This window comes from Mycobacterium sp. 852002-50816_SCH5313054-b (genome assembly GCF_001667185.1).
Classification (GTDB): Bacteria; Actinomycetota; Actinomycetes; order Mycobacteriales; family Mycobacteriaceae; genus Mycobacterium.
The window spans coordinates 1-102998 of sequence record NZ_LZIC01000137.1; the positions used below are offsets into that span (position 1 = coordinate 1).

A 102998-nucleotide genomic window follows, 5' to 3' on the forward strand; every position below is an offset into this window, starting at 1 on the left:
GTACCGGCACCTTCGGGGGGCCCGGCGGGGTTGGTGGGGCCGGCGGGGCCCCCGGCACCATCACCACCATCTCCAGCTCAGACTTCAACTTTCCGACCGCGGTGGCGGTCAACCCGGGCGGCGACGTCTACGTCACCAACCAGGTCGGTGGCACGGTGTCGGTGATCGACCCCGTCACCAATACCGTCACCGGATCACCCATCACCGTCGGCAGCCAACCGACCGGGGTGGCGGTTAAGCCGGGCGGCGACGTTTACGTCGCCAACCAGGTCGGTGGCACGGTGTCGGTAATCGACCCCGTCACCAATACCGTCACCGGATCACCCATCACCGTCGGCAGCCATCCGTCCGGGGTCGCGGTTAACCCGGGGGGCGACGTCTACGTCACCAACTTTAACGGCGGCACGGTGTCGGTGATCGACCCCGCCACCAATACCGTCACCGGATCACCCATCGCCGTCGGCAGCTTTCCGCGCGGGGTGGCGGTCAACCCGGGCGGCGACATCTACGTCGCCAATCAGGGCGGCGGCACGGTGTCGGTGATCGACCCCGCCACCAACACCGTGATCGGATCACCCATCACCGTCGGCGGCAGTCCGTTAGCGGTGGCGGTTAACCCGGGCGGCGACGTCTACGTCACCAACCTCAACGGCGGCACGGTGTCGGTGATCGACCCCGCCACCAACACCGTGATCGGATCACCCATCACCGTCGGCACCAATCCGCTAGGGATAGCGGTCAACCCCGGCGGCGACATCTACGTGACCAATGCAGTCAGCGGCACGGTGTCGGTGATCGACCCCACCACCAACACCGTCATCGGCACCATCGGTGTCGGCACCAATCCGGTCGGGGTGGCGGTCAACCCCATCACCGGCGACATTTACGTCGTCAACACCGGCGGCAACACGGTGTCGGTGATCAGTGGGTAGTTGGTGATGACCCGAAGTGAGCTTCCGCGGAAAACGTGACCGGGCTGCCAGCAACGCGGCCCGATGACGGCCGATGCCGGTGAGCCCGCGGGCCCGCGGCGTGGTCGAAAGTGGCGCCGGGATCGAACGACCCAAGGATCCGTGACTCCGGTCAGTGGCGTGCCGACGGACGATTCCCAGGCGTTCCGGATTCGGCGAGGCCGGCCAGGGCCCGCGGGAGCGGGTCCCGGTGCAGGACGCCGAGGCGCTGGGTCGCGCGGGTAAGGGCCACGTAGAGCTCGGCCGCCCCGCGTGGGCCGTTGCCGAGAATCCGTTGCGGCTCGACCACGAGGACGGCGTCGAACTCCAGGCCCTTAGTCTCCGACGCGAGCACCGCGCCCGGCACACCCGGCGGCCCGATCACCACGCTGGTGCCTTCGCGGCCGGCCTCAGCTCGAACGAATTCCTCGATAGCAGAGGGCAATTCGTCGTCCGAAACCCGCCTGGACCATGGCTGGACCCCGCACGCGCGGACCGACTCCGGCGGCTGGACCTCGGGCGCGAATTCGGCGAGCAGCGTCGCGGCGACGGTCATGATCTCCGCCGGGGTGCGATAGTTCAGCGACAGCGACCGGTAGACCCAACGGCCGGGCACGTACGGCTCCAGCATCGCGGCCCACGACGTCGCTCCGGCCACCGACCGGCGTTGGGCGAGATCGCCGACGACCGTGAAGGATCGTCCGGGGCAGCGCCGCATCAACACCCGCCAGTCCATTTCGGACAGTTCTTGGGCCTCGTCGACCACGACGTGGCGGTAGGTCCAGTCGCGGTCCGCGGCGGCGCGTTCGGCGAGTTCTCGGGCGTCGCGCTCGAGGAACCGATCCGCCAAGTCCTCGGCGTACAGCATGTCCTGGGCGAGCAGGTGGTCCTCGTCGTCCATCAGGTCCTCGCGGGCGATCATCATGTCCAGCACGCCGGCGGCGTACTCGGCCTCGGCCGCGCGTTTCCGCTCGGCGGTCCGCTCGGCGGGTTTGTCGCGGCCCAGCAGGTCGACCATTTCGTCCAGCAGCGGCACGTCCGACACCGTCCAGGCCTCGCCGTCGGCGCGCCACAGCGCCGGGTCGGCTCCCGCCGCGCGCAGCCGTTCCCGGGACGAGTACAGCTGTGCCAGCAGCGTTTCCGGCGTCAGCACCGGCCACAGTTCGTCGAACGCGGCCTTGAACTGGTCGTTGTCCGCAAGCTCCGCGATCAGGTCCGCCCGCACCCGCTCCCAAGCGTCGCGGTCCTCGCGGGTCAGCCAGCCGCGGCCAATGCGGGCTATCGCCCGCTCCGTGAGCACCCATGTGACGATCTCGCGGAACACCGCCCGCGCCTCGTTGTGTGGCAACCCACTGCCTCGCGCCTCCTCCCTGGCCCATTGCGCGGTCTCGGCATCGATCCGCAGCGCGACGTCCGCCAGTTCGATCGGCAGGGGACTCTCGGGCAGCCGCTGCCGGTCGGCGACCGCCGCCGCCAGCACGTCCAGGATCTCCAGCGAGCCCTTGAGGCGCGCGCGTTCCGGGGTGTCCTCGGCGGTGACGTGGAGTCCGGGCACGAGGTCGCCGGGCGTCATGAACACGACGCTGGACTCTCCCAGCGACGGCAGCACACGGTCGACGTGATTCAGGAACGCCCTGTTGGGCCCCACCACGAGCACGCCATGGCGTTCGATCCGCTCGCGGTGGGTGTAGAGCAGGTACGCGACGCGATGCAGTGCCACGACCGTCTTCCCGGTGCCAGGGCCGCCCTCGATCACCAGCACACCGGGGTGATCGAGCCGGATGATCTCGTCCTGTTCGGCCTGGATGGTCGCCACGATGTCGCGCATTCGCTCACCGCGCGGCGCGTTGACCGCCGCCAGCAGGGCCCAATCTTCTGAGTCGCCCGGCTCTACGGCTCCGGGACGGCCGAACAGTTCGTCGGTGAAATCGACCACCTGCCGCCCCCGGGTGTGGAACTGGCGGCGACGGCGCATGTTCTCGGGACTTGCCGAAGTGGCCACGTAGAACGCGCGCGCTGCCGGTGCCCGCCAGTCGAGCAACATTGGCTCGTACTCGTTCCCCGGGTCGAACAGGCCGATGCGGCCGACGTAGAAACGCTCGCCCGAAATCGCGTCCAGGCGCCCGAAACACAGCCCGTGGTCCGCCACGTCCAGCCGCTTGACCTCTTTGGCCATCGCGCGAACCTCGGCATCCCGATCGGCGAGCGGCCGGCCGTCTCCCCGCAGCGCCGCGCGGTATCTGTCCTTCGCCCGCATGCGTTCGGCGTCGAGACGGGCGTACAGCCCGGTCACATAGTTCCGCTCGGACCGCACTTCGTCTTCGTACCCTCGCGTCAACCCACGCCTTCCGCCAGTTCCGGTCTAGGGCAGCAATTTTGCGTCATTACCCGGGCCTTGCCGCAAGCCCGGGGGTGCGCTATAGATTGGAAACGGAAGGAGCGCCAAGCGCTCCTTTTCTTTGGTCCGTGACGCGTAGGCTTGACTTTCGTGTCGAACGATTGTTCGAATATACCCTATGCGCTGGGCGAACCAGGCCGTCGCCGTCAACGGGCACCCCGTCGACGACGGGGCGTTGCCGGGGCTGCAGCGGATCGGCCTCGTGCGAAGCGTGCGCGCACCGCAGTTCGAGGGCATCACGTTTCACGAGGTGCTGTGCAAGTCGGCGCTGAACAAGGTGCCCAACGCGGCGGCCCTGCCGTTCCGGTACACCGTCAACGGCTACCGCGGCTGCTCGCACGCGTGCCGCTACTGTTTCGCCCGTCCCACCCACGAATACCTCGACTTCGACAGCGGCACCGACTTCGACACCCAGGTGGTGGTCAAGACCAACGTCGCCGAGGTGCTGCGCCGCGAGCTGCGCCGGCCGTCCTGGCGGCGCGAGACCGTCGCGCTGGGCACCAACACCGATCCCTACCAGCGCGCCGAGGGCCGCTACGCGCTGATGCCGGGCATCATCGGCGCGCTCGCCGGATCCGGCACGCCGCTGTCGATCCTCACCAAGGGGACGTTGCTGCGCCGCGACCTCCCACTGATCACCGATGCGGCCCAGCAGGTTCCGGTGTCGGTCGCGGTGTCGCTGGCGGTCGGCGACCCGGAATTGCACCGCGACGTCGAACCGGGCACGCCCACACCGCAGGCGCGGCTGGGCCTCATCACCGCGATCCGCGATGCCGGTCTGGACTGCCACGTGATGGTCGCCCCGGTGCTGCCGCACCTCACCGATTCCGCCGAGCACCTCGATCGGCTGCTGGGTCAGATCGCCGCGGCCGGCGCCACGGGTGTGACGGTTTTCGGCCTGCACCTGCGCAGTTCGACCCGGGGCTGGTTCATGGCGTGGCTGGCCCGCTCGCACCCCGAGCTGGTCGCGCGGTATCGCGAGCTGTACCGCCGCGGCGCCTACCTGCCGCCGGCCTACCGCGACGCGCTGCGCGAACGGGCCGCGCCGCTGATCGCCAAGCATCGCCTGGCCGGCGATCACCGCCCTTTCCCGCGCGCGGCTGAGCCCGCCCCGCAACCGCTGCAGGCGACGCTGTTTTGAGCTAGGCGGGCCGGTCGCCGCGCGGCTTGGTCAGCGTGAACTGGTCCACCGCGGTGACCTGGCCGGACGGACCGCTCACCGCGTAATGCGTGGCCTTGATCGTGGTGTTTCCGCCGGGTTGGCCCGGGTCGACGTCGAAAGATGCGAAGCCGTAAGGGTTGTCGCGGTCGCGGAACGCCGACCAGGGCGCGTCCTCCAGCACGTAGATCGGCGCCTTGCGGCCGAGCCCGGGGTCGAACGCGCCGACGCCGGTCAGCACGCGGCACCGCGGCTCGGGAAACAAGAACCCGTTGGTCGGCGCCGACGTGCCGCCGCCGCCGATGACCAGATGCACGGTGCCCCGGGTCGAATCGATGAGGTCGTTGCGGGTGTCGACGGGTATCGGCGTGCGGGTGTCGGTGCCCAGCGTTCCGCGCAGCGGATGTGACCGCTCGTAGTGGTGCTCGTGGCCGCACACCACCAGGTCGACCTGGTACTGGTCGAACAACGGCAGCCATTCCTCGCGGATGCCCAGGTCTGCGCCGTTGGCCTGGTCGGCGGTGGAGATCGCCGTCTGGTGCATGCAGACGACGATCCAGTCGACGTCCGGGTCGCGTCGTGCGGCGGCGAGTTCGCCGGCAAGCCAACGCCTTTGCTCTCCGCCCGAATAGCCGTGCACGTAGAAATTGCCGCCGTCCTGGAAGGCTATGTCGTCGTTGTTGAGGCTGATCACCCGCACCGAACCGGCGGTGAACGAGTACCACATCCCGCGGGTCTCCGCGCTCGACGCGGAGTCCGGCAACGCGAAGTAGGCCTGATAGGCCCCGTAACCGATTGGCCCGTTGCCCAATTCGTTCTCGTGGTTGCCGGCGGCCGGCATCCACGGCCGGTACCGCGCCGAGCGCGTGTTGTTCTCGAACCAGTTCGACCAGGTGCGGATGCGGTCCTTCGCGAGGTTGGCGTAGCACAGGTCGCCGTTGACCAGGTTGAACAGCGGACCGAGGCGCTCGATCGCCATCGTGGTGTCCGCCGCCGCTGGCGATCCGATGTTGTCGGTGGCGTACCTGCCGTCGGGCAGCCTGGCCAGCGTGGGGGTCGACTGGTCACCGAAGCTGGTGAAGCGCAGCGGCTTTCGCCCGGACGGCGCGGTCCGCACCGTCCCGCTTTCCGGCTCGGCGCCGTCGTGCACCGCGGCGTACACGTAGTCGGAACCGGGCATGAGGCCCGTCAGGCGGGCGTGGTTGACGCGAACCTCGACGCCTGACTTGGCGTCCCGGTAGGTGCGGGTTTCGGCCTCGACGGTGCGCCCGAACCCGGAGTCCGGGGTGCCCAGCACGACGCGCGGATTGCGGACGGCCTCGGTGGTGTGCCAGGAGACCACCACCTCGGTGGCGGCGTCCTTGCCGAACTGCAGATGCAGACCGGCCACCGGCGGTGCGCCGTTGCGGTCCGGCCGGTACCACAACGCGGGCGCCCGGGGATGCGACCACAGCAGCGTCGCCCCGCCGCCGATGCCCGCCCCGAGGGCGGCCGAGGCCGCGGTCGTGGTCAGCAGCCGGCGGCGGCTGATCCAGCCGGTGGGCCCGTCGCTCATAGCTGCTTCATACCTGAGGCAGGTAACGAATCCGGTAGCGTTTTCGATATGACGAACGTGCGAACAGTGATCAGCGCGGTCGCGTCTGCAACGTTTGCAGTGGCTGCCGCAGTGGCCGTCAACCCCGCGACTGCACACGCGGATGGCCACCAGGTGACCTACACCGTGACGAGCCCCAACAATCTGACCGCCACGGTCAACTACGTGAGTTCCGATCCGCCAAGCCAGGCCGCCTACAACGCGGACCCGTCGAAATTCATGACCAGTGTGCAGGCGCCGCTGAGCGGGGGAGCGCCGGTCACCTACACAGCCACGTTGGCGAACCCGGCCCAGTGGGCGAGCATCACCGCCAGCGGCATGCTGCACTGGCCGGATTCGGGCAATGGTCCGGCGTCGTTCCACTGCGAGATCGCCGTGGACGGCCAAGTGGTCTCGCACCAGGACGCGACCACCACCGTCACCTGCGCGGCCAAGGGCTAACCCAGGTTGGTCGCGGCGAAGGTGTCGCATTTGTTCGGGTCACCGGTCTGGTACCCGATGGTGAACCACCTCTGCCGTTCCGCCGACGAGCCGTGTGTCCACGACTCGGGGTTGACGCGTCCCGTCGACTCCTTCTGAATCCGGTCGTCGCCTACCGACGCCGCGGCCGAGAGGGCGTCGGCGATGTCCTGGTCGCTCAGCGGTTGCAGGTAGGGCACGCCGGTGCTCTCCTGCTTCACCGTCGATGCGTAGTGCGCCCAGATGCCGGCGTAGCAGTCGGCCTGTAGCTCCGTTCGCACGCCGTTGCCGCCGGCGCCCTGCGCCCCCTGCTGGGAGCGGCCCAGGATGCCCTGCAGGTCCTGCACGTGGTGACCGTACTCGTGCGCGACCACGTACTCTTGCGCGAAAGGCCCACCGCTGGAACCGAATCGGTCGACCAGCTCCTTGAAGAAGTCGGTGTCGAAGTACGCGGTCTGGTCCACCGGGCAGTAGAACGGGCCCACCGCGGTGGTGGCGGGCCCACACCCGGTGTCGACCGAACCGGTGAACAGGCGCACGTGCGGGCGGGTGTAGTTCGGCATCAGCTGATGCCACACCGCATCCACGGAATTGCCGGTGGCGATCACGCGGCACTGCACGTACTTGTTGGCGTCGGCCCCGGTCTTGCACTGGCTCAGGTCGAAACCGGGCGCCGAATAGCCGCCGGTGTTCATCTGCTGATTCGTCACGCGGCCCGGATCGATGCCGAAGAACAACGCACCGATGAGGATCAGCAGTCCGATTCCGCCGCCGCCGAAGGCCATCCCCATGCCGCCGCCACCGGACGACGACGCGGTGCTGGTGTCGATCTGCATGCCCTCGTTGAAGGTCATCGCACGCTCCTAGGGTTGCCGGGTCGCAAGGGCGTCCGTGTAGCTGCGCAGGTTGCGCAAAAACCGGCGCAGGCCCAGGTTCAGCAGCGGCCGGGCCACGAACATCGCCAACCACGCCGGGCCGGCCGGCTTCTGCGCCATGATCCAGGTCAGTCGGCAGCCTCCCGGGATCACCTCGACACGGTAATCCTCGGCGAACGCGGCGACGGCCCGCGTGGAGCACTCGTTGAACCGGAATGCCATGCGGCTGAACGGCTCCCACGCGAGGAACTCTTCGTTGCCTACCATGCCGCCGCGCATGTCGACGGTGCGGGTGGTGCCGACGCCGCGCGGCTCGGGACTGGTCCAGGTGACCTTGGTGATCACCGACGCCCAGCGCGGCCAGGACTCGGCGTCGGCCAGCACCTCGAAGAGCTGCTCGGGCGTGATGGCCAGGTCGACGCTGTTGGAGAAGCGAAACGGCGCGGTGTCGACGAAGCTCAGGTCGACGCGCTCGCAACAGAACATGGCTTGAATCTAGCCCGGGCCGTCACCGGCCGCCGCCAGAAGCGGCACCAGCACGTCGCTGATCGGCGTCGCCAGGCCGTGGGCGCGGGCCTTGCGGATGATCACGCCGTTGCGGATGTCCCACTCCATCCGCCGGCGGTTCTCCGCGTCGGCCAAAATCGAGGTGCCCATGTCCTCGGGAGCCTGCCGGAAAAGGCCGCCCAACTCGTCGACAATGTCGTCCGGCAGCCGGGCGCCCTCGGCCCGCGCGACGGCCAGGCATTCCGCCACATAGCGCCGCGACAGCGCGGCGACGTCGTCGCGGCGGAACATGCCGGACCGTCGCCGCGACAGCGCCATGAACCCGGCCAGCGCATTGGTCAGCAGCTTGCGCCAGGCGGCGGTGAGGAAGTCGGGGTCGCAGTCCACCTGGCAGCCGGCGCCGCGCAGCAGCTCGGCGACGCTGTGGGCCGGGGGTCCCGACGGCAGCACCAGCCGGGCCTCGGTGCGCAACCGCACCCAGCCCTCGGGCTGCGTCTCGGCGCCGTACCAGACAATCCCGGGGACCACCGGCGACGACGGGCAGTGCGGCTGCACCTGCTCGACCTGCTCGACCCCGTTCTGCAGCACCACGACGATGGTGTGCTCGGCGCACAGGCGGGCCAGCCAGCCGGCCGCGTCGTCGTTCTGGGTGGCCTTGACCGCCAGCACCAGGATGTCGACGGGGCCACTCACCTCAGCGGGATCGGTGTGCACCGGGCCGGGGACGACGATCGGATCGGCACCGTCGGGCCGCAATTCGATGCTGTCGCGGGGCGTGTGACCGCACACCAGCACCGGATGCCCGGCCTTGTGCAGCAGCGCGGCGACCGTCGTGCCGACGGCGCCGGGACCGACGAGTGCGATGTTGGTGACGATAAGACCGAAATTACCTCCCTCTAGACTGGGCACTCGTTCCAACCACGGCAAAGGGAGTGTTTGTGCTGCGCAGCCACGCCGCCGGTTCGCTGAGAAGCAGCGACGCCGGCCAGCAGGTGACGTTGGCCGGTTGGGTGGCCCGCCGCCGCGACCACGGCGGGGTCACCTTCATCGACCTGCGCGACGCCTCCGGGGTCGCTCAGGTGGTGTTCCGCGCGGCCGACGTGCTCGCCCAGGCCCACCGGTTGCGCGCCGAGTTCTGCGTGGCGGTCACCGGCGTCGTCGAGGTCCGCCCGGAGGGCAACGCAAACCCGGACATCGCGACCGGCGACATCGAGGTCAACGTCACCTCGCTGAGGGTGCTGGGGGAGAGCGCGCCGCTGCCGTTCCAGCTGGACGAGCCCGCCGGCGAGGAGCTGCGGCTGAAGTACCGCTACCTCGACCTGCGCCGCGACGGCCCGGCCGCGGCAATCCGATTGCGCTCCAAGGTGAATGCCGCCGCCCGCGCGGTGCTGGCGCGGCACGACTTCGTCGAGATCGAGACGCCGACGATCACCCGCTCCACCCCGGAGGGGGCCCGCGACTTCCTAGTGCCGTCCCGCCTGCACCCGGGCTCGTTCTACGCCCTGCCGCAGAGTCCGCAGCTGTTCAAGCAGTTGCTGATGGTGGCCGGGATGGAGCGCTACTACCAGATCGCCCGCTGCTACCGCGACGAGGATTTCCGCGCCGACCGGCAGCCCGAGTTCACCCAGCTCGACATGGAGATGAGCTTCGTCGACGCCGAGGACATCATCGCGGTCTCCGAGGAGATCCTGACCGCGCTGTGGGAGCTGATCGGTTACCGGATTCCGACGCCGATCCCGCGGATCAGCTACGCCGACGCCATGCGCCGGTTCGGCTCCGACAAGCCCGACATGCGGTTCGCGCTCGAGCTCGTCGAGTGCACGGAGTTCTTCTCCGACACCACCTTTCGCGTCTTCCAGGCGCCGTACGTCGGCGCGGTCGTCATGCCCGGCGGGGCCTCGCAGCCGCGGCGCACCCTGGATGGCTGGCAGGAGTGGGCCAAGCAGCGCGGGCACCGGGGGCTGGCCTACGTGCTGGTCGGCGAAGACGGCGAGCTGGCCGGGCCGGTGGCCAAGAACCTGTCCGACGCCGAGCGCGCGGGGCTGGCCGGCCACGTCGGCGCCAGGCCGGGCGACTGCATCTTCTTTTCGGCGGGCCCGGCCAAGTCGTCGCGGGCGCTGCTGGGCGCGGCGCGCGGCGAGATCGCCAAGCGGCTCGACCTGATCGACCCGGACGCATGGGCGTTCGTGTGGGTGGTCGACCCGCCGCTGTTCGAGCCGGCCGAGGACGCGACCGCGGCCGGCGACGTGGCGGTGGGCACCGGGGCGTGGACGGCCGTGCACCACGCGTTCACCTCGCCGAAGCCCGAATTCGAGGACGCCGTCGACAAGGATCCCGGCAGCGTGCTGGCCGACGCCTACGACATCGTCTGCAACGGCAACGAGATCGGGGGCGGTTCGGTCCGTATCCACCGCCGCGACATCCAGGAGCGGGTGTTCGCGGTGATGGGCCTGGACAAGGCCGAGGCGGAGGAGAAGTTCGGATTCCTGTTGGAGGCCTTCATGTTTGGCGCGCCGCCGCACGGCGGCATCGCGTTCGGCTGGGACCGGATCAATGCGCTGCTGTCCGGCGTCGACTCCATCCGCGAGGTGATCGCCTTCCCGAAGACCGGCGGCGGTGTCGACCCGCTCACCGACGCCCCGGCTCCCATCACCGCGCAGCAGCGCAAGGAGTCCGGAATAGATGCCAAGCCCGAGCAGGTTGAGCGGGCATGACCGAAGAAATGCCTGACACCGGCACCATCAACGCGTTCAACACGAGCATCATCGACGAATTCCGGGCCAACCAGGGCAAGGTCGGTGGCCAGTTCGAGGGCGCCAACCTGCTGCTGCTCACCACCACGGGCGCCAAGTCCGGCGAGCCGCGGATCAATCCGCTGGCCTACTTCCGCATCGACGGCAAGCTGATCATCATCGGCTCGTTCGCCGGCGCCCCCGTCAACCCGGCCTGGGTGCACAACCTGCGGGCCAACCCCGCGGCCCACGTGGAGGTCGGTACGGACGCGTTCGACGTGACCGCCCACGAGCTGCCGCGCGCCGAGCGCGACGCGCTGTTCGAGAAGGTCGCCGCCGCGGCGCCCGGGTTCGCCGAGTACCAGTCCAAGACCAGCCGGGTCATTCCGCTGTTCGAGTTGCAGCCGGCCTGACGTTCGTGAACGCCGCGCGCGCGGGCATCAAACGGCTGCGCGCCGTGTGGTTCACGCTCGTGCAGACGTCGGTGGCCGCGGGCCTGTCCTGGTACCTCGCGCACGACCTGCTCGGCCACCCGCAGCCGTTCTTCGCGCCCATCGCCGCCGCGGTGTCGCTGTCGGTCAGCAACGTGCTGCGCGCGCAACGCGCCATCCAGATGATGGTCGGCGTGACCCTGGGCATCGGGGTGGGCACCCTGGTACAGGCGCTGCTCGGGCCCGGCGCCCTGGCCATCGCCGCCGCCGCGCTGATCGCGCTGTTCCTCGCGGTGTTCATCGGTCACGGCTACATCGGCCAGGGCATGATGTTCGCCAATCAGACCGCCATTTCGGCGATCCTGGTGCTGGCCCTGTACCGCAGCAACGTCGGTCTCGAACGCATCTACGACGCGCTGCTCGGCGGCGCCGTGGCCATCGTCTTCGCCGTCCTGCTGTTTCCCGCCGACCCGCTCCGGGTGCTGCGCAGCGCGCGCGTCGGCGTGCTGGGCGTGCTGCAGGGCGTCCTGACGCGTGCCGCGGACTTCGCCGCCGGTCGCCGGGAGGTTCCGCCCGACTGGCCGCTGTCGGCCGTCGACCGGGTGCACCAGCAGCTCGGCGGGCTCATCGAGGCGCGCACGACGGCCCGCCACGTGGTGCGGATCGCGCCGCGCCGCTGGGGCCTGCGCGATGCGGTGCGGGCCGCCGACCGCCAGGGCGTGCACGTGGCGCTGCTGGCCGGCTCGGTGCTGGAGCTGGCCCGGGCCGTCGCTCCCGGCGTGGACGGCTGCCGCGCCCGGCCGGTGCACGGCGTGTTGGTGGTGCTCGCGGCCGCGACGGCGCTCGCCGATTCCGACCCCGCCGGGGCGTGCGCGTACACCGCGTCCGCGCGCCATCACGCTTCGGAGTTGCATGCGGGCGCCCGCGAGAGAAACCAGGTGGTGCTCGCCGACGTCGTCCAGGCCTGCGTCGACGACCTGCAGCGGGTCATCGACCTGCGTTCACAGTGAATCGGCCAGGTACTCCTGGACGAGTTTCCTCGGCGCCTGCGTCAGCCAGGCCTCGGTGATCACCTCGACGAGGTCGCGGACCCCGATCTCGCCCAGCCTGATCAGCACCGCCGGATAGCCGTCGAAATGCGGGGTGGTGAAGTAGACCCCGGGCTCGTCGGCGATCAGCGCGAACTTGACGCCCTCGTCGGAGACCCGGACGCCGAGGATGTCGCCCTCGGGCGGCTCGACGCCGCTATCGGCCAGCGTGTCGCGGTCCGAGGGGCGCAGCGGCCGCTCCCACGCCAGCAACTTCTTGCCGACCCGCCACTCGTGCGGTGACGGCTCGGAGGTAAGTGCCAGCTCACCAACGATGCGGGCGACGTCGTTCCACGTGGCCACGCTTTCGATTGTGCTCCCGGATGGCGCGCTTGGCTCGCGATCGGCAAACGGGGTGTGGTGGGATCAGCCTTGTGTCAGAAGCCGAGGCCCGCCGGCATCGGGTCACCCATCGCACCGAGTACCGCTATTCCGCCGTCGTGACCAGCTCTTATGGTCGCGGCTTCCTCACGCCGCGGGACTCGCAGCGCCAGCGCTGCGTCGCGCATGTGCTGACCATCGACCCGGCCCCCGCCGACAGCTCGACCAGCGTCGACAGCTACGGAAACGTCAGCTCGTACTTCCACGTCACCGAGCCGCACCGGTCTTTGACGATCACCAGTGACTCGATCGTCGACGTGTATCCGCCGCCCCCGGAGCGGTACAGCAGCGGGCCGGCGGTGCAACCGTGGGAGGCCGCCCGGCCGGCCGGACGCAGGGGAGCGCTGGCGACCGAGTTCGCTCTCGACCTGAACCCGCCGGAGATCACCGACGGGGTGCGCGAGTACGCGGCGCCCAGTTTCGTGCCCGAGCGCCCCCTGGTCGAGGTGCTGCGCGACCTCACGTCGCGGATTTTCGCCGACTTCACCTACCGCTCGGGGTCGACAACGATTTCCACCGGGGTCAACGAGGTTCTGACGGCCCGGGAAGGGGTATGTCAGGACTTTGCGAGGCTGGCGATCGCCTGCCTGCGAGCCAACGGTCTGGCGGCCAGCTACGTGTCCGGTTATCTGGCCACCGACCCGCCCCCTGGAAAGGATCGGATGATCGGTATCGACGCCACCCACGCATGGGCGGCGGTGTGGACCCCCCAGGAGCCGGGCCAGTTCGAATGGCTGGGCCTCGATCCGACGAACGACCAGCTGGTCGACGAGCGGTACATCGTGGTGGGCCGCGGGCGCGACTACGCCGACGTCCCGCCGCTGCGCGGCATCATCTACACCAACTCCGAGCGCAGCGTGATCGACGTCGCCGTGGACGTGGTGCCGTTCGAAGGCGACGTGCTGCATGCGTGACTTCCACTGCCCCAACTGCGGCCAGCGCCTGACGTTCGAGAACTCCGCGTGCCTGTCGTGCGGCAGCGCGCTGGGGTTCTCGCTCGAGCAGATGGCCCTGCTGGTGATCACCGCCGGCGACGAGGCGGACCGCACCGGTTTCGTCAGCGCCGACGAATTCGAGCTGTGCGCCAATCGCCATCTGGCCGAATGCAATTGGCTGGTGCCCAGCAACCTTCCCGGCGGGCTGTGCACGTCGTGCGCGCTCACCCTGGAGCGACCCAACGACGCCGACACCGACGGCCTGGCCGCGTTCGCCCGCGCCGAGGCGGCCAAGCGGCGGCTGATCGCCGAGCTGCACGAAATGAAGTTGCCGATCATCGACCGCGACCACGACCCGGACTACGGGCTGGGCTTTCGGCTGCTGTCCAGCGCGCACGAAAAGGTGCTCACCGGCCACGAGAACGGCGTCATCACAATCGATCTGGCCGAGGGCGACGACGTGCACCGCGAACAGCTGCGGGTCGAGATGGAGGAGCCCTACCGGACGCTGCTCGGGCACTTTCGCCACGAGGTCGGGCATTACTACTTCTACCGGCTGATCACCCCGTCGAGCGAATACGTGGCGCGGTTCACCGAGCTGTTCGGCGATCCCGACGCCGACTATCAAGAGGCGCTGGACCGGCACTACAACGAGGGCGCACCCGACGGTTGGCAGGAAAGCTTCGTCTCGTCGTACGCGACCATGCACGCCGCGGAGGACTGGGCCGAGACGTTCGCCCACTACCTGCACATCCGCGACGCCCTGGACACCTCGGCGTGGTGCGCATTCGCGCCGGCGTCGGCGACCTTCGACCGTACCCCGTTGGGCCCCAGCGCCTTTCCCACCATCATCGAGATGTGGTTGCCGGTGTCCTGGTCGCTGAACATGGTGAACCGCTCGATGGGACGCGACGACCTGTACCCGTTCGTGCTGCCGGTGGCCGTGCTGGACAAGATGCAGTTCATCCACGACGTGATCGACGAGGTGACGTCGGAGTCGAATGGGCCCGCCGCCGTCAGTGCGTGATGCGACTCTCCTACGCGTCGCGTTGGGATGCCACCGCAGATATTCTTGCCGGCATGAAACCGCCTGATTTGTTTTCGCACCGCTACGCGATCGAGCCCGACCATCGGGCGGCAGGAGGGACAGATGAGACGAGAGGTCGCCGCTGAACTCGAGGTCGAGATCACGGCGCCGACGACCTTGGAGTTCCAGATCGCCGTCGCACCGCATCCCAATACCGAGGTATCCGAGGCGTTGTCCTTCGTCCTGGACGGAAAGTCTCTGCAGCCACTGGAGATCAGCGGTGTGCACGGCAACCGCATCCACCAGCTTGCCGTTCCGGTGGGTCGCCTCAAGGTCGACTACGCCGCAACGATCATGGGGCAGACCGCCCCCGCGCCGGTGACCGACTACGACCTGTCGGCGTACCTTCGTCCGAGCCGCTACGCCGAGTCCGACAAGTTCTTCGGGCTCGCCGCAACCGAATTCGGGAGCTACGCCGATTCGACAACTCTGTTGGAGAAGGTTTCCCTCTGGGTGAGCAGCCGTCTGAGCTATGTGCCGGGGTCGAGCAAACCGATCGATGGAGCGGTGGATACATTGCTCTCCGGCGCCGGGGTATGTCGAGACTTCACGCATCTGGTGGTGGCGCTGTTACGGGCCGTCAAGGTACCCGCCCGTGTCGTGTCGGTGTACGCGCCCGGCTTGTACCCGATGGACTTTCATGCGGTGGTCGAGGCCTTCGTCGAGGGGCACTGGCGAGTGGTCGACGGGACGCTCTTGGCCCCGAGGCAAAGTCTCGTCCGGATCGCCACCGGACGCGATGCCGCCGACATCGCCTTCCTCGACAACCACAAGGGAGCGGTCACACTGGACAAGCTGGTGGTGACGGCCGTCGTGGACGGTGATCTGCCCAGGGACTCGATCGACCAGCTGGTATCGATTGGGTGAGCCCGTCAGCTGACGAGGCTCAGCGCGTGGGCGCGTCGCAGCTTGCCCGACGGCGTTTTCGGGATCATCCCGGGCTGAAGCACCACCACGTTGCGGGGCCGGACGTCGACCTCGGCGAACACCTCGTGCGCCACCTGACGCTCGATGCGGCGCACCTGCGCCGGGTCTTCGTAGTCCTTGGATTCCACCGCCACCGCGAACGTCTCCCGGGAGTGCCCCGCGTCCAGTCGCACCGCGACCGAACAGCCCGGCCGCACCCCCGCCACACGGCAGGCGGCGCGCTCGATGTCGGTCGGGTAGATGTTGCGGCCCGCCATGATGATCACGTCCTTGAGCCGCCCGCACACCACGACATTGCCTGCCTCGGTGAGATAGCCCAGGTCGCCGGTGTCATACCAGCCGCGCTCGTCCTGCGCCGCGATGAACCCGGCCGCGGTGGTGTAGCCGTTGGTCACCGGTTCACCGCGCACCTCGATCACGCCGACGCCGCGCGGCGGCAGCAGGCACCCTTCCTCGTCGATGACGCGCAGCTCCAGGCCGGCCAGCGGCCGGCCCAGCGAGACCAGGCGCCGGGTGGGCCCCCTGCTCGCCGGCACGGCGCGGCGTAAGACGGCCAGCAGCTCGGCGTCCACCTCGTCGACGACCATGCCGCCGCCTGCCGCGGAGAACGACACCGCCACCGTCGCCTCGGCCATCCCGTAGGCCGGGATCATCGCCTCGGGTTTCAGCCCGAACGGCGCCCCGGCGTCGCAGAGGTCCTCGACGTCGAGCGGGTCCACCTGTTCGGCGCCCGAGAGCGCCCACCGCAGCGAGGACAGGTCGAAATCCCCGGGCGTGGCCTGTCGGCGCAACCGCTTGGCGAACAGGTTGTAGGCGAAGTTCGGCGCCGCCGTCATCGTTCCCTTGTATTTGTCAATCAGCCTGGCCCACAACAACGTATCGTGTAGGAAGTCCATCGGCGTGACCTTCACCAGCTCGGCGCCGACGTACATCGGCACCGTCAGGTAGCCCGTCATCCCCATGTCATGGAAGCACGGCAGCCAGCTCACGATCACGTCGGTATCGAGGTCGAAGTTGCAGCCGGCCATCATGGCTTCGGCGTTGGCGACGATGTTGGCGTGGGTGATCTGAACGGCCTTGGGCGACCCGGTCGACCCCGACGTCAGCTGCATCAGCGCCACGTCGTCGTCGCGGGTGGCCACGGGCCCGACCGGGGCGTTCGCCAGCAGCGTCTCGACGGTCAGCAGCGTCACACCAAGCCCCGACAGCACCGGCGCGGCGGCCAGGAACGGCTCGGAGATGACGACGGCCTTCGCCCCCAACATGGTGATGACGCCGGTGGTCTCCTCCGCCCAACGCACCAGGTCGGTGCGCGGGGTGGGCTGATGCAGCATGGTCAGGCTGGCCCCGCGCATCCAGATGCCCTGCGCTGTCGGCGCGATCTCGACCGGTGCGCCGGCCAGCACCGCGACGGCGTCACCGTGCCCGATGCCCGCCGCGGCCAGCCCACCCGCCACCCGGCGAGCCCGCTCGTGTACCTCGGCCCAGGTATGCCGGGCGGGCGCGTGCGGCTCCCCGGTGACCATCCCCTTGGGGCTCCACCGGGCGTTGTCATACATCGTCTCGGTAAATCGGCTCACGGCAATCCCCTTGGTAAACCCGTGCACGTCAGGCGGCCCGACAGTACCGACCCGATGCGCTGCGAGCAGCGGAGCACGCCGAATGTGGTTCAGATCGTGACAATCCGCGACGTGAAGCGTCGGGGGGCTAGGCCGGCATGACGCGGCGCTCGTCGGGCCCCCACAGCGGCTGGATGCCGCCCGGCAACCGCAGTTGCGTTTCGCCGATGACCTCGGCCAGGTCGCGCAGCTCGGAGTGGATGGCGTCGAGCAGTTCGGCCAGCTTCGCGCGGCGCCCGCCGGTGACCGTCTCCAGCTCCTCGGGGTGCGACCGGCGCAACAGGGTCCCGATCTCCTCCACCACCCGCTCGGGGCGCGACGACCCCGACGAGCTGGGCAGGTCCTTGAGGTCGGCCCGCAGCCGCTCCACCTGATACAGCAGCGACCGCGGGTTGGTGGCGTCGTACAGCATCAGCTCGGCCACCGCGGCCACGCTGACCTTGCCCACGGTGCGGCGCCGGTAGCTGACCGACGACTCGCACGCCACCAGCGTCGCCTCGATGATCGTCTGCTCGGCGGGCGCGCTGCGGACGTCGGTCAGCGTGGCGCGCAACAGCCCGGTCAGCCACAGGCCGCGCTCGATGCGTTTGCCGATGTCGGTCATCGTCCAGCCCACGTCGCGCACCATCGACTCGCCGGCCACCCCCGACAGCGTCAGCATCCCGGCCAGCGTCTGCGCCTGGGCCGACGCGAGCAGGGCGTCGGCCTCGGCCAGCGAGTCCGGCGGGTCCGGCCGCAGCGCCATCGCGCGCTCCACCCCCGCCAACACCATCCACGTGTCGTTGGACAGCTGGTCGCGCACCGCCCGGGCGGCCAGCGCCAGGCCCTCCACCGATCCCGCCAGCGACCCGGACCGGTGGGGATCCACGGTCAGCGACCACAGCGTCGAGGGGGCGACGGCGATCATCTCGGCCCCGTCGCCGCCAAACCCGGTGTCGTTGCCCGTGATCCGGCCCAGCGCGGCCATCAGCACCGGCACGCACTCGCTCTCCTCGATGTCCTGGTGGTGCCGGTAGACGTGGAAGCGGTCGCGGGCGACGATCAGCAACCGGGCCATCTGCTCGGCGCGCTCGCCGTAGCGCCCCATCCAGAACAGGTCGGACAGCACACGCGGCGAGCTGACCCCCCAGGTGCCCGCGGCCGTCTTCGCCGGTTGCGGCGCCGACGGGAGGGTGACCGTCTCGGCCCGCGCGCGCTCCGTCGGGCGCACCCAGACATCCTTCGCCGCAACGGTGTTCAGTGTGTAGGCGGCCGGCCCGGGGGCCAGCACGTAGCCGGCGCCGCCGATCATCGGCGCGTAGCCGCCGCGCTGGGCGACGGTGAACAACCGCATGCCGACGCCGGCCGACGACAGCACGCCGGCATGGTCGCTGGGCGCCGACGAGAACTGCGGCAGCTCCTGGCCGACCCACTGCCACGGCATGTCCTCGACGCGCGCGGCCAGCCCGGCCAGTTGCGCCGACGAAAGCGTCGGCCCGACAAAGGTATTCCCGCCGACGGTGGACTTGATCAACAGCGACGACAGGTTGGCCAGCAGGTGCGAGCGCTCGCTGGCCACTCCGCCCCAGTAGACCGGCGCGGAGTGCAGCAGCGGCTCCTCGCCGAGCAGCCGCTCGGCCAGCTCGGGCAGAAACCGCAGCAGCCCAGGGCTTTCCAGGATGCCGCTGCCCAGCGTGTTGACGACGGTCACCGTCCCGCGGTGCTGCGCCTCCACCAGGCCGACCACCCCGAGCCGCGAATCGGCGCGCAGATCGAGCGGGTCGGTGTACTCGGTGTCGACCCGGCGCAGGACCACGTCGACGCGCTTGAGCGTGCCCAGCGAGCGCATCCACAGCTTGCCGTCGCGCACCACCAGGTCCGCGCTTTCCACCAGCGGGAAGCCCAGCAGCGTGGCCAGGTACGCCTGGTCGAAGGCGGTCTCCGAATAGATGCCGGGGCTGAGCACCACGACGACGGGGTCCTGCGCGACGTCGGGCGCGGCATCGATGAGCGCCAGCCGCAACGCCTGCGCGAACGGCGTCGTGGGTCGGGGCGCGATCCTTTCGTAGAGGTCCGGAATCGAGTGCGCCACCACGCGCCGGTCGGCCAGCGCGTACCCGGCGCCCGACGGCGCCTGCGTCCAGTCGGCGTTGACCTGGAAGCTGCCGTCCGGCTGCCGGCTGACGTCGCAGGCGTGCATGAATAGCTGGTGGTGCCCGGGAACCTCGATGCCGTTGGCGGGCCGCACGTAACCGGGATGGGCGAACACCAGCTGCGGCGGCAGCACGCCCTCGGTGAGCAGCGTGCGTGGCCCGTACAGGTCGGCCAGGATCGCGTCGAGCAGGCGCGAGCGCTGCACCAGCCCGGCCTCCAGGACCTCCCAGTCGGCGGCGGAGACCACGATCGGCAGGGCGTCCAGCCGCCAGGGCCGGGGCTCCAGGCCGTGGCCGCCGTCGCGGCCCGCGTCGATCTCGGTGTAGGTGATGCCGTCGTTGTCGATCAGGCCGTCCACCACCGAGCGCAGCCGGTTGAGCCCGGCCCGGCCGCGGTCGGCGACGGCGTCGGCGACCTCCGACCACGCCGGGCGCACGTTGCCCTCGCCGTCGACGAACTCGTCGTAGCCGATCCCGGGGCCGTGCCGCAGGTCGAACAGCGCCTCCTGGGCCCGCGCGGTCCGGTACCCGGCCAGCAGCCGGTCGGCGTCGTAGTGGCCGCCGGTGTCCAGTGCCGAGTTGGGAAGCGCCATCACTGCTGCACGGTACGGACGCGCCGCAGGTCGAGAATGCCCGGCGCGCCGATATCGGTGAAGATCCTGGCCTGGCGCTCCCTGATGGCGGCCAGGTCGAGCTTGCCCGGGGTGAAGCCGGTCGCCTCGAAGCGGCGGGCGCGGCGCGACTCGGCCTCGACGGCGTTGACCGGCGGCTCGTCGTAGGCGCGGCCGCCGGGGTGGGCGACGTGGTAGGTGCAGCCGCCGCGCGACGTCCCGGTGGTCAGGTCGACCAGCTCGAACTGCAGCGGGACGTCGGTGCTGATAGTCGGGTGCAGCGCGCTGGGCGGCTGCCAGGCCTTGAACCGCACGCCACCGACGTGGATGTCGGGGTTGTCGGTGGCCAGCAGCGGCACCGGGTAGCCGTTGGCCGTCACGACGTAGCGGTGGCGGTCGGCGCCGATGATGCGGATCTGAATGCGTTCGACCGACGAGTCGACGTAGCGCGCGGTGCCGGTGGCGGTGGACTCCTCCCCGAGGGTGTTCCACGGTTCGATCGCCCCGCGCAGCTCGATCTCCACGCCGTCGAAGACCGCGGTCCCGATGCGCGGGAAGCGGAATTCGGTGAACGGGTCCAGCCAGCTGGTCTCGAACGGAATGCCGTGCGCGCGCAGGTCGGCAGCGACGTCGGCGATGTCGTGAATCAAGAAGTGCGGCAACAGGTATCGCCCGTGCAGGTTGGCGCCGTGCCGGATCAGCGGGGCGCGCAGCGGAACGTCGGCGAACCACGCCACCAGCGAGCGCACCAGCAGCGACTGCACCATCGCCATGCGCAGGTGCGGCGGCATCTCGAAGCCGCGCAGCTCCAGCAGGCCGAGCCTGCCGCGGGGGCCGTCGGGGCTGTACAGCTTGTCGATGCAGAACTCGGCGCGATGGGTGTTGCCGGTGATGTCGGTGAGCAGGTGCCGCAGGGCGCGGTCGGTCACCCACGGCTTGGCGGCCCCGCCGGCGCACAGCCGCGCGATCTCGGCGAACGCGATCTCGAGCTCGTAGAGCGCGTCCGCGCGCCCCTCGTCGACCCGCGGGGCCTGGGACGTGGTGCCCACGAATCGCCCGGCGAACAGGTAGGACAGCGACGGGTGCCGCTGCCAGTAGGTCAGCAGCGAGACCAGCAGGTCGGGGCGGCGCAGCAGCGGCGAGTCCGCGGGCGTCACGCCCCCGAGCGTGATGTGGTTGCCTCCGCCGGTGCCGCCGTGGGTGCCGTCGACGTCGAACGACTCGGTGGACAGCCGGGCCAGGCGGGCTTGTTCGTACAGGCTCTCCAGCAGCTGCGTCTGCTCGGCGAAGCTGGCGGTGGGCGGCACGTTGACCTCGATGACGCCCGGGTCGGGGGTGATCGTCACCGACCTCAGCCGCGGGTCCGGCGGGGGGCCGTAGCCCTCGATCACCACCGGGCAGTCCGCCTTGGCCGCGGCGGCCTCGACCCGGGCGACGAGGTCCACGAAGTGTTCCAGGGCCTCGGTGGGCGGCAGGAAGATGTACAGCAGCCCGCGGCGGACCTCGGCGACCATCGCGGTCGGCGGCGCCGAGCCGGGCTCGGTGACCTCCGCGCCGGCCGGCTCCGGCGGCGGCGCGTCGGGGGGAGACAGGGTATCGGCGTCGAATCTCGGCCGGGGCGGCCGCCAGCTGATCGAGTCCAGCGGCAGCCGCAGGCCCGCCGGGGAATCGCCTTCCAGCAATACGATCCGGCCGCGGCGCAGCCGCCAGTTCGCGCTGGCCCAGCCCAGGTCGTCGTCGCGGCGGTGCAGCGGCAACACGAAAGCGGCCGGGGCCGTGGTGGATTCGTCGAGGCGCGCCAGCAGCTCGGCGCGCCCCTCGGCAGTGTCCGTGCCGAGGTCGTCGCCCGATTTCACCGGGTCGCCGTGGGGCTGGCGCACCTTGGCGGCCAGCCGGGCAAGCGGATCCTCGTAGGCCGGCCGGACCTGGGAAGCCGGCAGCGCGAAGCCGTCGGCCACCCCGGCGAGCACGTCGTAGGCGGTGTCACCCTGGTGCAGGCCCGGCGACCCATCCCAGGGATCGGCCAGCAGCGCGGCGTCGGTCCACAGCGGCCGCCCGTCGGTGCGCCAGTAGAGCGCAATCTCCCAGCGCGGCAACGGTTCTCCGGGATACCACCGGCCCTGGCCGCGTTGGATCAGCCCCTGCGGGGCCCACGCTTGCCTGAGCCGGGCGGCCAGATCGGAGGCCCGCTGGCGCTTGTGCGGGCCGTCGGCGGCGGTCGTCCATTCCTCGTCGACCTGGTTGTCCACCGACACGAACGTCGGCTCGCCGCCGACGGTCAGCCGGACGTCGGCCGCGGCCAGCCGCTCGTCGACGCGCCGCCCGACGTCGCAGATCACCCGCCAGGCCTCGTCGCGGTAGGGCAAGGTGACGCGCGGGTCCTCGTGCACGCGGGTGACCGTGTTGGAAAACTCCAGCGTCGATTCGCAGGGTTCGGTGCCGCCGCTGATGGGCGCCGCGCTGGCCGGGTGCGGCGTGGCCGCCAGCGGGATGTGACCCTCGCCGGCGAACAGCCCCGACGTCGGGTCCAGCCCGATCCAGCCCGCGCCGGGGATGTACACCTCGGTCCACGCGTGCAGGTCGGTGAAGTCGGCGGCGGGTCCGGACGGCCCGTCGAGCGCCTCGACGTCGGACGCCAACTGCACCAGGTAGCCGGAGACGAACCGGGCGGCCAGCCCCAGCTGGCGCAGGATCGACACCAGCAGCCACGCCGAGTCCCGGCAGGAGCCGACCCCGTTGCGCAACGTGAAATCCGGTGTCTGCACGCCGGGTTCCATCCGTAGGCTGTAGGCGACGTCGGCGTTGACGGCGCGGTTGAGCGCGACCAGGAAGTCGATGGTGCGGGTGCCGTCGCGCACGGTGAAGTTCTGCAGCCACGCCCGCACCAGCTCGCCGGGACCGCAGCCCTCGCCCTCCTCGTCGACGGGCCGCAGGTAGGGCTTGAGGTCGTCGGCCAGCGCCTTGGGATAGGTCCACCCGCCGCCGGGCCAGGTCTCGGCCCAGTCCTCGATGAAGAAGTCGAAGGGGTTGATCACCTTGAGGTCGGCGATGAGCCCGACCGTGATGGTCAGCCTGCTCATCGGATTCGGAAACACCAGCCGCGCAAGGAAGTTGCCCACCGCGTCCTGCTGCCAGTTGACGAAGTGGTCGCTCGGCTCGACCCGCAGCGAGTAGGCCTCGATGGCCGTGCGGGAGTGGGGCGCCGGGCGCAGCCGCACCACGTGCGGGTACACCCGGACCAGGCGGTCAAAGGTGTAGCTGGTGCGGTGCTCCAGCGCGACTTTGATGGTCACCCGCTGATCTCATCACAAGCGCCACAAGGCTGCAGCGCAGCGAGATTCGGCGGGCCGCGCCTACCCGAACTGCGGGCCCGGCGGCGGGCCGGGTGGCGGGCCGGCCTGGTAGCCGCCGCCCGGCTGCTCCAGCGGGACGACCTGGCCGCCGGAAAGCTTGCGGTAGCTGTAGGTCAGGACCAGCGCGGCGACGGGCCCGCCGACGAGCAGCCCCACGCCGCACAGCACCGCACCGACGACGACCGCGGCGACCTGCACCAACCACGCCAGCAGGGCGTTGGCGAAGTTCGACGAGACGGTCGAGAAGCTCGACTTCAACGCGTCGATGGCGCCCTGCGACCGATCGATGACGAACGGGATGGTGAACTGCGCGAAGAGGCCCACGATGAGGCCGGGCAGGACGAAGCAGGCCGAGGCGATCGAGGTCAGGATCCCGACGATGATCCCGGCGAGGATCACCATGCCGAGGTTGCGCGGCTTGAAGAACGAGCCGATGCTGACCGGCCGTCCGTCGGCGAGGTCGAGACATCCGCTCAGGTAAGCGGCCTGGGCGAAGATGCCGATCGCGTAGACGAGGATGTAGCCGACGATCATGACGGCCAGCCCGGCGGCGCTGATGTTCGCCGTGGTGGTGGCGTAGCCGTCGGAGTTGGTCGTGGTGGTGGTCGAGCCCATGCTGCCGCCGATGGGGATCAGGGCGTAGGCGGCGCCGAACACCAGCCCGTAGATCAGCGCGGACACCACCAGCGCCATGGCGTTCTGCGTGAACTTGCCCCACGCCCAGCTGAACGCGTCGCCGACGCTGAACTGCGGGCCCTGCGGTCCGGGCGGGGCGCCGTAGCCGGGCGGTGGCGGGTAGCCGGGCGGGCCCTGACTTGGGACGTTCTGGCCTGGGTATTCGGGAGGCTGGCTCATGACCGTCCTAGCTGTTGGATTCAACTTGTGGGCACGCGCGTCCAAACTCGGCAAACCGGAACTTAGCAAATAAGTGCCCGGGACGCGCTGTCGGCACTACGTGGTATGCCTAAAACCGTGTCCGACGGTCTGTTTGACCTCCCCGGCGCACCCCAGACAACCGACCGCGGCCTGGGCGTGTCGGCCGGTGCGCCGCTGGCCGTGCGGATGCGGCCGGCATCGCTGGACGAGGTGGTGGGGCAGGACCACCTGCTGACACCCGGATCGCCGCTGCGCCGCCTGGTGGAGGGGTCGGGCATGGCGTCGGTCATCCTGTACGGCCCGCCGGGCAGCGGAAAGACGACGCTGGCCGCGCTGATCTCGCAGGCCACCGGGCGCCGGTTCGAGGCGCTGTCGGCGCTGTCGGCCGGGGTCAAGGACGTCCGGGCCGTCATCGATGTCGCGCGCCGGGCCCTGCTGAACGGAGAGCAGACCGTCCTGTTCATCGACGAGGTGCACCGGTTCTCCAAGACCCAGCAGGACGCGCTGCTGTCCGCCGTGGAGAACCGGGTGGTGCTGCTGGTGGCTGCGACCACCGAAAACCCGTCCTTCTCGGTGGTGGCGCCGCTGCTGTCGCGCTCGCTGATCCTGCAGTTGCGACCGCTCACGTCCGACGCCGTCCGCACCGTGGTCCAGCGGGCCGTCGACGACCCGCGCGGCCTGGGCGGCAAGGTCGCCGTCGCGCCCGAGGCCGTCGATCTGCTGGTGCAGCTGGCCGCGGGCGACGCCCGCCGCGCCCTGACCGCGCTGGAGGTCGCGGCCGAGGCCAGTGAGGCCGTCAGCGTCGAGACCATCGAGCAATCCCTGGACAAGGCGGCGGTGCGCTACGACCGCGACGGCGACCAGCACTACGACGTCATCAGCGCCTTCATCAAGTCGGTGCGCGGCTCCGACGTCGACGCCGCGCTGCACTATCTGGCCCGCATGCTGGTCGCGGGGGAGGACCCGCGGTTTGTGGCGCGCCGGCTGATGATCCTGGCCAGTGAGGACATCGGCCTGGCCGACCCCACCGCACTGCCGACCGCGGTCGCCGCCGCACAGACCGTGCAGCTGATCGGCCTGCCCGAGGCGCAGCTGACGCTGGCGCACGCCACCATCCACCTGGCCACCGCGCCGAAGTCGAACGCGGTCACCACCGCCCTGGCGGCGGCGATGGACGACATCAGGGCGGGCAAGGCCGGGCTGGTGCCGCCCCATCTGCGCGACGGGCACTACTCCGGCGCCGCGGGGCTGGGCAACGCCCAGGGCTACCGGTACTCCCACGACGATCCCGATGGCGTTGTGGCGCAACAATATCCGCCGGACGAGCTGGTGGGCGTGGACTACTATCGGCCCACCGGCCGCGGCGGCGAACGCGAGCTGGCGGGCCGGTTGGACCGGCTGCGCGCGATCATCCGCAAGAGGGGACGGGCATGAAAACCTTCACCGACGAGGAGATGGGCCGGCTGCTGCCCACCGCCAAGGAATACAGCGTCGTCATCCTCAAGCGCGGCCCCCGGTTCGGTGACGAGTCGTCGCCGGGGATCGTCTGGGAGCACGGCCGGCGCAACTTCGGCCTGCGCGACGACGGGGTGCTGGCGGTGGTGCTGCCGGTCACCGACTCCTCCGACGTCTGCGGGGTCGGGGTGTTCGCCGCGACGGTCGAGGAGACCGCCGCCATCATGGGCGAGGACCCCGGGGTGGCGGGCGGGGTGTTCACCTACCAGGTGCACCCCTGCCGCGGCTTCCCCGGGGACGCGCTGCCCTAGCCGGGCCCTAGACCAGCTCGGGCACCCGTAGGTGGGCGATCGCCAGCTCGAACTCGGCCACGTCCACCACCTCGGCGCCCAGGTCGCGGACGCGCCTGCTGCGCAACTCGGTGGCGCGGTCGCGGTTGCGGGCCATCGCGTCCATGCTGTCGAACGTCGAGCAGGACACCGCCCGGCGGCACGCGGGGTGATCGACCATCAGGCTGGCGCTGCAGAACCCGTCGAGCTTCTCCATCTCCGGAAGCACCGAGGACCGGTAGAAGTCCAGCGAACGGCTCAGCTGGTCCGGCACCACCTTGAGCCAGGTCGCCCGCACGCACGCCCCGTCGGCCGAGTGGTGGTCGCGGTGCAGCAAAGTGATGTCCCACTCTTCGACCTTGGCGCTGCCGTCGAACATCAACGCGGCGCGATCGCGTACCGGCGCCACCCGCTCGGCGCTGGCGCGCATCGACTCCATCGTCTGCCAGGCGCTGGTGGCGATGCATCTGCCGGACTGGCGGTCCACCAACAGCGACAACCCGACATACCCATTCATCTGCTGCAACGCGGGCATGACGACATCGCGAACGTGCGCAATGCCGATGTCGACCGAAAGGGGTTGCGCCTGGATGGTGGTAGAGCGTGCGTACACGATCGACCCCTCCCTCTGTCGGGGCAGCGCCCCGGTGGCGCCACCGGTCCCACCAGATACCTTCCTCCTACCGGTAATCCGCCGCAATGGGCGTGGTGGGGGTGGGCGCCGTAGGCTGGACCGGGTGCATACCGATGTGCTGGAGGTGGACACCGCGCGCCACCGCATCGTCGACCTGACCGATGCGGTGCGCCGGTTCTGCTTCAGCTATGGCGACGGCCTGTGCAACGTGTTCGTCCCGCACGCGACGGCCGGGGTCGCCATCATCGAGACCGGCGCCGGCTCCGACGACGACCTGGTCGACACGCTGGAACGGCTTCTCCCGCGCGACGACCGCTACCGGCACTCGCACGGCTCCGCGGGCCACGGGGCCGACCATGTGCTGCCGGCCATCGTCGCGCCGTCGGTGACGGTGCCCGTCGCCAGCGGGGACCCCCAGCTGGGCACCTGGCAAAGCATCGTGCTGGTCGACCTCAACCGGGACAATCCCCGGCGGTCGGTGCGGTTGAGCTTCCTGGAGGGCTAGCTGTCTAGGCTGGGAATCCCCGATCCAGGCAAGTCGAAGCGACAGGAAGAAGCGGACCAGAAGTGCAGACACACGAGATCAGGAAGCGATTCCTCGATCATTTCGTGAAGGCGGGCCACACCGAGGTGCCGAGCGCATCGGTGATCCTCGACGACCCCAACCTGCTGTTCGTCAACGCCGGCATGGTGCAGTTCGTGCCGTTCTTCCTGGGCGCGCGCACCCCGCCGTACGCGACGGCCACCAGCATCCAGAAGTGCATCCGCACCCCGGACATCGACGAGGTGGGCATCACCACCCGGCACAACACCTTCTTCCAGATGGCCGGCAACTTCTCGTTCGGCGACTACTTCAAGCGCGGCGCGATCGCGCTGGCCTGGTCGCTGCTGACCGATCCCGTCTCCGACGGCGGCTACGGCCTGGAGCCGAATCGACTGTGGGCCACGGTCTTTCACGACGACGACGAGGCCGTGGAGCTCTGGCAGGAGATCGCCGGTTTGCCCGCCGAGCGGATCCAGCGCCGTGGCATGGCGGACAACTACTGGTCGATGGGCATTCCCGGGCCGTGCGGGCCGTCGTCGGAGATCTACTACGACCGCGGGCCCGAGTTCGGCCCCGAGGGCGGCCCCATCGCCAACGAGGACCGCTACCTCGAGGTCTGGAACCTGGTGTTCATGCAGAACGAGCGCGGCGAGGGCAGCACCAAGGAGGACTACCCCATCCTCGGGCCGTTGCCGCGCAAGAACATCGACACCGGCATGGGTGTCGAGCGGATCGCGCTGGTCCTGCAGGGCGTGCACAACGTCTACGAAACCGACCTGCTGCGGCCGATCATCGACCTGGTCGCCACGCGCGGCCCGCGCCCCTACGACGCAGGCAACCACGACGACGACGTGCGCTACCGCGTCATCGCCGACCACAGCCGCACCGCGGCCATCCTGATCGGCGACGGCGTCAGCCCCGGCAACGACGGGCGCGGCTACGTGCTGCGCCGGCTGCTGCGCCGGGTGATCCGGTCGGCCAAGCTGCTGGGCATCGAGGACCCGATAGTCGGCGACCTGATGGCCACCGTGCGCGACTCGATGGGCCCGTCGTACCCCGAACTCGTCACCGACTTCGACCGGATCAGGCGGATTGCCGTGGCCGAAGAGACGGCGTTCAACCGGACGCTGTCGTCGGGTTCGCGGTTGTTCGACGAGGTGGTCAGCGCGACGAAATCCTCGGGCGCCAAGGTGGTCTCGGGCTCCGATGCCTTCACCCTGCACGACACCTACGGATTCCCGATCGAGCTCACCCTGGAGATGGCGTCCGAAGCCGGCCTGAAGGTCGACCAGAGCGGCTTTCACGAGCTGATGCTGCAGCAGCGCCAGCGCGCCAAGGCCGACGCCGCGGCGCGCAAGCACGCGCATGCCGACCTGAGCGCCTACCGCGAGCTGGTCGACGCCGGGCCCACCGAGTTCACCGGGTTCGACGAGTTGGCCTCCGAGGCAAGGATTTTGGGGATCTTCGCCGACGGCAAGCGGGTGCCGGTGGTCGCCCACGGTACCGACGGCGCGGACCGGGTCGAACTGGTGCTGGACCGCACCCCGCTCTACGCGGAGTCGGGCGGCCAGATCGCCGACGAGGGCAGCATCAGCGGAACCAGCGCGAACGAGAGCGCGCGCGCGGCCGTCACCGACGTGCAGAAGATCGCCAAAACGCTGTGGGTGCACCGGGTCAACGTGGAGTCCGGGGAATTCGTGGAGGGTGACACCGTCGTCGCCGCGGTGGACCCGGACTGGCGCCGGGGCGCCACCCAGGGCCATTCGGGCACCCACATGGTGCACGCCGCGCTGCGACAGGTGCTGGGGCCCAACGCCGTTCAGGCCGGATCGCTGAACCGGCCGGGCTACCTGCGGTTCGACTTCAACTGGCAGGGGCCGCTCAGCGAAGACCAGCGCACCCAGATCGAAGAGGTCACCAACGAGGCCGTGCAGGCCGACTTCGAGGTGCACACGTTCAACGAGAAGCTGGACAAGGCCAAGGCGATGGGGGCGATGGCACTCTTCGGCGAGGCCTACCCCGACGAGGTGCGGGTGGTGGAGATCGGCGGGCCGTTCTCCCTGGAGCTGTGCGGCGGCACCCACGTGCACAACTCGGCGCAGATCGGGCCGGTGACCATTCTGGGCGAGTCGTCGATCGGCTCCGGGGTGCGCCGCGTGGAGGCCTACGTGGGGCTGGAGTCGTTCCGGCACCTGGCCAAGGAGCGCGCGCTGATGGCCGGGCTGGCGTCGTCGCTGAAAGTGCCCTCCGACGAGGTGCCGGCCCGGGTGGCCAACCTGGTCGACCGGCTCAAGGCCGCCGAGAAGGAACTCGAACGCGCCCGCCTGGCGGGCGCCCGCGCCGCCGCGACCAACGCCGCGGCCGGCGCGGAGCGAATCGGTAACGTGCGTGTGGTGGCACAGCGGATGTCGAGCGGGATGACGGCGGCCGACCTGCGTTCCCTGGTGGGCGACGTCCGCGGCAAGCTCGGCAACGACCCCGCGGTGGTGGTGCTGATCTCCGAGGACGCCGGGACGGTGCCGTACGTGGTTGCCGCCAATCGAGCCGCCCAGGACCTCGGTATCAGCGCCAACGACCTGGTCAAAGAGCTAGCCGTGGAAGTCGACGGCCGCGGTGGCGGCAAGGCCGACCTGGCGCAGGGTTCAGGGAAAAATCCGACCGGAATCGACGCCGCGCTTGCTGCAGTGCGCAGGGCGATAGCGCGGGTCGGTTGAGTGGTTTTGACACAGCACCGCCGCCCCGACCGGCCCGGCGATCCTGATCAGGACCCCGGGCGGGGACGGCGGTTGGGCGTCGACGTCGGCAGCGTGCGCATCGGCGTGGCCGCCAGCGACCCCGACGGCATCCTGGCCACCCCGGTGGAAACCGTGCGCCGCGACCGCTCCGGCAGGCACCTGCGCCGGCTGGCCGAGCTGGCCGCCGAGCTGGAAGCCGTCGAGGTGATCGTCGGGTTACCGAGGACGCTGGCCGATCGGACCGGGCCGTCGGCGCAGGACGCGATCGAGGTGGCCGAGGCGCTGGCCAAGCGGATCGCCCCCACGCCGGTGCGGCTGGCCGACGAGCGGTTGACCACCGTGAGCGCCCAGCGATCGCTGCGCGATGCGGGTGTGCGGGCCAGACAGCAGCGGTCGGTGATCGACCAGGCTGCCGCGGTGGCGATCCTGCAGAGCTGGCTCGACCAGCGCAGGGGAGCCGGCCATGGTTGACAGCGCGCGCCGCGAACGCGCCGAGCCCAGCGCGGTCGGGCCGCCCCGGCGCAGGATGAGCCGCGTCGACCGGAACCGCGCCGAACGCGGGAAGAACCGCCGCCGCGTCGCCGGCCGGGTCACCTTCGTGGTGCTGGTCGTGATCGCGGTGGTCGCCGTCTTCGTCGGCACCAGGCTGTGGAACACCGTGTTCGGGTCCGGTGACGACTACAGCGGAAACGGCAAGCGCGACATCGTGATTCAGATCCAATCGGGCGACTCGACGACGATGGTCGGGGAGACGCTGCACAACCAGGGCGTGGTTGCCACGGTGCGGGCGTTCGTCAACGCCGCGCACGGCAACGCCGCGATCAACTCGATCCAGCCGGGCTTCTACCGGATGCGCACGGAGATCCCGGCGGCCAACGCCGTCACCCGGCTGGCCGACCCGAACAGCCGGGTGGGGCGGCTCGTCATCCCCGAGGGCCGTCAGCTCGACGACACCACCGACATGAAGACCAACGTGTCCAACCCCGGCATCTTCTCGCTGATCTCCCGCGCCACCTGTGTGGATCTCGACGGCAACAAGCGCTGCGTCTCGGTGGATGACCTGCGCGCGGCGGCCTCCAACGGCGCGCCGACGACCCTCGCGGTGCCGCCGTGGGCGGTCGAGCCGGTCACCGAGCTGGGCAAGGACCATCGCCGGATCGAGGGCCTGATCGCCCCGGGCACCTTCAACGTCGATCCCTCTTCGTCGGCCGAGAGCATCCTGACGAGCCTGATCAGCGCGGGGGCCGTGGAGTACGCGAAGTCGGGTTTGGTGGATTCCGCGCAGGCCATGGGCTTGTCGCCCTACGACATCCTGGTGGTCGCGTCGCTGGTGCAGCAGGAATCCAACACGCAGGACTTCCCGAAGGTGGCGCAGGTCATCTACAACCGGCTGCACGCGCACCACACGCTGGAGTTCGACTCGACCGTGAACTATCCGCTGGATCGCCGCGAGGTCGCCACCACCGACGCCGACCGGGGCCAGCGGACCCCGTGGAACACCTACGTGTCCCAGGGCCTGCCCGCCACGGCGATCTGCTCGCCCGGCGTCGACGCGCTGCGCGCGGCCGAGCATCCGGAGCCGGGCGACTGGCTGTACTTCGTCACCATCGATGCCCAGGGCACGACGCTGTTCACGAAGGATTATCAGCAGCATTTGGCCAATATCGAGCTGGCTAAGCGCAACGGTGTCCTCGACTCGGCCCGCTAGGAAGGCGGGGGTGCTCGGCCGGCCCATCGCCCATTCGAAGTCCCCGGACCTGCACCTGGCGGCCTACCGCGCGCTGGGCCTGGACGACTGGACCTACGAGCGCATCGACTGCGGCGCCGCGGAGCTGCCGGGGGTCGTCGGCGGCTTCGGGCCGGAGTGGGTCGGCGTGTCGGTCACGATGCCGGGCAAGTTCGCCGCGCTGCGTTTCGCCGACGAGCGCACCGGGCGCGCGGAGCTCGTCGGGTCGGCCAACACCCTGGTGCGCACGGCGGCGGGCTGGCGGGCCGACAACACCGACGTCGACGGGGTGAGCGGGGCCCTGGGGCCGATAACGGGGGCCTCGGGACGGGCGCTGGTCTGTGGATCGGGCGGCACCGCCCCGGCGGCCGTGGTGGGCCTGGCCGAGCTCGGCGTCACCGGCATCACGGTCGTGGCGCGCGACCCACAGAAGGCGTCGCGGCTGGTGGACCTCGGCGCGCGGCTGGGCGTGGCGACGCGGTTCTGCGGCCTGGACGGCGACGGGCTGGCCGACGAGGTGGCGGGCGCGCGGGTGCTGGTCAGCACGATCCCCGCCGACGCGGCCGCGCGGTATGCCGGCGCGCTGGCCCCCATCCCGGTGCTGCTGGACGCCGTCTACGACCCGTGGCCGACGCCGCTGGCCGCCGCGGTGGCCGCCGCCGGCGGTCGGGTGATCAACGGCCTGCAGATGCTGCTGCACCAGGCCTTCGCCCAGGTCGAGCAATTCACCGGGCTGCCCGCGCCGCGAGCGGCGATGGAGGCGGCACTGGGCTAGCGTGCCGCGCATGGCGGCCGGGGTCGTGTTGCTGTGGATGGGCGCGCTGAGCGTCTACGACGTCCGGCAACGCCGGCTGCCCAACGCGCTGACGCTGCCGGGGGCGGCCGTGATCCTGGTGGGCGCCGCCGCGGCCGGCCGCGGGCTGACCGCGCTCGCCGGTGCGGCGGCGCTGAGCGGGGCATACCTGCTGGTGCACCTGCTGGCGCCGGCGGCGATGGGGGCCGGCGACGTCAAGCTGGCGATCGGGCTGGGCGGGCTCGCCGGCTGCTTCGGCGCCCCGGTGTGGTTCCTGGCGGCGCTCGGCGCGGCGCTGCTGACGGCCCTGGTCGGGGTGGTGCGCGGCGTGCGCGCGGTTCCGCACGGCCCCGCGATGTGCCTGGCCACCGCCGGGGCCGTGGGCCTGGCCATTCTGCGCTGAGCCCGTGGGAGAATAGCCGGGTGTTGCGCTGGATCACCGCCGGAGAATCCCATGGCCGCGCGCTGGTGGCCGTGGTCGACGGCATGGTCGCCGGCGTGCAGGTCACATCCACCGAGATCGCCGACGAGCTGGCCCGGCGACGCCTCGGCTACGGCCGCGGCGCGCGGATGAAGTTCGAGCGCGACGCGGTGACCATCCTGTCCGGGATACGCCACGGCGTCACGCTGGGCGGGCCCATCGCCGTCGAGATCGGCAACACCGAGTGGCCGAAGTGGGAAACCGTCATGGCCACCGACCCGGTCGACCCGGCCGAACTCGAAAACTCAGCCCGCAACGAGCCGCTGACCCGGCCGCGGCCCGGTCACGCCGACTACGCGGGGATGCTCAAGTACGGCTTCGACGACGCCCGGCCGGTGCTGGAGCGGGCCAGCGCCCGGGAGACGGCCGCCCGCGTCGCCGCCGGGACCATCGCGCGGTCGTTCCTGCGCCAGGCGCTGGGCGTCGAGGTGCTCTCGCACGTCGTCTCGATCGGCCCGTCGGCGCCGTATGACGGCCCGCCGCCGCGCCCCGAGGACCTGCCCGCCATCGACGACAGCCCGGTTCGCGCGTTCGACAAGGCCGCCGAAACGGCCATGATCGCCGAGATCGAGGCCGCCAAGAAGGACGGCGACACCCTCGGCGGCGTGGTCGAGGTGGTGGTGCTGGGCCTGCCGGTGGGGCTGGGCTCGTTCACCAGCGGCGACAACCGGCTGGACAGCCAGCTGGCCGCCGCCGTCATGGGTATCCAGGCGATCAAGGGCGTCGAGATCGGCGACGGTTTCGAGACCGCGCGCCGCCGCGGCAGCCGCGCGCACGACGAGATGTACCCGGGTCCCGACGGCGTCGTCCGGTCCACCAACCGGGCCGGCGGCCTGGAGGGCGGCATGACCAACGGGCAGCCGCTGCGGGTGCGGGCCGCGATGAAGCCGATTTCCACCGTGCCGCGGGCGCTGGCCACCGTCGACATGGCGACCGGCGACGAGGCCGTCGCCATCCATCAGCGCTCGGACGTGTGCGCGGTGCCGGCCGCCGGGGTCGTCGTCGAGACCATGGTGGCGCTGGTGCTGGCCCGCGCGGCGCTGGAGAAGTTCGGCGGCGACTCGCTGACCGAGACCCGGCGCAACATCGAGTCCTACCGGCGCGCGGTCGCCGACCGGGAATCGCCGGCCGCGCGCGGTACCGCGTGATGGCCCCCAAAGCGGTGCTCGTGGGGCTGCCGGGCTCGGGCAAGTCGACCATCGGGCGGCGGCTGGCCAAGGCCCTCGGCGTCGGGCTGCTCGACACCGACGTGGCGATCGAGCAGCGCACCGGCCGCACGATCGCCGACATCTTCGCCATCGACGGGGAGCCGGAGTTCCGCCGCATCGAGGAAGAGGTGGTGCGCGCGGCGCTGGCCGACCACGACGGCGTCCTCTCGCTCGGCGGCGGGGCCGTCACCAGCCCCGGGGTGCGCGAGGCGCTCGCCGGGCACACCGTCGTCTACCTGGAGATCGGCGCCCGGGAAGGGGTGCGGCGCACCGGCGGCAGCACCGTGCGACCCCTGTTGGCCGGGCCCGACCGAGCCGAGAAGTACCGCGCCCTGATGGCCGAGCGGGCCCCGTTGTACCGGCGCGTCGCGACCATCCGGGTCGACACCAACCGCCGCAATCCCGGCGCCGTTGTCCGCCACATCGTTTCGCGGCTGCAGACACCCCAGAACGCCCCGGCGGCCGGGCGATGACCGAGGGCAGCGGACCGGTCACCGTGTACGTGGCCGTCGACGAGCCGTACCCGGTGGTCATCGGCACCGGGGTGATGGGCGAGCTGGAAGGCATGCTCGCCGGCCGGCACCGCGTCGCGATCCTGCACCAGCCCGTATTGGCCGAGGCCGCCGAGGCCATCCGGGGCCGCTTGGCGGACAAGGGGATTGACGCGCACCGCATCGAGATCCCGGACGCCGAGGCCGGCAAGGACCTGCCCGTCGTGGGATTCATCTGGGACGTGTTGGGCCGCATCGGAATCGGCCGCAAGGACGCCCTGGTCAGCCTCGGCGGCGGCGCGGCCACCGACGTCGCCGGTTTCGCGGCGGCGACGTGGCTGCGCGGCGTCGACATCGTCCACGTGCCGACCACGTTGCTGGGCATGGTCGACGCGGCCGTAGGCGGCAAGACGGGCATCAACACCGAGGCGGGCAAGAACCTGGTCGGGGCGTTTCACCAGCCGCTGGCCGTCGTGGTCGACCTGGCGACACTGAAAACCTTGCCGCGCAACGAACTTGTCGCCGGCATGGCGGAGGTGGTCAAGGCGGGCTTCATCGCCGACCCGGTGATCCTGGACCTGATCGAGGCCGACCCGCAGGCCGCGCTGGAACCGGAAGGGGAGGTGCTCCCGGAGCTGATCCGGCGCGCGATCGCGGTCAAGGCCGAGGTCGTCGCGGCCGACGAAAAGGAGTCCGAGCTGCGCGAAATCCTCAACTACGGCCACACTTTGGCGCACGCGATCGAGCGCCGGGAGCGCTACCGGTGGCGGCACGGCGCCGCGGTGTCGGTGGGCCTGGTATTCGCCGCCGAGCTCGCCCGGCTCGCCGGCCGGCTCGACGACGACACCGCGCAGCGCCACCGCAGCATCCTCACCTCGCTCGGCCTGCCGGTCAGCTACGACGCCGACGCGCTGCCGCAGTTGCTCGAATACATGGCCGGCGACAAGAAGACGCGCGCCGGCGTGCTGCGGTTCGTCGTCCTCGACGGGCTCGGCAAGCCGGGCCGGCTGACGGGGCCGGACCCGTCGCTGCTGGCGGCCGCCTACGCGGGGCTGGCTGATGAGTAAGACGGTGCAGGTCATCAACGGCCCCAACCTGGGCCGGCTGGGCCGGCGCGAGCCCGATGTGTACGGCGACACCACGCACGACCAGCTGGCCGCGCTGATCGACCGCGAAGCCGCCGCCCTCGGGCTCAAAGCCATTGTGCGGCAAAGCGATAACGAAGCCCAGCTGCTGGATTGGATCCATCTGGCCGCCGATGCCGGCGAGCCGGTGATCCTCAACGCCGGCGGCCTCACCCACACGTCGGTGGCGCTGCGCGACGCGTGCGCCGAGCTGAGCGCGCCCCTGATCGAGGTGCACATCTCCAATGTGCATGCCCGCGAGGAGTTTCGGCGGCACTCCTACATCAGCCCGGTCGCGACCGGCGTGATCGTCGGGCTCGGTATCCAGGGCTACGTGCTCGCCCTGCGCTACCTGGCCGGGGGTTAACCCTTCTCCGGCTCCTCGCCCGGCTTGGCGTGCCGGGCGTCGTCCGTGCGGATCACCTCGGTCTTGGCGTCGTCGCCCGCCGTCGTCGGGATCGTTTCGGTGGGCGCCTCGCGCTCGGCGGTCGCGATTGACCCGGTGCGCTCCTCGGCCTGGGCCCCGGCGGCCGTCTGCGCGGGGATCTCGCCGGTGGGCGCCTCGTCGCCGCGAACGGCGGAGAACACGTCGGTGTCGGCCCGCTCCTCGTCCGCGCCGTCCGCGCGGGCCGGCGGGTTGCGGTCGATCCGCCAGCGACCGACGGCCACGCCGATGATCCCGGGCAAGAACACGAGGAGCGCGGTGAACGCCGCGAACGTCGTCACCTCGTTGATCAGGCCCCCGGTGTACAGCCCCTGGTACACCAGCGCGATGAGCCAGGCGACGGCGCCGCTGACGATGCCCGCGAACAGGCCGGCCAGCAGCCAGGTCATCGCCAGGTCCTGGCGGCGATCCGGATCCGGCTGGGCCTTGGCGTCCGCCCGGCCGTCGAGCACCCCCCAGATGACCGCGCCGATCACGAACACGATCAGCAGCGCGATGCTGATCAGACCGGCCTGTGTCTGCCACGCGTTGATGAGCGCACCTTGGAGCAATCGCAGTACCACCATGGCCGCGGCGAACACCAATCCGCGCAGCATCCAGTTCCTCATGAAGGAAAAGCGTAGCGAGTACCGTCAAGGGTCGTGACACATTCCCAGCGTCGAGACAATCTGAAAGCGCAAATCGGAGCCAGCGGGCTGGACGCGATGCTGGTCACGGACCTGATCAACGTGCGCTACCTGTCGGGTTTCACCGGCTCGAACGGCGCGTTGCTGGTTTTCGCCGACGACCGGGGGCCAGTGCTGGCCACCGACGGCCGGTACCGCACGCAGGCGGCGGCGCAGGCACCCGACGTCGAGGTGGCCATCGAGCGGGCCGTCGGGCGCCACCTGGTCGGCCGGGCCGCCGATGCCGGCGTCGGCAAGCTGGGCTTCGAGAGCAACGTGGTCACCGTCGACGGCTTCGACGCCCTCAGGGGCGAGGTGGAGGACCGCAAGGCGGCCACCGAGCTGGTGCGGGCCGCCGGGACCGTCGAGGCGCTGCGCGAGGTCAAGGACGCCGGCGAGGTGGCGCTGCTGCGGCTGGCCTGCGAGGCCGCCGACGCCGCGCTGGCCGACCTGGTGGAGCGCGGCGGCCTGCGGCCCGGACGGACCGAACGCGAGGTGAGCCGCGAGCTGGAGTCGCTGATGCTCGACCACGGCGCGGACGCGATCTCGTTCGACACCATCGTGGCCGCCGGGCCGAATTCGGCCATCCCGCACCACCGCCCGACCGACGCGGTGCTGGCCGCAGGCGATTTCGTCAAGATCGACTTCGGCGCCCTGGTCGCCGGTTATCACTCCGACATGACCCGCACGTTCGTGCTGGGCAAGGCGGCCGACTGGCAGCTGGAGATCTATCGGCTGGTCGCCGACGCGCAGCGGGCCGGCCGGGAGGCGCTGAAGCCGGGAGCCGACCTGCGCGAGGTGGACGCCGCGGCGCGGCAGCTGATCGCGGACGCCGGCTACGGCGAGCAGTTCGGCCACGGTTTGGGCCACGGAGTGGGCCTGCAGATCCACGAAGCGCCGGGAATCGGCGCCACGTCCGCCGGTACACTGCTTGCGGGCTCCGTGGTGACCGTGGAGCCCGGCGTCTACTTACCCGGCCGCGGCGGTGTCCGCATCGAGGACACCCTGGTGGTGGCCGACGGTAGGTCGCACAGCGCCGGGGAGACCCCGGAACTACTGACCCGGTTCCCCAAAGAACTGGCCATCCTCTAGGAGATATACCGACCGTGGCTTCGACTGCCGACTTCAAAAATGGGCTTGTCCTGGTAATCGACGGCCAGCTGTGGCAGATCGTCGAATTTCAGCACGTCAAACCCGGCAAGGGGCCGGCCTTCGTGCGCACCAAGCTCAAGAACGTGCTGTCCGGCAAGGTGGTCGACAAGACGTACAACGCCGGCGTGAAGGTGGACACGGCGACCGTGGACCGGCGGGACACCACCTACCTGTACCGCGACGGCTCGGACTTCGTGTTCATGGACAGCCAGGACTACGAGCAGCACCACCTGCCGGAGTCCCTGGTCGGCGACGACGCCCGATTCCTGCTGGAGGGCCTGCCCGTGCAGGTCGCCTTCCACAACGGGGCGCCGCTGTACCTCGAGCTGCCGGTGTCCGTCGAGCTGGAGGTCAGCCACACCGAGCCCGGCCTGCAGGGCGACCGGTCCAGCGCGGGCACCAAGCCTGCCACCGTGGAGACGGGCGCGGAGATCCAGGTGCCGCTGTTCATCAACACCGGGGACAAGCTGAAGGTGGACACGCGCGACGGCAGCTACCTGGGCCGCGTCAACGCGTGAGCCGGCCCCCCAAAGGACGTCATCAGGCGCGCAAGCGCGCCGTCGACCTGCTGTTCGAGGCCGAGGCCCGGGGGCTGAGCCCGGCGGAGGTCGTCGACGTCCGCACCGCGCTGTCCGACGCGAACCCGGACGTGTCGCCGCTGTACCCGTACACGACCGCGGCGGCCCGCGGGGTCAGCGAACACGCCGCCCACATCGACGACCTGATCAGCTCGCACCTGCAGGGCTGGACGCTGGACCGGCTGCCCGCCGTGGACCGGGCCATCCTGCGGGTCGCGGTGTGGGAGCTGCTCTACGCCGACGACGTGCCGGAGCCGGTCGCCGTCGACGAGGCCGTGCAGCTGGCCAAGGAGCTGTCCACCGACGACTCGCCGGGCTTCGTCAACGGGGTGCTGGGCCAGGTCATGCTGGTGACACCGCAGATCCGGGCGGCGGCCAAGGCGGTCCGGAAAGAACCATGACGCGGCTGGAGCTGCGCGCCGCCGTCGCTGCCTTCCTGGCCGCGACGGTGGTGCTGGGTGCCGTGGTCTGCGCCGCGTACGGGTGGACCGTCGCCGCCTCTGCGCTGGCGATCTACGCGCTGGGCGTGGGCGGCTGGCTCTACCACTCGATCGAAAGACTGATCGTGGCCCGCCGCATCAGCACGGTCCGCTCGGCGGCCCGGCCGCTGCAGCCGCTGCTGCCGGTGATGGCCGCCATCATGGGCCTGACGCAGGCCGTCGTGCGGTCACTCAGCGACGTCACCGAGCTGCCGGCGCGCAGCCGGGAGCTTCCAGTGCTGCGGTGGGTGGACGGCCGGGCGAATCGGCGGATCGTGGACAGCGACGACGAACTGGACGGCTGACCCGCTGAGAACACTGGCGTGAAACGGTACTGCGGTGGCCGGAGCGGGGCCACAATGGCCAGATGGATCGAGACAGCGCCCGCCCGCGCCGGCTTCGTGTGTCGGCGCTGGCCGCCGTGGCCAACCCGTCGCACACGCGCCTGGACACCTGGAACCTGCTCGACGACGCGTGCCGGCACCTCGCCGAAGTGGACCTCGCCGGCCTGGACAAGACGCACGACATGTGCCGGGTGCAGCGGCTGATGAATCGGCTCGCCGCCTACGAGCGGTACTGGCTGTACCCCGGCGCGGCGAACCTGGCGACCTTCCGCGCCCACCTCGACTCGCTGTCGACGGTGCGGCTCGCCGAGGAGGTGTCGCTGGCCGTGCGACTGTTGAGCGAATACGGAGACCGCGCAGGGCTTTTCGACACCTCCGCGCCCCTGGCCGAGCAGGAGCTGGTGGCCCAGGCCAAGCAGCAGCAGTTCTACACGGTGCTGCTCGCCGACGACGCCCCGGCGACGGCGCCCGACAGCCTGGCCGAGTGCCTGCGGGCGTTGCGCCGACCGTCCGACAACGTGCAGTACGAGCTGCTCGTGGTGGGAAGCATCGAGGACGCGATCACCGCGGTCGCGCTGAACGGGGAGATCCAGGCCGCGATCATCCGCCACGACCTGCCGCTGCGGTCCCGCGACCGGGTGCCGTTGATGAACACCCTGCTCGGCCCGGCCGGCGACGACGTGGTGGTGCGAGACACCCAGGACTGGGTCGAATGCGCCGAATGGATCCGGGAGCTGCGGCCACACATCGACCTCTACCTGCTCACCGACGAGTCGATCGCCGCGGAGACCGAGGACGAACCCGACGTCTACGACCGCACGTTCTACCGGCTCAACGACGTCACCGACCTGAACAGCACCATCCTCGGGGGCCTGCGAAACCGTTTCAGCACACCGTTTTTCGACGCCCTGTGCGCGTACGCCGCGGCCCCGGTCGGCCAATTCCACGCGCTGCCCGTCGCGCGCGGCGCCAGCATCTTCAATTCCAAGACCCTGCAGGACATGGGGGAGTTCTACGGCCGCAACATCTTCATGGCCGAGACCTCCACCACGTCCGGGGGATTGGACTCGCTGCTGGACCCGCACGGCAACATCAAGGCGGCGATGGACAAGGCGGCCGTGACGTGGAACTCCAACCACACCTATTTCGTGACCAACGGCACCTCGACCGCCAACAAGATCGTCGTGCAGGCGCTCACGCGCCCCGGCGACATCGTGCTGATCGACCGCAACTGCCACAAGTCGCACCACTACGGCCTGGTGCTCGCCGGGGCCTACCCGCTGTACCTGGACGCCTATCCGCTGCCCGAGTACGCGATCTACGGGGCCGTGTCGCTGCACACGATCAAGCAGGCGCTGCTCGACCTGGAGGCCGCCGGCCAGCTGCATCGGGTGCGCATGCTGCTGCTCACCAACTGCACCTTCGACGGCGTCGTCTACAACCCCCGCCGCGTGATGGAGGAGGTGCTGGCGATCAAGCCCGACATCTGCTTCTTGTGGGACGAGGCGTGGTACGCGTTCGCCACCGCGGTGCCGTGGGCCCGGCAGCGGACCGCGATGATCTCCGCCGAACGGCTCGAGCAGATGCTGGCGTCACCGGAATACGCTGGCCAATACCGGGATTGGGCCGCGGAGATGGAGGGGGTGGACCGATCCGAGTGGGTGCAGCGCCGGCTGCTGCCCGACCCCGCCCGGGCGCGGGTGCGCGTGTACGCCACGCACTCCACGCACAAGTCGCTGTCGGCGTTCCGGCAGGCGTCGATGGTCCACGTCCGCGACCAGGATTTCAAGGCGCTGACCCGCGACGCGTTCGCCGAGGCGTTTTTGACCCACACCTCGACGTCGCCGAATCAGCAGCTGCTGGCGTCGCTGGACCTGGCGCGCCGGCAGGTCGACATCGAAGGCTTCGAGCTGGTCCGCAACGTCTACAACATGTCGCTGGTCTTTCGGCACCGGGTCCGCAAGGACCGGTTGATCGGCAAGTGGTTCCGCATCCTCGACGAGTCCGACCTGGTGCCCGACGAATTCCGGGCGTCGTCGGTCAGCTCCTACCGACAGGTCAGGCAGGGCGCGCTGGCCGAGTGGAACGAGGCGTGGCGCTCCGATCAGTTCGTGCTCGACGCGACGCGGGTCACCCTGTTCATCGGCAAGACCGGCATGAACGGCTACGACTTCCGCGAGAAGATCCTGATGGACCGCTTCGGTATCCAGATCAACAAGACTTCGATCAACAGCGTGCTGCTGATCTTCACCATCGGGGTCACCTGGTCGAGCGTGCACTACCTGCTCGACGTGCTGCGGCGGATCGCGACCGACTTCGAGCGCAGCGAGAGCATCGGCGGCAAGGAGGACCGCGCCCTGCAGCAGCGCCGGGTGGAGGAAATCACCGAGGACCTGCCGCACCTGCCCGACTTCAGCGAATTCGACGTCGCCTTCCGCCCCGTGGACGCGTGCACGTTCGGCGACATGCGCTCGGCGTTCTACGCCGGGTACGAGGAGTCGGACCGCGAGCACGTCCTGATCGGCATGGCGGGACGGCGGCTGGCCGAGGGCAAGACGCTGGTGTCCACCACCTTCGTGGTGCCCTACCCGCCGGGCTTCCCGGTGCTGGTCCCGGGCCAGGTGGTGTCCAAGGAGATCGTCTACTTCCTCGCGCAGCTGGACGTCAAGGAAATCCACGGTTACAACCCCGATCTCGGGCTGTCGGTGTTCACCGACGCGGCGCTGGCCCGCATGGAGGCGCAGCGCAACGCGGCGACGGCCGCGGTGGGTTCGGCGTTCCCGGCCTTCGAGCTGCCCCCGAACGGCCCCGCGGCCTCGGCGCGCAACGGCGGCAGCGTCGCGCAGCCGGTGAACGAACGCGCCTGAGCGGCGCTATCCGGCGACGGCCGGCCAGTCCGACAGGCCCTGCCGGATTCCCCGCGCGATCGCGTCCTTTCGGGCGGGGCTGCCGGTCGGAGCCGCCTGTTGGCAGCTGCAGCTGAGGGTGCTGAACGCGCCCGGATCGGCGCCCGCCGGTGCCGACCCGGCGACGCCGAAGCCGAGTGCAATGGCGAGGCCGGCCAGCATTTTGGTGGTCAAGCGCGGCTTAGGTATGACGACCCCTCCTTCGGGCGACCTCGTCGCTGCGCCGCGCCGCCCTGCGCGTCGTGAGATGGGCCGCATCGCCTGCGGCGATCACTTCCGGCCCCGCGGGCTTGGGAGTGACGTCGACGACCCTCTCGTCGGGTTGATGAAGGCTGCTGATCAGCAGCGCGTGACAGTTATCGGCGCCATCCCGGTGGCGGGCGTAGAGATAACTGCCGGAGACGCGCTGGTCAATGTGCGCGGGCGCCACGTAGAGCGCGGCGTTCTCCATCCAGCCCATGGTGGAATCCTCGACAGCGATGGGCATTCCGCCCGGAAGGTGGGCGAGCGCCCGGCGCAATTCCTCGACATTCATTGCAATGCCAGCCTACGAGCGGGTCGCTGAGAAGCCGCTGAGAAGCATGCTGAACTGGAGTGTTTCCAGCCGCCGCGCGGCATACCAGAATCGCAGATGTGCGGGTGTCTGCCGTCTTCAACATGGGTATCTCCGCCCGCTCGGCCGCGGTCGCCGCGGTCGTCGTATCGGTGGCCCTCGCTTTTGCCGGCGCGGGCCTCGAGGCGATCCTGTACCGGTCGTTGTTGGCCGGTGTGGACGATGCCGCCGCCGGCAGGGTGCGCAACATCGCGGAGGCGCTGCAGTCCGAGCCGATCAACGATCTCGAGAGCGACCTTTTCTCGGTCGACCAGCGCGTGGTCGCAGTCCAATTGATCGCCCCGGATGGCAAGGTGATCCGGCGGTCGGGGTCCGCGCCCGAAAGACCATTGATCCCCATGACCCAGTTCGGCCCCAACCTGCGCCGCGGCATGCCCGACGACGCGGTGCCGGGCGACGACATGCGTGTCAGCGGACAACGGGTCGCAACTCGGTACGGCGATTACACGGTGCTCGTCGGAGGCGGCAGCGAAGCCGTCGAGGCGACTGCGCGGACCGTCGCGCTGCTGTTGGCCTGCGGGGCCCCGATCATCATCGCGGTGGCGGGGGCCGCAAGCTACTGGCTGGTCCGCCGGTCGCTGCAATCCGTGGACGCGATCCGCAGCAGGGTGGCCGAAATTTCCACATCCGACCTGGCGGAACGGGTGCCCGTACCCGCCAGCCGTGACGCGATTTCGGCTCTGGCGGTCACGATGAACGAAATGCTGGCGCGCCTGGAGGCGGGCCACCGAGCCCAGCAACGGTTCCTAGGCGACGCCTCTCACGAACTGCGCAGCCCGCTGGCCACCATCATCTCCGGGTTGGAGGTCGCCGAGGCTCACCCCGAGCTCCTCAATGCCGAATTGGCGGTCAACACCCTGCTTCCCGAGGCGCACCGCATGCGCACGCTCATCGAGGATTTGTTTCTGCTGGCCCGCGCCGACGAGCGAAACCTGGTGCGGCACAAGGAAGCGCTGGCCCTCGACGACATTGCCGAAGCCGAAGCCGACCGCGCGCGGCGCGAAGCACGATGCGCGGTCGACACCGACATCCGGCCGGCGCGTCTGACCGGTGACCCGGCGGCCATGTCCCGGATGATCCGCAACGTCCTGGATAACGCTGTCCGCCATGCGAACTCGCGCGTCGCCATCGAAGTGGGCAACCGACACGAAACGGCCATCCTCACCATCAGTGACGACGGCCCGGGCATCCCCCCGGCCGAACGGAGCCGGGTATTCGAACGCTTCGTGCGCCTGGATCCCGACCGCTCCCGCAGCGGAGGGGGAGCCGGCCTGGGCCTGGCGATCGTCGCCGAAATCGTCACCGCTCACGGCGGCACGGTCACCATCGACGACCGGCCCGGTGGCGGAACCACGGTGATCGTGGCATTCCCGTTGCACGCGAACCGCTGACAGGGCCGTCAGCTAAAGGGTGGCCAGCAGCGCGTTCAAGGACTGGGCCTCCGTCGCCGGGTCGGGATGGCGCGCCCGCACGGCCTTCAGGGCGGAGTCGATTTGACCGTCAATGACCTTCCAGGCGTTCGGGTCCATCGGCCGCAGGGTGGATTCGTCGTCGTCCCAGGCGTGTTCGAGGTCGGTGATGCGTGCCTTGGCGCCGCTTTGATCGCCGGCCCGCACCTTGTCCAGCGTGGCCTGCGCGATGGCGCGGAACTTCGCGGCCTCGGCCGGCGGGAAGTGCGCGGTGAGTCGGCCCGGGGCCGCCGCCACGGGTGGCGGCGTCGGGCCGGTCTCCTCCTCGCCTGCCGCGACGGAGTGCGGCCGAGTGGCCGACCAGGTAAGAAGCGCGGCCGCGGCCCCGGCGACGACGACGTAGTAGCCGAGCATGACCCGTTCGCGCGCCGGATTCGATGTGGCGACCCGCGACCGACCCCGCCCCCGCCGTTCCATGACGTCGGCGCGGGTGACGGTGAGGTAGGCGACGGTGGCCAGGATCGCGATCAGGAAGATCGCGCTGGTGGCGCCGGTCCCGAGTCCGAGCCCATGACGGGCGCGCGGGGACGCGAGCCAGTCACCGAGATTCGCGCCCAGCGGCCGGGTCAAGATGTAGGCGAGCCAGAAAGACAGCACGGCGTCGGCGCCCATCCGCCACCCGATCGCGATGGCCACGATCATCCCGGCCGGCAGCAGCACCGAGACACCCGGCCCCCACCCGGTCACCTGCAGCGTGTAATCGCCGGCGGCGGTGCCGAGCGCGAAAGTGACCAGCACCGCCAGCCAATAGAACAACTCCCTGGGCAGGGTCACGATGCTGTGGATCGACAGGGTGCGCTCCCGCGCGAACCACACACCGAAGACAACCGCCAAAGCGAGGGCGAACAGGCTCGTGCTCAGCGCCAGAGGAACACCCAGTTCATCCGTGAGGATGTCGGTGTAGAGGGTCCCGGTGACGCTGAAGACGACCACGCTCAGCCAGTACACGAACGCCACATAGCGGTTCAGGCGCAACTGCCACACCATGACCGCGGCCAGCACCACAGTGAAGATCAGCGCGGTCCGGTGCAGGCCAACGCCCATCGTGACGTTGATCCAGTCCGCGAAGCTCTCGCCGACCGTGGTGCACAGGATCTTGATCATCCAGAACCACACCGTCACCGCGGGCACTTTGCTCAGCGCCAGTCGCGTTTTACTCACCTCAGATCGGGTTGCCTCAGTCACGCGGCAGACCGTACAAGACCAACGCTGAGACGGCGCTGAGAAGACGTGCGGTGCCGCGGCTTGGTCTCAGCCCAGTAACCGGTAGCCGACGCCCCGGACCGTCTCAATGGTGTTGGTGTCGAAGGGAACGTCGATCTTGCGACGCACGTAGCCCACGTAGACCTCCACGACGTTGTCGGGGCCCTCATGGTGCGCATCCCACACGTTGCGCAGGATCTCGGCCTTCGTCACCACGATCCCTTTGTTGCGCATGAGAAACTCCAGCAGCCCGTACTCGCGGGGGGTCAGGGCGATCGCGGTCGAACCGCGGTGGACCGTGTGCCGGGCGGGATCGAGTGAGAGCGACCCGGCGGTCAACACCACGGGCCGCTCGGGCGCGCCGCGACGCACCAACGCGCGCAGGCGCGCAAGGAGCACCCGGAACGAAAACGGTTTGGTCAGGTAGTCATCCGCTCCCAAATCGAACGCATCGATCTCGTCGTACTCACCGTCCTTGGCGGTCAGCATGAGCACCGGCGTCCAGACGTTCTGCGCCCGCATTCGACGCAGCACCTCATATCCGCTGTGGCCGGGAAGCATGATGTCGAGAACCACGACGTCGAAGCTGTGCGTGGTCGCCTCGTGCAGTCCCTCGACGCCGGTGCCGACGGCCGACACCACGAAGCCCTCGGCCTTCAGCCCCATTGAAAGCGTCGCCGACAGGCGTGGCTCGTCCTCGACGAGCAGGACCCTCACGCTGTCACGCTACCGAACGAGCTATGCGGATGGATTGCCGCTGTCCTGGGCGGGCCCCCGGGCGCCGCCGCGGACTGACTGGCCTTCTGCCGCTTCGCCTTTCGTTTGGCCCGGGTGGCGTCCCGGCCGTTGCGGCAGGATAATCACCAGCGCCACGATGATCGCCGCGATGACCGCCGAGGCCAGTGGGCGGCTCAGGGCCAGCCCACCGTGGTCGACGGGCTTGTCAAGGAAGTCCCCCACGGTCGCACCCAGGGGCCTGGTCAGGATGAATGCGACCCAGAACAAGGCGACTCGCGATATGCCGGTCCAGTAATACAGGGCCACGACCACGAGCAGGGCCGCGGTGAACACCAGCGCGCCGCGTTCGTAGCCGAATCCGCGGGTGTCGGCGAGCCAATCGCCGAGCGCGGTGCCCAGCGTCTGCGAGAACGTGATGGTCGCCCAGTAGAACGCCTCCACCTTCGGCGTCGAGACGGTGCTCACCGATACCGTCCCCTGCGACCACCGCCAAATTCCCAAGGTCGTCAACAGCAGACCCAACAGGAGAAGCGATCCGCCCGTATAGCCGATTCCCAGCGACCGGTCGGCGAAATCGGCCAGCACCGTGCCGAACGTCGTCGACGCCACGATCGTCGCCCAGTACAGGGCGGCATGAAAGCGCTTGGCCAAGATCTGCGCGACGACCAGTGCGACGAGCGTGACACCGAACAGGGTGACGCCTGCCGCGTAGCCCCAATTCAGCGTCATCGTGACGGTGTCGCCACCCGTCTCGCCCAGCGTCGTCGCCAAGACCTTGATCACCCAAAAGCCCAGCGTGACCGCCGGCACCTTGGTCAAAGCGTGTTTCGCCCCGTCATCCATCACATACCGATCTTCCGGTGTGGCTGTTGTGCCTGTCTACGGTACTCATGCTGAGAAGTCGCTGAGACCGGCCACTGCGCCCGTACGGGTAACAGATCGGCCACGAAATGCCTGTGTATAACCTTTGAATTTCGCCGTGCCCGCCGACGCGGGCGGACCATGAGGTGGAATTCCCTTATATCACCAAATCTGTTGGTGTTGAATAGATTTGATGATGCGGGCTTACTTGATCCCGTGCACTGGTGCTGGCTGCCCGTTAAGAATTCCCTTAGCGTTCAATAAGTTTCGTTGTTCACGCGGCCGCCGCGACGCCCGGTGGCCGCCGAACGCTGTGTCAGCATGGATAAATGCTGAAGGAAACGGGGAGCATGTGCTCAGCCGGGGCGGGGGCGCGGTGGTCAATCATGGCCGTCTCGTTGGGGGTGACATCGGCTTCCTTCCTTTTCATCAACGGTGTGGCGTTCCTGATTCCCTCGCTCGAGGCGCGCCGCGGCATGTCGCTGGCGACGGCCGTCCTGCTGTCGTCGATGCCCAGCTGGGGCATGGTGGTCACGCTGGTCTTCTGGGGCTACGTGCTGGACCGGGTAGGCGAGCGGACCGTGCTCACGGCGGGCTCGGCGCTCACCGCCGCCGCGGCCTATGCCGCCGCGTCGGCCCATGCGGTGCCGATGATCGGTGTCTTCCTGTTCATCGGCGGGATGGCGGCGGCGAGTTGCAACACCGCCGGCGGGCGGCTGGTGTCGGCCTGGTTCCCACCGCGGCAACGCGGCCTGGCGATGGGCATCCGCCAGACCGCGCAACCGTTGGGAATCGCTATTGGCGCGTTGGCCATACCCGAACTGTCGGAGAGCGGCCCGCACCGCGGACTGATGTTCCTCGCGGTGATGTGCACCGTGGCGGCGGTTGCCAGCGCGATCGGAATCGCCGATCCGCCAAGGAAACCCCGCAAGGCTGCGGCCGAGGAGGAGCTGGCCAGCCCCTACCGGGGCTCGTCCGTGCTCTGGCGGATCCACGCGGTGGCCGGCCTGTTGATGGTCCCGCAGACGGTGACCGTGACGTTCATGCTCGTGTGGTTGATGGATCGCCACGGCTGGTCGGTGGCGGCGGCCGGCGCCCTGGTCAGCCTCTCCCAGGCGCTGGGGGCGGTTGGCCGAATCGCGGTCGGCCGCTGGTCCGATCGCGTCGGCTCGCGAATGCGACCGGTGCGCACCATCGCCATCACGGCCGCCCTGGCCCTCTTCGTGCTCGCCGTCACCGACGGCACCGGTTCGGGCTACGACGTGTTGCTGATGGTCGCCGTCTCGGTGCTCGCGGTCCTCGACAACGGGCTGGAGGCCACCGCGATCACGGAGTTCGCCGGCCCGTTCTGGAGCGGGCGCGCGCTGGGCCTGCAGAACACCACGCAGCGACTGATGGCGGCGGGCGCGCCGCCGGTCTTCGGGACGCTGATCATGGCGTCCGAATACCCGGCGGCCTGGGCACTGTGCGGGTTGTTCCCGCTGGCGGCGGTGCGGTTGGTGCCTACCGGGCTGTTGCCGCCCGGGCTGGCCGGCGAATCGCCGCCGCCGGAGAGGGAGATGGCCGGGGCTTCGCGAACCTAGCTCGTTTTTGTTCACCGGGATCGCAAAGACGTCCCCGTTCCCCGGGTGGCGCAATAGGGCGAGGGGTGCGGCTTTTCGCTGGCCTCCGCCGGATCGGACCCGGCGCAATGCCGTGATACGCCCGCGTGCGCCGCGCTTCACCGCCCTGGACGGCGCCGGGCCGCGTTAGCGTGACGGCGTGGCGCAACCGATCAGCAGCGGGCCGCGGGCCGACCGGGCCCGCCGGGTCGCCGACGTATTGCGCCAGCAGATCCACGCCGAGGCCTATCCGGACGGGCTGCCCGCCGAACACGACCTGGCGATCGAATTTTCGGTGTCCCGCAACACCGTTCGCGAGGCCCTCGGCGTCCTGAAACACGAGGGGCTTATCGATCGCGGCCCCAAGGTGGGCACCCACGTCGCCCAGCGCAAGTACTCCCACGGCCTCGATGCGCTGCTGGGCTTGAAGGAAACGTTCAAAAACCTCGGCGAGGTGCGCAACCAAGTGCGCGCCGCCATGACGGTGACGGCGCCTCCGTCGGTGGCCCGACGGCTGCGGCTCGAGCCCGGCGAGCAGGCGGTGTTCATCGAGCGACTGCGTTACCTCGGCGACCTGCCGCTCAGCCTCGACCTGACCTATCTGGTGCCCGACATCGGGGCGCAGATCCTGGATCATCCGCTGGAGACCCACGATGTGTTTGCGCTCATCGAGCAGGTGAGCGGGCGGTCGCTGGGCTTGGCGTCGCTGGCGCTGGAGGCCATTCCGGCCGACGCCCATTCGGCGGCCACGCTGCAGGTGCCCGACGGGGCGGCGCTGCTGATGCTGGAACGGCTCACCCGTCTCGACGACGGCAGGCCCGTCGACCTGGAGTACATCCGGATGCGTGGCGACCGAATCGCCATGCGCGGCAGTCTCATCAGGGCCGAACCGATAGGGAGCACGCCATGACTCTTGTCAACAACCGCGCCGATGTTCCGGTCACGATCGACGAGTCGCTGTGCATCGACGGCTGCACCCTGTGCGTCGAGGTCTGTCCGCTGGACGCGCTGGCCATCAACCCCGATACGGGGAAGGCCTTCATGCATGTCGACGAGTGCTGGTATTGCGGCCCGTGCGCCGCCCGCTGTCCCACCGGCGCCGTGACCGTCAACATGCCGTATCTCTTGCGCTGAAACACGAAGGCTCCCCTATGACAAAGCACGCCGTGTCGCTGCTGTCGGTGGTCATCGCTGTGGTCGCGGTGGTCTCCGGCTGCTCGCTGGAATCGCTGTCCCAGTCCTCCGGGGTGGTCAACGTCGTGGTCGGATACCAGTCCAAGACCATCAACACGGTGACGGCGGGCACCCTGCTGCGGGCGCAGGGCTATCTCGAGCGCCGGCTCGCGGACATCACCACCCGCACCGGGACCAAATACGCTGTGCGCTGGCAGGACTACGACACCGGCGCCCCGATCACCGCGCAGATGCTCGCCGAGAAGATCGACATCGGCTCGATGGGCGACTACCCGATGCTGATCAATGGCTCCAAGACGCAGACCAACCCGCTGGCCCGCACGGAGATGGTGTCGATCACCGGCTACCACCCCAAGGGCGCGCTGAACATGGTGGTGGTGGCGCCGGATTCGCCCGCTACCGCGCTGGCCGACCTCGCCGGCGGCAAGGTCTCGGCTAGCGTGGGGTCGGCCGGCCACGGCACGCTGGTGCGCGCGCTGAACAAGGGCGGCGTCGGCGGCGTCGAGGTGCTGAACCAGCAGCCGCAGGTCGGCGCGTCCGCCCTGGAATCCGGTCAGGTGCAGGCTCTTTCGCAGTTCGTCGCCTGGCCGGGGCTGCTGGTCTACCAGGGCAAGGCCAAGTTGCTGTACGACGGAGCGGAGCTGAACCTGCCCACCCTGCACGGCGTAGTGGTGCGGCGGTCGTATGGGTCCGCTCACCCGGAGGTGCTCGGGGCCTTCCTGCAGGCCCAACTGGACGCCACCGATTTCCTCAACTCCAAGCCCCTGGAGGCCGCGCGCATCGTCGCCCAGGCGAGTGGGCTGCCGCAGGAGGTGGTGTACCTCTACAACGGGCCCGGTGGCACGTCGTTCGACGCCACGCTGAAGCCGTCGCTGATCGATGCGCTGAAAAGCGATGTGCCCTACCTGAGATCGATCGGCGACTTCGCCGACCTCGACGTCGCAAAGTTCGCCGTGGACGAGCCGTTGCGTGCCGTGTTCGCCGCCCGCGGGCTGGACTATGACGCGGTGCGGGCGCGCAGCGCCAACCCGTCGGCCCTGCGCGGTGACCCCGCCCTGGCGAGCGAGCTGTGGCTGGACGGGTCGGACGCGACCCAGACGGTTGCCAACCCCACCGCCCTGCTGCACGCCATCAGGGATGCGAGCGCGCGCGGCGCCAGGCTACGCGCGGCCTACGTTCCCGACGCCGAGCTGGGGACCCGGTGGTTCGCCGACAAGGCCGTCTGGGTGCGCGACGGGCAGGCGTATCACCCGTTCGGAACGGTGGCGGGCGCACGTCGTTACGTCGCCGCGCATCAAGGCAGCGTCGCCGTGAATTACCAACAAGCACTGGGAGGTTCGGTATGACCGCGGAGTTGAGCGAACGGGTCGCCGGGCCGGTGCCCCTGCCCGCCGCGACCACGCCGCGACCGTCGCCGCGGACATTCAAGCCGTGGGGGTCGCGGCTGGTCCGGCTGGCGTCGGTGGCCGCCGCCATCGGGCTGTGGCAGCTACTCACCGCCGGCAAGGTGCGGCTGTTGCTGCGATTCGACACATTGCCCACCGTCACCGAGATCGTGCACGCGCTGCACCGCCGGCTCGGGGCCTACGACTACTGGCTCGACCTGGCGCAGTCATTGCTGCGCATTCTCACCGGTTTCGGGCTGGCCGCCGTCGTGGGCGTCGCGACCGGCGTGCTGCTGGGCCGCTCGCGGCTGTTCGCCGACGTCCTCGGCCCGCTGACCGAGCTGGCCAGGCCCATCCCCGCGATCGCGATGGTGCCGGTGGCGATCCTGCTGTTCCCCACCGACGAGGCCGGCATCGTGTTCATCACCTTCCTGGCGGCCTACTTCCCGATCATGGTCAGCACCCGGCACGCGGTGCGCGCGCTGCCCACCCTGTGGGAGGACTCGGTGCGCACGCTGGGTGGCGGCCGGTGGGAGGTGCTGGCCCAGGTGGTGCTGCCCGGCATCCTGCCGGGCGTGTTCGGTGGCCTGTCGGTGGGCATGGGCGTCGCGTGGATCTGCGTGATCTCCGCCGAGATGATCTCGGGCCGGCTCGGCGTCGGGTACCGCACCTGGCAGGACTACACCGTGCTGGCGTACCCGAAGGTGTTCGTCGGCATCATCACCATCGGCGTCCTGGGGTTCGCGACGGCCGCCGCCGTCGAAGTGTTGGGTCGACGCGTTACGCGTTGGCTGCCCCGCGCGGAGGAGGGCTCCAAATGACTGTCGGTATGAGCCTAGAGCTGGACCGAGTCCGGCTGTCCTACACCGGAACTCCGGTCATCGAAGGGCTGAGCCTGACGGTGCGCCCGGGGGAGATCCTGGTGCTCACGGGGCCTTCGGGCTGCGGCAAGTCGACGGTGCTGCGGGCGCTGGCCGGCCTGCTGGCGCCCGACGGCGGCCGGGTGCTGGCCGACGACACCGAGGTCGCCACCACCTCGGGCGACCGCGGCATGGTGTTTCAGGACAACGCGCTGCTGCCGTGGCGCACGGTGCGGTCCAACATCGAGCTGGCGCTGCGGCTGCGCGGCGAGCCCCGGGTCACCCGGCGCGCCGCGGCCGAGCGCTGGATCGACGAGCTGGGGCTCGCCGGTTTCGGGCACTACCTGCCCAAGAGCCTGTCCGGCGGGATGCGCCAGCGCGTCCAGCTGGCCCGCGGCCTGGCCGGGGCACCGCGCGCGGTGATGATGGACGAGCCGTTCGGGGCGCTGGACACCCAGACCCGGGCCGCCATGCAGCGGCTGCTCATCGACACGTGGCGCACCCATCCCACCACGATCGTCTTCGTCACGCACGACGTCGACGAGGCGCTGGCGCTCGGTGACCGGATCGTCGTGCTGGGCAGGGCAGGCCGGCCGCTGCGGGCGGTGCTGGAGTTACCGGATCCCCGCACCGAGCGGCCACGCGCGGAGCTGCGTGCGGAAATCATTGCGGCACTGGATCATACGGTGGCGGCATGATGGAAATTCCAGACCTGACACCGAACCGCCTCGACTGCGACGTGCTGGTCATCGGCGGTGGCACCGCGGGCACCATGGCGGCGCTGTCGGCCGCAGAGTGCGGCGCGCGGGTGCTGCTGCTGGAAAAGGCCCATGTGCGGCACTCCGGTGCGCTCGCGATGGGCATGGACGGGGTCAACAACGCGGTCATCCCCGGCAAGGCCGAGCCGGAAGACTACGTCGCCGAGATCACCCGCGCCAACGACGGAATCGTCAACCAGCGCACCATTTATCAGACCGCCTCGCGCGGCTTCGCGATGGTGCAGCGGCTGGAGCGCTACGGGGTGAAGTTCGAGAAGGACGAGCACGGCGAGTACGCGGTGCGCCGGGTGCACCGCTCGGGCTCCTACGTCCTGCCGATGCCCGAGGGCAAGGACGTCAAGAAGGCCCTGTACCGCGTGCTGCGGCAGCGGTCCATGCGGGAGCGGATCCGCATCGAGAACCGGCTGATGCCGGTCCGGGTGCTCACCGACGGCGGTCGGGCGGTGGGCGCCGCGGCGTTGCACACGCGAACCGGCGAATTCGTTGCCGTCGGAGCCAAGGCGGTGATCCTGGCGACGGGCGCGTGCGGGCGGCTGGGCCTGCCCGCGTCGGGTTACCTGTACGGCACCTACGAGAACCCGACCAACGCGGGCGACGGCTACGCGATGGCCTATCACGCGGGCGCGGAGCTGTCGGGAATCGAGTGTTTCCAGGTGAATCCGCTGATCAAGGATTACAACGGCCCGGCGTGCGCCTACGTCGCGAACCCGTTCGGCGGCTACCAGGTCAACGCACACGGCGAGCGGTTCGTCGACTCCGACTACTGGTCGGGGCAGATGATGGCCGAGGTCAAGAGCGAGATCGACTCCGCGCGCGGGCCCATTTATCTCAAAGTGTCGCACCTGCCCGACGAGACCCTGACGGCGCTGGAGAACATCCTGCACACCACCGAGCGTCCGACGCGTGGCACCTTCCACGCCAACCGCGGCCACGACTACCGCACCCACGACATCGAGATGCACATCTCCGAGATCGGTTTGTGCGGCGGACATTCCGCTTCCGGGGTCTGGGTCGACGAGCACGCCCGCACCACGGTGCCGGGGTTGTACGCCGCGGGTGACCTGGCCTGCGTCCCGCACAACTACATGATCGGGGCGTTCGTGTTCGGCGACCTCGCCGGCACGGACGCCGCCTCGACCCTGCCCGACGTCCCGGCGCCGCAACAACTTCCGGAGGACCAGCTGCGCGCCGCGCATGAGCTGATCTACCGTCCGCTGCGGCATCCGGACGGGCCTCCGCAACCGCAGGTCGAATACAAGCTGCGCCGGTTCGTCAACGACTATGTGGCGCCGCCGAAGACTGCCGCCAAGCTGTCCCTCGCGGCGCGCACCTTCGAGCGGATGCGCGACGAGATCGCCGAGATGGGCGCCCACGACCCGCACGAGCTGATGCGCGCGGTCGAGGTGTCGTTCATCCGCGACTGCGCCGAGATGGCCGCCCGCTCCTCGCTCACCCGGACCGAATCGCGGTGGGGCCTCTATCATGATCGCGCCGACCTGCCCGGCCGCGACGACGCCCGATGGGGCTACCACCTCAACCTGCGCAAGGGGCCCGATGGCGAGATGGCGTTCCTGAAGCGGCCCGTCGCACCGTACTTCGTGCCCGTCCCGGAGCTGGACGGGCTGCCGCCGGCGGATCAAAGCGTGCAGGAGGTGGAGCAGCCGGCGCTGGTCGGCGGGCAGGCCCCGGCCGCCGCGCGCTCCCGAATCGCCTCGACCGCAACGGCGTTCGAGCCGCCATCGCCGCGTATCGCCGAGGTGCTGGCGTTGGAGGAAGCCGCCATCGCCGACCTCGAGGCGTATCTGACCGACCCCGATCCCGGCGTGCGGCGCACCGCAGTGGCCACGCTGACCGAGCACATTCCCGACGGGTACGCGCCGGCCCTGTTCGCGGCGCTGGACGACGCCGACGCCACGGTCCGCCGCACCGGCGCCGACGGGCTCCGCGAGCTGGTGGAGGTGCTGCCCGACCCGGCCGGCGTCCGCGCGTACCTGGGTTCCCGCGACACGGTCGTGCGCGCGGCGGCGGTGCACATCCTGGCCGCGCGGCGCGCCGGCGACGTCGCCGAATACCGCCGCGCGCTCGCCGATGCCGACCACCGGGTGCGGATCGAGGCGGTGCGCGCGCTGGTGTCGGTCGACGACGTGGCCGGGGTCGTCGAGGCGGCGGGCGACGAGAGCCGGGAGGTCCGCGTCGCGGCGGTCGCCGGCCTGGCGACCCTGGGCGGGGGAGCCGAGGCCGTCAGCACACTGGTCGGCGATCCCGACCCGCTGGTGCGCGCCGCGGCGCTGGGCGCCTTAGGTGAACTCGGTTGTGCCGAGGCCGATTTCGCCTCGGTCGAGGCGGCGCTGCGGGCGCCGGCCTGGCAGGTGCGGGAGGGCGCGGCGCGGGCACTGAAGGGCGCGGCGGTCGACGTCGCCGTGCCGCGACTGGCCGAGGCGCTGGCCGACGCGCACCTCGACGTGCGCAAGGCGGCCGTGCTCAGCCTGACCCGATTCGCCGGCGAGCCGGCCGCCCGCGACGCGCTCAGCATCGCGCTCAAGGACGGCGACGCCGACGTGCGGGCCTACGCGCGGCGGGCGCTGGAACTAGGCGGGTAGCTGCGGCGGTCAGCGCAGGATCTTGGCGTACATGAGGGCGTCCCGGGGGTCGGGCCCCAGGGTGGGGTACACGGCGTGCCGGGTCAGCCGCCCCTCCAGCCCGAAACCGGCGCGCTCCAGCAGCCGCGCTGAGCGCTCGTTGTCGGGGCTGCACGTCGCCCACACGCGATACACCTGGCGATCGGCCTGCAGCGCCGCGAGCAGCAGGTCGAGCACCTCGGACATGTAGCCCTTGCCCCACCACCGCCGGCCCAGGCAGTAACCGATCTCGACGGAGTGCGGCACGGGGCGCCGGCAGCTGGCAAGCCCGATGACCTCGCCGCTGTTCTTCAGCGTGATGGCCCAGGTTCGCTCGTCACCGCCGATGTTGAGTTTCTCGCTGATCACCCGCCGCGTCGCCGACACGTCGGGATGCGGCGCCCACAGCAGGTACTTGGTGACCTCGGGATCCCGGGCGACCCGCTGATACAGGGCGCCCGCGTCGTCGAGCACCGGCGGGCGCAGCATCAGCTTCGGGCCGGTCATGCGGTCGGGCGGGTAGGCGGCCATGGCACTACAGGCCGAGCGCCTGATAGGTGCGCCGAACGAACTTCGGTTGCGCCGATTGGAGTTTCGACAGCGAGGTGTTGCCCGCGACGGCGGCGGCCACGTCCGCGGACATGTCGGACAGGTTCTGGACCAGATACAGCAGCACCAGGTCGGCGCTCGGGTCGGCCTGCCACCACGTGCCGTAAGCGCCGGGCCAGCTGAACGTTCCGAGCCCGCCGGGCCCGAACAGCGGCGCGCTCTTGGCCGGGTCGGTCACCACCGACAGGTTCAGTCCGAAGCCGCGGCCGACCCAATACGGCGCCCCCAGGAAGTGGTGCCGCTTCTGATCGTCGGTGAGCCGGTCGGTCCGCATCAGCCGAGCGGACTCGGGGGAGAGCACCCGCACGCCGTCGATCGTTCCTTCGCCGAGCAGCATTCGCACGAACCGAAGGTAATCATCGGCGGTCGACCACAACCCGCCGCCGGCGTTGCAGAAGGACGGCGGCTTGATGTGCGGCGGACCCATCGCGTCATGGTGCAGCCGGCCCTGTCCGTCGAGCCGGTACATCGTCGCCGCGCGGCGGCGCCCCTCGGGGGAGACGAAGAACCCGGTGTCGGGCATGCCCACCGGGCCCAGGACCCGTTCGTCGAGGACCTGGTGGAAAGGCTTGCCCTCGACGCGGGAAGCGATGACGCCCAGCAGGTCGATGGAATGGCTGTAGGTCAACCGGTCGCCGGGCTGGTGCACCAGCGGCAGCTTGGCCAGCTCGGCCAGCCAGGCGTCGGGGCCCTGATTGAAGGGCAGTCGCACGTAGGCCTTGGCGATCGGCCCGGACACCGAGAAGCCGTAGGCCAGGCCGCTGGTGTGGGTGAGCAGGTCCTCGATCAGGATGGCGCGGCCCAGCGGGTGCGTCCGGTCCAGCGGACCACGCGGGTCGTCGAGCACCCGCACGCCCGCCAGTTCGGGCGCCCAACGCACGACCGGGTCCTGGAGCGCCAGTTTGCCCTCGTCGACCAGGCTCATCGCCGCAGCGACCGTGACGGGCTTGGTCATCGACGCGATGCGGAACACCGTGTCCCGCTGCATCGGCAGGCCCGCGTCGATGTCGCGGTAGCCGATCTCGTTGACCTGCAACACTTGTCCGCGCTGCCAGACCACCGTCAAGGCGCCGGCGAGCAGGCCCGCGTCGCACACCTCGCGGATGGAGGCCTGATTAACGTCCAGATTCACGCGGTTCAGGTTAGTGGGCGCCGCCGCGCGCGGACCTGGCAGCCAAAATTTCATGACGGTTTCGGTTGAGCAAAGGTCCGGCAGCTTACCGGCGATGCATGGGCCGATATCGCCTGTTCGGTCTTAGTGTTGCTGCCATGGCGGGACTGGACAACTACGTGAAGCGCTGGCGCACGGCGATTCACGTCACCGTGTCGGCGTTGCTGGTTGCCATCGCCGGACTCGGCATCGCCCCCGCAGCTCATGCGGCTGCGGCGACGGCGACGTTGGCGGTGGAACACACGTGGCAGACCGGTTTCATCGCCCAATTCGCCATCACCAACGCGAGCATGGCGCCGATGAGCGACTGGAAGCTTGAATTCGACATGCCGGCGGGGCAATCCGTCCTGCACACGTGGAACAGCACCATTACCCAATCCGGCACGCACTTTGTTCTCACCCCCGCGAACTGGAATCGCGTCATTGCACCCGGTGGTTCGGCCACCGGTGGTTTCAGGGGCGTGCTGAGCGGCACCTACTCGCCACCGACGAATTGCGTGCTCAACGGGCAATATCTGTGCACCTAGCGCCGCCGCGCGCGGACGTACCAGAACGCCATTTCGATCTCGCTCCCGTCCACCTCGCGACGCACCGTGGCCGGTTCCAGCGATTCGATATCCCTGCCCGCGCCGCCGAGGACGTCGCGCAGCGTCCGCTCGGGCACTGAGGGACGCGGCCATCCGGTATCGGTCGGGTTCGCGTCGGAGAAGCAACTGATGAGCAAAGTGGCGCCCTGCCGGGTCGCCCGGTGCGCCGCGGCGGCGTAGCTGCGCTTGCCCTCGTCGTCGAGGCAGTGGAACATGCCGCTGTCGACGATGGTGTCGAACGCGTCGGTGTAGCCCTCGAGCTTGGTGGAGTCGGTCACCGCGAACCTCACCTGGGGGCCGCTACCTTGTCCAACTTGGACAAGTTCGTGTCTGCTCGATTCGCCGCGGAAGCCCACGGCGCCAAGCTGACTCACTGGCCGCTGGACCCGACCGTGGCCGAGGCCCTGTCGATCTCAAGAAGCTGGCCGGCGGCTCTAACGAGGCGCTGCTGCAATTCGTGGAGGACGGGATCACCATCGCGGGCGTGCCCGTGCTGACGTCGACCCACGTCGACGGCGCAACGCTGGCCTGGGGTATCGACAAGACCCAACAGCGGTTCGTCGTCCGCAACGGCGCCAAGGTGGAGCGCTTCCCGAGCGTTACCAACGACGGTCAGTGGGTCCGGGGCATCATGCGGGCCGGTTGGGACACCCTGAACCCCGCTGGGATCGTGCGGATCTGGGATGCTACCCCGTGATCTGACCCCCCATGGGTACCACTTCATAACGCCTTGAGGGAAAGGCCCGGAGGCGCCAACCTCTGGGCCTTTCCTGGCTGCATCTACAAAAGAACTCGGCCAGGAGGTTAAATGGGAGATCAGGGGAGGTATGTTGCGAAATCTTGCAGTAGACCCGTCACGCCGGGGGCGTCGACCGAGAAAGAAAATTGAGGAGATCCCCCAATCGAGTTGTATACGGAACCTGACTCCCTAATGCCAAAAGCGGTTGCGCTTACCGATGACATGCCTCCGTACATATCGGCTGCCGACATCCCTTGGAAAGAGCCGACCTGCACGCTGAACGGCCCGGCCCCGAAATCAAATACTCCTGTTACATCTTGCTGGATTCCGTCGGCGCCCCACGGCCCGACCACGTCGCTGGTTATGGTGAAGCTCGGGCCTAATCCCCAGTTTGATAGCTGGGTTAATGTTTGGAGCTGCGCTGGAAAGATTGATAGCGGTGCCAGTAAGCTCTGCGGATCGCTCAAGGTGCTTGTGACGCCAGAAGTTGTCGTATCAAATAAGGAGTTGATATCTACTGCAAGATTACTTGCATTTGAATTTCCATCGTTTATAAGTTGCGTGACCGGACTCCCGGTAAGTATGGACCCTATGTTTGGAGCGTCATCAAACAATCCGCCAACATACGACACCCCTCCGCGAATGACCGATCCGACAGCATCTCCGAGACCTGTTACCTGATTGAATACTTGTCCGATAACGATGCCTGGACCGAACCTCCCAGCAAGGCCACCGAGCGTTCCGCCAATCTCACCACCAACTAAAACGCCAATTACGGTGCCCTCCGGTCCGATTAGCGAGCCGATGGTGCCACCAACAATTTGGCCAACCTCGGTACCAACCCCAGCACCGCCAATCGCGAGACTTGTGGTTAAGGGAGCCAGACTCAAGGGAGCCAGACCGCTAACGGAGGATTCAAGCCTGGCAACCCCGTTATAGATGGCACCTCCCACCTGGCTGACCAACCCTCCTCCGGCAAAATTAGTTACTGTTTGCCAAAGGTCGAACGCAGCTGGATTCGCAGCCGCGCCAGCCACACTCTGGGCGGGCGTGTTCATCGCATTTGCGAGCATTTGTTGAATGTTTGCGACTTCGGCGCCCAGATATTGAGCAGCCCCGCCGCCCAACAGGCTGACGAACTGTTCGTGAAACGCCATCGCCTCCGCGGTGAGGGTTTGAAACTCCTTGGCGTTTGCACCAAACAGGGCCGTGATCGCCGCTGACACCTCATCAGCAGCGGGTGCCGCGATGGCCGTCGTCTGACCCGCTGCTACCGCATTGGCATTTTTAACGGCAGCGCCAATATCCTGCAGATTCCCTGCTGCAGCCGTAAGGCTGTCAGGCACCACATTGAGCAACGACATGATCGGCTCCTGTTCACCAACACCGGGCGGCGGGTCACCGAAGTGTACAAAGGAACGTCACACTTGAAACCGGTGATTCTCAAATTACTTGCTGATGTTTTTAGTACTGGCGCCGCGCCAGCGTCCGCACCGGTCACGCAGGCGTCCACACGAGCGTGGGGCCGGGGCAGGCAGGCAGAGGGGCACAGGGCCAGTGGGCAGGGCAGGCGTAGCTAGGCACCCCGTGGTGAGTGGGCGCCACAAGCTGGTAGGCGCCTGATACTCTCCTAGCGAGTAGGGCATGAGAGTGTTCTACAAACCCCCTTTAACGATCCGTCCAGAGAGGCGGAGAAGGAGGTCAAGTCTTCGCATGTGTGCCGCGAGTGACACGGGCACCGGCCGCGAATTGATGTCGGCGGCCGACGTGGGTCGCACCATTTCCCGTATCGCGCATCAGATCATCGAAAAGACCGCGCTCGACGGCGCCGACGCACCGCGCGTGGTGCTGCTGGGAATCCCGACCCGCGGCGTCATCCTCGCCCAGCGCCTGGCCGCCAACATCGGCGAATACAGCGGCGTCGACGTCGGGCACGGCGCTCTTGACATCACCCTGTACCGCGACGACCTGATGCAAAAGCCGCCGCGGCCGCTGGAGGCCACCTCGATCCCTGCCGGCGGCATCGACGACGCGCTGGTGATCCTCGTCGACGACGTTCTCTACTCCGGGCGCTCGGTGCGCTCTGCGCTGGACGCGCTGCGCGACGTCGGCCGGCCCCGGGCGGTGCAGCTGGCGGTGCTGGTCGACCGCGGCCACCGCGAACTGCCGCTGCGCGCCGACTACGTCGGCAAGAACGTGCCGACCTCGCGCACCGAGAGCGTGCACGTGCTACTGAGCGAGCACGACGACCGCGACGGGGTGGTGATCTCGCGATGACCCGCCACCTGCTGGCCGCCGGCGACCTGAACCGCGACGACGCCACCGCCATCCTCGACGACGCCGACCGGTTCGCCCAGGCGCTGGTGGGCCGCGACATCAAGAAGCTGCCGACGCTGCGCGGGCGCACCGTCGTCACGATGTTCTACGAGAACTCGACCCGCACCCGGGTGTCCTTCGAGGTGGCGGGCAAGTGGATGAGCGCCGACGTGATCAACGTCAGCTCGTCCGGATCGTCGGTGGGCAAGGGCGAGTCGCTGCGCGACACCGCGCTGACGCTGCGGGCCGCCGGCGCCGACGCGCTGATCATCCGGCACCCGGCGTCCGGGGCGGCGCACCTGCTCGCCGAGTGGACCTGCAGCAACGGCGACGGTCCGTCGGTGATCAACGCCGGCGACGGCACCCACGAGCACCCGACGCAGGCCCTGCTGGACGCGTTGACCATGCGCCAGCGGCTCGGCGGCATCGAGGGCCGGCGCGTCGTGATCGTCGGCGACATCCTGCACAGCCGGGTCGCCCGGTCCAACGTCATGCTGCTGGCCACCCTGGGCGCCGAGGTGGTGCTGGTAGCGCCGCCGACGCTGTTGCCGGTCGGGGTCGACGGCTGGCCGGCCACCGTCTCCTACGACTTCGACGCCGAGCTGCCCGCCGCGGACGCGGTGCTGATGCTGCGGGTGCAGGCCGAGCGGATGAACGGTGGCTTCTTCCCGTCGGTGCGCGAATACTCGGTGCGCTACGGGCTGTCCGAGCGGCGTCAGGCGATGCTGCCCGGCCACGCCGTGGTGCTGCATCCCGGGCCGATGGTGCGCGGCATGGAGATCTCGTCGTCGGTGGCGGACTCCTCGCAATCTGCTGTGCTGCAACAGGTTTCGAACGGGGTGCACGTGCGGATGGCGGTGCTGTTCCATGTTCTCGTCGGGGCTGAGGAAATCGCGGCATGAGCGTACTGATCCGAGGCGTGCGTCTCTACGGTGAAGGCGACCGGGTCGACGTCCTGGTCGACGACGGGCAAATCTGGGAAATCGGCCCAGGCCTTGCCATCCCGGACACTGCCGATGTCATCGATGCCACCGGCCAGATCCTGCTGCCCGGATTCGTCGACCTGCACACCCACCTGCGCGAGCCCGGCCGCGAGTACGCCGAAGATATCGAAACCGGCTCGGCCGCTGCGGCTTTGGGCGGCTACACGGCGGTGTTCGCGATGGCCAACACCAATCCGGTCGCCGACAGCCCGGTGGTCACCGACCACGTCTGGCACCGCGGCCAGCAGGTCGGCCTGGTCGACGTGTACCCCGTCGGCGCCGTCACGGTCGGGCTGGCCGGGGCCGAGCTGACCGAGATGGGCATGATGGCCGCCGGCGCCGCGCAGGTGCGGATGTTCTCCGACGACGGCGTGTGCGTGCACGACCCCCTGATGATGCGCCGCGCCCTGGAGTACGCCACCGGGCTGGGGGTGCTGATCGCCCAGCACGCCGAGGAGCCGCGGCTGACCGTCGGCGCCGTCGCCCACGAGGGACCGACGGCCGCCCGGCTGGGGCTCGCGGGGTGGCCGCGGGCCGCCGAGGAATCGATCGTGGCCCGCGACGCGCTGCTGGCCCGCGACGCCGGGGCCCGGGTGCACATCTGCCACGCTTCCACCGCAGGCACCGTCGAGATCCTGAAATGGGCCAAGGAGCAAGGCATTTCGATCACCGCCGAGGTCACCCCCCACCACCTGCTGCTCGACGACGGCCGGCTGGCCAGCTACGCCGGCGTGAACCGGGTGAACCCGCCGCTGCGCGAGTCCGCCGACGCGGTGGCCCTGCGTCAGGCGCTGGCCGACGGGGTAATCGACTGTGTGGCCACCGACCATGCTCCGCACGCCGAGCACGAGAAGTGCGTCGAGTTCTCGGCGGCGCGCCCCGGCATGCTGGGGCTGCAGACAGCGCTGTCCGTGGTGGTGCAGACGATGGTGGCGTCGGGGCTGCTCACGTGGCGTGACGTGGCTCGGGTGATGAGCGAGAACCCGGCGCGCATCGTCGGGCTGCCCGATCACGGCCGCCCGCTGGAGGTGGGGGAGCCGGCGAACCTGACCGTGGTGGATCCGGACGCCACCTGGACGGTCGCCGGGTCGGACCTGGCCAGCCGCTCGACCAACACGCCGTATGAGTCGATGACGCTGCCCGCCACCGTGACGGCCACCCTGCTGCGCGGGCGGGTCACCGCCCGGGACGGGAAGAGCCCCGCATGAATTCCGGCACGCTGGTGGGGTCGCTGATCTTCGCGGCCGTGCTGGTGGTGGTGATCGCGGTGTTCATCCAGCTGATGATGCGCTCCTGGCAGCGGCGCACGCAGCGGCAGCAGGAGTTGATCGGCGTGCTGCCGGACGTGCCCGACACGGTCGGGGCCGCGACCCTGTCCACCCGCGGCAACTATTGCGGTTCCATGATGGCGGCCGACTGGAGCGAGCGGATCGCTGCCGGGGACTTGGGCTTCCGCAGCAAGGCGGTGCTGACCCGCTATCACGAGGGAATCATGGTCGAACGGCTACGGGCCCAACCCATTTGGATTCCCCGAGACTCGATCGAGGGAATCCGCATAGAACGCCGAATGGCAGGTAGGGTCGCGGCGCGCATCGGAATATTGGCGATCCGGTGGCGACTGTCCTCGGGCGCCGAGATCGACACCGCCTTCCGGGCGAACCATCGCGATGACTATGACGCCTGGCTGCAATCTCAGGAGAAGGGAGCCGCGTGAGTAAGGCGCTACTGGTCTTGGAGGACGGCCGCGTCTTCACCGGCACGCCGTTCGGCAAGGTCGGCCAAACGCTCGGGGAGGCCGTCTTTTCCACCGGCATGTCCGGCTATCAGGAGACGCTGACCGACCCCAGCTACCACCGCCAGATCGTGGTCGCCACCGCGCCCCAGATTGGCAATACGGGCTGGAACGACGAGGACGCCGAGAGCCGCGGCGACAGGATCTGGGTGGCCGGTTACGCGGTGCGCGACCCGTCGCCGCGCGCCTCCAACTGGCGCGCCACGGGCACGCTGGAGGACGAGCTGGTCCGCCAGGGCATCGTCGGGATCGCGGGGATCGACACCCGGGCGGTGGTGCGGCACCTGCGCAGCCGCGGCTCGATGAAGGCCGGCGTCTTCTCCGGCGAGTCGCTGGCCGAGCCGGCCGAGCTGGTGGACCGGGTGCGGGGCCAGCAGTCGATGCTGGGCGCCGACCTGGCCGGCGAGGTCAGCACGGGCGGTGCATACGTCGTGGAACCGGAAGGCGCGCAGCGGTTTACGGTGGCCGCCCTGGACCTCGGGATCAAGACCAACACCCCGCGCAATTTCGCGCGGCGCGGCATCCGCAGCCACGTGCTGCCGTCGTCGGTGACCTTCGAGCAGATCGCCGACATCAAGCCCGACGGGGTGTTCCTGTCCAACGGCCCCGGCGACCCCGCCACCGCCGACCACGTCGTCGCGCTCACCCGCGAGGTGCTGGGCGCCGGAATCCCGTTGTTCGGCATCTGTTTCGGCAACCAGATCCTCGGCCGGGCACTGGGCCTGGCCACCTACAAGATGGTCTTCGGCCACCGCGGCATCAACATCCCGGTCATCGACCACGCGACCGGCCGGGTCGCGGTGACCGCACAGAACCACGGCTTCGCGCTGGAAGGGGAGGCCGGCCAGTCCTTCGACACGCCGTTCGGCACCGCGATCGTCAGCCACACCTGCGCCAACGACGGGGTGGTCGAGGGCGTCAAACTCGCCGACGGCCGCGCGTTTTCGGTGCAGTACCACCCAGAGGCCGCCGCCGGCCCGCACGACGCGGAGTACCTGTTCGACCAATTCATCGACCTGATGGCAGGCCACCAATGACCACATCTCCATCTCCGGCGAGCGCGCGTGTTTGTACAGCGACACGCCGTAATCGGTGTACATCTGCGCACCTTCGCGCCCAGAGAGGGAGGGGGCGCTAGTGCCGCGGCGCACCGATCTCAACCACGTGCTGGTGATCGGCTCGGGGCCGATCGTCATCGGGCAGGCCGCCGAATTCGACTACTCGGGAACCCAGGCCTGCCGGGTGCTGCGCGCTGAGGGGCTGCAGGTCAGCCTGATCAACTCCAACCCGGCCACCATCATGACCGACCCCGAGTACGCCGACCACACCTACGTCGAACCCATCACCCCGGCGTTCGTCGAGCGCGTGATCGCCCAGCAGGCCCAGCGCGGCAACAAGATCGACGCGCTGCTGGCCACGCTGGGCGGGCAGACGGCGCTCAACACCGCGGTCGCGCTGTACGAGAACGGGGCGTTGGAGCGCTACGACGTCGAGCTGATCGGCGCCGATTTCGACGCCATCCAGCGCGGCGAGGACCGGCAGCGGTTCAAGGACATCGTCGCCAAGGTCGGCGGCGAGTCCGCCCGCAGCCGGGTGTGCTTCACCATGGACGAGGTCCGCGAGACGGTCGCCGAGCTCGGCCTGCCCGTCGTGGTGCGGCCCAGCTTCACCATGGGCGGGCTGGGCTCGGGGATGGCCGACTCCGCCGAAGCCGTCGAGCGGATGGCCGGCGCCGGGCTGGCCGCCTCGCCCAGCGCCAACGTGCTCATCGAGGAATCGATCTTCGGCTGGAAGGAATTCGAGCTCGAGCTGATGCGCGACGGCCACGACAACGTCGTGGTGGTGTGCTCCATCGAGAACGTCGACCCGATGGGCGTGCACACCGGCGACTCGGTCACCGTCGCGCCGGCCATGACGCTCACCGACCGGGAGTACCAGCGGATGCGCGACCTGGGCATCGCGATCCTGCGGGAGGTCGGCGTGGACACCGGCGGCTGCAACATCCAGTTCGCCGTCGACCCGAGCGACGGCCGGCTGATCGTCGTCGAGATGAACCCGCGGGTGTCGCGGTCAAGTGCGTTGGCGTCCAAGGCCACCGGCTTCCCGATCGCCAAGATCGCCGCCAAGCTGGCCATCGGCTACACCCTGGACGAGATCGTCAACGACATCACCAAGGAGACACCGGCCTGTTTCGAACCGACGCTGGACTACGTCGTGGTCAAGGCGCCCCGGTTCGCGTTCGAGAAATTCCCCGGTGCCGACCCGACGCTGACCACCACGATGAAATCCGTCGGCGAGGCAATGTCGTTGGGCCGCAACTTCGTCGAGGCGCTCGGCAAGGTGATGCGGTCGCTGGAGACCGGGCGCGCCGGGTTCTGGACGAAGCCCGACGATGAGGGGACCCTCGACGAGGTCCTGACCCGGCTGCAGACTCCGACCGAAGGCCGGCTCTACGACATCGAACTGGCGCTGCGGCTGGGCGCGTCCGTCGAGCAGGTCGCCGAGGCCAGCGGCGTCGACCCGTGGTTCGTCGCGCAGATCGGCGAGCTGGTCGAGCTGCGCGCCAAGGTCTGTGGTGCACCCGTCCTCGAAGCCGACCTGCTGCGCCAGGCCAAGCACCACGGCCTCTCGGACCGCCAGATCGCCGCCCTGCGGCCGGAATTGGCGGGGGAGGACGGGGTGCGTTCGCTGCGCGAGCGGCTGGGCATCCACCCCGTGTACAAGACGGTGGACACCTGCGCGGCGGAGTTCGAGGCCAAGACGCCGTATCACTACAGCAGCTACGAGCTGGACCCCGCCGCCGAGACCGAGGTGGCGCCGCAGGCCGAGCGGCCCAAGGTGTTGATCCTGGGCTCCGGGCCGAACCGGATCGGCCAGGGCATCGAATTCGACTACAGCTGCGTGCACGCGGCAACGACGTTGTCGCAGGCCGGTTTCGAGACCGTGATGGTCAACTGCAACCCGGAGACGGTGTCCACCGACTACGACACCGCCGACCGGCTCTACTTCGAGCCGTTGACCTTCGAGGACGTGCTGGAGGTGTTCCGCGCGGAATCGCAATCGGGCACCGGCGGCCCCGGGGTCGTGGGAGTCATCGTGCAGCTCGGTGGCCAGACGCCGCTCGGGTTGGCGCAGCGGCTCTTCGACGCCGGCGTTCCGATCGTGGGGACCCCGCCGGAGGCCATCGACCTGGCCGAAGACCGCGGCGCCTTCGGCGACCTGCTGGCCACCGCCGGGCTGCCCGCGCCGAAGTACGGCATGGCAACAACTTTCGCCCAGGCCCGGCGGATCGCCGACGAGATCGGTTATCCGGTGCTGGTGCGGCCGTCGTACGTGCTGGGCGGTCGTGGCATGGAGATCGTCTACGACGAGGCGACGCTGGAGGGCTACATCACCCGCGCTACCGCGCTCTCGCCCGAACACCCGGTGCTGGTCGACCGCTTCCTCGAGGATGCGGTGGAGATCGACGTCGACGCGCTGTGCGACGGGGCCGAGGTCTACATCGGCGGCATCATGGAGCACATCGAGGAGGCCGGTATCCACTCCGGCGACTCGGCCTGCGCGCTGCCGCCGGTCACGCTGGGCCGCAGCGACATCGAGAAGGTGCGCCGCGCCACTGAGGCGATCGCTCACGGGATCGGCGTCGTCGGGCTGCTCAACGTGCAGTACGCGCTCAAGGACGACGTGCTTTACGTCCTGGAGGCCAACCCGCGGGCCAGCCGCACGGTGCCGTTCGTCTCGAAGGCGACCGCGATCCCGCTCGCGAAGGCGTGCGCGCGGATCATGTTGGGCGCCAACATCTCCCAGCTGCGCACCGAGGGCATGCTGGCGGCCTCCGGGGACGGCGCGCACGCGCCGCCGCAGGCCCCGATCGCGGTCAAGGAGGCCGTGCTGCCGTTTCACCGCTTCCGCCGGGTCGACGGTGCCGCCATCGACTCGCTGCTCGGCCCGGAGATGAAGTCGACCGGCGAGGTGATGGGCATCGACCGCGACTTCGGCACCGCCTTCGCCAAGAGCCAAACCGCCGCCTACGGATCGTTGCCCGCCGACGGGACGGTATTCGTTTCGGTGGCCAACCGGGACAAGCGGTCACTGGTGTTTCCGGTCAAGCGGCTGGCCGACCTCGGCTTCCGGGTGCTGGCCACCGAGGGCACCGCGGAGATGTTGCGGCGCAACGGCATTCCCTGCGACGAGGTCCGCAAGCACTTCGAGCCGCCGCAGGACGGGCGCCCCGCGATGTCCGCGGTCGACGCGATCAAGGCCGGCGAGATCGACATGGTGATCAACACGCCGTTCGGCAACTCCGGCCCCCGCATCGACGGCTACGAGATTCGCTCGGCCGCGGTGTCGGTCAACATCCCGTGCGTCACGACGGTGCAGGGCGCCTCGGCCGCCGTGCAGGGCATCGAGGCGGGGATCCGCGGCGACATCGACGTGCGGTCGCTGCAGGAGCTGCACAGCGCGATCGGACCCGGGGGCACGTCCCAATGACCGGGTTCGGCGCCCGGCTGGCTGCGGCGAAGCTGAGCCGCGGGCCGCTGTGCCTGGGCATCGACCCGCACCCCGAGCTGCTGCGGGCGTGGGACCTGCCGGCCACCGCCGACGGGCTGGCCGCGTTCTGCGACACCTGCGTCGAGGCGTTCGCCGGGTTCGCCGTCGTCAAGCCGCAGGTGGCGTTCTTCGAGGCGTACGGCTCCGCCGGGTACGCGGTGCTGGAACGCACCATCGCCGCCCTGCGTTCGGCCGGGGTGCTGGTGCTGGCCGATGCCAAGCGGGGCGACATCGGGACGACGATGGCGGCCTACGCCGCGGCGTGGGCCGGCGACTCGCCGCTGGCCGCGGACGCGGTGACCGCCTCGCCCTATCTGGGGTTCGGTTCGCTGCGGCCGCTGTTGGAGGCCGCCGCCGCCACCGATCGGGGGGTGTTCGTGCTGGCGGCGACGTCCAACCCCGAGGGCGGCACGGTGCAGCGCGCGACGTTCGACGGCCGGACGGTGTCCCAGCTGATCGTCGACCAGGCGGCGGTCGTCAACCGGTCCGCCACCGGGTCCGCGCCCGGATACGTGGGCGTGGTCCTCGGCGCGACGGTGTTCGAGGGGCCCGACGTGAGCGAGCTCGGCGGGCCGGTGCTGGTGCCCGGCGTGGGCGTGCAGGGCGGCCGCCCCGAGGCGCTGAGCGGCCTGGGCGGGGCCGTGCCAGGCCAGCTGCTGCCCGCGGTCGCCCGTGAGGTGCTGCGGGCCGGACCGGACGCGTCCGACCTGCGCGCGGCCGGCGAGCGGATGCTGGACGCCGTCGCGTACCTGGGATCCAGTTAGACCGGGCGACGAGCGAGGCCCTGCGCGCGCTCAGTCGGAGGCGAGGGCCGCGCTGGGCCGCGCGGTTTCCACGATCACGGTGGTGGCCTTGACCACCGCCACTGCCACGCTGCCGGGCTGCAGGCTGAGCTCCTCGGCGGCGGCGGTGCTCATCAGCGAGACGACGGTGTAGGGGCCGCACTGCATCTCGACCTGGGTCATCACCTTGTCGCTGACCACCCGGGTGACCAGGCCGACGAACCGGTTGCGGGCCGAGCTGCCGATGCCCAGGGGGTCGGGCGGCGGGGTGGGGGCGTTGGAACGCGAAAACTCGGCCAGATCCTCGCTGGCGATGACCTTCCGGCCGGCCGCGTCGTGGCTCACCGACAGCGTGCCCTGGTTGATCCACCGCCGGACGGTGTCGTCGCTGACTCCGAGCAGCTCAGCCGCCTGACGGATGCGCAGGTTCGGCACGGCTCGATCGTAACTGATGTGTGGCTGCGCATTCGCTGAAACTTCGCTGCGCATGGGCCGCCGACCTGCCGCTTGTCGCGGGCGCGACACGCGCGACACGCCACGGAAAAATGCGTGATGCGCCGCACCCCGACTTGGGGCCGTCCGGCGCGGCCGTCCGCGGCGGCCGCCGCCGCGGCCCGCGGCGTGCGCGGGTGAGCATAAAATCGCACCTCAGAGACCATTTCCGGGCCCACCGGACAGGCCGTTTCGCGCCGCAAAAGGCGTCCTGACGGGCCCGTCTCGGCGACCCCGGGGGGACCGCCCGCGGGGCTTGTCCGCGGGGGTCACGCTGCACATTTGCACAATTAACCAGGGGGGCGGGTTAGATTTCGTCAGGAAGGCTGAGTACGGTCATCTCCGCTGGCTGAAGTACCCGGCAGAGACAAAACGAGATCGATTAGCGATTGATCAGATACGGAGGAATCGTGGCCCTTCCCCAGTTGACCGACGAACAGCGCGCGGCCGCTTTGGAGAAGGCGGCTGCCGCTCGTCGCGCGCGCGCAGAGCTCAAAGACCGCCTCAAGCGCGGCGGCACCAACCTCACCCAGGTACTCAAGGACGCCGAAAGCGACGAAGTCCTGGGCAAGATGAAGGTGTCGGCCCTGCTCGAGGCGTTGCCGAAGGTGGGCAAGGTCAAGGCGCAGGAAATCATGACCGAGCTGGAGATCGCCCCCACCCGCCGCCTGCGCGGCCTCGGCGACCGGCAGCGCAAGGCCCTGCTGGAAAAGTTCGGCTCCGCCTAACCACACCGGCGACGATGCAGGCCGAACGGCCTGTGGGGGCACCGACCCAAGGGCGCCAGTGAGCGCCGGCGAGGGGCCGGACGTCGCGCAGGGGGCACGCCCCGAGCCAACCGGCAAGGGGCGTGTGGTCGTGCTGTCCGGTCCCTCCGCGGTCGGCAAGTCAACCGTGGTGCGGTGTCTGCGTGAGCGGATCCCCAATCTGCGGTTCAGCGTGTCCGCCACGACCCGGGCGCCGCGGCCCGGCGAGGTCGACGGCGTCGACTACCACTTCGTCACCCCCGCCCGCTTTCAGGAGCTGATCGACGGGGGCGCCCTGCTGGAATGGGCGGAGATCCACGGCGGGCTGCACCGATCGGGCACCCTGGCCGAGCCGGTGCGGGCCGCCACCGAGTCCGGGCTGCCCGTGCTCATCGAGGTCGATCTGGCCGGTGCCCGGGCGGTCAAGAAGGCGATGCCCGAGGCGACCACCGTGTTTCTCGCCCCGCCCAGCTGGGAGGACCTGCAGGCCAGGCTGGTCGGCCGCGGCACCGAGACACCGGAGGCCATCCGGCGCCGCCTCGACACCGCCCGCGTCGAAATGGCGGCCCAGGATGACTTCGACGAGGTGGTGGTCAACAGTCGATTGGAGTCTGCGTGCGCCGAATTGGTATCCTTGCTGGTGGGAACTGCGCCGGACATCGCCGCAGCCACACCAGATTCAATCGACTCCAATCCGCCAGGAGATAGACCTACGTGAGCAATCCCCAGTCCGACGCGACGCTGACCGCCGTGGACCAGTTCGATCCGTCGGCAGGCGGACAAAGCGCCTACGACACCCCGCTGGGCATCACCAACCCGCCCATCGACGAGTTGCTGGACCGCGTGTCCAGCAAGTACGCCCTGGTGATCTACGCGGCCAAGCGGGCCCGCCAGATCAACGACTACTACAACCAGCTCGGCGAGGGCATCCTCGAATACGTCGGCCCGCTCGTCGAGCCCGGGCTGCAGGAAAAGCCGCTATCCATCGCGCTGCGCGAGATCCACGCCGACCTTCTCGAACACACCGAGGGCGAGTAACAGGCGGGCCGGGCGCGCTGTGGACCGCGAGCGCATCGCTAAACAGGTCATAGTCGGCGTCTCCGGGGGCATCGCCGCCTACAAGGCGTGCACCGTCGTTCGTCAGCTCGCCGAGGCCGGCCACGACGTCCGCGTCATCCCCACCGAGTCCGCGCTGCGCTTCGTGGGCGCGGCCACCTTCGAGGCGCTGTCGGGCCAGCCGGTGCGCACCGGCGTCTTCGACGACGTTCCGGAGGTGCCGCACGTACAGCTCGGCAAGCAGGCCGATCTGGTGGTGGTGGCGCCCGCCACCGCCGACCTGCTGGCCCGGGCCGTTGCCGGCCGCGCCGACGACCTGCTGACCGCCACGCTGCTGACCGCGCGCTGCCCCGTGCTGTTCGCGCCGGCAATGCACACCGAGATGTGGTTGCACCCGGCCACCGCCGACAACGTGGCCACGCTGCGCCGCCGCGGCGCGGTGGTGCTGGAACCCGCGTACGGGCGGCTCACCGGCGCCGACAGCGGGGCGGGACGGCTGCCCGAGGCCGAGGAGATCACCACCCTGGCCCAGCTGCTGCTGGAGCGCCACGACGCGCTGACATACGACCTCGCCGGCCGCCGGGTGCTGGTCACCGCCGGCGGCACCCGCGAACCGATCGACCCGGTGCGCTTCATCGGTAACCGCAGCTCCGGCAAGCAGGGCTATGCGGTGGCGCGGGTCGCCGCCCAGCGCGGCGCCGAGGTCACCCTGATCGCCGGGCACACCGCCGGCCTGATCGACCCCGCCGGCGTCAACGTGGTGCAGGTCAGCTCCGCGCAGCAACTCGGCGAGGCCGTGTCCAAGCACGCGCCCGAGGCCGACGTGCTGGTGATGGCGGCCGCGGTCGCCGACTTCCGGCCCGCTCAGGTCGCCGCAGCCAAGATCAAGAAGCGCGCCACAGACGACGCCGCGGCGCCGACGATCGAACTGGTGCGCAACGACGACGTGCTGGCCGGGGCGGTGCGGGCGCGCGCGCATGGGCAGCTGCCGAACATGCGCGCCATCGTGGGGTTTGCCGCCGAGACCGGCGACGCCAACGGCGACGTGCTGTTCCACGCCCGGGAAAAGCTGCGGCGCAAGGGATGTGACCTGTTGGTGGTCAATGCCGTCGGCGACAACAAGGCGTTCGAGGTGGACAGCAACGACGGCTGGCTGCTGGCTTCCGACGGCACCGAGTCGGCGCTGCCGCACGGCTCCAAGACGCTGATGGCCAGCCGTATCGTGGATGCGATCGTGGCGTTCCTGCACGGCCACAGCGGGTAACGGGGTTTACTTCGCTACGGCGCCCGCGCGGGCGCCGGCTGACGCCGGAAGATATTATTCGACTAACTAACTATTGGAAGGATAGAGACTGTGAGCGAAAAGGGTCGGCTGTTTACCAGTGAGTCGGTGACCGAAGGGCATCCCGACAAGATCTGTGACGCGATCAGCGACTCGGTCCTCGACGCGCTCCTCGCGGAGGACCCCCGCTCACGGGTGGCCGTCGAGACGCTGGTGACCACCGGGCAGGTGCACGTGGTCGGTGAGGTGACGACGACGGCCAAGGAGGCGTTCGCCGACATCACCAACACGGTCCGCGCCCGCATCCTCGACATCGGCTACGACTCGTCGGACAAGGGCTTCGACGGGGCGTCGTGCGGGGTGAACATCGGCATCGGCGCGCAATCGCCCGACATCGCCATGGGCGTCGACACCGCCTACGAGGCGCGCGTCGAGGGCGAGCAAGACCCGCTGGACGCCCAGGGCGCCGGGGACCAGGGCCTGATGTTCGGCTACGCGATCAACGACACCCCGGAACTGATGCCGCTTCCCATCGCGCTGGCGCACCGGCTGTCGCGCAAGCTGACCGAGGTCCGCAAGAACGGGACGCTGCCCTACCTGCGCCCGGACGGCAAGACGCAGGTCACCATCGCCTACGAGGACGATGTCCCGGTCCGGCTGGACACCGTGGTGGTCTCCACTCAGCACGCCGACGGGATCGACCTGGAGAAGACGCTGGACCCCGACATCCGCGCGCACGTGCTCAAGACCGTGCTGGACGAGCTGGCCCACGAGACCCTGGATTCGTCGGCGACGCGGGTGCTGGTCAACCCGACCGGCAAGTTCGTCCTCGGCGGCCCGATGGGTGACGCGGGGCTGACCGGCCGCAAGATCATCGTCGACACCTACGGCGGCTGGGCCCGGCACGGTGGCGGGGCGTTCTCCGGCAAGGATCCGTCCAAAGTGGACCGCTCGGCGGCGTACGCGATGCGCTGGGTGGCGAAGAACATCGTCGCCGCCGGCCTGGCGGAGCGGGTCGAGGTGCAGGTGGCCTACGCCATCGGCAAGGCCGCCCCCGTCGGCCTGTTCATCGAGACGTTCGGCACCGCGACGGTCGACCCGGTCAAGATCGAAAAGATCGTTCCGGAGGTGTTCGACCTGCGGCCCGGCGCGATCATCCGCGACCTGGACCTGCTGCGGCCCATCTACGCGCAGACCGCGGCCTACGGCCACTTCGGGCGCACCGACATCGAGCTGCCGTGGGAGCAGCTCAACATGGTCGACGAGCTCAAGCGGGCGGTTTAAGCCACCCCGAGGCGCCGGTGCCGGCGTTGCCGAACCCCGAGTTCCCCTGGTCGAAGGGGTAGCCGCCACCGGAGTTGAAGAAGCCGGTGTTGTTACCGACGCCCGAGTTGAACCAGCCCGTGTTGCCGCCGACGAACGAGTCGGTGTTCCAGAAGCCGGTGTTGTTGCCGCCGTAGCCGGAGTTGGAGACGCCCGTGTTGTAGTCCCCGGGTCCCGAGTTGCCGAAGCCGGTGTTGTACCTGCCGCTGTCGGAGTTGGAGAAGCCCACCGAGAACTGGCCGCCGCCCGAGTTGAAGGCGCCCGTGTCGTTGTTGCCCGTGCCGCTGTTCATGAAGCCGGAGTTGAAGCCGCCGGTCGCGGAGTTGTAAAAGCCCGAATTGCCATCGCTGGTGTTGAAAAAGCCCGAGTTGCCGGTCCCGGTGTTGCCGAAGCCCGAGTTGGCGACCGCCTGGGTGAACGGGCTGCCCGCGCCGGTGTTCAGGCTGCCCGCGTTGAACAGGCCGGTGTTGGTGCTGCCCGCGTTGAAGAAACCGGTGTTGGTGCTGCCGCCGTTGAAGGATCCGGTGTTGCTGCAGCCGGCGTTGGAGTCGCCCATGTTCTCGTCGCCCCCGTTGAAGCTGCCCACGTTGAACGCGCCGGCGTTGCCGACGCCGATGTTGTTGTAGCCGCCGTTGAGATGGCCGATGTTGCCCGACGAGCCGTTGAACATCCCGATGTTGTTGTCACCGCCGTTCCACGAGCCGACGTTGCTGAAGCCGGGGTCGCCCATGCCGACGTTCTGGTAGCCGGCGTTGAACGAGCCGACGTTGGAGTAGCCGGCGTTCCACAGCCCGGTGTTGATGTCCCCCGTGTTGCCGACGCCGGTGTTGATGTTGCCCGAGTTGAAAAAGCCCCAGTTGTGCGTGCCGCTGTTGAACAGGCCGGTGTTGCCGGCGCCGGAATTGAACAGGCCGGTATTGCCGGTGCCGGAGTTGAACAGGCCGGTGTTGCCGCTGCCGGAGTTCAGCCCGCCGAAGCTGAACTGACCGGTTGCGGTGTCGTAATACGTTCCGCCGATGCCGATTTCGTTGTCGCCGGTCAGCCCGAGGCCGATGTTGTTGTTGCCGGTGTTGCCCAGCCCGAAGTTGTGGTTGCCGTTGTTGCCCCAGCCCACATTGCCGACGCTGCCGTTGGCGTTGAGCCCGCCGATGCCGACCAGGTTGTCGCCCTTGAGGCCGATGCCGACGTCGTTGCTGCCGCTGTTGCCGATGCCCAGGTTGTTGCTGCCCAGGTTCGCGAGGCCCACGTTGGCGTTGCCGCTGTTGCCGGCGCCCTGGTTGTAGCTGCCGAGGTTGCCGGCGCCCGTGTTGGCGTTGCCGAGGTTGCCGCCGCCCATGTTGGCGTTGCCGGCATTGCCGAGACCCACGTTGGCGCTCCCGGTGTTGCCGCTACCGAGGTTGCTGTAGCCGATGTTGCCTGCGCCGGCGTTGCCGTTGCCGATGTTGCCGTTGCCGATGTTGGTGTAACCGGCGTTGCCGCCGCCGAGGTTGGTGTTGCCGGCGTTGCCGCCGCCGATGTTGCCGTTGCCGATGTTGCCGAAACCCAGGTCGGCGACGCCGTCGTTGCCGATGGTCAGCGCGTTGTTCGCTTCGGCGCCGACGTACGAGGCCGCGCCGGCCGACAGGCTCTGGACGAAGCTCTGATGAAAGGCCGCCGCTTGGGCGCTGAAGGCCTGATAGGCCTGGGCGTGCCCGGAGAACAGCGCCGCGACCGCCCCGGACACCTCGTCGGCGCCGGCGGCGAGGACCTGCGTGGTCTGCGCTGCCGCGGCCGCGGTGGCTGAGTCGATCGTCGATCCGATGCCGGATAACTGCGTTGCTGCCGTCTGCACCTGCTCTGGCATGGCGAACACAAACGACATCGTCGGACTCCCTTTCCGTCGACCCCCGCTTGGCACAACCATCGCTCAGAGCGAGCCAAGCGTTACGGAAGCGCCCACACGATGCGTCGGCGGCAGCTCAGGAGGGCCGTGGGGGCGCGGGGTGGTCGGCATCCAGCGCGGGCAGCCCGTCGATGCTGCGCCGGTTGCGTTCGGCCAGCCGGGCGAAGGCAGCATCGGACGCCTTGCCGTGATGGGCGTCGAGGACCGGGCGCTCATCGACGAGCTCGTAGTAGGGCACCGCGAATCCGCAGGCGTCGGCGATCCGTTCGAGCTCGACGACGATGACGGCCCGGACGCCGGCGTGCGCACCGCCGAAACGCGTTAGCAGACCGCGGAATTCGGCGTCGTCCGGGCGCACGACGCGACCGCTGCCGAACAGCCGCAGGATGCGCGAGTTCCGGGTGAACGAGCAGAACATGATCGTGATCCGGCCGTTGTCTCGCAGGTGCGCGATCGTTTCGACGCCGCTGCCGAACAGATCGAGATACGCGACGGTGTGCTCGTCCAGCACCGCGAAGGTGTCGTGATAGCCCTTGGGGGAGAGGTTGATTCGGCCGCCCTCGGCGGGCGCGGTGGCAACGAAGAAGACGGCCTGATCCCCGATGAACTCCGTCAGCGACTCATCGAGACGCGCAAACTCCTTGGCCACGCCTGAAAGCGTAGCGTCGGCCGCGGACAGCCACCTCCGGGCTTGAGTGCGGCCCGGTGGACGTCGCCGCCATAGAAGTCGAGCACCCGCGGGTCCATGACCCGGCGCCACAGGGGCGGGAGCGCCGCCACCAGCAGCATGGCGCTGTACCCGCTCGGCAGTTGCGGCGCCTCATCGACATGGCGCAGCACCTGGTAGGGGCGCAGGGGGTTGGCGTGATGATCGGAATGCCGCTGCAGATGGAAAAGCAGGACGTTCGTGATCACCGAGCTGCTGTTCCAGCTGTGCGCGGGCTGGACCCGTTCGTAGCGGCCGCTGGGCAGCTTCTGCCGCCGCAGCCCGTAGTGCTCCATGTAGTTGACGGTCTCCAGCAGGCAAAAGCCGACGACCGCCTGGCCGATCAGCCACGGCAGGACGACGGGGCCGAACCATACCGAAAGTACGGTGAACAGCGCCCCGCTCATTAGCCATGCGTTCAATACGTCGTTGTGGAGCGACCAGCGAGGTTTGCCGGTGCCGGCCAGCCGGTCCGCCTCGAGCTGCCAGGCCGAGCGCAGGCCGCCGAGCACCGACCGTGGGATGAACGCGTAGAGGTGCTCGCCCAAGCGCGCGCTGGCGGGGTCCTCGGCCGTTGCGACCCGGACGTGGTGCCCGCGGTTGTGTTCGACGTAGAAGTGCCCGTAGCAGGTCTGTGCGAGCGCGACCTTGCTCAGGCGTCGTTCCGCCCGTATCCGCGTGTGTCCCAATTCGTGGGCGGCGTTGATGGCCAGGCCGCCGACCAGGCCGACCGTGGCCATCAGGCCGACCTTGTCCGCGAAACCCATAGCGACCCAACCGCCGCCACTCCACACCCAGCAGGCGAACACCAGCGACAGGTATTGGTTGGGGAGGTAGAGGTAGGTGGCCCAGCGGTAGAACCGGTTGGTTTCCAGCCAGGCGAGGACGCTGTCGTCTGGGTCGTCGACGACGTCGGGGCCCATCAGGTGGTCCAGGACGGGAATGATCACGAACGCCAGGATGGGGACGCCCCACCAGAACACGCCGAAACCGGTGTGTTGCGCCCCCGCCCAGCAGGGGAAGAGCAGCACCGGGACGGCCGCGGCCAGCAGCCAGAGGTATTTCTTGGGTCGCTTCCAGCGCGCGGTGGAGGCCTTCGGTCGGCGGGCGGCGCCTAGTCGAGACAAAAGTGGCACACGCGTCCCATAACATTCTGACGGTCGCATTGACAGCCGGTCACCTGTCATACCTACGCACGTTAGCGCATTTAGCATACCTAGGGTATGCTTAAGACGCGGTTAGTTAAATCACAGTCTGCTCGGACCGGAGGCAGGGCATGGCTTTCTCGCGGAGACGCTTTCTCGGTGCCGCCGCGGGTGTCACCGCGGGCGCCCTCGGCGCCAGCGTCGTCGAGCTGGGAACGCGGCGAGCCGCCGCGACCCCCCTGCGTGCGCATTACCGGGCCATCGTGGTCGGCAGCGGGTACGGCGGCGGAGTGTCGGCGTTGCGGCTCGGCCAGGCCGGCATCGAGACACTGATCCTGGAAAAGGGCAGGTGGTGGAACAGCGCCGACGCGGACGGAAAGCGTTTTTCGCGGATGGTTCCGGCGGACATCCGCGCCGGGTGGTTCACGTCAGTCCCGCCGAGCCTGGTGCCGTCGTATCGCGGCGTTTCCATCGCGCAGGTGGCCAGGCACTCGCCGTCGCCGCAGCCGGTCCAGGCCGGGATCTGCGAGAGGGTCGTGCACGGCGCGCACGCGGTGTTCCGCGGAACGGCCGTCGGCGGGGGATCGATGGTCAATGCCGCGATCGCGGCCATCCCCACCCCGGATCAGGTCCGGACCACCTTCCCCGACATCGATCCCGACGCCTTCCTGGGGACCTACATCGAACGCGCCAAAGCCATGCTGCGGATCAGCTACCGCGACATGGACTGGTTCGAGAGCACGCCGTGGTTCCAATACGCCAGGGTGGGTCGGCAGTACGCGGAGGCCGCCGGCTACCGCGTCGACTACAACGGCAGCGCCTATTCGTTCGATTACATGCAGCGCGAAGAAGCGGGACTGGTTCCGCGCTCGGCGTTGAACTTCGAACAGCAGTACGGCAACAACTACGGCAGGTTCGGCAGCGTCGACCAGACCTACATCGCGGCGGCGCTGGCGACGGGAAAGGTCACCCTCAAGCCGCTCACCGAGGTGACCGGCGTCCGGCGCGAGCCCTCCGGCGAATACGTAGTGTCGACCCTCGAGATCGACCGGTTCGGCAAGGTGGTCGCGCGGGCCGAAATCGGTTGCGACGAGCTCTATCTCAGTGCCGGGGTGCTCGGCACCAACGAGATCCTGCTGCGCGCCCGCGAGACGGGGACGCTGCCCCACCTGAGCGAGGAGGTCGGCCGCGGATACGGCAACAACGGGGACATCATGGTCTCCCACATGCTGCAGCCCAGCGATCCGGCGGGCACCCAGCAGTCGCTGCTGGGAATGGTCAACCTCGACGGCAGGGACGATCCGGACAACCCGGTGTACGCCAGCATGTTCTCGCTTCCCCTCCCGGTGGAGACCCTCGCGCTCGGCTACTACGTGATGGTGCGCACCGGCGACCGCGCGAACATCGTCTACGACCGCACCAAGGACTCGGTCGCCATCGACTGGCCGGCGGACCACACGGATAACCTGCGCGAGCGGGCGCAGCTCGTGTTCGACAAGGTGACGCAGGCCAACGGCGTGGACTACCGCGACGACCTCTTCGAGGGAACGGCCTTCGCGCCCAACACCGTTCACCCGATGGGCGGGGTGGTCAGGGGCAGGGCCACGGACGGCTACGGCAGGGTGAAGGGCTACGACAAGCTTTACGTCAACGACGCCTCGTTGCTGCCCGGCTACCTGGGCTGCAACCCGTTCATGTCGATCACCGCGCTGGCCGAACGCAACATCGAGGGAATCCTGCAGGGGCGCAAGTGACCTCGATCCCTCAGGCGGTGAAGCGGTAGTCGTCGAGGTCGAACCGCCGGCTGCGCCAGTAAGTCTCCAGCGTGGTCGCCGGGCGTAGCGGCACGTCGCCGTTCTTGTCGAAGTAGTAGCTGTTGGCCAGCTTGCAGCTGTCCTGCCAGAAGATCTGCCGGTGCCGCTTGCGCATCATCTCGGCGAAATACCGCTCGTTGGCCTCCTCGGTCACCTCGACGCGGGTCGCGCCGGCGCGCCGGGCCCGCTTGAGACACCGCACGATGTGGTGGGTCTGCGTCTCGATGAGCGCGAAGTACGACGAGCCGACGTACCCGTACGGGCCGAACACGCTGAACATGTTGGGGAATTGAGGGACGCTGACGCCCTCGTAGGCCTGCAGCCGGTGCTCGTCCCAGAACCGGCTCAAAGACTTGCCGCCGCTGCCGGTGACCGCGAAGGTGGGCACGTTGTCGGTGTCCATCACCTTGAAGCCGGTGGCCAGTATCAGCACGTCGACCTCGTGGGCCTCGCCGTCGGTGGTGGCCACCGCGGCGGGCGTCACCTTGTCGATCGGCTCGGTGACCAGCCGGACGTTGTCGCGGTTGAACGTGGCCAGGTAGCCGTTGTGGAAGCCGGGCCGCTTGCAGCCCACGGCATATTGCGGCGTGAGTTTCTCACGCACCGCCGGGTCGGCGACCTGCCGCCGCAGATATTTGCGACCCGCCGCCGCCATCCGCTTGGCCAGCGGGAACACCGTGAAGTACTGCGCCGCCAGCGAAAAGGTGAACTCGACGAAGACCTGGCTGAGCAGCCGCTGGACGACCTTGCCCCCAGGCATGCGCATTGCCCAGCGGGCCGGCGCCGGCAGCGGCACGTCGAACTTCGGAAAGCACCAGATCGGGGTGCGCTGAAACACCGTGAGGTGCGAGACGATCGGCGCGATCTCGGGGATCACCTGCACGGCCGAGGCGCCGGTGCCGATGATCGCGACGCGCTTGCCGGTCAGGTCCTGGCCGTGGTCCCACCGCGCGGTGTGCATGGTGATGCCGGCGAAGGAGTCGACGCCGTCGAGGTCGGGCAGCTTCGGCACGGTCAGCACGCCGCTGGCGCTGATCAAAAACCGGGCGGTGAGTTCTCCGGCGGGATCGGTCTGCACCCGCCACAGGTGGTGCTCGTCGTCGAACTCGGCGGACAGCACCTTGGTGTTGAACCGGATCCGCGACCGGATGCCGTATTTGTCGACGCAGTGCTCGGCGTAGGCCTTGAGCTCGCGGCCGGGTGCGTAGGTTCGCGACCAGCGGGGGCTCTGCTCGAAGGAGAACTGATAGGAGAACGACGGAATGTCCACGGCGATACCGGGATACGTGTTCCAGTGCCACGTTCCGCCGACCCCGTCGCCGGCCTCGAGCACGAGGTAGTTGGACAGCCTGGCCTTGTCGAGCTTGATCGCGGCGCCGATGCCGGAGAATCCGGCGCCGACGATCAAGGTGTCGTAGTCGGGGTTCATGCGCGCCCTCTTGCGATGACGTGCACCCCGTGCCTGGGCCGCAGGGTCAGCGTCGCCTCGAGTTCGACGGGATGGCCGGGGGCGAGGTCGAAGGCGAAGCGCTGGCTCATGATCGCCGCGATCAGCACCATCTCCATCAGGGCGAAGCTCTGCCCGATGCAGATGCGCCGGCCCCCGCCGAACGGCAGGTATGCCGAGCGGGGGCGGTCCTTCGGCGATGGCAGAAACCTGGTGGGATCGAAGGTCTCCGGGTCGGGCCACCAGCGCTCGTCGTGGTGAATGTGGTGGATCGGGATGAGGACGGTGGTGCCGCGCCGGATGTGGTGGGTGCCGATGAGGTCGTCGTCGATGGCCCGCCGCGCGATGAGCCACACCGCGGAGAAGTAGCGCTGCGATTCCTGCAGGCACGCGGTGGTCCACGGCAGCCTGCCCAGGTCCTCGGCGGTCGGGCGGCGAGCGCCCAGCACCTCGTCGATCTCGGCGAGCATCCGGTCGCGGGCCTCGGTGTGCTGTGCCATCAGGTACCAGAACCAGGACATGGCGTTCGCGGTGGTCTCGTGGCCGGCCAGCATGAACGTCAGGGCCTCGTCGCGGATCCGCTGTCGCGGCCAGCTTCCGCCGTCGGCGGAGAGCAACACGTTGAGCAGGTCGGCGGAGTCGGCCGGGTGCGCCAGCCGATGATCGATGACCGCGTTCACCGCCTCATCGAGCGTGAGCACGATGTCCTGCATGTCGCGCAGCGGGGGCGGCAGCCGCACCCCGGAGAAGACGCACCGATTCAGCACGTCGTAGACCGGGCGCGGCATGAGGCCCCACAACGCGAGTCGCTGCAGCCGCTCGGCGTGCCGCAGCCCGCGCGTCGCCAGGTCGCTCATGCTCTGTACCAACGGGCCGAAGTCCTGGCTGAACAGCGAGTTGGCGACCACCCGCAGGGTCGCCTCGACCATCGTCTCGTGGATGTCGAATCGGGCGCCCGGCTGCACCGTTTGGGTGACGCCGGCGATCGGGTCGATCATCAGGTCGACGACCCCGTTCAGGTGGCGTCGCGCGAAGGTCGGGTTCAGGGTGCCGCGGTGGGCTGCCCAGGAGTCGCCCTCGTCGGTCAGCAGATTGATGCCCGCGGTGGCCCGGATGGGCTCGTATTCGTGTGACTTGACGTATTTCAGCCGGGCCTCGTGCAGCACGTGATCGATGTAATCGGGGTGATTGAGCGAGACGAAACGCCTGCCGGCGCAGCGGAATCGGGCGATGTCGATGCCGCATATCCGGCCCATGAATCCGTCGCCCACATCGAATCCGACGGTGAGGGCCTCGCGCGTCATCGTCCAGGAGCTCAGGCGTGTGGCGGGTCCCGGGAGGGGCCGCTCAGCGGTGAGGGTCGCCATGACTCCACTGTATGGATGACGCCGGGGCCCGTTAATGAGATTATCGGACAGGGAGTTGGGAGTTTAGGACAACGCATGGGCCAACCGCCGACGCTGAGTCACCCCGTGCACGCCACCCGGGTGTTGTGCGAGGTGGCCAACGAACGCGGGGTTTCGACGAACGAGGTGTTGGCGGGCACCGCGATCGGGCCGGCCGATCTCAACGACCCCGACACCATGGTCAGTGCGCTGGACGAGATCGAGGCGGTGCGCCGGGTGCTGGCCCGGCTGCCGGACCACGCCGGCATCGGCGTGGATGTGGGCAGCCGGTCCACGCTCACCCACTTGGGGTTGTTCGGTTTTGCGGTGATGTCGTGCGGGACGCTGCGCGAACTGTTTTCCATCGCGATGCGCTATTTCGCGCTGACCACGATGCACATCCGCCTCACGCTGTTCGAAACCGCCGAGGAGTGCGTCATCGAGCTCGACGCCAGCCACCTGCCCGCGGACGTGCAGGGCTACTTCATCGAGCGCGACATCGCCGGAATCCTAGCGACCACAAACACTTTCGTGCTGCCCGTCGCGGAGAAATATGCCGACCAGGTATCGGCGGAACTGGCGGTCGACGAGGAACTGCTGCGCCCGCTGCTGCAACTCGTTCCGGTCCACGACGTCGCGTTCGGCCGGGCGCACAATCGGGTGCGCATTCCGCGGGCCATGTTCGACGAGCCGCTGCCGCAGGCCGATCGCCACACGCTCGAGACGTGCATCGCGCAGTGCGACGTGCTGATGCAGAGCAGCGAGAGCCGCCGGGGCATCACCGCGCTGGTGCGCAGCAAGCTGTTCCGCGATTCCCGTGTGTTCCCCACCCTTCCCGACGTCGCCGGCGAACTCGACATCCATCCGCGGACGCTGCGCCGGCGACTCGCCGAGGAGGGCACCTCGTTTCGGGCCCTGCTGAACGAGGCGCGCTCCACCGTGGCGGTGGACTTGCTGCGCAACGTCGGACTGACCGTGGAGGAGGTGTCCACGCGGCTGGGCTACACCGAGGTCTCGACGTTCTCGCACGCCTTCAAGCGCTGGTATGGCGTTGCGCCCAGCGCTTATTCGCCTGAAGACTAGCCGTGCAGCGCGTTCCTCAGCGCGGCCAGCCCTCGGTTGGTGGCCTCGGCGGCCGCGGGAATCACCAGCGAGAAGCTGGCGTAGCCGTGCACCATGTTCGGCTCGTGGCTCAGTTCGGCGGGCACGCCCGCGGCGTTGAGCAGCTCGGCGTAGCGGGTTCCGTCGTCGCGCAGGGGATCGTGTTCGGCGGTCCCGATGAAGGCGGGCGGCAATCCGGACAGATCCTCCGCGTTGGCCGGGGCCAGGGTGGTCGGCAGGGCCTTCGGGTCGGTGATCTCCAGATCGGGCAGGTACCAGGACAGGAAGGCCTCGATCACCTCGCGATCCAGGATGGGCGCGTAGGCGTTCTCACTGTGCGACGGCAGCGACAGGTCGGCGGTCACCGTGGGATACCACAGCAATTGGAACCGCAGGGCGGGGCCGCCGTTATCCCGGGCCAGGTGCGCCATGACGGCGGCGAGGTTGCCGCCCGCCGAGTCACCGGCCACCGCGATGCGGTCCGGGTCGCCGCCCAGCTCCGCGGCGTTTTCGGCGACCCACTGCAGCGCGGCCCAGCAGTCGTTGACCCCGGCCGGGAACGGGTGCTCGGGAGCCAGCCGGTAGTCGACGGACACCACGATGGCCTCGGCGCCGGCGGCATGTGCGCGCGCGACGGGGTCGTGCGTCTCCAGGTCGCCGAGCGAGAAACCGCCGCCATGGTAGAAGACGACGACGGGGAGGGCTCCGCGATCGCTCGCCGGCCAATAGATCCGCACGGGAATGTCGGTCAGCTCGCCGTGACCGATCGTCCGCTCTTCGATGGGCATATCGGGAAGCAGTTCCGGGGGCACCTTGAGCTGCCGCAGCCTCGAGCGCGCCACCTCGACACCGTCTGCGGCGTTGAAGGTCATCGGGAACGAATCGAGCAGCATTTTCAGCGTCGGATCGATGCTCGGTCGGGCGAGGGTCGGCTCAATCATCCGTTCACCGTACGCGTCCGGGCCGTTAATGCAGGGCATTCCGCAGTGCGGCCACCCCCCGCTCCTGAGCCGCGGTGGCGGCCGGCACCACGCCGGCGTAGCCGAGGTAGCCGTGCACCAGGGTCTCGGCGTTGTGCACCTCGACGGCCACACCCGCGGCGGCCAGCAGCTCGCCGTACCGGATGCCGTCGTCGCGCAGCGGGTCGTGGCCGGCGACGCCGATGTAGGCCGGCGGCAGGCCGGCCAGGTTTTCGGCCCGCCCCGGCGCCATGCCCGGCGGCGGGTCCGACGGGTCGACTTCCCCTGCGTACCAACGCGAGAACGCGGCGACGGCCCGGGCGTCGAGGATCGGCGCCGTGGCGTTTTCGGTGAACGACGGCAGCGACGGGTCCCACAGCGTGGACGGATACCACAGCAGCTGGAAAGCGATCGCCGGGCCGTCTTGATCGGCGGCGCGGGCGCGCTGCGCCGTCACCGCGGCGATCGTCCCGCCGGCCGAATCGCCGGCGACCGCCATCCGGGTGGCGTCCGCGCCGAGCTCGGGCCCGTGCTCGATGACCCACAGCGTTGCGGCCCAAGCGTCTTCGACTGCGGCGGGGTAGGGGTGCTCCGGCGCCAACCGGTAGTCGACGGACACCACGATCGCGTCGGCGCCCACCGCATGCTGGCGGGCGGTGCCGTCGTGGGTGTCGAGGTCGCCCACGACGAAGCCGCCACCGTGGAAGAACAGCACCACTGGCGCGTCGGGGCCGGGATCGCCGGAGGGCCAATAGATCCGGATGCCGATGGCGCCGCCCGGACCCGGAATCGTCCGGTCCTCCACCCTCAGCTCAGGGTGCAGCGGACGCCGGGGCAGGTCGCGGAACCGTTGCCGCGCCGCCTCGACACCATCGTCAGTTGTTAACCGGAACGGAACCGCATCCAGTACCTTCTGCAAGATGGGGTCGATACCAGGGTTTTCCTCCGCGGTGTCCAAGCTGGGCATGGAAGTACCGTACGCACCTCGGTTGGTGTCCGGTGGCTGGGTGGTGGCCGGGTGGGCGGGCCTCGGCTACGGCGTGTACCTGACCGTGCTCGCCTTGCGCTCGCCGCCGGGAACGAGTTTGACGGGGCACTGGGTTTTGCAACCGCCGTTCAAGGCGTCGATGGCCTTGCTGCTGACCGTGGCCGCGGTGGCGCACCCCATCGTCCGCGAGCGGCGCTGGCTGATGCCGGCGCTGCTGTTGTCGGCCGTCGGCGACTGGCTGTTGGCAATCCCGTGGTGGACGATGTCGTTCGGACTGGGGCTGGCCGCATTCCTGTTGGCGCACTTGTGTTTCCTGGGTGCACTGGTTCCCCTGGCCCGGGCGACGCGGCCGCGCCTGGCCGCGGTCGTGCTGATGTGCCTCATCACGATGTCGCTGTTGCTCTGGTTCTGGCCGCATCTGGGCCGCGACAAGCTGACGATTCCGGTGACGCTCTACATGCTCGTGCTGACCGCGATGGTCTGCGCGGCGCTGCTGGCGGACCTGCCGACGATCTGGACCGCGGTGGGGGCGGTCTGTTTTGCGGCGTCGGACGCCATGATCGCCATCGGCCGGTTCATCCTGTACAACGACGCGCTGGCGGTGCCGGTCTGGTGGTTGTACGCGGCGGCCCAGGTCCTGATCACGGCGGGGTTCTTCTTCGGCCGGGAGGAACCCGATTACGACGCCGATTACGAATACGAGTACGAGTACGAGTACGAGGGCGATTACGAGCCCGGGTCCGACGAAGGCTAGTTGTCGGTTCCCTTGGCCAGCAAGGTAACTCCCGAGGTCGAACCGATCGCCCGGGTGCTGCCCATGCTGTCGGTGCCCCACCTGGACCGCGAGTTCGACTACCTGGTGTCGGCCGAGCAGTCCGACGACGCCCAGCCCGGGGTTCGGGTGCGGGTGCGGTTCCACGGCCGGCTGGTCGACGCGTTCGTGCTGGAGCGCCGCAACGACACCGACCACAACGGCAAGCTCGGCTGGCTGGACCGCGTCGTGTCGGCCGAACCGGTGCTCACGCCGGAAATCCGCCGGCTGGTGGACGCGGTGGCCGCGCGCTACGCCGGGACCCGGCCCGACGTGTTGCGGCTGGCGGTGCCGCCCCGGCACGCCCGGGTGGAACGGGAACCGGCGCGCGTCCTCGCGCTGCCGGTGGTCTCGCCCGTCGACCCGTCGGGCTGGGACGCCTACGGCCGCGGCGGGCAGTTTCTGGCCGCCCTGGCCGAATCGCGCGCCGCCCGGGCCGTCTGGCAGGCGCTGCCGGGTGACCCGTGGGCGGACCGCTTTGCCGAGGCGGCCGCGCAAACCGTCCGGGCCGGACGGGCGGCGCTGGCGATCGTGCCCGACCAGCGCGACCTCGACGCGCTGTGGGGCGCGGCGACGGCCCGGATCGACCAGGAGTGCGTGGTGGCGCTGTCGGCGGGGCTCGGTCCGGCCGCGCGCTACCGGCGCTGGCTGGCGGCGCTGCGCGGCACCGCGCGGCTGGTGATCGGCACCCGCAGTGCGGTTTTCGCGCCGATGTCCGACCTGGGCCTCGTCATGGTGTGGGCCGACGCGGACGACAGCCTGGCCGAGCCGCGGGCGCCATACCCGCACGCCCGCGAGGTGGCGATGCTGCGCGCGCACCAGGCCCGGTGCGCGGCGCTGATCGGCGGCTTCGCGCGCACCGCCGAGGCCCAGGCGCTGGTGCGCGGCGGCTGGGCGCACGACATCGTCGCGGCGCGGCCGGTGGTGCGCGCCTGCACCCCGCGGGTCGTCGCCCTCGACGACAGCGGCTACGCCGAGGAACGCGACCCGGCGGCCCGCACCGCGCGGATCCCGTCCATCGCGCTGCGCGCCGCCCGTTCGTCGCTGCAGGCCGGGGCGCCGGTGCTGGTCCAGGTGCCGCGGCGCGGGTACGTCCCGTCGCTGGCGTGCGGGCGGTGCCGCACCATCGCCCGGTGCCGGCACTGCACGGGTCCACTGTCGCTGCAGGAGCGCGGGCCGGGCGCCGTGTGCCGCTGGTGTGGTCGCCCCGAGCCGCAGCTGCGCTGCGCGCGTTGCGGATCCGACGCGGTGCGCGCGGTGGTCGTGGGGGCCCGTCGCACCGCCGAGGAGCTCGGCCGCGCCTTCGCCGGCACACCCGTCGTCACCTCGGCGGGCGACGCCATCGTGGGCGAGGTGGCCGCCCGCGCGGCGCTGGTGGTGGCGACCCCGGGCGCCGAACCCCGCGTCGACGGCGGGTACGGGGCGGCGCTCCTGCTGGACACCTGGGCACTGCTGGGCCGGCAAGACCTGCGCGCCGCCGAGGACGCCCTGTGGCGCTGGATGAGCGCCGCCGCGCTGGTGCGCGCGCGCGGCGACGGCGGCGTGGTGCTGGTGGTCGCCGAATCATCCATTCCCACAGTGCAATCGCTGATCCGGTGGGACCCGGTGGGCCATGCGGAGGCCGAACTGACGGCGCGAGCCGAGGTCGGCCTGCCGCCCAGCGTGCAGATGGCAGCCGTCGACGGCGGCGCCGAGGCGGTGACGGCGCTGCTCGACGAGGCGAGGCTGCCCGACGGGGCCGAGCTGCTCGGCCCGGTGGACCTGCCGCCGGGCGTGCGCCGGCCGCCCGGCACGCCCGCCGGCGTCCCGGTGATCAGGATGCTGGTGCGGGTGCGCCGTGCGCAGGGCCTGGCGCTGGCGGCGGCGCTCCGCCGCGGCGTGGGTGTGCTCAGCGCGCGGCAGAATCATGAGCCGGTGCGGGTGCAGATCGACCCGCTGCACATCGGGTGACGCGCTAGGTGCCGGGCTGGCCGTACAGCTTGCCGGCGGTGCCGCCGGTACCCACCGTGCCGCCGGCCCCGACGTTGCCGCCGTTGCCCCCATTGCCGACGTACTGGGCGTCGCCGCCCTTGCCGCCATGGCCGTTGCCCGCCACGGAACCCCCGTTGCCGCCGTTGCCGACCACCCCGCCGCTGCCACCGGCGCCGCCAATGGCGGCGTTGCCTGCGCCGGCGGAGCCGCCGACGCCCCCGGCGCCATACCCCCTGGCGTTGCCGCCGGCGCCGCCATGGCCGTTGGTCAAGGCTGCGCCGCCGGCACCGCCGTCACCCTGCAGCAGGCCGCCCCAGCCGCCCTGACCACCCGTGCCTTGCGGGCTGAGCCCGGCTGAGCCGCCGGCGCCGCCGGTGCCGAGCAACCCGGCATTGCCGCCGGCGCCGCCGAAGCCCTGGGAGCCGAGGCCGGTGCCACCGGCGCCGCCGGCGCCCCACAGCAACCCGCCCGTGCCCCCGGCGCCGCCATGGCCGCCGGAAATCGCGGCGCCGACGGCGCTACCGCCGGCACCGCCGGTGCCGAACAGCCCGGCGTTGCCACCGCTTCCGGCCGTCGCGCCGGCGTTCCCCGAACCCGTGTTGCCCCCGTTGCCCGCGGCGCCGGCCAGCAATCCGGCATTACCGCCGTTGCCGCCCGCGCCGGCCGTCGTGCTACCGGCACCGCCGATCCCGCCGGTCCCGCCGCTGCCCGCCAAAAACCCGCCGTGACCGCCGGTACCACCCGTGCCGCCGAGGTTACCGTTGGGGTCGCTGGCGTTGCCGCCGATGCCGCCGGCGCCGGCGTCGCCGAGCACCCAGGTGTTGCCGCCGGCGCCGCCAGTGCCGCCGTTGGCGTGGCCGCCGGACGCGCCGCCGGTGGAGTTGCCGCCGGCCCCGCCTGTCCCAGCGGGGCCAATCAGGGCACTGCCGCCGGCTCCACCGGTGCCGCCGACACCACCGTCGGTGACTGTGCCGGCGATGGTGGCGTTGCCCCCAAATCCGCCGGCCCCCGCGGGCCCTATCAGCCCGGCGTTGCCGCCGGCTCCACCGGTCCCGCCGGCAAAGTCTGCGGCTGTGGTGCCCCCACCGGCGCCGCCGCCCCCGCCGGCCCCGTACAGCCAGCCGCCATGGCCGCCAGCGCCGCCGGCCCCGCCGTTCCCGACGCTGCTGAGGCCGCCGGTCCCGCCGGCGCCCCCGGTGCCGATCAGCCCGGCCGCCCCGCCATTACCGCCGGCCAGGCCGTTGTTGGTCGCCTGAGAGAAGCCGGTTCCGCCGTTGCCGTACAAGAGTCCGCCGGCCCCGCCGTTGGGGGACGCCGCGGTCCCGTCGGCGCCGTTGCCGATCAGCGGGCGGCCCAGCAGCGCCTCGGTTGGCGCGTTGACGGCGCCGAGGACGTCCTGTTGCACCGTTTGCAAGGGGGACGCGCTGGCGGCTTCGGCAGCGGCGTACTGCGTCGCGCCGCCGCTCATGAGCTGCACAAACTGCTGATGGAAGGCCGCCGCCCGGGCGCTGAGCGCTTGGTATGCCTGGGCGTGATCGCCGAACAACGCCGCGACGACGGTCGAGACCTCATCGGCGCCCGCGGCCAGCACTCCAGAGGTAGGGAACGCGGCGGCCGCGTTGGCCTCGCCGAGCGTCGCACCGATGTTCGCCAGATCGGCCGCCGCTGCGGAAACCAGCTCGGGCGCCGTGGTCAGAAACGACATCGGCCGTCCCTCCTGCATCCAATTGGGGTTGGAATCATCCGTTGCGTACGGCTAACGAATCCTAGCGCGACTGGCGGTATCGTCACGGCGTTTCTGGCCGAGTTCGGTTGTCCCGGAAGTAACGTCATTCGTCTTCAATACGCCCCGAGAAACGCGACAGAGGATGCCCGGCAGCGATAGTGTACGTAGGAAACAGTTCCTGACTTCGATACTGAACGCTGTTACACTTCTCTACTCTTTGGCTCGCAGATGGCCCGAACGGGAGGCGCGATGGCGGCGGACAACGCGACCACGGCTGACGAATCCTTGGATGTGATCACCGACGCGCTGCTGACGGCCTCCCGTCTGCTGGTGGCGATCTCCGCTCGTTCGATCGGGCAGGTCGACGAGACCATCACCATTGCGCAGTTCCGGACCCTGGTGATCCTGTCCAACCGGGGTCCGGTCAACCTGGCCACGTTGGCCGGCCTGCTGGGTGTGCAGCCTTCGGCCACCGGCCGCATGGTCGACCGCCTTGTCGCCGCCGGGCTGATAGACCGCCTTCCGCACCCCACTTCCCGCCGCGAACTGCTCGCCGCGCTGACCAAGCGCGGGCGCGAGGTCGTCCGGCGGGTCACCGCGTTCCGGCGCGCCGAGATCGCCGCCATCGTGGCGAAGATGCCGCCGCCCGAGCGCCAGGGGCTGGTGCGGGCCCTGACCGCGTTCACCGCCGCAGGCGGCGAGCCTGACGTCCAGCTGGATGCCGACCTCGACCTGTAGTCGCCCCCACGGGCCCGCCTCACCGCTTTTCGGCGGTGACCAGCAGGTACTCCCAGCGCATGGCGCCTTCGGTCAGGTGTTGGTGGGCCAGTTCGACGAGCTGGGCGTCGAGCTCGGCGGCCAGGATCCGGTTGTGGCCGATGTTCGCGTACGCCTCGATGGTGGGGCCGTAGTGCTCCTTGAAGTAGCAGTGCACGGCCTCGGCGCTCTCGAACCGGTCCACAGGCAGGCCGCCCCGCAGCGTCGTGACGCCGCGGACCCGATCGCCCAGCAGGCCGGCGACGTAACCCTCGCGTCCCCACAACGCCGCCGGGGCCACCGCCGGTGAGAGGCTCGGACGGTACGGCCGCAGGGTGGCCAGCATCCGGCCGAAGAATCCGTCGGGAGTCCAGCTGATCACGCCGATCGTCCCGCCCGGCCGGCAGACCCGGATCAGCTCGTCGGCGGCGCGCCGGTGGTCCGGCGCGAACTGCACGCCGATCGCCGAGATCACCGCGTCGAACTCGCCGTCGCCGAACGGCAGCGCGTGCGCGTTGGCTTCCCGGTAGTCGATCAGCAGCCCCTGCGCGGCGGCCCGCGCCTGGGACCGCCGCAGCAGCTCGGGCGTGAGGTCGGTGGAGACGACGTCGGCACCGGTCTGGGCGGCGGGCAGCGAGATGTTGCCGGACCCGGCGGCGACGTCGAGCACCCGCACCCCCGGTCCGATACCGGCCGCCGCCACCAAGACGGGACCGAGCGGGGCCATCACCTCCTCGGCCATCAGGGCGTAGTCGCCCAGCGCCCACATCGCGCGGTGAGTGGCCGCGACGTGGTCGGGGATGGTGGTGTCGACAGCGTCGAGTGTCATCGGACCTCCTGGGATAGGAACGGATTGGCTGCCCGACGTCGTCGTCGTAACTATTGCCACAAGAAACAATTGCTGACAGCAATAATATACGCACAAAACTGTATGAATCCTGGGCGTGTCCTGCGGAGATCCGGTGCTTCCTAGACTGTGCCCGTGCGCCTCGTCTTCGCCGGAACCCCCGAGCCCGCGCTGCCCGCGCTGCGTCGCCTCATCGATTCGCCCCGGCACGACGTGCTCGCGGTGCTGACCCGGCCCGACGCCGCCTCGGGCCGGCGCGGCAAACCGGAGCCGTCTCCGGTGGCCCGCGAGGCGCTCGACCGCGGCATCCCGGTGCTGCGACCGGCGCGGCCCAACTCCCCGGAGTTCGTCGCCGAGCTGTCGGAATTCGCGCCCGACTGCTGCCCGGTGGTGGCCTACGGCGCGCTGCTGCGCGACGAGCTGCTCGCCGTGCCCCCGCACGGTTGGATCAACCTGCACTTCTCGCTGCTGCCCGCCTGGCGCGGCGCGGCGCCGGTGCAGGCCGCGATCGCCGCGGGGGACTCCATCACCGGGGCGAGTACCTTCCGGATCGAGCCGAGCCTGGACTCCGGACCGGTGTACGGGGTGGTCACCGAGGCGATCAGGCCGACCGACACCGCGGGGGATCTGCTTGAGCGGCTTGCCCTTTCGGGTGCGGAGCTGCTGTCGGCCACGCTGGACGGCATCGCCGACGGGACCCTGACGCCGCGGCCGCAACCGGCCGAGGGGGTCAGCGTGGCGCCGAAGGTCAGCGTCGAACAGGCCCGGGTGCGCTGGGACCTGCCCGCGCCGGTGGTGGAGCGCCGGATCCGGGCCGTCACACCCAACCCGGGCGCCTGGACGCTCATCGGTGACCTGCGGATCAAGCTCGGACCCGTGCAGGTCGACGACGCGCCAATATCCTTGCCGCCCGGCGTCATTCACGCCGACCGCAAGAACGTCTGGATCGGTACCGGTTCACAACCGGTGCGGCTGGGCCAGATCCAGCCGCCCGGCAAGAAATTCATGAACGCCGTCGACTGGACGCGCGGCGCCCGGCTCGACGCCGCCGCGCGGGCGTCATGACTCCCCAGCCACGCAAGCCGCGCCGGCCGCTGGATCCGGCGCGCGCGGCCGCGTTCGAGGTACTGCGCGCCGTCAGCGAGCGCGACGCGTACGCGAACCTGGCCCTGCCCGCGCTGTTGCGCCAGCGCGGAATCACCGGCCGCGACGCCGCTTTCGCCACCGAGCTGACCTACGGCACCTGCCGCACCCGGGGGTTGCTCGACGCGGTCATCGGCGCGGCCGCCGGGCGGCCGCCGGAGGCCATCGACCCGGTGCTGCTCGATCTGCTCCGGCTCGGCGCCTATCAGCTGCTGCGCACCCGCGTCGACGCCCACGCCGCGGTGTCCACCACGGTCGAACAGGCCGGGATCGAATTCGACTCGGCCCGAGCGGGTTTCGTCAACGGTGTGCTGCGCACCATCTCCCGCCGCGACGAGAAGTCCTGGGTCGACGAGCTGGCCCCCGACCCGGCGCGGGATCCGGTCGGGCACGCCGCGTTCGTGCACGCGCACCCGCGCTGGATCTCCCAAGCCTTCGCCGACGCGCTCGGCGCGGCCGCGGCCGAACTCGACGCCGTGCTGGCCAGCGACGACGAACGCCCCCAGGTGCACCTGGCCGCGCGCCCGGGCGCGCTGACCGCCGCCGAGCTCGCCGATGCGGTGGGCGGCACCGTCGGCCGCTATTCGCCGTACGCGGTGTATCTGCCGGGCGGCGATCCCGGGCGGCTGGCACCCGTGCGCGACGGCGCCGCGCTGGTCCAGGACGAGGGCAGCCAGCTGGTGGCCCGGGCGCTGACGCTGGCCCCGGTCGACGGCGACACCGGCCGCTGGCTGGACCTGTGCGCCGGCCCCGGCGGCAAGACCGCGCTGCTGGCCGCGCTGGGCGCGGACTCCGGGGCTCGCGTCACCGCGGTGGAACCCACGCCGCGACGCGCCGACATGGTGGTCGAGAACACCCGCGGCTCGCCGGTCGACGTGCTGCGGGTCGACGGGCGGCAGACCGGCCTCGAGCCCGGCTTCGACCGGGTGCTCGTCGATGCGCCGTGCACCGGGCTGGGTGCGCTGCGGCGCCGGCCGGAGGCCCGGTGGCGGCGCCAGCCGGCCGACGTGCCGCCGCTCGCCAAGCTGCAGCGGGAGCTGCTGGCCGCCGCGGTCGCGCTGACGCGGCCCGGCGGCGTGGTGCTGTATGCGACCTGTTCGCCGCACCTGGCGGAAACCGTTGGGGTGGTTGGCGACGCGCTGCGCCGCCAGCCGGTGCAGGCGCTGGACGCCCGGCCGCTGTTCGAGCCCGTCACCGAGGGCCTGGGCGACGGCCCGTATGCGCAGCTGTGGCCGCACCGGCACGGCACCGACGCGATGTTCGCCGCGGCGCTGCGCCGCGTCTGAAGTGAGGTTGGCCGCCGCGCTCAGTAGTGTGGCGGACATGCCTGGCAATACCGGTAGACCGCTGATCGCGCCGTCGATCCTCGCCGCCGATTTCGCCCGCCTCGCCGACGAGGCGGCCGCCGTGCCGGGCGCCGACTGGTTGCACGTCGACGTGATGGACAACCATTTCGTGCCGAACCTGACCATCGGCCTGCCCGTGGTGGAGGCGCTGCTGGCCACCACCGCGATCCCGATGGATTGCCATCTGATGATCGAGGACCCGGATCGCTGGGCGCCCCCGTACGCCGAGGCGGGCGCCTACAACGTGACCTTCCACGCCGAGGCCACCGACAATCCCGTCGGCGTGGCCCGCGACATCCGCGCCGCCGGCGCCAAGGCCGGGATCAGCGTGAAACCGGGTACCCCGCTGGAGCCCTACCTGGAAATCCTGCCGCACTTCGACACGCTGCTCATCATGTCGGTCGAGCCCGGCTTCGGGGGTCAGAGCTTCATCCCGGACGTGCTCGGCAAGGTCCGCACCGCGCGCAAGCTGATCGACGCGGGGGAGCTGACGATCCTGGTCGAAATCGACGGTGGCATCAACGAAGACACCATCGAGCAGTCCGCCGAGGCGGGCGTGGACTGCTTTGTCGCAGGGTCGGCGGTGTATGGGGCGCAGGACCCGGAGGCCGCGGTCGAGGCGTTGCGGCGACAGGCCGCCGCCGCGTCACCGCATCTGCGCGGATGAACCAGCCCCAGTCGGTCGACAGCCTCGACGCGGCCATGCGCCTGGCGATCGAGCACTCCTACCAGGTCAAGGGCACCACGTACCCGAATCCGCCGGTCGGTGCCGTCATCGTGGACCCGCAGGGCCGCGTGGTCGGTGTCGGCGCCACCGAGCCCGCGGGCGGCGAGCACGCCGAGGTGTTGGCCCTGCGACGGGCCGGCGGTCTGGCCGCCGGGGGCATCGCGTTCGTCACGCTCGAGCCGTGCAATCACTACGGCAAGACCCCACCGTGCGTGAACGCCCTCATCGAGGCCAGGGTGAGCATGGTCGTCTACGCCGTCGACGACCCGAACGCGATCGCGGGCGGCGGGGCGGGCCGGCTGCAGGCCGCGGGCGTGCAAGTGCGGACCGGGGTGCTCGCCGATCAGGTGGCCGCCGGTCCGCTGCGCGAGTGGCTGCACAAGGTGCGGACCGGGCTGCCGCACGTGACATGGAAGTACGCCAGCAGCGTCGACGGCCGCAGCGCCGCCGCCGATGGCAGCAGCCGGTGGATTTCCAGCGAGGCCTCGCGATTGGATCTGCATCGCCGCCGCGCCATCGCCGACGCGATCGTGGTCGGCACCGGCACCGTGCTGGCCGACGATCCGGCGCTGACCGCCCGGCGCGGCGACGGCTCGCTGGCGGACCGCCAGCCGCTGCGGGTAGTGGTGGGGATGCGCGAAATACCGCCGGAGGCAAAGGTTCTCAACGACGATTCGCGCACCATGGTGATTCGCACCCACGACCCCATGGAGGTGATCAAGGCGCTGACGGACCGCACCGACGTGCTGCTGGAGGGCGGCCCCACCTTGGCCGGCGCCTTCCTGCGGGCCGGGGCGGTCGACCGCATCCTGGCCTACGTCGCGCCCATGCTGCTGGGTGGACCCGTCACGGCGGTCGACGACGTCGGGGTGCCCACCATCGCTCGCGCGCTGCGCTGGCAGTTCGACGGGATCGACCGGGCCGGCCCCGATCTGGTGCTCAGCCTGGTGCCGTACGGCGGCTAGGGGGCTGGGACGCTGACCGGCTCTTGCTCGGGGATTTCGGGTTCCTCGGCGTGCTCCTTGCGACCGCTGATCAGCAGCCCCAGCAGCGCTCCCGCCACGCAGACGCCCGCGGTGATGGTGAAGATCTCGCCGTACATCGCCGCGAACGACGGGAGGACGTTCTGCGCCTGGGCGACCGCCCGATCCGGCTTGCTCATGCCGCTGGGCAGCGCCCCGTTCTTCTCGTTGAGGATCTGGTAGAAGCGGTACAAACCCCACGCGCTGAGCGCGGCCACGCCGATCAGCATGCCGGTCATCCGGGACACCACGACCGCGGCCGAGGCGATGCCGTGTTCGGCGGCGGGGACGACCCGCAGGGCCGCCGACGTCAGCGGACCGATCACCAGACCCAGCCCGAAGCCGGCGATCAGCAGATCGTTGTTGACCGCGACCCCACCGATCAGCAGGTCGTTGTTCATCGCGGGCACCGAGAACAACCCGAAGAAGCTGTGCTGATAGTGCGGCAGGTCCACCGGCCAGTGCGAGATCAGCAGGTAGCCGCCGGCCGCGATGAGCAGCCCGACCAACGCGACCGCGCGGTCGCCGACCCGGGTGGCGACGAAGCCCCCCAACAACGCCCCGATCGGCAGCGCGATCAGGAACGACGTCAGCATCGCGGCCGCCTTGGCCTGATCCAACCCGAGCACGCCCTGACCGAACAGCTCCACGTCGACCAGCGTCACCATCAACGCGGCGCCCGCGGCGAACGACGCGCCCATCGCGGCCAGGAAGGGCCGGAACTGCACTCCCGCCGGGTCGATCAGCCGGGTTCGCGCGAAGCGCTCCCAGAGCAGGAATACGACCCCGAAGACGGCCGCCGCGATCACCAGGGGCAACCCGTAGCTGGGCAGCGCCTCTTGACCGTTCGGGTTGGGGTTGTACAGGCCCATCACCGCGAGACCCAGGGTGATGGCGAGCAGCACGCCGCCGACCACGTCGATCTTCTCCGGCGCCTCGCTGCGGTCGTGCGACGGCAGGCTGATCTGGATCAGGATCATCGCGACCAGGGTCAGCGGGACGTTGATCCAGAACACGTCGCGCCAGTCGCGGAACAACCAGACGATGAGGATGCCGTACAGCGGGCCGAGCACGCTGCCCAGCTCCTGGGCGGCGCCGATGCCGCCGAGCACCGCCGCGCGGTTACGTTGCGCCCAGAGATCGGCGCCCAACGCCAGGGTGACCGGCAACAGCGCCCCACTGGCGACACCCTGGATGGTCCGGCCGGCGATCAGCACGTGCAGCGTCTGCAGGTGGAAGTTCTGGATCGGGTAGCCGAGGATCACCAGGTCCCGCAGCGGGTGCCCGAAGATCTCCACGGTCATGCTCGACACGTCGAAGTTGCCGATCGCCACCGAGAGCGCGGTGACCACCGAGCCGACCATGAACATGGCCAGGCTGACCTGCAGCAGCCGCTTGCGGCCGAACCGGTCGGAAGCCTTGCCCAGCAACGGCATGGCCGCGATGTAGCCCAGCAGGTACATCGTGACGATCGGGGTGATTCGCTGCAGCTGGTTAATCGGGATGCCGACGTCGTGCATGATGTCGCGCATGATGGTGACCACGACGTAGGCGTCGAGGGCACCCAGCAGCACCGCCAGGCTACCGGCGCCGATCGCGACGCGGCGTCCCGCCAACCTGCTCATGAGCCCGCCGCGGGCTTGTTGATCTGCACCGGCTGGTTCCAGTTCGACAGCGTCATCTGGACGTTGTTGCCCTGACTGTGTTGCAGGCTGATCTGGGCCAGCTGATGGTCACCGGTCTCCACGATCCAGACCGTGGCCGGCACCGGCTTGGTGGCCTTGAACGGGGACACGATCTTGTTCACCGCGTCCGCCGAGACGTTTCCGCTGATGCGGACGGCGGTTTGGCCACTGACCTGGTCGCGCCCCTCGGCCTTGGCGTCGGTGAAGTTCGCCAGCACGTTGGGCAGGCCGGTGTCCTGGCTCAGGATCGCCGAGGGGTCGTAGACCTGGGAGGCCGGACCGACGTCGGTCATCGTCTTGTCGCCCGGGTTGAGAGCGTTGGTGTACAGGTCGCCGCCCACGACGACGAAGTCGGCGCTGATGTCCTGCCCCAGGTAGCTGAGCTGGGCGTTGCCCTGCGCTGCCACGTTCGGCGAGGTGGTGAGGTCACCGGTCAGGTTCCGCACGGGCAGGCCCGGGATCTTTCCGCCCACGGTCAGCACCAGGTGCGCGCTCTTGAGGTTCTTGGTGGCGTCGGTGGACTGTTTCACCAGCGTCGTGCCGTCGGGCAGCGGCCCGCCGCTTTTCGACGCGCTGAACGAGCAGCCCGCGACCAGGGCGGTGGCGAGGCACAAGAATGCAAGGACGGCCGAGAGACGGCGGGGGGTTTGCATACCCTGCATCGTAGAGGGTGCTCGTGAGCGGCTTTCCGAACGCGGGGGCCGCCTCGCGGCGCATCGGCCCATTAACCTGGTGCAATGTTCACCGGAATTGTCGAGGAGCTCGGGGAGATCACCGAGTGCGAGGTGCTCGCTGATGCCGCGCGGCTCACCATCCGCGGGCCCGTGGTGACCGCCGATGCCGGACACGGTGATTCGATCGCCGTCAACGGCGTGTGCCTCACCGTCGACGAGCTGATGCCGGACGGCCAGTTCACCGCCGACGTGATGGGCGAGACCCTCAACCGGTCCAACCTCGGCGAGTTGCGGGTCGGCAGCCGAGTGAACCTCGAGCGCGCCGCCGCGATCAACAGCCGGCTCGGCGGCCACATTGTGCAGGGGCACGTGGACGGCACCGGCCAGGTGCTGGACCGCACACCCTCCGAGCACTGGGAGGTGGTGCGGATCGAGGTTCCCGCGGCCGTCGCCCGCTACGTCGTCGAAAAGGGTTCGATCACCGTCGACGGGATTTCCCTGACGGTGTCCGGCCTGGGGTCCGAGCCGCGGGACTGGTTCGAGGTGTCGCTGATCCCGACAACGCGGGAACTGACCACCCTCGGCAGCGCCCCGGTCGGCACGCAGGTCAACCTCGAGGTCGACGTCATCGCGAAGTACGTCGAGCGGTTGATGACGCGGAAATAACGGCGACCGCGAATCCCCGCCAGCAGGCCGTCCGCCGCTTCGCTGTGTGAAAGGACTTGACCGGGGTTTATTGACCGTGCCTGTGCGGAGGCAGGCGCGTACATGGGAAAACTGTCGCGCACTCGCCAAGTATGTCGAGCGTTGATGAATGCAGGCCGCTAGCAGCGGCGTTTCCGCAGCTGCTAGCGGCCGTTTGAGATGCAGATGTGGGTTAGAGCCGGTGCCAGCTGGGGCCATCCCAGTAGCCCCAGTCATTGTCGCCGGGGTTCCAGACGACCTGGGCCCAAGGTGCCCACGGCGGTGGCGGCGGCATCGGCCGCGCCCACGGCGGGGGCGCGCCGTAGCCGGCCGGGCCGCCGTAGTTGTCGTCCCAGTCACGGCAGTTGTTCCAGTTCTGGTACGGCCCCCAGCCCGGGTTCCACTGGTCGCCCGGGCACCAATGGTGGTGATTCGCGGGCGCCGGGGGAGGTGCCGCCTGGGCGGTACTCGAGGCGAGCCCCAGCATGGATGCGGATATGCCGCCGGCGGCGGCCGCGCCGACACACAGGCGACGCCACAGTCCTGTCTTCGTGTTTGTATTCATAAGTCTCAGATATCCCTTAAGGATGGGGCGGAAACGCCCTCCGGCCGTGCGGCGGCCAATTCACATCCTGTTCCTAGCCGGGGCCCACTTGAGACTTATGTGGCGTGCCGCCGGGGGTCGCCCTACGCCGGGAAAAGCCGCGGCAATAACGGCGCCGCCGCGGTGGTTCATACTGAATGCGACACTTGGGCTTCTCCTGTGAGCCCCTACGAGAGCAGGCAGCAACAGATGACGAGGTTGGACTCCGTCGAGAGGGCGGTTGCCGACATTGCGGCCGGCAAGGCCGTCATCGTCATCGACGACGAGGATCGCGAGAACGAGGGCGATCTGATCTTCGCAGCCGAGAAGGCGACGCCGGAACTGGTGGCCTTCATGGTTCGCTACACGTCGGGGTACCTGTGCGTCCCCCTGGATGGTGCGGTCTGCGACCGGCTGGGTCTGCTGCCGATGTACGCGGTGAACCAGGACAAGCACGGGACCGCCTACACCGTCACCGTCGATGCGAAAAATGGTGTCGGTACCGGGATTTCGGCTTCGGATCGGGCCACTACGATGCGGTTGCTGGCCGACCCCACCAGCATCGCCGAGGATTTCACCCGCCCCGGTCACGTGGTTCCGTTGCGCGCCAAGGACGGTGGCGTGCTACGCCGGCCGGGCCACACCGAGGCCGCCGTCGATCTGGCCCGGATGGCGGGCCTGCAACCCGCGGGCGCGATCTGTGAGATCGTCAGCCAAAAGGACGAGGGCTCGATGGCCCAGACCGACGAGTTGCGGGTGTTCGCCGACGAGCACGACCTCGCCCTGATCACCATCGCCGACCTGATCGAATGGCGCCGCAAGCACGAGAAGCACATCGAGCGGATCGCCGAGGCGCGGATCCCCACCCGCCATGGCGAGTTTCGCGCGATCGGCTACGCGAGCATCTACGAGGACGTCGAACACGTGGCTCTGGTGCGCGGCGAGATCGCCGGGCCGAACGCCGACGGCGACGACGTTCTGGTGCGGGTGCACTCCGAATGCCTGACCGGTGACGTGTTCGGTTCGCGTCGCTGCGACTGCGGGCCGCAACTGGACGCCGCGATGGCGATGGTCGCGCGCGAAGGGCGCGGCGTGGTGCTGTACATGCGCGGTCACGAGGGCCGCGGCATCGGCCTGATGCACAAACTGCAGGCGTACCAGCTGCAGGACGCCGGAGCCGACACCGTCGACGCCAACCTGAAGCTCGGATTGCCCGCCGACGCAAGGGATTACGGTATCGGCGCGCAGATTCTCGTCGACCTCGGGGTGCGCTCGATGAGGCTGCTGACCAACAACCCGGCCAAGCGGGTCGGGTTGGACGGCTACGGCCTGCACATCATCGAGCGGGTGCCGCTTCCGGTGCGCGCCAACGCGGAGAACATCCGCTACCTGATGACCAAGCGCGACAGGATGGGTCACGACCTGGTGGGGCTGGACGACTTTCACGAATCGGTCCATTTGCCGGGAGAATTCGGCGGTGCTCTGTGAGCGGTAGCGGGGAGCCGGAGCTGCCCGCGCTTGACGCCGCTGGCCTGCGCCTCGGCATCGTCGCAAGCACCTGGCACGGCCAGATCTGTGACGCGTTGCTGGCGGGTGCCCGCAAAGTTGCCGCCGAGTCGGGCATCGAGGACCCGACGGTGGTGCGCGTGCTCGGCGCGATCGAGATTCCCGTGGTGGCCCAGCAGCTCGCCACCAACCACGACGCCGTCATCGCCCTCGGCGTCGTGATCCGCGGTGAGACACCGCATTTCGAGTACGTTTGCGATTCGGTGACGCACGGACTGACGCGGGTCGCCCTGGACGCGTCGACGCCCGTCGCCAACGGGGTGTTGACCACCAACACCGAGGAACAGGCGCTGGCCCGGGCCGGGCTTCCGACGTCGGTTGAGGACAAAGGAGCCCAGGCCGCAGGTGCGGCCCTGACCGCCGCGCTAACCCTGCGTGACCTGCGCGCTCGGTCGTGAGTGCGCCGAACCCCGAGGTCTGGGATATCGAGCTGCGTCCGCACCGGACGCCGGTATTCGTCTATGCCGCAGCGTTTCTGATCGCCGCGGTGCACATCGTGGTGGGCCTGCTGCTCAAGATCAGTTCCAGCGGCGTCATCTTTCACACCTCCGATCAGGTGGCGATAGCCGCGCTCGGCCTGCTGATCGCCGGTGGTGTGCTGTTGTTCGCGCGGCCCCGGCTGCGCGTCGGGCCGGCCGGGCTGGCGGTGCGAAACCTCTTCGGATACAGGCTGATTCCCTGGGGGGACGTCGTCGGCGTGTCGTTTCCCGCCGGCAAGCGGTGGGCGCGCATCGACCTGCCCGACGACGAGTACGTGCCCCTGATGGCGATCCAGGCCGCCGACCGGGAGCGTGCCGTCGACGCCATGGACACCGTGCGGTCGCTGCTGGCGCGCTACCGGCCCGACCCGCGCGACGGCTGAGCCGTCAGGCGTCGTAGAAGAGCGTCCCGGTGTTGAGGGGGTTGTACGACAGGTAGATCGGGATGGTCTCGAACGGGATATTCCCGGTATTGAATAGGCCATTCGCGCCGCTGACCACGGCGGGCGCGGTGGGGGCCGCGCCGACCGTCTCGTGGTAGATCGCGACGTTGTTGGCGGTGTAGACGGTGAGCATCGTGCCCTGCGGCACGTAGCCGCCCACCGCGCCGGTGCCCAGCGAGGCCGGTACGTCGCCCCACAGGCCACCGGAATCGACAAACGCGTCCGAAACCGTCACGGGGGCCCCGCCATTGACCGATATCTTCAGCGTGGTGACCGGCGCGCCGGACGACGAGGTGAGGGCGGTCAGCGGGTTGGCGCCGAACTGCGCCGTACCCGCCGGCTCGTTGAGGAGCACACCCTGGTTGAGGGTGCCGGGCAAGGCTTGCACGGGGCTGGTGGACAACGGGCCGACGAGATTGCTTCCCCCGACACCCAGAACGGGGAGCCCGGCGGAGGCCGGGAAGTTGGTCGTTTGGCCGTTCTGCGTCTGCGTCACGGAGGTGACGACCGCGACCTTGGTCGGCTGGCTGATGATGCCGTTCCCGAAATTCACCGTGGCCGAATACGTTGTGTAGTTCTCCGTCACGGTATTTCCGCCGTCGCCGTACGTGACGCTGCCCGTCCCGGTGGGCGCGCCGAGGGACGCGAAATTGACGTCTTGGGGTGGGACGACAAGACCCCTGGATCCGGTGTCGAGAATGACCTGCGAGTTCGGTCCGCCGGCGATGGAGACGTCGACGTAGGGCCTGTTCACCTGCTGGTCCACCTGCACCGGGATGGTGGGTGCGCCACCGGTCCCGCCGGCGGCCCCGTGCAGGCCCACCATCCCGGCCGCCCCGCCGGTGCCGCCCGGACCGCCGGCGACCCCGCCGGGACCACCGGACACCCCGCCGGTCCCGCCCGCACCGCCATTACCGATGAGCCAGCCGCCGCGACCGCCGGTGCCGCCCATGCCGCCGAGTTCCCCGCCCAACCCGCCGCGCCCGCCGTCGCCGAACAACATGGCGTTGCCGCCGACGCCGCCGGTACCGAACGGCCCGCCGATCCCGCCCGTGCCGCCGTTGCCCCAGAGCAACCCGCCGGTGCCCGGCAAACAGCGACGCGACCGCCGCCGAGACCTCATCGGTACCGGCGGCCAGCACCCCGGTCGTCGTC

At 69.8% G+C, this 102998-nt stretch carries 95 protein-coding genes and 2 pseudogenes; 61 read left to right on the plus strand and 36 right to left on the minus strand.

What is annotated here, in order from left to right:
* A pseudogene (locus A5787_RS24635) lies at window positions 1-932 on the plus strand (PE PGRS family protein); the annotation flags it as partial.
* Between the two features lie 151 nt (window positions 933-1083).
* Here the strand turns inward: A5787_RS24635 and helR are convergent.
* Complete coding sequence (helR, locus tag A5787_RS24640; RefSeq protein WP_197507374.1) at window positions 1084-3288, minus strand: RNA polymerase recycling motor ATPase HelR; 2205 nt, start codon at window positions 3286-3288, stop codon at window positions 1084-1086.
* A gap of 178 nt (window positions 3289-3466) precedes the next feature.
* Here helR and A5787_RS24645 point away from each other — a divergent pair, with 178 nt between their 5' ends.
* Window positions 3467-4489, plus strand: a complete 1023-nt coding sequence (locus A5787_RS24645; RefSeq protein ID WP_066971980.1) for an Rv2578c family radical SAM protein — start codon at window positions 3467-3469, stop codon at window positions 4487-4489.
* A 1-nt stretch (window position 4490) separates the two neighbouring features.
* On the opposite strand, the gene A5787_RS24650 is transcribed toward A5787_RS24645, so the two are convergent.
* The gene (locus A5787_RS24650; RefSeq protein ID WP_066971982.1) at window positions 4491-6062 is read right to left on the minus strand and encodes a metallophosphoesterase family protein; all 1572 of its coding nucleotides are present in this window, start codon (window positions 6060-6062) and stop codon (window positions 4491-4493) included.
* A 48-nt stretch (window positions 6063-6110) separates the two neighbouring features.
* Here A5787_RS24650 and A5787_RS24655 point away from each other — a divergent pair, with 48 nt between their 5' ends.
* Entirely contained in the window at window positions 6111-6542 is a 432-nt protein-coding gene (locus tag A5787_RS24655; protein WP_066971984.1) for a hypothetical protein, read from the plus strand.
* Here the strand turns inward: A5787_RS24655 and A5787_RS24660 are convergent.
* Genes A5787_RS24660 through A5787_RS24670 form a run of 3 tightly spaced genes read right to left on the minus strand, consistent with a single transcriptional unit; the run spans window position 6539 to window position 8818 of the window.
* Window positions 6539-7414: a neutral zinc metallopeptidase gene (locus A5787_RS24660; RefSeq protein WP_066971985.1), complete on the minus strand. Its 876-nt coding sequence runs from the start codon at window positions 7412-7414 to the stop codon at window positions 6539-6541. The two genes, A5787_RS24655 and A5787_RS24660, sit on opposite strands and share 4 nt — an antisense overlap.
* A gap of 9 nt (window positions 7415-7423) precedes the next feature.
* Window positions 7424-7921: an SRPBCC family protein gene (locus A5787_RS24665; protein WP_066971986.1), complete on the minus strand. Its 498-nt coding sequence runs from the start codon at window positions 7919-7921 to the stop codon at window positions 7424-7426.
* 9 nt (window positions 7922-7930) lie between these two features.
* Entirely contained in the window at window positions 7931-8818 is an 888-nt protein-coding gene (locus tag A5787_RS24670; protein WP_197507390.1) for an oxidoreductase, read from the minus strand.
* Window positions 8819-8874: 56 nt separating this feature from the next.
* Here A5787_RS24670 and aspS point away from each other — a divergent pair, with 56 nt between their 5' ends.
* The 3 genes from aspS to A5787_RS24685 are packed head-to-tail and all read left to right on the plus strand — an operon-like array spanning window position 8875 to window position 12115.
* Window positions 8875-10656: an aspartate--tRNA ligase gene (gene aspS / locus A5787_RS24675; RefSeq protein WP_156764117.1), complete on the plus strand. Its 1782-nt coding sequence runs from the start codon at window positions 8875-8877 to the stop codon at window positions 10654-10656.
* Window positions 10653-11087, plus strand: a complete 435-nt coding sequence (locus A5787_RS24680) for a nitroreductase family deazaflavin-dependent oxidoreductase (RefSeq protein ID WP_066971987.1) — start codon at window positions 10653-10655, stop codon at window positions 11085-11087. Before aspS ends, A5787_RS24680 begins: the two co-directional genes overlap by 4 nt.
* Window positions 11088-11092: 5 nt before the next feature.
* A complete protein-coding gene (locus tag A5787_RS24685) occupies window positions 11093-12115 on the plus strand; it encodes an aromatic acid exporter family protein (protein WP_082977433.1) in 1023 nt (340 codons plus the stop codon).
* Here A5787_RS24685 and A5787_RS24690 read toward each other — a convergent pair.
* Window positions 12107-12496, minus strand: coding sequence for an MmcQ/YjbR family DNA-binding protein (locus A5787_RS24690; RefSeq protein ID WP_066971989.1), 390 nt, complete (start codon window positions 12494-12496; stop codon window positions 12107-12109). The genes A5787_RS24685 and A5787_RS24690 overlap by 9 nt on opposite strands.
* A gap of 20 nt (window positions 12497-12516) precedes the next feature.
* Here A5787_RS24690 and A5787_RS24695 point away from each other — a divergent pair, with 20 nt between their 5' ends.
* The 3 genes from A5787_RS24695 to A5787_RS24705 all read left to right on the plus strand — a co-directional run bounded on the left by A5787_RS24695 (window position 12517) and on the right by A5787_RS24705 (window position 15463).
* Window positions 12517-13488: a transglutaminase family protein gene (locus A5787_RS24695; protein ID WP_082977434.1), complete on the plus strand. Its 972-nt coding sequence runs from the start codon at window positions 12517-12519 to the stop codon at window positions 13486-13488.
* Complete coding sequence (locus A5787_RS24700; protein WP_066971991.1) at window positions 13481-14536, plus strand: putative zinc-binding metallopeptidase; 1056 nt, start codon at window positions 13481-13483, stop codon at window positions 14534-14536. The genes A5787_RS24695 and A5787_RS24700 overlap by 8 nt, the downstream gene beginning before the upstream one ends.
* A gap of 123 nt (window positions 14537-14659) precedes the next feature.
* On the plus strand, window positions 14660-15463 hold the full coding sequence (locus tag A5787_RS24705) for a transglutaminase family protein (RefSeq protein WP_066971992.1): 804 nt from the start codon (window positions 14660-14662) through the stop codon (window positions 15461-15463).
* Window positions 15464-15468: 5 nt separating this feature from the next.
* On the opposite strand, the gene A5787_RS24710 is transcribed toward A5787_RS24705, so the two are convergent.
* The 4 genes from A5787_RS24710 to A5787_RS24725 form a co-directional block, all read right to left on the minus strand.
* The gene (locus A5787_RS24710) at window positions 15469-17103 is read right to left on the minus strand and encodes a fatty acyl-AMP ligase (protein ID WP_066971993.1); all 1635 of its coding nucleotides are present in this window, start codon (window positions 17101-17103) and stop codon (window positions 15469-15471) included.
* A 127-nt stretch (window positions 17104-17230) separates the two neighbouring features.
* A complete protein-coding gene (locus A5787_RS24715) occupies window positions 17231-19867 on the minus strand; it encodes a circularly permuted type 2 ATP-grasp protein (RefSeq protein ID WP_066971997.1) in 2637 nt (878 codons plus the stop codon).
* Complete coding sequence (locus A5787_RS24720; RefSeq protein WP_066971999.1) at window positions 19867-23178, minus strand: DUF2126 domain-containing protein; 3312 nt, start codon at window positions 23176-23178, stop codon at window positions 19867-19869. Before A5787_RS24720 ends, A5787_RS24715 begins: the two co-directional genes overlap by 1 nt.
* 60 nt (window positions 23179-23238) lie before the next feature.
* Window positions 23239-24093: a hypothetical protein gene (locus A5787_RS24725; RefSeq protein WP_197507376.1), complete on the minus strand. Its 855-nt coding sequence runs from the start codon at window positions 24091-24093 to the stop codon at window positions 23239-23241.
* A 105-nt stretch (window positions 24094-24198) separates the two neighbouring features.
* Between A5787_RS24725 and A5787_RS24730 the strand changes: the two genes are divergently transcribed.
* Together A5787_RS24730 and A5787_RS24735 are read left to right on the plus strand one after the other, a co-directional pair.
* Window positions 24199-25548 (plus strand): replication-associated recombination protein A, encoded by a 1350-nt coding sequence (locus A5787_RS24730; protein WP_066972001.1) that lies wholly within the window; start codon window positions 24199-24201, stop codon window positions 25546-25548.
* Window positions 25545-25880 carry a hypothetical protein gene (locus A5787_RS24735; protein ID WP_066972002.1) on the plus strand — a complete coding sequence of 112 codons (336 nt, stop codon included), beginning with the start codon at window positions 25545-25547 and terminating at the stop codon, window positions 25878-25880. Before A5787_RS24730 ends, A5787_RS24735 begins: the two co-directional genes overlap by 4 nt.
* A gap of 7 nt (window positions 25881-25887) precedes the next feature.
* On the opposite strand, the gene A5787_RS24740 is transcribed toward A5787_RS24735, so the two are convergent.
* Window positions 25888-26511, minus strand: coding sequence for a hypothetical protein (locus tag A5787_RS24740; RefSeq protein ID WP_066972003.1), 624 nt, complete (start codon window positions 26509-26511; stop codon window positions 25888-25890).
* Between the two features lie 136 nt (window positions 26512-26647).
* On the opposite strand from A5787_RS24740, the gene A5787_RS24745 reads away from it, so the two are divergent.
* The 10 genes from A5787_RS24745 (at window position 26648) to aroQ (ending at window position 36001) form a co-directional block, all read left to right on the plus strand.
* On the plus strand, window positions 26648-27037 hold the full coding sequence (locus A5787_RS24745) for a secondary thiamine-phosphate synthase enzyme YjbQ (RefSeq protein WP_197507392.1): 390 nt from the start codon (window positions 26648-26650) through the stop codon (window positions 27035-27037).
* Window positions 27038-27099: 62 nt separating this feature from the next.
* On the plus strand, window positions 27100-29790 hold the full coding sequence (gene alaS / locus A5787_RS24750; protein ID WP_066972005.1) for an alanine--tRNA ligase: 2691 nt from the start codon (window positions 27100-27102) through the stop codon (window positions 29788-29790).
* Entirely contained in the window at window positions 29791-30282 is a 492-nt protein-coding gene (gene ruvX / locus A5787_RS24755) for a Holliday junction resolvase RuvX (protein ID WP_066972006.1), read from the plus strand.
* Window positions 30275-31519 carry an endolytic transglycosylase MltG gene (mltG, locus tag A5787_RS24760; protein ID WP_066972007.1) on the plus strand — a complete coding sequence of 415 codons (1245 nt, stop codon included), beginning with the start codon at window positions 30275-30277 and terminating at the stop codon, window positions 31517-31519. Before ruvX ends, mltG begins: the two co-directional genes overlap by 8 nt.
* On the plus strand, window positions 31497-32312 hold the full coding sequence (locus tag A5787_RS24765; RefSeq protein WP_231994155.1) for a shikimate dehydrogenase: 816 nt from the start codon (window positions 31497-31499) through the stop codon (window positions 32310-32312). The genes mltG and A5787_RS24765 overlap by 23 nt, the downstream gene beginning before the upstream one ends.
* Before the next feature lie 10 nt (window positions 32313-32322).
* A complete protein-coding gene (locus A5787_RS24770) occupies window positions 32323-32733 on the plus strand; it encodes an A24 family peptidase (RefSeq protein WP_066972009.1) in 411 nt (136 codons plus the stop codon).
* A gap of 20 nt (window positions 32734-32753) precedes the next feature.
* Window positions 32754-33959, plus strand: coding sequence for a chorismate synthase (gene aroC, locus A5787_RS24775; RefSeq protein WP_066972010.1), 1206 nt, complete (start codon window positions 32754-32756; stop codon window positions 33957-33959).
* Window positions 33959-34492 carry a shikimate kinase gene (locus A5787_RS24780; RefSeq protein WP_066972011.1) on the plus strand — a complete coding sequence of 178 codons (534 nt, stop codon included), beginning with the start codon at window positions 33959-33961 and terminating at the stop codon, window positions 34490-34492. The genes aroC and A5787_RS24780 overlap by 1 nt, the downstream gene beginning before the upstream one ends.
* Window positions 34489-35577, plus strand: a complete 1089-nt coding sequence (gene aroB / locus A5787_RS24785) for a 3-dehydroquinate synthase (protein ID WP_066972012.1) — start codon at window positions 34489-34491, stop codon at window positions 35575-35577. Before A5787_RS24780 ends, aroB begins: the two co-directional genes overlap by 4 nt.
* Entirely contained in the window at window positions 35570-36001 is a 432-nt protein-coding gene (aroQ, locus tag A5787_RS24790) for a type II 3-dehydroquinate dehydratase (protein ID WP_066972018.1), read from the plus strand. The genes aroB and aroQ overlap by 8 nt, the downstream gene beginning before the upstream one ends.
* Here aroQ and A5787_RS24795 read toward each other — a convergent pair.
* Window positions 35998-36687: a B-4DMT family transporter gene (locus tag A5787_RS24795; RefSeq protein WP_066972019.1), complete on the minus strand. Its 690-nt coding sequence runs from the start codon at window positions 36685-36687 to the stop codon at window positions 35998-36000. The genes aroQ and A5787_RS24795 overlap by 4 nt on opposite strands.
* A 33-nt stretch (window positions 36688-36720) precedes the next feature.
* Between A5787_RS24795 and A5787_RS24800 the strand changes: the two genes are divergently transcribed.
* From A5787_RS24800 to A5787_RS24820, 5 genes are all read left to right on the plus strand, one after another.
* A complete protein-coding gene (locus A5787_RS24800) occupies window positions 36721-37836 on the plus strand; it encodes a Xaa-Pro peptidase family protein (protein ID WP_066972020.1) in 1116 nt (371 codons plus the stop codon).
* 14 nt (window positions 37837-37850) lie between these two features.
* Window positions 37851-38414: an elongation factor P gene (efp, locus tag A5787_RS24805; RefSeq protein ID WP_066972021.1), complete on the plus strand. Its 564-nt coding sequence runs from the start codon at window positions 37851-37853 to the stop codon at window positions 38412-38414.
* The gene (gene nusB, locus A5787_RS24810; RefSeq protein ID WP_066972022.1) at window positions 38411-38875 is read left to right on the plus strand and encodes a transcription antitermination factor NusB; all 465 of its coding nucleotides are present in this window, start codon (window positions 38411-38413) and stop codon (window positions 38873-38875) included. Before efp ends, nusB begins: the two co-directional genes overlap by 4 nt.
* Window positions 38872-39258, plus strand: coding sequence for an antitermination protein NusB (locus A5787_RS24815; protein WP_066972023.1), 387 nt, complete (start codon window positions 38872-38874; stop codon window positions 39256-39258). The genes nusB and A5787_RS24815 overlap by 4 nt, the downstream gene beginning before the upstream one ends.
* Window positions 39259-39320: 62 nt before the next feature.
* On the plus strand, window positions 39321-42164 hold the full coding sequence (locus A5787_RS24820) for an aminotransferase class I/II-fold pyridoxal phosphate-dependent enzyme (RefSeq protein WP_066972025.1): 2844 nt from the start codon (window positions 39321-39323) through the stop codon (window positions 42162-42164).
* A 6-nt stretch (window positions 42165-42170) separates the two neighbouring features.
* Here A5787_RS24820 and A5787_RS24825 read toward each other — a convergent pair whose 3' ends face one another.
* Complete coding sequence (locus A5787_RS24825) at window positions 42171-42377, minus strand: hypothetical protein (protein ID WP_156764119.1); 207 nt, start codon at window positions 42375-42377, stop codon at window positions 42171-42173.
* 7 nt (window positions 42378-42384) lie between these two features.
* Window positions 42385-42738, minus strand: a complete 354-nt coding sequence (locus A5787_RS24830) for a hypothetical protein (protein ID WP_066972027.1) — start codon at window positions 42736-42738, stop codon at window positions 42385-42387.
* Window positions 42739-42860: 122 nt separating this feature from the next.
* On the opposite strand from A5787_RS24830, the gene A5787_RS24835 reads away from it, so the two are divergent.
* Complete coding sequence (locus tag A5787_RS24835; RefSeq protein WP_066972115.1) at window positions 42861-44207, plus strand: ATP-binding protein; 1347 nt, start codon at window positions 42861-42863, stop codon at window positions 44205-44207.
* Window positions 44208-44219: 12 nt separating this feature from the next.
* Here the strand turns inward: A5787_RS24835 and A5787_RS24840 are convergent, their stop codons facing one another.
* The 3 genes from A5787_RS24840 to A5787_RS24850 all read right to left on the minus strand — a co-directional run bounded on the left by A5787_RS24840 (window position 44220) and on the right by A5787_RS24850 (window position 47069).
* Window positions 44220-45470, minus strand: a complete 1251-nt coding sequence (locus A5787_RS24840) for a hypothetical protein (protein WP_066972029.1) — start codon at window positions 45468-45470, stop codon at window positions 44220-44222.
* A 66-nt stretch (window positions 45471-45536) separates the two neighbouring features.
* On the minus strand, window positions 45537-46205 hold the full coding sequence (locus tag A5787_RS24845) for a response regulator transcription factor (protein ID WP_066972030.1): 669 nt from the start codon (window positions 46203-46205) through the stop codon (window positions 45537-45539).
* 21 nt (window positions 46206-46226) lie between these two features.
* Window positions 46227-47069 (minus strand): hypothetical protein, encoded by an 843-nt coding sequence (locus A5787_RS24850; protein ID WP_082977435.1) that lies wholly within the window; start codon window positions 47067-47069, stop codon window positions 46227-46229.
* 368 nt (window positions 47070-47437) lie between these two features.
* On the opposite strand from A5787_RS24850, the gene A5787_RS24855 reads away from it, so the two are divergent.
* The 7 genes from A5787_RS24855 (at window position 47438) to A5787_RS24885 (ending at window position 55506) form a co-directional block, all read left to right on the plus strand.
* Entirely contained in the window at window positions 47438-48670 is a 1233-nt protein-coding gene (locus tag A5787_RS24855; RefSeq protein ID WP_156764127.1) for an MFS transporter, read from the plus strand.
* Window positions 48671-48848: 178 nt separating this feature from the next.
* Entirely contained in the window at window positions 48849-49598 is a 750-nt protein-coding gene (locus A5787_RS24860; protein ID WP_066972032.1) for a GntR family transcriptional regulator, read from the plus strand.
* The gene (locus A5787_RS24865; RefSeq protein WP_066972033.1) at window positions 49595-49822 is read left to right on the plus strand and encodes a ferredoxin family protein; all 228 of its coding nucleotides are present in this window, start codon (window positions 49595-49597) and stop codon (window positions 49820-49822) included. The genes A5787_RS24860 and A5787_RS24865 overlap by 4 nt, the downstream gene beginning before the upstream one ends.
* Window positions 49823-49839: 17 nt before the next feature.
* Entirely contained in the window at window positions 49840-51228 is a 1389-nt protein-coding gene (locus tag A5787_RS24870; protein WP_066972038.1) for an ABC transporter substrate-binding protein, read from the plus strand.
* The gene (locus A5787_RS24875; protein WP_066972040.1) at window positions 51225-52088 is read left to right on the plus strand and encodes an ABC transporter permease; all 864 of its coding nucleotides are present in this window, start codon (window positions 51225-51227) and stop codon (window positions 52086-52088) included. The genes A5787_RS24870 and A5787_RS24875 overlap by 4 nt, the downstream gene beginning before the upstream one ends.
* Window positions 52085-52825, plus strand: a complete 741-nt coding sequence (locus tag A5787_RS24880; protein ID WP_066972042.1) for an ABC transporter ATP-binding protein — start codon at window positions 52085-52087, stop codon at window positions 52823-52825. Before A5787_RS24875 ends, A5787_RS24880 begins: the two co-directional genes overlap by 4 nt.
* Window positions 52822-55506 carry a fumarate reductase/succinate dehydrogenase flavoprotein subunit gene (locus A5787_RS24885; protein ID WP_197507378.1) on the plus strand — a complete coding sequence of 895 codons (2685 nt, stop codon included), beginning with the start codon at window positions 52822-52824 and terminating at the stop codon, window positions 55504-55506. The genes A5787_RS24880 and A5787_RS24885 overlap by 4 nt, the downstream gene beginning before the upstream one ends.
* A gap of 9 nt (window positions 55507-55515) precedes the next feature.
* On the opposite strand, the gene A5787_RS24890 is transcribed toward A5787_RS24885, so the two are convergent.
* Both A5787_RS24890 and A5787_RS24895 read right to left on the minus strand, forming a co-directional pair.
* A complete protein-coding gene (locus A5787_RS24890; protein WP_066972045.1) occupies window positions 55516-56055 on the minus strand; it encodes a GNAT family N-acetyltransferase in 540 nt (179 codons plus the stop codon).
* Between the two features lie 4 nt (window positions 56056-56059).
* Window positions 56060-57265 (minus strand): serine hydrolase, encoded by a 1206-nt coding sequence (locus A5787_RS24895; protein WP_066972117.1) that lies wholly within the window; start codon window positions 57263-57265, stop codon window positions 56060-56062.
* Between the two features lie 137 nt (window positions 57266-57402).
* Here A5787_RS24895 and A5787_RS24900 point away from each other — a divergent pair, with 137 nt between their 5' ends.
* Window positions 57403-57831 carry a cellulose-binding domain-containing protein gene (locus tag A5787_RS24900; RefSeq protein ID WP_066972046.1) on the plus strand — a complete coding sequence of 143 codons (429 nt, stop codon included), beginning with the start codon at window positions 57403-57405 and terminating at the stop codon, window positions 57829-57831.
* Here A5787_RS24900 and A5787_RS24905 read toward each other — a convergent pair.
* Window positions 57828-58193 (minus strand): annotated as a pseudogene (locus A5787_RS24905) (SAM-dependent methyltransferase); the annotation flags it as partial. The gene A5787_RS24900 and the pseudogene A5787_RS24905 sit on opposite strands and share 4 nt — an antisense overlap.
* Before the next feature lie 155 nt (window positions 58194-58348).
* On the opposite strand from A5787_RS24905, the gene A5787_RS24910 reads away from it, so the two are divergent.
* Complete coding sequence (locus A5787_RS24910) at window positions 58349-58588, plus strand: hypothetical protein (protein WP_066972049.1); 240 nt, start codon at window positions 58349-58351, stop codon at window positions 58586-58588.
* Window positions 58589-58707: 119 nt separating this feature from the next.
* Here A5787_RS24910 and A5787_RS27090 read toward each other — a convergent pair whose 3' ends face one another.
* Window positions 58708-59994 carry a PE family protein gene (locus A5787_RS27090; RefSeq protein ID WP_082977436.1) on the minus strand — a complete coding sequence of 429 codons (1287 nt, stop codon included), beginning with the start codon at window positions 59992-59994 and terminating at the stop codon, window positions 58708-58710.
* 349 nt (window positions 59995-60343) lie between these two features.
* Here A5787_RS27090 and pyrR point away from each other — a divergent pair, with 349 nt between their 5' ends.
* The 7 genes from pyrR to pyrF all read left to right on the plus strand — a co-directional run bounded on the left by pyrR (window position 60344) and on the right by pyrF (window position 69036).
* On the plus strand, window positions 60344-60907 hold the full coding sequence (gene pyrR / locus A5787_RS24915) for a bifunctional pyr operon transcriptional regulator/uracil phosphoribosyltransferase PyrR (protein ID WP_066972050.1): 564 nt from the start codon (window positions 60344-60346) through the stop codon (window positions 60905-60907).
* Window positions 60904-61848: an aspartate carbamoyltransferase catalytic subunit gene (locus A5787_RS24920; RefSeq protein ID WP_066972051.1), complete on the plus strand. Its 945-nt coding sequence runs from the start codon at window positions 60904-60906 to the stop codon at window positions 61846-61848. The genes pyrR and A5787_RS24920 overlap by 4 nt, the downstream gene beginning before the upstream one ends.
* Window positions 61845-63137, plus strand: coding sequence for a dihydroorotase (locus A5787_RS24925; protein ID WP_066972052.1), 1293 nt, complete (start codon window positions 61845-61847; stop codon window positions 63135-63137). The genes A5787_RS24920 and A5787_RS24925 overlap by 4 nt, the downstream gene beginning before the upstream one ends.
* On the plus strand, window positions 63134-63643 hold the full coding sequence (locus A5787_RS24930) for a transporter (RefSeq protein ID WP_066972054.1): 510 nt from the start codon (window positions 63134-63136) through the stop codon (window positions 63641-63643). Before A5787_RS24925 ends, A5787_RS24930 begins: the two co-directional genes overlap by 4 nt.
* The gene (carA, locus tag A5787_RS24935; RefSeq protein WP_066972055.1) at window positions 63640-64758 is read left to right on the plus strand and encodes a glutamine-hydrolyzing carbamoyl-phosphate synthase small subunit; all 1119 of its coding nucleotides are present in this window, start codon (window positions 63640-63642) and stop codon (window positions 64756-64758) included. The genes A5787_RS24930 and carA overlap by 4 nt, the downstream gene beginning before the upstream one ends.
* A 100-nt stretch (window positions 64759-64858) precedes the next feature.
* Window positions 64859-68212 carry a carbamoyl-phosphate synthase large subunit gene (carB, locus tag A5787_RS24940; RefSeq protein WP_066972057.1) on the plus strand — a complete coding sequence of 1118 codons (3354 nt, stop codon included), beginning with the start codon at window positions 64859-64861 and terminating at the stop codon, window positions 68210-68212.
* Window positions 68209-69036, plus strand: a complete 828-nt coding sequence (pyrF, locus tag A5787_RS24945) for an orotidine-5'-phosphate decarboxylase (RefSeq protein ID WP_066972059.1) — start codon at window positions 68209-68211, stop codon at window positions 69034-69036. Before carB ends, pyrF begins: the two co-directional genes overlap by 4 nt.
* Window positions 69037-69066: 30 nt before the next feature.
* Here the strand turns inward: pyrF and A5787_RS24950 are convergent, their stop codons facing one another.
* Window positions 69067-69489 (minus strand): molybdopterin-binding protein, encoded by a 423-nt coding sequence (locus tag A5787_RS24950; RefSeq protein WP_066972061.1) that lies wholly within the window; start codon window positions 69487-69489, stop codon window positions 69067-69069.
* 467 nt (window positions 69490-69956) lie between these two features.
* Between A5787_RS24950 and mihF the strand changes: the two genes are divergently transcribed.
* The 5 genes from mihF (at window position 69957) to metK (ending at window position 73914) form a co-directional block, all read left to right on the plus strand.
* Entirely contained in the window at window positions 69957-70274 is a 318-nt protein-coding gene (gene mihF / locus A5787_RS24955) for an integration host factor, actinobacterial type (RefSeq protein ID WP_003407240.1), read from the plus strand.
* Window positions 70275-70332: 58 nt separating this feature from the next.
* The gene (gene gmk, locus A5787_RS24960; protein WP_082977437.1) at window positions 70333-71010 is read left to right on the plus strand and encodes a guanylate kinase; all 678 of its coding nucleotides are present in this window, start codon (window positions 70333-70335) and stop codon (window positions 71008-71010) included.
* On the plus strand, window positions 71007-71330 hold the full coding sequence (gene rpoZ / locus A5787_RS24965; RefSeq protein WP_066972063.1) for a DNA-directed RNA polymerase subunit omega: 324 nt from the start codon (window positions 71007-71009) through the stop codon (window positions 71328-71330). Before gmk ends, rpoZ begins: the two co-directional genes overlap by 4 nt.
* Before the next feature lie 19 nt (window positions 71331-71349).
* Window positions 71350-72612 carry a bifunctional phosphopantothenoylcysteine decarboxylase/phosphopantothenate--cysteine ligase CoaBC gene (gene coaBC, locus A5787_RS24970; RefSeq protein WP_066972065.1) on the plus strand — a complete coding sequence of 421 codons (1263 nt, stop codon included), beginning with the start codon at window positions 71350-71352 and terminating at the stop codon, window positions 72610-72612.
* Window positions 72613-72702: 90 nt separating this feature from the next.
* The gene (metK, locus tag A5787_RS24975) at window positions 72703-73914 is read left to right on the plus strand and encodes a methionine adenosyltransferase (RefSeq protein ID WP_066972067.1); all 1212 of its coding nucleotides are present in this window, start codon (window positions 72703-72705) and stop codon (window positions 73912-73914) included.
* On the opposite strand, the gene A5787_RS24980 is transcribed toward metK, so the two are convergent.
* The 3 genes from A5787_RS24980 to A5787_RS24990 form a co-directional block, all read right to left on the minus strand.
* Complete coding sequence (locus A5787_RS24980; RefSeq protein ID WP_066972069.1) at window positions 73898-75814, minus strand: PE family protein; 1917 nt, start codon at window positions 75812-75814, stop codon at window positions 73898-73900. The genes metK and A5787_RS24980 overlap by 17 nt on opposite strands.
* 97 nt (window positions 75815-75911) lie before the next feature.
* Window positions 75912-76484 (minus strand): pyridoxamine 5'-phosphate oxidase family protein, encoded by a 573-nt coding sequence (locus A5787_RS24985; protein WP_066972071.1) that lies wholly within the window; start codon window positions 76482-76484, stop codon window positions 75912-75914.
* Window positions 76448-77677, minus strand: coding sequence for an alkane 1-monooxygenase (locus A5787_RS24990; RefSeq protein ID WP_066972073.1), 1230 nt, complete (start codon window positions 77675-77677; stop codon window positions 76448-76450). Before A5787_RS24990 ends, A5787_RS24985 begins: the two co-directional genes overlap by 37 nt.
* 140 nt (window positions 77678-77817) lie before the next feature.
* Between A5787_RS24990 and A5787_RS24995 the strand changes: the two genes are divergently transcribed.
* Window positions 77818-79440 (plus strand): GMC oxidoreductase, encoded by a 1623-nt coding sequence (locus tag A5787_RS24995; RefSeq protein ID WP_066972075.1) that lies wholly within the window; start codon window positions 77818-77820, stop codon window positions 79438-79440.
* Window positions 79441-79450: 10 nt separating this feature from the next.
* Here the strand turns inward: A5787_RS24995 and A5787_RS25000 are convergent, their stop codons facing one another.
* The gene (locus A5787_RS25000) at window positions 79451-80929 is read right to left on the minus strand and encodes an NAD(P)/FAD-dependent oxidoreductase (protein WP_066972077.1); all 1479 of its coding nucleotides are present in this window, start codon (window positions 80927-80929) and stop codon (window positions 79451-79453) included.
* Window positions 80926-82314, minus strand: coding sequence for a cytochrome P450 (locus A5787_RS25005; protein ID WP_066972079.1), 1389 nt, complete (start codon window positions 82312-82314; stop codon window positions 80926-80928). Before A5787_RS25005 ends, A5787_RS25000 begins: the two co-directional genes overlap by 4 nt.
* 75 nt (window positions 82315-82389) lie before the next feature.
* Here A5787_RS25005 and A5787_RS25010 point away from each other — a divergent pair, with 75 nt between their 5' ends.
* Complete coding sequence (locus A5787_RS25010; protein ID WP_066972081.1) at window positions 82390-83415, plus strand: AraC family transcriptional regulator; 1026 nt, start codon at window positions 82390-82392, stop codon at window positions 83413-83415.
* On the opposite strand, the gene A5787_RS25015 is transcribed toward A5787_RS25010, so the two are convergent.
* Together A5787_RS25015 and A5787_RS25020 are read right to left on the minus strand one after the other, a co-directional pair.
* Window positions 83412-84374: an alpha/beta hydrolase gene (locus A5787_RS25015; RefSeq protein WP_066972082.1), complete on the minus strand. Its 963-nt coding sequence runs from the start codon at window positions 84372-84374 to the stop codon at window positions 83412-83414. The genes A5787_RS25010 and A5787_RS25015 overlap by 4 nt on opposite strands.
* A gap of 25 nt (window positions 84375-84399) precedes the next feature.
* Window positions 84400-85359, minus strand: coding sequence for an alpha/beta hydrolase (locus A5787_RS25020; RefSeq protein ID WP_066972085.1), 960 nt, complete (start codon window positions 85357-85359; stop codon window positions 84400-84402).
* Between A5787_RS25020 and A5787_RS25025 the strand changes: the two genes are divergently transcribed.
* Together A5787_RS25025 and A5787_RS25030 are read left to right on the plus strand one after the other, a co-directional pair.
* Entirely contained in the window at window positions 85358-86134 is a 777-nt protein-coding gene (locus A5787_RS25025; RefSeq protein WP_082977439.1) for a lysoplasmalogenase, read from the plus strand. The two genes, A5787_RS25020 and A5787_RS25025, sit on opposite strands and share 2 nt — an antisense overlap.
* Before the next feature lie 63 nt (window positions 86135-86197).
* On the plus strand, window positions 86198-88141 hold the full coding sequence (locus tag A5787_RS25030) for a primosomal protein N' (protein WP_066972118.1): 1944 nt from the start codon (window positions 86198-86200) through the stop codon (window positions 88139-88141).
* Window positions 88142-88145: 4 nt separating this feature from the next.
* Here the strand turns inward: A5787_RS25030 and A5787_RS25035 are convergent, their stop codons facing one another.
* Window positions 88146-89867, minus strand: a complete 1722-nt coding sequence (locus A5787_RS25035) for a PE family protein (RefSeq protein ID WP_066972087.1) — start codon at window positions 89865-89867, stop codon at window positions 88146-88148.
* Between the two features lie 270 nt (window positions 89868-90137).
* On the opposite strand from A5787_RS25035, the gene A5787_RS25040 reads away from it, so the two are divergent.
* On the plus strand, window positions 90138-90626 hold the full coding sequence (locus tag A5787_RS25040) for a MarR family winged helix-turn-helix transcriptional regulator (protein ID WP_066972088.1): 489 nt from the start codon (window positions 90138-90140) through the stop codon (window positions 90624-90626).
* Between the two features lie 19 nt (window positions 90627-90645).
* Here A5787_RS25040 and A5787_RS25045 read toward each other — a convergent pair whose 3' ends face one another.
* Window positions 90646-91473 (minus strand): class I SAM-dependent methyltransferase, encoded by an 828-nt coding sequence (locus tag A5787_RS25045; protein WP_066972089.1) that lies wholly within the window; start codon window positions 91471-91473, stop codon window positions 90646-90648.
* Between the two features lie 153 nt (window positions 91474-91626).
* Between A5787_RS25045 and fmt the strand changes: the two genes are divergently transcribed.
* The 4 genes from fmt to ribD are packed head-to-tail and all read left to right on the plus strand — an operon-like array spanning window position 91627 to window position 95672.
* Complete coding sequence (fmt, locus tag A5787_RS25050) at window positions 91627-92556, plus strand: methionyl-tRNA formyltransferase (protein WP_066972091.1); 930 nt, start codon at window positions 91627-91629, stop codon at window positions 92554-92556.
* Window positions 92553-93920, plus strand: coding sequence for an RsmB/NOP family class I SAM-dependent RNA methyltransferase (locus A5787_RS25055; protein ID WP_066972093.1), 1368 nt, complete (start codon window positions 92553-92555; stop codon window positions 93918-93920). The genes fmt and A5787_RS25055 overlap by 4 nt, the downstream gene beginning before the upstream one ends.
* A 37-nt stretch (window positions 93921-93957) precedes the next feature.
* Window positions 93958-94647 (plus strand): ribulose-phosphate 3-epimerase, encoded by a 690-nt coding sequence (gene rpe, locus A5787_RS25060; RefSeq protein WP_066972120.1) that lies wholly within the window; start codon window positions 93958-93960, stop codon window positions 94645-94647.
* The gene (ribD, locus tag A5787_RS25065) at window positions 94644-95672 is read left to right on the plus strand and encodes a bifunctional diaminohydroxyphosphoribosylaminopyrimidine deaminase/5-amino-6-(5-phosphoribosylamino)uracil reductase RibD (RefSeq protein WP_066972095.1); all 1029 of its coding nucleotides are present in this window, start codon (window positions 94644-94646) and stop codon (window positions 95670-95672) included. The genes rpe and ribD overlap by 4 nt, the downstream gene beginning before the upstream one ends.
* Here the strand turns inward: ribD and A5787_RS25070 are convergent.
* Together A5787_RS25070 and A5787_RS25075 are read right to left on the minus strand one after the other, a co-directional pair.
* A complete protein-coding gene (locus A5787_RS25070; RefSeq protein WP_066972097.1) occupies window positions 95669-97354 on the minus strand; it encodes an MFS transporter in 1686 nt (561 codons plus the stop codon). The two genes, ribD and A5787_RS25070, sit on opposite strands and share 4 nt — an antisense overlap.
* The gene (locus A5787_RS25075) at window positions 97351-98076 is read right to left on the minus strand and encodes an LppX_LprAFG lipoprotein (RefSeq protein ID WP_156764124.1); all 726 of its coding nucleotides are present in this window, start codon (window positions 98074-98076) and stop codon (window positions 97351-97353) included. The genes A5787_RS25070 and A5787_RS25075 overlap by 4 nt, the downstream gene beginning before the upstream one ends.
* A 75-nt stretch (window positions 98077-98151) precedes the next feature.
* On the opposite strand from A5787_RS25075, the gene A5787_RS25080 reads away from it, so the two are divergent.
* Window positions 98152-98754, plus strand: coding sequence for a riboflavin synthase (locus A5787_RS25080; protein WP_066972100.1), 603 nt, complete (start codon window positions 98152-98154; stop codon window positions 98752-98754).
* Between the two features lie 211 nt (window positions 98755-98965).
* Here the strand turns inward: A5787_RS25080 and A5787_RS25085 are convergent, their stop codons facing one another.
* Complete coding sequence (locus tag A5787_RS25085; RefSeq protein ID WP_066972101.1) at window positions 98966-99337, minus strand: hypothetical protein; 372 nt, start codon at window positions 99335-99337, stop codon at window positions 98966-98968.
* 228 nt (window positions 99338-99565) lie between these two features.
* Between A5787_RS25085 and A5787_RS25090 the strand changes: the two genes are divergently transcribed.
* The 3 genes from A5787_RS25090 to A5787_RS25100 are packed head-to-tail and all read left to right on the plus strand — an operon-like array spanning window position 99566 to window position 101783.
* Window positions 99566-100843, plus strand: coding sequence for a bifunctional 3,4-dihydroxy-2-butanone-4-phosphate synthase/GTP cyclohydrolase II (locus A5787_RS25090; RefSeq protein WP_066972122.1), 1278 nt, complete (start codon window positions 99566-99568; stop codon window positions 100841-100843).
* Entirely contained in the window at window positions 100840-101319 is a 480-nt protein-coding gene (gene ribH, locus A5787_RS25095) for a 6,7-dimethyl-8-ribityllumazine synthase (RefSeq protein WP_066972102.1), read from the plus strand. Before A5787_RS25090 ends, ribH begins: the two co-directional genes overlap by 4 nt.
* Window positions 101316-101783 (plus strand): PH domain-containing protein, encoded by a 468-nt coding sequence (locus A5787_RS25100; RefSeq protein WP_066972103.1) that lies wholly within the window; start codon window positions 101316-101318, stop codon window positions 101781-101783. The genes ribH and A5787_RS25100 overlap by 4 nt, the downstream gene beginning before the upstream one ends.
* Before the next feature lie 4 nt (window positions 101784-101787).
* Here the strand turns inward: A5787_RS25100 and A5787_RS25105 are convergent, their stop codons facing one another.
* Both A5787_RS25105 and A5787_RS28420 read right to left on the minus strand, forming a co-directional pair.
* The gene (locus tag A5787_RS25105; protein ID WP_197507388.1) at window positions 101788-102846 is read right to left on the minus strand and encodes a PecA family PE domain-processing aspartic protease; all 1059 of its coding nucleotides are present in this window, start codon (window positions 102844-102846) and stop codon (window positions 101788-101790) included.
* A complete protein-coding gene (locus tag A5787_RS28420) occupies window positions 102755-102985 on the minus strand; it encodes a PE domain-containing protein (protein WP_304441173.1) in 231 nt (76 codons plus the stop codon). The genes A5787_RS25105 and A5787_RS28420 overlap by 92 nt, the downstream gene beginning before the upstream one ends.
* Window positions 102986-102998 lie beyond the last annotated feature (13 nt).

Excerpts from the sequence above, each read along its gene's own strand:
- A5787_RS25000 (WP_066972077.1), bottom strand. The coding sequence starts at position 80,929 with ATGAACCCCGACTACGACACCTTGATCGTCGGCGCCGGATTCTCCGGC.
- A5787_RS25015 (WP_066972082.1), bottom strand. The coding sequence starts at position 84,374 with ATGATTGAGCCGACCCTCGCCCGACCGAGCATCGATCCGACGCTGAAA.
- A5787_RS24660 (WP_066971985.1), bottom strand. The coding sequence starts at position 7,414 with ATGACCTTCAACGAGGGCATGCAGATCGACACCAGCACCGCGTCGTCG.
- A5787_RS24815 (WP_066972023.1), top strand. The coding sequence starts at position 38,872 with ATGACGCGGCTGGAGCTGCGCGCCGCCGTCGCTGCCTTCCTGGCCGCG.
- A5787_RS24700 (WP_066971991.1), top strand. The coding sequence starts at position 13,481 with ATGCGTGACTTCCACTGCCCCAACTGCGGCCAGCGCCTGACGTTCGAG.
- A5787_RS25075 (WP_156764124.1), bottom strand. The coding sequence starts at position 98,076 with ATGCAGGGTATGCAAACCCCCCGCCGTCTCTCGGCCGTCCTTGCATTC.
- A5787_RS24795 (WP_066972019.1), bottom strand. The coding sequence starts at position 36,687 with ATGAGGAACTGGATGCTGCGCGGATTGGTGTTCGCCGCGGCCATGGTG.
- A5787_RS25020 (WP_066972085.1), bottom strand. The coding sequence starts at position 85,359 with ATGCCCAGCTTGGACACCGCGGAGGAAAACCCTGGTATCGACCCCATC.
- A5787_RS24780 (WP_066972011.1), top strand. The coding sequence starts at position 33,959 with ATGGCCCCCAAAGCGGTGCTCGTGGGGCTGCCGGGCTCGGGCAAGTCG.
- A5787_RS24880 (WP_066972042.1), top strand. The coding sequence starts at position 52,085 with ATGACTGTCGGTATGAGCCTAGAGCTGGACCGAGTCCGGCTGTCCTAC.
- rpe (WP_066972120.1), top strand. The coding sequence starts at position 93,958 with ATGCCTGGCAATACCGGTAGACCGCTGATCGCGCCGTCGATCCTCGCC.
- A5787_RS24650 (WP_066971982.1), bottom strand. The coding sequence starts at position 6,062 with ATGAGCGACGGGCCCACCGGCTGGATCAGCCGCCGCCGGCTGCTGACC.
- A5787_RS24770 (WP_066972009.1), top strand. The coding sequence starts at position 32,323 with ATGGCGGCCGGGGTCGTGTTGCTGTGGATGGGCGCGCTGAGCGTCTAC.
- A5787_RS24855 (WP_156764127.1), top strand. The coding sequence starts at position 47,438 with ATGTGCTCAGCCGGGGCGGGGGCGCGGTGGTCAATCATGGCCGTCTCG.
- A5787_RS25035 (WP_066972087.1), bottom strand. The coding sequence starts at position 89,867 with ATGTCGTTTCTGACCACGGCGCCCGAGCTGGTTTCCGCAGCGGCGGCC.
- A5787_RS24890 (WP_066972045.1), bottom strand. The coding sequence starts at position 56,055 with ATGGCCGCCTACCCGCCCGACCGCATGACCGGCCCGAAGCTGATGCTG.
- A5787_RS25055 (WP_066972093.1), top strand. The coding sequence starts at position 92,553 with ATGACTCCCCAGCCACGCAAGCCGCGCCGGCCGCTGGATCCGGCGCGC.
- A5787_RS24885 (WP_197507378.1), top strand. The coding sequence starts at position 52,822 with ATGATGGAAATTCCAGACCTGACACCGAACCGCCTCGACTGCGACGTG.
- A5787_RS25025 (WP_082977439.1), top strand. The coding sequence starts at position 85,358 with ATGGAAGTACCGTACGCACCTCGGTTGGTGTCCGGTGGCTGGGTGGTG.
- A5787_RS24735 (WP_066972002.1), top strand. The coding sequence starts at position 25,545 with ATGAAAACCTTCACCGACGAGGAGATGGGCCGGCTGCTGCCCACCGCC.
- A5787_RS24995 (WP_066972075.1), top strand. The coding sequence starts at position 77,818 with ATGGCTTTCTCGCGGAGACGCTTTCTCGGTGCCGCCGCGGGTGTCACC.
- A5787_RS24865 (WP_066972033.1), top strand. The coding sequence starts at position 49,595 with ATGACTCTTGTCAACAACCGCGCCGATGTTCCGGTCACGATCGACGAG.
- mltG (WP_066972007.1), top strand. The coding sequence starts at position 30,275 with ATGGTTGACAGCGCGCGCCGCGAACGCGCCGAGCCCAGCGCGGTCGGG.
- A5787_RS24980 (WP_066972069.1), bottom strand. The coding sequence starts at position 75,814 with ATGTCGTTTGTGTTCGCCATGCCAGAGCAGGTGCAGACGGCAGCAACG.
- A5787_RS24835 (WP_066972115.1), top strand. The coding sequence starts at position 42,861 with ATGGGTATCTCCGCCCGCTCGGCCGCGGTCGCCGCGGTCGTCGTATCG.
- A5787_RS24875 (WP_066972040.1), top strand. The coding sequence starts at position 51,225 with ATGACCGCGGAGTTGAGCGAACGGGTCGCCGGGCCGGTGCCCCTGCCC.
- A5787_RS25045 (WP_066972089.1), bottom strand. The coding sequence starts at position 91,473 with ATGACACTCGACGCTGTCGACACCACCATCCCCGACCACGTCGCGGCC.
- A5787_RS24900 (WP_066972046.1), top strand. The coding sequence starts at position 57,403 with ATGGCGGGACTGGACAACTACGTGAAGCGCTGGCGCACGGCGATTCAC.
- aroQ (WP_066972018.1), top strand. The coding sequence starts at position 35,570 with ATGAGTAAGACGGTGCAGGTCATCAACGGCCCCAACCTGGGCCGGCTG.
- A5787_RS24820 (WP_066972025.1), top strand. The coding sequence starts at position 39,321 with ATGGATCGAGACAGCGCCCGCCCGCGCCGGCTTCGTGTGTCGGCGCTG.
- A5787_RS24930 (WP_066972054.1), top strand. The coding sequence starts at position 63,134 with ATGAATTCCGGCACGCTGGTGGGGTCGCTGATCTTCGCGGCCGTGCTG.
- A5787_RS24655 (WP_066971984.1), top strand. The coding sequence starts at position 6,111 with ATGACGAACGTGCGAACAGTGATCAGCGCGGTCGCGTCTGCAACGTTT.
- A5787_RS25070 (WP_066972097.1), bottom strand. The coding sequence starts at position 97,354 with ATGAGCAGGTTGGCGGGACGCCGCGTCGCGATCGGCGCCGGTAGCCTG.
- A5787_RS24715 (WP_066971997.1), bottom strand. The coding sequence starts at position 19,867 with ATGGCGCTTCCCAACTCGGCACTGGACACCGGCGGCCACTACGACGCC.
- pyrF (WP_066972059.1), top strand. The coding sequence starts at position 68,209 with ATGACCGGGTTCGGCGCCCGGCTGGCTGCGGCGAAGCTGAGCCGCGGG.
- A5787_RS24725 (WP_197507376.1), bottom strand. The coding sequence starts at position 24,093 with ATGAGCCAGCCTCCCGAATACCCAGGCCAGAACGTCCCAAGTCAGGGC.
- A5787_RS24680 (WP_066971987.1), top strand. The coding sequence starts at position 10,653 with ATGACCGAAGAAATGCCTGACACCGGCACCATCAACGCGTTCAACACG.
- A5787_RS25030 (WP_066972118.1), top strand. The coding sequence starts at position 86,198 with ATGCTGTCGGTGCCCCACCTGGACCGCGAGTTCGACTACCTGGTGTCG.
- A5787_RS25005 (WP_066972079.1), bottom strand. The coding sequence starts at position 82,314 with ATGGCGACCCTCACCGCTGAGCGGCCCCTCCCGGGACCCGCCACACGC.
- A5787_RS24695 (WP_082977434.1), top strand. The coding sequence starts at position 12,517 with ATGGCGCGCTTGGCTCGCGATCGGCAAACGGGGTGTGGTGGGATCAGC.
- A5787_RS24645 (WP_066971980.1), top strand. The coding sequence starts at position 3,467 with ATGCGCTGGGCGAACCAGGCCGTCGCCGTCAACGGGCACCCCGTCGAC.
- A5787_RS24730 (WP_066972001.1), top strand. The coding sequence starts at position 24,199 with ATGCCTAAAACCGTGTCCGACGGTCTGTTTGACCTCCCCGGCGCACCC.
- A5787_RS24705 (WP_066971992.1), top strand. The coding sequence starts at position 14,660 with ATGAGACGAGAGGTCGCCGCTGAACTCGAGGTCGAGATCACGGCGCCG.
- A5787_RS25085 (WP_066972101.1), bottom strand. The coding sequence starts at position 99,337 with ATGAATACAAACACGAAGACAGGACTGTGGCGTCGCCTGTGTGTCGGC.
- A5787_RS24920 (WP_066972051.1), top strand. The coding sequence starts at position 60,904 with ATGACCCGCCACCTGCTGGCCGCCGGCGACCTGAACCGCGACGACGCC.
- A5787_RS24830 (WP_066972027.1), bottom strand. The coding sequence starts at position 42,738 with ATGAATGTCGAGGAATTGCGCCGGGCGCTCGCCCACCTTCCGGGCGGA.
- A5787_RS24925 (WP_066972052.1), top strand. The coding sequence starts at position 61,845 with ATGAGCGTACTGATCCGAGGCGTGCGTCTCTACGGTGAAGGCGACCGG.
- ribD (WP_066972095.1), top strand. The coding sequence starts at position 94,644 with ATGAACCAGCCCCAGTCGGTCGACAGCCTCGACGCGGCCATGCGCCTG.
- A5787_RS27090 (WP_082977436.1), bottom strand. The coding sequence starts at position 59,994 with ATGTCGTTGCTCAATGTGGTGCCTGACAGCCTTACGGCTGCAGCAGGG.
- A5787_RS25080 (WP_066972100.1), top strand. The coding sequence starts at position 98,152 with ATGTTCACCGGAATTGTCGAGGAGCTCGGGGAGATCACCGAGTGCGAG.
- A5787_RS24665 (WP_066971986.1), bottom strand. The coding sequence starts at position 7,921 with ATGTTCTGTTGCGAGCGCGTCGACCTGAGCTTCGTCGACACCGCGCCG.
- A5787_RS25090 (WP_066972122.1), top strand. The coding sequence starts at position 99,566 with ATGACGAGGTTGGACTCCGTCGAGAGGGCGGTTGCCGACATTGCGGCC.
- aroB (WP_066972012.1), top strand. The coding sequence starts at position 34,489 with ATGACCGAGGGCAGCGGACCGGTCACCGTGTACGTGGCCGTCGACGAG.
- A5787_RS24850 (WP_082977435.1), bottom strand. The coding sequence starts at position 47,069 with ATGGATGACGGGGCGAAACACGCTTTGACCAAGGTGCCGGCGGTCACG.
- A5787_RS25040 (WP_066972088.1), top strand. The coding sequence starts at position 90,138 with ATGGCGGCGGACAACGCGACCACGGCTGACGAATCCTTGGATGTGATC.
- A5787_RS25105 (WP_197507388.1), bottom strand. The coding sequence starts at position 102,846 with ATGTTGTTCGGCGACGGCGGGCGCGGCGGGTTGGGCGGGGAACTCGGC.
- A5787_RS25010 (WP_066972081.1), top strand. The coding sequence starts at position 82,390 with ATGGGCCAACCGCCGACGCTGAGTCACCCCGTGCACGCCACCCGGGTG.
- pyrR (WP_066972050.1), top strand. The coding sequence starts at position 60,344 with ATGTGTGCCGCGAGTGACACGGGCACCGGCCGCGAATTGATGTCGGCG.
- A5787_RS24870 (WP_066972038.1), top strand. The coding sequence starts at position 49,840 with ATGACAAAGCACGCCGTGTCGCTGCTGTCGGTGGTCATCGCTGTGGTC.